Source organism: Rheinheimera gaetbuli, from assembly GCF_054781935.1.
Window position 1 is genome coordinate 115,343 of record NZ_BAAGTL010000001.1, and the last position, 114,913, is coordinate 230,255.

The window sequence follows — 114,913 nt, forward strand, 5'->3', positions numbered from 1 at the left end:
AAACAAAACGCCGCAAACTAGCGGCGCTTCTTGACGATAATCAGGCGGTGAGAACCTGTTTCAACCCTTCCGTTGGATCGACCTCTAACGCCTGGCAATAACGGACATATTCAATTACATCCAACCGGCGCTCCTGATTCTCTACCTTACCAATAAAGGAATGCGGCGTTCCTAAAATCTCCGACAAGCTACGCATAGTATGGCCTTTTTCCTGACGCTGACGCTTCAGCCATATACACAGGCGCTTGTTCTCTTCAGAAATAACGCTTTTTGTACCTTTCATACTTTTTCTTCTCCCAGCGTGTTACGCTTTTATTATGTAAAAATACTTCCTGCAAAAAATAAATCTAAACCTTATTGCCCGCGCAATAAGCAATGAAAAGCGATTAATTAAACCACAGGTTGCGACGAGCGTACAGCTACAAGCGTTAAAATCTGTAAAGTTGCTTTACACTGTTCCAAGATGGAATGAATTGTCAGATGCCTTTGGTATCAACAGGAGAAAAGAAAATGATAAAATTGCTGTATCTGCTGCCGGTGTTGATGTGTGTGTTTTGGTTCTGGTTCCTGCAACAACGCGGCTTGAGCGTTAAGCAAGGCTTGAAAGGCTTTGGTTATATTATTGGTTTTAATCTTATTATTGCACTAAGTCTTTGGATACTGTTGCTTCTGACACAACGCTGACATCAGACCAGCTACACAGCATTGGGCTGGTCTGAATGTATTTATTTTTTTACATAAATGCAAAGTTATACCGAAAATGATGACCCACAACCGCAAGTTGTTGTCGCATTTGGGTTTTGTATGATAAAACGGCTACCTTGCAGGCCATCGGTATAGTCGACTACGCCCCCCATCAGGTATTGCAGACTCATCGGGTCAACAACCATAGCTACCCCCTGCTTTTCAACGACAAAGTCACCATCATTTACTTTTTCGTCAAAGGTAAAGCCATATTGAAAACCTGAACAACCGCCACCGGTAATATATACCCTTAATTTCAAAAGCGGGTTGTCCTCTTCGCTTACCAACATAGCCACTTTAGCAGCCGCTGCTTCAGTAAATTCTATTGGTACTACAGGCTCTGACATAATAACTCCGATGCTAAATTGCAGCTGTAAATTATCTAATACCTGAGTGTTTTATTCAAGTATTCAGCCAGAACAAAACGTAGCAGCGTAATTTGTGCCATTTTAAGGTGCTTGTTCAGCAACTTATGTTAAACTGCTGAGTAAATTTACAGAGTTTTGGTAGTTATGCGGCGCTGGCAGAACTGGCTTCCATCCTTACAACGCCAACTGGCGTTCCCACAAACATCGCTACAGCTTTGCGTGCTGGGTATGCTGGGCGGGTTGGCCGCTGCCATACTTATTATTTTATTTCGCCTTGCTATTATTGGTCTGCAGAGTTTTTTTCTTAGTCACACCGACGACTTTTCTACTGTCAGTGCCGATATTCGTTGGGCATTACCTTTGGCAGGCGCTGTTCTAATAGGCCTGCTAGCCTGGATTACTGGCTATAAACATTATCGTTTAGGTATTCCGTTTGTCATTCATCGCATTAAGTTAAAGTATGGCTTAATGCCAACACGTAACACCATTAACCAATTTTTCGGCGGTATATTGGCGTTGTCCAGCGGTTTCTCTGTAGGGCGTGAAGGTCCTTCAGTACACTTGGGCGCTTACGGTGCCAGCTTTATCGGTAAATATCTGCAATTACCCTACAACAGCATTCGTATCTTGGCCGGCTGTGGCATTGCGGCTGGCATTTCTGCTTCATTCAACACGCCATTGGCAGCAGTAATTTTTGTGATGGAAGTGGTACTGCGTGAATATCGGGTTCATGTTTTTGTACCAATAATGTTGTCATCTGTTGTTGGGGCGCTAATTACCCAAACTGTGTTTGGTAGTGACCGCGAACTCGCGCTACTAAATATTGTTTCTATCAGCGGTTGGCACATGCCTTATCTGGTGCTTTGCGGCGTAGTATTTGGTGCTATTGCCTATGTATTCAATAAAAACCTGATGCGTCTGATCAAGCTTTTCCGCAACTGGCCGCTGATGCTACGCCTGATACTGGCAGGCGCTGTAACTGCGGCAGTTGGTTTTTTAATTCCACACGCTATGGGGGCGGAGAGTGGCGCCATTTTTTATGCGGCAAATGCCCCGGATGATGTCGCGCTGTTACTGACCATTTTTATTGGAAAGATGTTACTGACACTGTTTGCGCTGGGTTTGGGTGTGCCTGGCGGTGTGATTGGCCCGGTATTTGGTATCGGTATAGTGCTGGGAACTTTGCTGGCTATCATCCCCTCCGCTCTGATGGGTGACAACAGCATCGCCGGCACCTATGCCGTGTTGGGCATGGCTGGTTTAATGGCTGCAACCATGCATGCTCCTCTGGCAGCGCTAGTTGCCGTGATGGAGCTGGCGCATAACCCGGGTATTATTGTACCGGCTATGCTGGTAATTACTACGGCTTATATTACCGGCGTGCAGTTTTTCAACAACAAATCCATTTTTACGCTACAGCTCGATTTTCTGCAAATGCCCTATAAGTTGTCACCTGCCGACGATGTGCTGCAAAAAGTTGGTGTACTGGCGTTGGTAACTGATCAGTATCAGCTGCTGGACAACCCAAGCGAGCAGCAAGTACTGCAAGCACTCGATAAACTGGAGCCGCCGCAACAACTGTTGGTACAGCGTAACAACAACGACGGTACCGGCGAATACTTACTGGCAAATTACGACGTTCAACTATCGATGACCGGTGCCAGCGCAGTACAATATTTGCCGCTACAAGGGCTTACGCACCAAGCGACTATGGCAGAGGCGTTTGCCATTTTGGAAGATAAACGCGAAGGAGCAGTGTATATTTACCGCGAGGAAGAGCCAATGCAGCTGATTGGCATTATTCGCTGGGACCAGGTTCGGAGTTTATTAGTGAAACAGAACAACTTATTATGACAAGCATTCTTGTATATAAAGCCTTACATGTATTTTTTATGGTGGCCTGGTTTGCCGGTATTTTTTATCTGCCACGGCTATTTGTTTACCATGCTGCAACCCAAAGTGCAGATTGCGACGCCGAATTTAAAGTAATGGAACGTCGCTTGCTGTACTTTGTTACGCCCTTTGCGGTGTTTACGCTGCTATTTGGCGGCTTACTGATTTACAGCTACGGCGCAGCCTGGTTTAAACTCAGTAGTTGGTTACATTACAAGTTGCTGCTGGTACTGTTTTTGTATGCTTATCATGGTTACTGCTTTAAACTGCTGGCAGATTTTAAACATAACCGTAACAGGCGTAGCCCCCGCTTTTATCGCATATTTAATGAAGTTCCGGTGCTGGTTTTACTCGGCATTATCTTGCTGGCATATTTAAAACCAATATAGTCGCTTATTCGCTTTTGGCGGCGTATTTCGCGTATAATACCGCGGTCTAATTGCCGGCGCCGGGCCAGTTCAGGCCCGGGTTAATCATCAGCGAAAAGAGCACTGACTATGAGCTTTAAAGGCCAACACATCCTCTCGGTAAGCCAGTTTGATCGCGACACCATTCAACATGTTTTCGATATTGCCCGTAATATGCAACCCTACGCCAGCCGGCAAAAACGCACCAAGGTGCTCGAAGGCGCTATATTAGGTAACCTGTTTTTTGAACCCAGCACCCGCACCCGCGTCAGCTTTGGTTGTGCGTTTAATTTATTGGGCGGTGAAGTACGCGAAACCACCGGCATGGAATCCTCAGCGTTATCTAAGGGTGAATCACTGTTTGATACAGCCAGGGTGATCAGCAGCTACAGTGACGTTATCGCCATGCGCCACCCACAGGCTGGCTCAGTTGCGGAATTTGCCGAAGGTAGCCGCGTGCCGGTATTAAATGGTGGCGATGGCGCCAACGAGCACCCAACTCAAGCGCTATTAGACCTTTTTACAATACAACGTGAATTGGCCGCGTCCGGTCAAAGCATTGATGGCATGCACATTGCCATGGTAGGTGATTTAAAGTTCGGCCGCACCGTGCATTCGTTATCAAAGCTGTTAAAGCTATACAAAAACCTACGCTTTACCCTGATTGCGCCCAAAGAACTGGCGATGCCGGACGAGATTGTCAGTGCAATAGAAGATGCCGGCCATCAGGTCAGTATTACCGATGTATTGGAAGGCAATCTTAACGCTGATATTGTCTACCAAACCAGAATTCAGGAAGAGCGCTTCCCGTCCAAAGCTGAAGCCAATTTATACCGGGGTAAGTTCAGGTTAAATCAGGAGATCTATACCCGCTACTGTAAATCCAACACCGTGATTATGCACCCACTGCCGCGTGATTCGCGGGTTGAAGCTAACGAGCTGGATAACGACTTAAACCTAAACCCCAATTTAGCCATTTTCCGCCAGGCCGATAACGGCATCTTGGTACGCATGGCGCTGTTTGCCCTCACTCTTGGGGTCGAAAACATTATTACCAACTACGAGTGTGCTGTGCCCTGGTATAGCAATAAGCACAGTGGTTAATGCGGCTGGCAGCCGTTTCTTCTTACTTATCGGAAACTGATTTATGTCTTTATCTGCAGAACTGTTCCAACGTGCCCAGCACACTATCCCCGGCGGTGTAAACTCACCTGTGCGCGCATTTAAAAGCGTCGGTGGCACACCGGTGTTTATTGACCGCGCCGACGGCGCCTATTTGTTTGACGTTGATGGCAAGCGTTATATTGATTATATCGGCTCCTGGGGCCCAATGTTACTTGGCCATAATCACCCTGCTATTCGCAATGCAGTAATAGAGGCTGCAGCTAAAGGCTTAAGCTTCGGCGCACCTTGTCCGGCTGAAGTGACGATGGCCGAACTCGTCAGCACGTTGGTGCCCAGCATGGAGATGGTAAGAATGGTCAGCTCAGGCACCGAAGCTACCATGAGTGCTATTCGTCTGGCGCGCGGCTATACCGGCCGTAATACCATTGTTAAGTTTGAAGGCTGCTACCATGGCCATGCCGACTCTTTGCTGGTAAAAGCCGGCTCCGGTGCGTTGACGCTGGGTGTGCCGAACTCACCCGGCGTACCTGCCGACTTTGCCAAATACACCCTAACCAGCGAATTCAATAACCTGCCCCAACTAGCGCAGCTGTTTGCAGAGCACGGCGACGATATCGCCTGTATTATTGTTGAGCCAGTAGCTGGCAATATGAACTGTATTCCGCCTGCAGATGGCTTTTTACAAGGCTTACGCCAGCTGTGTGATCAATACGGCGCAGTACTGATCTTCGACGAGGTCATGACAGGTTTTAGAGTGGCGCTGGGCGGCGCACAGGCAGTTTATAGCGTTAAACCAGATTTAACCACTTTAGGTAAAATCATTGGTGGCGGTATGCCAGTAGGTGCCTTTGGTGGCAAACGCGAGATTATGCAGCATATTGCCCCACTGGGGCCGGTATATCAGGCTGGTACTTTATCAGGCAACCCTATTGCTATGGCGGCCGGTTTAGCGGCATTAACAGAAATCAGCAAGCCCGGTGTTTACCAGGCACTCACTGAAAAAACGGCGTTTCTAATCAGCAATTTAAAAGCGGTTGCCGATAAACATGGGGTGCCATTGGCTACCAATCAGGTGGGCGGCATGTTTGGCTTCTTCTTTACCAACGAAGCCTCAGTAACAAACTTTGCCCAAGCGACACAGTGTAATATCGACGCCTTTAAGCGTTTCTTCCACCTGATGCTGCAACAAGGTATTTATCTGGCGCCATCCGCGTATGAGGCGGGCTTTCTGTCGCTGGCTCATACTGACGATGATCTGGCGCAAACCATCGCCGCTGCAGAACACAGCTTTAAACAGCTTTAACGACGGTTTTTCAACCAGACAATATCTGTGTCGTGCGGCCTTTGCCGCACGATAAATCCAATACCATCACCACCGCTGTAAATCGCTAATGGCAAAGTTTCATCTGGCCAACTACGCTGTGTTACCTGTTGGGTGTTCCAAGCATAGCTTTTCAGTGCGCGTTGTTGCCCGTCTAGCCAGTATATACCGCTGTTATCAACAAACCACTGCTCAGATGATAACTGCCGCCAGTCCAGCTGCACCGGCAACCTGTTAACCTGCTCTGCCTGTAATAACGCTAAATCAGCTTGTTGGGAAAACTGTATAATCAGGCCTCGGCCAGGGACACAACGAACATCTACTACATCGGTATGTAATAGCTTTGGGCCTGAATCGGCTTCGCCATATAAATGCCAACCATCCTTTGTCAGCGCCGTCCAGTACAAACGGTTTTCACAACTGCTAAAACGGCCTGCTGTATTGATATTACCCGGATAATTCGTCAGTTCACCGCTTTGCGGGTTTAAACGAAACAAGTCGTTGTTTAGCACCAACAACAAGCTGTCGTTGTGCCACAATAATTGCTGTACCTGTTGGCGCTCATTTAACCGGGTTAGTTGTGTGCTGTCGCGGCCACGCGCCAGCCAGACTTGTGCCTGCCCGGTACGTTCAGAAATAAATGCCGTGCCATGCTCAGACGCTGTCAGCAAACGTTCACTGCGGTTGCTGACATGCCAGGGCGAAAAAGACCATGCAGCATCTGGTGCAACACCGCTAACCTGAAAAATGTCTGTTGTGTAATCCAGATACTGCGTTGCCAACACCTGGCCTGGTGCTTTGCTTGCCTGAGCCAGATCAATGGTTAAAGGCCCAAGATGTTGAATTGCCATATTTTTCAAGTCAACTATTTCCAGCTCACGGCCAGCAGCAGATAACAGCAGCTGCTGTTTACTCCACCAGGACAACTGCTGCACCAGGTATGGAAAAGTGATAATGGCTTGTGGCTGGCCGTCGGGCAATGCTAAACGATACAAAGCACTGCTGCTAAAGCTATGCTGTACCAACAAATACAAGGTGTTATCCGACAGCAACATGCCTTTAAACTGACGCCAATTATTGGCAATGCGGTTAACCATCGTCGCAGTAGCTTGCTCCTTGGCAGCAAACAACAGGATATCAGCCGATCCGGGGGCGATATCTGCCCATAGCCATTGCTCTTGCCAGCGCAGTAAAGCCTGCGTCAACACCTTGTTGCAAGGCCAGTGTTGCAACAATTCGGGGGCAGTAACATCAGGTAGAACTTGCTGGCTGTAAAATGCACACACATGCTGGTTGTCGCTGGCTCTGAAAAGCAACTGCTGTTCGTTCAGCCAAACCGGCTCCGACAGCGTTTGATACTGTTGTGGTACATGCTCAACTTTTAAATCTGTTAAATCCTGCACACTCCAATTTAGCAACTGCTGATCCGGTGCCAGGTGCTGATAAACCACATGGCTTAGCGAAGCATTTAATATCGGCCAGTATTCCTGGCCGCTAAGCGCACTGATAGGCGTAATAGTATCGGGCAACCGCACCAGTGGCTCTGCAGTATATTTAGCCAGCACATAGGCCAGGCTGGCGCAGCATAGCAGCACAATAAACGCCGTTGAGCTGATAAAACGCCAAGGCAGCGCTGTCTTTTTTGCTATAGCAGGTGGTTCAGTATCAAGATCAGCCAAGCTGCGGCTGTCTGCACCGCCATTAGTTAAAGTGGCTGATGCCAATAACTCAACCGGCTTGATGTCAGCCAGCCAGCAATAGCCTTTTTTTGATACCGTGGCAATATAGCAAGGCGCCCGTACATCATCACCGAGTATTTTGCGCAAAGCCCCAACTGCGCGCATTACCGCGGCATCAGTGCCCTCTTCTGCAGGCCAAACTTTATCAATTAGGGTATCTTTTGCCAGCAATGTATTGGGGTGGCGTAAGAAAAAATTCAGCAGGCTTTGCAAACGCGGCTCAAGCCGGTGCGGGTGCTCGGGTTTAGTAGTTGTAACAGGCCACAGCTCGCCATAAACGACCTGATAGTACCAGTCGCCAATCTGTACCACGGGGTCCAAATTTGACATTAAGGTCCGCCCAACATGCATATGTTGGGGCGGATTATACCTTAAGCATCAGAAATGTTTAGCGTTTCTAATTGTAAAACAATATGTCAGGCAACTTTGTCGTCTTTTGCCTTATCTTGCGTGTCAATTTTTTTATCAGTTGGCTGCGGTGCCGGGCTGTAGATATCAAAATCACACAATGGAAACAGAGTACAAGCATACAATCCGTTCAACTTGCTATTCTCTAGAGAACTAGCGGCCTCATCTGAGCCAGTGACGGCAGGAGAAACGGTTGAACCTACTAATAATGTCAGTGCAACTACAGATAATAATTTCATGTTTTTTCCTTAAGTGGTTGTGCATACAGAAACAACCCTAGAGAAAAAATACGAAATAAACCCTATGATTTTACAATAAATTTATTATAAAAAACCGACCGGCAGTTCCAGTATACCAATGTCCATATCCGCGAATTCATACTCGAGAATATAAATATATTGCTCATCGGCGCTGATACTAAATCGGCCGACGGTCAATTCATTGATGACCGGGACTATAGAGTCGGTAACCAGATCATAATAAAACAGTCCGTAATTAAGATCTGATACCAATTTGGCAAAGTATATGCCTCTCTGTTTTAAATTAAATTTCGTCATGACTTGTGAAGCCGGCAGAGCAAAATCAATTTCTGTCGGCTGAGAGTTGGCATATTGAATAAAGAACTTCTTACTGTTGCTATCGCGCCAAAAAACATAATCTCCAGCATAACTTTCCATGTAAAATTCACGTTCGGATGCAATAAACTCCCGACTATTCAGATCAGTTGAATTTGTCGCTACTATGCGCCATTTACCTTGCGACACTTCAGGAAAGAATATAGTTTTACCATCACTGCTCCATGACGGCGTACCGATAACAGCCCCATCCGAACCATTGATTTTCTGAACACTACCATCGAACTGATACAGCAATATGTGTTGTATCAGTTGAACCAACAGCATAGAGCCGTCTGGCGAAAATACCATACTGCGAATCCGTTCCTGCTCTGAGAAATTCGTTAGTTGAATTTGACGTTTATCAGGGTACATCAGCCAGACCTGCGGCAAACCAGAACGTCGGGATACCACGGCCAAAGGGCCCTTAGCGTACGGGTTGGCTTCAATTAAGGTTTCATTCCGGTTTGAGCTAAACACCGGCTCGTTAAATTTTTCTTTATTTACCAACTCGTTAGAAATTCTGCGTGGATTTATACGAGAAAAGTGCCCTACTGAAGCCACAATACTTCCAGACTGGGTAACCTGAACTTCACTGGCATTTATATCGGTATATACCAAGGTTTTAGACCTGCCCTGTAAATCTACTTTGCTTAGTGTATTGGTTGATGATGGGTAAATTATAAATTCGTCTTTCAGATCCCAGTCAATGTTACCCGGATAAGCATCTGTGATCTTTGTCAGCAGTTCACTTGCCCGTGAGCCTAAATCTATCACCCAAATATTAGAGACTCCTGCAGCCTCACGCAAAAAAGCCACTTTATCCCCCTTGCGGGAGAAACGTGCGCTATAATCGCCAAAACTACTGACTGGCGGTACAGTTAGCTTTTCAGTTGAACCCGAGCTCAATGACAGCAAGCTCAGTGTCATTTGCTTTTCGCCATCACGCATTTCCGGATACACCAGATAACGCCCATCTGCAGACCAACTTAAACGCGAAGAAACCGAGTTCAAACCGCAAGTGGTCAATAACTTATCTGATACAGGCTGCAAACTTTGCAAATCGAGTTCTATTTGCCTTATCTCACACTGCTCACCGATGTTCATTCGCTGATAAGCAATCGATAAACCATCTGGACTAAATGCAGCGCCTAAACTGCTATAAGATTCATCTGTAAGCTGAGTACGCTTATTTGCAACAAGATCCTCCAACATCAATACCGCTATACTTTCGCTCTCAGGACGCCCGTAGCTATACACCATATACCGCTCGTCCGGCGAGACATTGTGATAATACTCCAGGCCATCAAGTGCGGTCAGGGGTTTATAGCGCAACATTGGAATAGCATCAGCCTGCGGTTCTGCAGCGTCATCCGGCCATAGTAGCCACAATAATGCCGTCAGCATTAACGTAGCGATGCTGGCCAGCAATATATAGCGGCGCTGAGCGATATTTTGCTCAGCGGTATTATCGTCGGTGGAGTGTAAAGCAGGCTCTGCTTCCGTTTGCTGCGGCAACTTAATTTCCGTTACCGCTGCAACAAAACGGTAACCGCGCTTAGGAATGGTTTCGATATAGGATGGTTCGCGGGTATTGTCACCCAAGGCTACACGCAATACCCGGATAACCCGGGTTACACGGCCGTCAGACACATCTCTGATACCCCAGACATCTGCCAGCAATTCATCTTTGGTAACTAGGCGCCCGGCATTGACAATAAAATAATTCGCCACTTTTTGTGACAAATTATCAAGATCAGCAGTAACGGCAATTTTACCGTCGGCAGAAAACTGAACCAGCTTGTCCTGCTCAGGTAAATATTGCCAGTCTCCAACCTGTAAAGGCTTGTCGGGTTTTATCGTCATATTACCGGTTTTAGCTTCTTGGTTAATTAATGCACTCAACGCCTGCAGGCATTTCAACTGATATCGCAGGCAATAACAATATGTTAGGGCAACTTTGTGGCACAGCGTAACCTGTTTTTAACGAAAAAGCCTGTAAAGAAACCTGTTCAGGCATGCCGCGCACCAGCGAATGTGCGCCCTTGGTGGTATAAAATCGGCTAAACACGGCCAAGGCGCCGCTGGCGCCGGTCAGGCCGATGGCGTTATTGTCATCCCGGCCTAACCATACGGTAGTCAGGCTGTGTTGATCAAATCCGCTAAACCAACTGTCGCGGTAGTCACTTGAAGTGCCGGTTTTACCTGCCAGCGTAATACCCGGCAACGTCGTAGCCAGTGCTCTGGCGGTGCCTTTTTCGGCGGCTTGCATCAGAGCGTATTGCAGCAAATACACTTCAGCTTCCTGGTAACGCCGGGTTAGTTGGTGCTGACGCTGGTATAACGGGTGACCATTGTGATCAGTAACCGCATGTAAACTGCTTAATTGCTGATGTAAGCCATTGTTGGCAATGGTTTGATACAGCTGCGTTACCTCTAGCGGGCTAAGCTCAATAGCGCCTAACAGCGCCGCCGGATGTAATTTTATTTTGCGATTAAGCCCCAGCTGACGCAAGCCGTCGTTAATCGCTGGCAACCCCAGCTGCAAACCAAGCCGCACTGTGGGCACATTTAGAGAATTAGCCAGCGCATCTAACAAGGTTACCGGGCCGCGATACTGTTTATCAAAGTTTTGTGGCTGCCAATCCTGCTCATTGCTGCGCAGCCGGATCGGGCTGTCGTCCAACTGACTGGCCAGGGTATAGCGACCATGTTGTGCTAACGCTTGTAAGTAGATCACGGGTTTAATAATGCTACCTATTTGCCGCCTGGCGTCCAGTGCACGATTAAAACCGCCCTGTGCCGCTTCTTTGGCACCGATCATTGCTATCAGCTCAGCGCTGCGGTAATCCGCTACCACCATGGCCGCCTGCAGGGCTTTATCCTGGGTTGCCAACTGCTGTTGAACTGCCTGCTCGGCCTGTTGCTGGGTGGCGGTATCCAAATAGGTAAACACTTTAATGCCTTGATCTTTATAGGCAGAATCAATATTTAGCTGGCGTAGCTCTTTGCGCACAGTATCCAGATAAGCGGCATTACCCTGCAATAAATACTCACCACGCGGAATAACCTGCACGCTTTGCTGTATCGCCTGTTCATACTCTGTGCGGTTAAGAAGGTGCTGCTCAAACATTAGCCGCAACACCAAATCCCGTCGCTGCTGTGCCCGTTTAGGAAAGCGACGTGGATCGAAATAAGATGGCCCTTTTAGCATGCCAATCAGCAATGCCGACTCGGCCGGCTGCAATTCGCCCAGTGGCTTGCCAAAGTAAAAGCGGCTGCCAAGACCAACGCCATGCACGGCATTGGCAAAGTTTTGCCCGACAAACACTTCGTTTAAGTATGCCTCGAGGATCTGGTCTTTGTTAAAGCGGTAATCCAGCACCAGGGCAATAAAGGCTTCATTTACCTTACGCAATAAGGTGCGATCGCTGGTTAAAAACATATTTTTTGCCAACTGTTGGGTTAGCGTTGAGCCGCCCTGCACCGTGCGGCCGGCGCTGATATTTACCAGCAAAGCCCGCAGTACCGACAGTGGTGACACACCATGATGGTGGTAAAAATCACGATCTTCTACCAGCAGCAAGGCATCTTTAAACAGCTCTGGCACCTGTTGCAGCGCGACCAGTTCGCGGTCCTCTTGCTGCGCCGCCACCAGATGTTCTATCAGTTGTGGCTCCATGCGGGCGAAATTAACCGGCTCAGCCTGATTCCGCTGCATAATACGGTTTATCCCACTGCGATTAAATTCAACGCTAAACAGTTGCTCGCTTTGATAACCATCGATATGGACAAAGGGGCGCCGGTACACAGTAACGTGATTGCGCGACACACTGTACTGGCCTGCTGCTGTCAGAGCAGGGTTACGTTGATACTGTAATGTTTCAAGCGCACTGATGAGTTGCTGCGGCGTCATAAGCTTTCCCGGTAACAACTCGATGCTGCGGGCGTATATCTGCGCCGGTACTTGCCATTTTTGTCCGGCAAATTTTTTACTGATCTTGCTGTCAAGATACACCAGGTAAAACAGCAGCACTAACACGATAAGTAATAACAGTTTTAACAGAAACAACACCGTACGTTTTAACCATTGCGGCTTGCTGCGCTGCGCAGATGGTTTTTTCTTCCGCCCGTTGCTGATGCCAGCTTTACGACTCATTTGTGCATGGCCTTTTTTGTTTTTGTTGTTGGTATCGCCTGAGACGGATCATCCGGCCAATAATGTTTAGGATAACGCCCACGCATTTCTTTACGCACTTCAAGCCAGGCATTTTGCCAGAAACTAGCCAGATTTTGCGTAACCTGTAGCGGCTGACGCGAAGGCGATAACAACGCCACGGTAACAGCCAGCTGCCCCTGCAACAACGTTGGCGATTGCATCTGACCATACATTTCCTGAACCCGTACTGAAAGCCGCGGTCCGCCTTCCGCCAGATAATCAATGCTAAGCCGTGAGCCGGTGGGCGCTTGCCAATGCGTAGGCAAAAGCTGGTTTAGCTGCTGTTGCTGCTGATAACTTAAGCATTGCAGCAAAGCGTCATACAACGGTAACTGCGTCAGGGCCGCGCTTTTAGTCAGTGGCGCCAAATACGCACCCAGCCAGTCCGGCAAGGTATTTAACAAGGCATCGTCAGAAAAATCCGGCCAGCCGGCATCTGTTTGATGCTGCTGCAATAGCGCAACCCTGCCCCGTAACTGCAGCGCAGTGTCGCTCCAACTCAGGCAACTTAAGCCTTTGTTGCGGATATAAGCTTGCCATGCCTGTTGCTTTTGCTCTGCTGTCAGTTGCAACGGTGCCGGCTTGGCATCAAGCAGGCACTGGCCAAAATTCAGTTGCTGTTCGGTAAAAAAGCGACCGTTCTTGTCATCCCACAACGTTTGCGTGTGCCAGCCAAGCTCTGCCTGCCAGTCTGCCACTATGGCATCGCTACTGATATCAAGCGCATGGTAAATGCGGTTATCGCGGCCAAATTGCTGCATATGCAACACCACCAACCAGGCTTGCCCGGTTAAGCTGTGGCCCTCCTGCAATAGGGCGCCAATGCCGTTGGCTAACTGATAACCCTGGCCACGGCGTTTGGCTAAACGATCCGGAAACGCCCGCAGTGTCAGTAGCGGCGCTAATTCCAGCGGCAGCGATTCTGTTAACTGACAGCCAAGCAAACGGGCAAAACTTTGTGCCTGTTGCCACTGCTGTGGCAGAGTTTGTTTTACCCGGCCAAGCAGGCTGTATACATCGCCCTGCAGCAGCCGCGTATCCTCCAGCAAGGCGGCCAGTACACAGGCCAGTGCCGGTGCTTGGTGGTGCCCCTGCTGCGCCAGTTGTTGCGCATGTAACAACATTGCCGCCAGCCTGGGCTCGGTGCCCAACTTATGCGCCAGCCGCCCCGTGGCCGTAATCACGCCGCGGCTGTCAATAAACCCCAGTTGTTGCAGCAATTGCTCTGCCACTGCTAAGGACGCTGCCGGTGGCGCTGTAAGCCAGTGTAAATCATCCACCTGACAACCCCAGGCGGCTACCTCAAGTCGCAGTGCGGTTAAATCACTGATCTCAATCTCCGGCGCTTCAAACCGGGCCCTGCGCTGCCATTTTTCTGCCGTATCCAGCCGGTAGCAATGGCCCGGCAGCAACCGGCCCGCACGGCCGCTGCGCTGAATTGCCGATGCCTGGCTGATAGCGGCAGTCTCCAGCACACTTAAGCCCTGGCGCGGGTTAAACCGGCTTTGCCGGCACAGGCCGCTGTCAATCACAACGCTGATGCCGTCGATGGTTAAACTGGTTTCGGCCAAATTGGTCGACAACACCACTTTACGCATACCGGCTGGCGGCGGCGCAATAGCGGCTTGTTGCTGTGCCAGTGTCAGGCTGCCCAGCAACCGGTGCAGTTGCACATTGGCGGCTACACCCTTTTGCTGCAGCAGCTGAGCACTTTGGTTAATTTCAGCCTGACCGGGTAAAAACACCAGAATATTGCCATCATGCTTACTCAGCGCCTGCTGCACTAAAGCGGCAATTTGCTGCGCCAGCGGTTGGCTGCCCGGCAGCACATATTCTACGGTTACCGGATAACTGCGGCCTTCACTGGCCAGTACCGGCGCCTCCAGTTTGCTGGCCAACTGCGCCATATCCAGCGTGGCAGACATGATCAGCAATTGCAGCTGTGGCCGCAGTTGCTGCACTTCCAAACACAGCGCCAGGGCTAAATCAGCATGTAGTGAACGTTCATGGAATTCATCAAACAGCAGCAGATCCACTGTGCTCAGCTCAGGATCTTGCTGTAATTTGCGGGTTAAGATGCCTTCAGTAACGATAAGCAAACGCGTGTTGCTACTGTGTTTTTGTTCCTGCCGGATTTGATAACCAACGCTATCGCCTACGGCTTCACCCAGTTGTGCCGCCAGATAGGCAGCAATACTTTTTGCCGCCAAACGGCGCGGTTCGAGCATTAACAGCTTTTTGCCGGCAAAATCCGGGTGCTGTAATAAATACAGCGGCAAATAAGTCGATTTGCCAGCACCGGGCGGTGCAGACAACAGCACTCTATTATTGCTAGCGAGTAGCGTAATCAGATCAGCAAAGATATCAGCAACGGGTAACACTATCACATCCGTAAAAATCTGCCGCAGTGCAATTAATCAGGGCAAAGTACTTATACGACACCACTTTGCCCCAAATTATCAGCAAGCGTTTTATACTTCACCAAGTAGTGTCGCGCATATGGTGCGAATACCTTGCCCTGTTGCCCCTGCCGCCCAGTAAGCAGTGTTGCTGCTGTTATAGGCTGCGGCAAGATCAAAGTGCAGCCAGCCCGCACCATTTTTAGGCACAAAACGACTTAAAAAACCCGCCGCGTTACTGGCACCGCCGGCGCCACCACCTTTCACAGGTTTGCTGTTGGCTGTATCTGCAAAGGGTGACGGACATTGTTGTTGGTGCCATAACTCCAGCGGTAACTGCCAGGTAGGCTCCTCTACTTGCTCAGCATAGGCTAACGCCTTTTGCGCCAGCGGTTTATCTAATGCAAACAAGGCATTGTATTCTGCCCCGACAGCTATCATGGCGGCGCCGGTAAGTGTAGCGGCATCTATTATCAGGCCTGCACCGGTTTCTGCAGCACACATCAGGCCGTCGGCCAGTACCAGGCGTCCTTCAGCGTCAGTGTTAACAACCTCGACCGTGATTCCATTTTTATAGGTAATAATATCGCCCAGTTTATAAGCGTGACCACTGATAAGATTTTCGGCACAGCATAAAATCAGCTGCACTCTTTTATTCAGACCCTGCAAAATAGCCAGCGCCAAAGCAGCAGTAACGGTAGCAGCACCGCCCATATCGCATTTCATGCCAAGCATGCCTTCGGTGGCTTTAATTGAGTATCCACCGCTGTCAAACGTAATCCCCTTACCTACCAGTGCGGCAGCAACTGGCGCATCGTCGTTGCCTGAGGGGTTATAATCCAGCACTAACATCGCAGGTTTTCTATCGCTGCCACGCCCTACGGCATGTAAACCATGCCAGCCAGCAGACAATAACGCATCATCAAGCAAAATCTTACTCGTAACGCTGCCAGGCGCCGCAACACTGTTAATAAAGGCAACAGCGTGTTGTGCCAATGCCTGCGGATACAACTGATCCGGTGTCTGATTAACCAGATCTTTTGCCCAGCTAAAACAGCGCTCCAACTGTGTCAGCTCGGTTAGGGTTGCAGCATCACCACAAAAACTAACACCACCTGGTTTTTTCGCCGAACAATAGCCCTGATAAAACGCCCACTGCAACGGCAGTGTCCAGTGCTCACCACTCAGCTCTACCTGCGTAAGCCCCAAGCTATCCAGACTGCGGGCAGCCCTTTGCACACTGCGCTGTGTATCATTAGTGTTCAGATGGATTTGATAACCATTGCGGGTTGGCGTAAACAAAGCCTTGCCCCACTTTTCTTCTGCTGCTGCTGCCTGTAGTGTAATTTGTACAACGTCTGTCATACTGGCCCCTGTATAATTGGTCGTTAGGGTAAAGGGTGATATCGGGCAGTGTATCATAAGCTCCCCCCCACCAAATAACCCCCTTAACGAATGAATAACGCGCGTTTAGCGCATTTGCCGAAAACAGATGACGTAATTATAAGAGCTCTGTATACTGCCGCGTCTTTTTAAATCTGATTGCGATGCCGGCAATATTCTGCTATCTATAGCCGCCATATTTTTGCTGGGCATTTTACAGGAGATGATTATGCCAGAGGGCAATACTACCAAAACGCTGGGTTTACTGGCCCTTGCAGGCGTAGCGCCATATCAGGAAGCTGTCGGGGAAGAGTACATGAACCCGAAGCAACTGGAGCATTTCCGCCGCATTCTTGACGCCTGGCGTCAGCAGTTGCGCGAAGAAGTTGACCGCACCAAAAACCACATGGCAGATGAAGCTGCTAACTTCCCGGATCCGGTAGATCGTGCCGCTCAGGAAGAAGAATTCAGCCTGGAATTACGTGCCCGTGACCGTGAGCGCAAACTGCTGAAGAAAATTGAAAAAACACTGCAGAAAATTGAAGACGAAGACTTTGGTTTTTGCGATACCTGTGGCATTGAGATTGGCATAAAACGCTTAGAAGCCCGTCCGACTGCAGATATGTGTATCGACTGCAAAACCCTTGCAGAAATCAAGGAAAAGCAACTGGGCGGCTAAGATGCCCGTTGCACTGCCTTGCTACATCGGCCGGTTTGCGCCATCGCCTTCCGGCCCGCTTCATTTCGGTTCCCTTATTGCTGCTGTTGGCAGCTATCTGCAGGCTAAAAGCCAACACGGTAAGTGGCTGGTGCGTATGGAAGACATCGATAGCCCTCGCATGGTCGCCGGTGCAGACAGCAATATCCTGCATACACTAGAACAATTTGGTTTACATTGGGATGACACTGTACTTTACCAAAGCCAGCGATTAGAGCGTTACCAGCACATTTTACAGCAACTAAAACGGCAACAATTGATCTATGGTTGCACGTGCAGCCGTAAACAAATAAGCGACATGGGCGGTGTGTACAATAGCCATTGTGCCAAATTTCAGCTAAGCAGCGAACCCTTGGCATGGCGGTTGAAAAGCAGCAATGTTGCAACAGCATTTGATGACTTAGTGTTTGGCCATCAACGTGTTGATAGTGCGCTGGCGCAAGAAGACTATATAGTGCGCCGCCGCGACGGTTTGTTCGCTTATCAGCTGGTGGTTGTAGTTGACGACATCGATCAGGGTATCACGCAGGTGATCCGCGGTGCAGATTTACTGCAAATGACACCCCGGCAACAGGCACTATGTCAGCTTTTAGGTGCTAAACCGCCACAGTATGGCCATTTGCCACTGGCGGTGACCAAACCCGGTTTTAAGCTTAGCAAGCAAAACCATGCCTCAGCGGTAATGCAGTGGCCAGCGCGGGAAATGCTGACCAGAGTGTTGAGCTTTCTTAATCATACGCCACCCGCGGAGCTACAACTGGCGCCGGTGCAAGAGCAGTTAAGTTGGGCCATATCGCACTGGCAGCTTAATAAGCTACCCGCGCAGCTGGAAATAATCAGCACAGAATTTCGTTAAGAACCCAGCGGTGTTGCGTTCTTTTTTTATTGCAGCTGCGGTATTATTAGCCGTTTTTTTCAGTGCCACAATTTGGCACCGGCAACCGCAATATTTGTCAGGAGAATAACCATTATTTCGCGAGTGTTAGATTTTTGCCGCCGCACCTTTGGTGGTAAAACCAAACCCAACAAAGCCCTTAAGGCTAACACGGTGAAACCGCAGCATAAGCAGAGCACTGCGTCAGAGCGGCGCAACCACAGCGCGCCTGGTGCAAGCCGGCTGCCAGACGTGGTGCGCATAGGCCGCGACAAGCACGGTATTTCACGCAAAGATATCAGCCCGAATGCGTTAAAAGTGTTGTATCGTCTAAAAGATGCCGGCTTCGATGCGTATTTGGTTGGTGGTTGCATCCGCGATTTACTGATGGGCATTCAACCAAAAGATTTTGACGTGGTAACCAATGCCAAACCTGAGCAGGTAAAGCAGGTATTTCGTAATTGCCGCTTAATCGGCCGGCGCTTTCGTTTAGCGCACGTGGTATTTGGCCGGGAAATTATTGAAGTCGCCACTTTTCGTGGCCACCACAGTGGTAGCGAAGATGAAGACGATACCGCACCGAAGTTAAAAACTGCCAGTTTAAGCGATCATGGTCAGATCCTACGCGATAACGTCTATGGCACTATTGAGGAAGACGCGGAGCGACGTGATTTCACCTTAAATGCACTCTATTACTCAGTGAACGACTTCGCCGTGTATGATTTTGCCAATGGCATGCAAGCTATTAGCGAGCGCAAAATTGAACTGATTGGTGATCCGGAAACACGTTATCGTGAAGACCCGGTGCGTATTTTGCGCGCCATTCGTTTTGCTACCAAGTTAAACATGCAAATCTCCGCCGCCGCCGCAGAACCGATACCGCAACTGGCGGCCTTGCTGAAAAATGTGCCCGCCCCGCGTCTGTTTGACGAATTAGTTAAAATGCTGCTGGCCGGTAAAGCCTTTGACAATTTTATGCTGATGCGCGACACCAGAGTGCTAAAGCAACTGTTACCACAACTCGATAAATTGCTAAAACAAGAACCGGAAGGCAAAGCCTTTACACTAGCAACACAGGCACTGCAAAACACCGATGAGCGTGTGGCGGCGGATAAGCCTGTAACACCGGCGTTTATTTTCGCCGCCCTACTTTGGTATCCGGTTGAAGTACGTGCTCAGGCGCTGATGATCGACGGCTTAAGTGAAATTGACGCGCTGAATATCGCTATGACTGAAGTACTGGACGATATCCAGCGTACCATTGCTATCCCGAAACGTTTTACCCTGGCCATGCGTGATATCTGGGCGCTGCAAAGCCGTTTAACTAAACGTGCCGGCCGTCGCGCCTTTAAGTTACTCGAGCAACCTAAATTTCGTGGTGCCTTTGACTTTTTGCAACTGCGTGCCCGTGCAGAAGGCGGCAATCTTACAGAGTTGGCCCAATGGTGGGACAGTTTTCAGTTCGCCGATGAAGCTGAGCGGCTACGGTTGATCAATCAGCTGGGCAAAGAGGGTGTCGACAAAGGTCCGCGGCGCCGGCGTACTTATAAACGCAAGCCAACGGCCGGGCAATGACGCCGCAACGCTGTTATATCGGTTTAGGTGCCAATCTTGAGCAACCATTAGCGCAATTGCAGCATGCGGTGGCTGCGCTTAAGCAGTTGCCGCACAGCTCGCTGGTGGCGGTGTCTGGCTTTTACGGCTCAAAACCAATGGGGCCGCAAGACCAGCCGGATTACGTTAATGCCGTTGCCGCTATCGATACTACGCTGAGTGCAGAGCAGTTACTGGATGCATTGCAGCAGATAGAGCAACAACAGGGCCGCACACGCAAAGCAGAGCGTTGGGGTGCGCGTACGCTGGATTTGGATATTCTGCTTTACGGTAATCAGGTTATTGCCACTGAGCGTTTAACGGTGCCGCATTACGGCCTGCGCGTACGCGAATTTGTGCTGTATCCCCTGTTTGATATTGCGCCACAGCTTAGCCTGCCAGACGGTACTGTATTATCCTCTTTACTGGCGCAGGTACCGCTTAACGGCCTGCAAAAACTTCACAGCAGTTGCAGCTAATCGCACTTTGTGCGATCTTGCGCGTCCTGCGTTAATGGTCGGATGAGAAGATTATGGCTAAGATCACCACTGCCGTATTACAGAAAATGAAGCAGCAAAGTGACAAGATCACTATGCTGACGGCCTATGATGCCAGCTTTGCTAAGTTATTTGCCGAACAAGGCGTCGACGTGCTGTTGATTGGTGACTCCTTAGGGATGGTACTGCAAGGCCACGGCGATACTCTGCCGGTCACTATCAGTGATATTGCCTACCATACCCGCGCCGTGCGCGCCGGTGCGCCGGATGCCTTTGTTGTCGCCGATATGCCGTTTATGAGCTACGGTACGCTGGAACAAGCGCTGCAAAGTGTGGTGCCACTGATGCAAGCCGGTGCCAATATGGTAAAACTTGAAGGCGGCGACTTTTTACTGCCTACGGTAAAAGCGCTGACCGAACGCGGCGTACCGGTATGCGGCCACCTGGGGTTAACACCGCAGTCGGTGCATATTTTAGGTGGCTACAAAGTGCAGGGCAAAACCGATGCCGCCGCCGATGCGATGCTGGCGCAAGCTAAAGCCTTGCAAGATGCCGGTGCACAATTGCTGGTAGTGGAATGCATACCTACAGCTCTAGCCAAACGCATCACAGATGCGTTAACCATTCCGGTTATTGGTATTGGTGCCGGCAACGTTACCGACGGTCAGGTGCTGGTAATGCACGACTTACTCGGCATTAGCAGCGGCTATATTCCGAAATTTTCTAAAAACTATCTGGCGCAAACCGGTGAGATAAGAAGCGCTATTGCTGCTTATGTCAGCGAAGTGAAAAGCCAGACCTTTCCTGCCAGCGAACACAGTTTTTAAGCCCGATGAAGATCATTAGTTCTGTTCCGGCCCTACGGGCTCAAATAAGTGGCTGGCGCCAAAACGGCGAGCGCATTGCCTTTGTGCCCACCATGGGCAACCTGCACAATGGCCACTTAAAGCTGGTTGATATTGCCAAAAGCCGCGCGGATCGCGTTATTGTCAGCATCTTCGTTAACCCGATGCAGTTTGGCAAAAACGAAGATCTCGACAGCTATCCGCGTACGCTGGAGGCCGATTGCGCCGGTTTAACCGCCCACGGCGCCGATGCGGTATTTACGCCAACGCCGGAGCTGATATACCCGCGCGGCCTGGACGTACAAAGCTATGTTGACGTACCGCTGCTGGGCGATCTGCACTGCGGTGCCAGCCGTGCCGGCCATTTCCGTGGCGTATCCACCATTGTTTGTAAGCTGTTTAACCTGGTGCAACCGGATATTGCCTGTTTTGGCCAGAAGGATTATCAGCAACTGGCGATTATCCGCCAAATGGTTACCGATTTATCCCTGCCAATTGAGATTATCGGTGTACCAACCGAGCGCGCAGCAGATGGCCTGGCGCTGAGTTCACGCAATGGCTATCTAAGTGCAGAGCAGCGCGCCAAAGCGCCGGCGCTGTATAAGATATTGCAACAGCTTAAAGCCGGCATTGATGCTGGCAACCACGACTACCGGGCACTGGAGCAACAGGCTAAACAGCTGCTGAGCGCAGCGGGTTTTGTGCCTGATTACGTTAATATCAGCAATCAACACAGCCTGCTGCCGGCGCTTGATGCAAACGAGCCCAAAGTGATCCTGGCTGCCGCCAGATTAGGTACCACCCGCCTGATTGACAATCTGGAGCTATAAGTTTTAGTTGTTGAAAGATAATACTCACACTACCGGTCCTTGTGGGCTGGTAGTGTTTTTCCGGCCTGTCTTCAGCCGAAGATAAAAGCCATAACGAGTATTTTCTTATGACGCATCTGTATTTAGCACTATTACTATTACCGGCAATTGGCTTAAGTGCGCAAACCCCTCCGAGGGTTTCGGCGCAGCAGTTTGTCGACTTACAGCAAGGCAACACAGCTTTTGCAGGCTTTCGCCGCGCCCATGCTAAAGGCCTCTGCGTCAGTGGCGAGTTCAGATCAAACGGTAATCTGGAACGTTACAGTAAAGCCAGCTTGTTTCAGCCTGGCGCTACGCCCTTTGTTGGCCGTTTATCCATCGCCGGCAATAACCCTACCGCCCCCGATTTAAAAGCGCCGGTGCGCAGCCTGGCATTAAGTTTCAGCCTCAGCCGCACTGAGCAATGGCGGCTGGCAATGAATACGCCACCGGTAATGGCAGTTGCCGATCCGCATAGCTTTTATCGGCAAATACAGGCCATTCAGGCCGGCCCTGCAGCAATAAAACAATTTTTTGCGCAGCATCCTGAAAGTAAAGAATTTCTGGCCTGGGCAGCCCAGTACCAGGCTACCGGTAGCTTCGCTGCTGAAACCTATCACAGTATTAACGCTTTTTATTTGGTTAACGGCGACGGCGATCAACAAGCGGTCCGTTGGGCAATGCAGCCAACCGAATCAGTAACCGCGGGCAACCTGCAGGGTGATGATGCGCTGCAACAGGAAATAGCCACGCGGATTGCGGCTGATCAGGTGGTATTCGATTGGGTGTTTACCCTGGCAGATGCCGCAGATGATGAAACTAATTCAACCAAAGCATGGCCTGCAAGCCGCCCACAGATCTCTGCCGGACAAATAGTCCTTACCGGCACCAAAGCGCAACTTGATGGCGACTGTCACGCTATAAATTTTGATCCGCTGGTATTACCTACTGGTATTACCGCAACCGCCGACCCTATTCTGCGGGCGCGTTCTGCAGCCTATGCAGAATCCTACCGACGCCGGGCAAAAGAGCAGCTTCAAGGTGCGTTACAGGAGAGTGGCAATGAGTAAGCCGGCACAGTTTTCGTTGTCCATGCGGGTATTGCACTGGGGTATGGCGGCGCTGGTTTTGTCAATGCTGGCCGCAGGCCTGTTAATGATCCGCTCACTTGAGCCCTGGCAACTGACCATCATCACCTTCCATAAAGTATTTGGGGTGATGGCTGTAGTTCTGGTCGCCGTGCGGCTGCTTAACCGCATGCGACACCAGCTACCCGCCCTACCTGACGGCTTATCCGCGTTACAAAAAACAGCGGCCACGGCGTCACATTGGCTGTTGTATAGCTTGCTGTTCGTTATGCCCGTTTCCGGCTATTTAATGCAATATTTTGCCGCCAGACCGATAGAGGTGTTTGGCTGGTTTCGTCTACCGGCCGCATTGCAGGTTGATATTTACTATTATGCGCTGTTTCGTGAACTGCATGGCTGGCTGGCCATAGCACTAACAGCCGTAATAGCACTGCATGTTGGCGCGGCTCTGCACCACCATTTTATTCGCAAGGACAACGTATTAAAAACTATGTTGTAACCCCTGTGGCCGCTAAGGCGCCGTTAGCGGCCAAAATAGCGGCAATAAGGCCATGGTAATAATAAACAGCAGCAGGCTTAACGGCCCGCCGACTTTTAAATAATCGACAAAACGATAGCCGCCCGGCCCCATTACCAGTGTATTGGCGGCGTGTGACACCGGGCTGGCTAAACTGGTGGCCGCTACCGCCACCACCATCATGGCACTGTGACCACTGACGCCAAGTGCCGTACTTAACAGCAGACCAATTGGCGCCATAATCAACACCAGCGCCACGGTGGGTACCACCAGGGTGCCAAGCGCTGTAACCAGGTATAAGCCCGCCATTACCGCCAACGGGCCAAATTGGCCTAACCCTGCCTGCACTCCATCCGCTAGCCAGGCCGCGGTACCGGAGTGCTGCATTGCCAACCCCAGCGGCAGCATACCGGCGATGAGGAAAATTGAGCGCCAGTCGATGGCAGCATAAGCTTGCTCCATGGTTAAGCAACGGCTGGCTACCATTAATGTTGCCGCCAGAACAGCAGCCAAATAAACCGGCAACACGCCGGTTACGGTTAGCAATACCATCAATGCCATCAGCCCTGCTGCCAATGGGGCCTTACTGACATTAACCGGTTTTACCTGCACCGGGTTCATCACGATAAGATGTTCGCTGTCGGTCAGCATTGCCAGCCGCGGGCGCGGGCCGACAATTAACAGCGCATCACCGGCTTGCAGTATCATACTGCCCAGCGCAGAGCGATAAGCGCGCCCCTGACGCCAAATAGCAGACACCTCGACTTTGTATCGTTTGTCCAGCTGCAGTGCATTAACGCTCTGACCAATATATTTGCTACGTGGGTGCAGCGTGGCCTCTACCAGTTCCAGTTTACCTTTGGCGAGTAAATCCAGATAGGGCGACATATCGTCCAGCCGCTGCAACTCTTTAAAACCGCGTAGAATGTCGAGGTCCTCTTCGCGGCCCTGGATCAACAATAAATCGCCGGCTTGCAATTTATCGTCAGAGTGAAACTGCTGCATAACCTCACCCTGGCGGAATAAACCCAGCAGCCGAAAGTCAAAAGCGTCCCCCAGCCGGTTATCGGCAAAACTGCTGTCTACCAGCGGACTGTCGGCGGGCAGGCCCAGCACAAACAAACGCTCTTCCAGCTGATACTGCTGCTTTATCTCATCTGCGCCCAATAACTGTAAGTTACTAAACTCGCTGTGCTTGTTTATCTGATCCACGGCACTGTGGCTGCCCTGCACCAGAATTTTATCACCAGCGGCCAGCGATATATCAGTCAGCCGGGTACGCAATGTTTGGCCGGCGCGCTTTATCGCCAACACGTTCAGCTGATAATGCTCGCGAAAGCGATAATGCTGCAGTACTTCACCTACCAGACTGCTGTCAGCAGCAACATCCAGTTCAGCCACGGCACTGGCCGCCAATAGCTTTTCGTGTAATAACGGTGCTTCGCGCTCAATGGTTAACGAGTTCCAGCTACGTAGCCGTTCAAAGCGGCTGAACTTGCCCTGAGCCAGCACAATATCGCCGGCTTTAAGTACGGTATGCCGGGATGGCAAGGTAAAGGTTTCATTGCCCCTTGTCAGGGCAATAACCATCAGGCCGGCAGTGTTAATCAGGCCCGACTCTTCCAGCGTGTGTCCGGCCAGTAAAGACGGCGTTGGCAAACGCAAAGCAAAGATCCGCTCTTGCAGGCCATATTGCTCACTGAGGTTTTTACTGCCGGTCAAACTAGCACGATCAGGATCGGTATCAGGCAGCAGATGCCGGCCGATAAAGGCAACAAACAAGGTGCCGGCTAATAATACCGGCAAGCCAATCAGGGCAAAATCAAATAAGTTAAATCCTCGCTGGCCGGTTTTTTCCAGTGCAATGCTGACCAATAAATTAGGTGGCGTACCAATTAAGGTAACTAAGCCACCCAGCATGGCGCCAAATGCCATAGGCATTAATACTTTGGCCGGCGATATACCGCAGCGTCTGGCGGCCTCTACCGTTACCGGCAGCAATAATGCCACCACGCCGATATTACTCATAAACGCGGATAACACGCCGGCAACCAGCATAATAACCACGATCATCTGTGTTTCACTGTTACCGGACAAACGAATAATCCTACGGCCAATACCATCGGCAATGCCGGCGCGGGTTAAACCCTCACTCATAATAAACATGGCCCAAACCGTGATCACCGCAGGGTTGCTAAAGCCACTGACCGCTTCTGCCGGCGACACCAGCCCCAGCAAGGCCAGCACACATAACACCAGTAAGGCGACAACATCCATCCGCAACCAGCCGGTAACAAACAGCAGCAGTGCCGCGGCCAGTATTATTAATACCAGAGCAATTTCCAGTGTCATAACGGCCAGAACACCAGCAGTAAGGGCATGGCGACAACTATAACTAATAACTCCAGCGGTAACCCCAACCGCCAATAGTCACCAAATTTAAAGCCGCCGGGCCCCAGTATTAAGGTATTGTTCTGATGGCCTATCGGCGTCAAAAATGCGCACGACGCGCCTATGGCTACCGCCATCAGAAACGAATCAGCATTAACGTTCAGCGACATAGCAGCGCCAATAGCAATCGGGCACATCACGGCTGCCGTTGCTGCGTTGTTCATTAAATCTGATAAAAACATGGTAATAATCAGTACCATGGCCAGTGCAACAACCGCATTCCCTCTGGCGACATATTCCATCAATATGCTAGCAATCAGCGCTGCAGTGCCGGTAGCTTCCATGGCCCCGGCAACCGGAATTAACGCGGCCAGCAGTACTATTACCGGCCAATCTATCGCGGCGTACACTGAGCGCGGCGGCACCGTTTTAAACACCATTGACGCCAGCACACCCATGGCAAAAGAAATCGCCGCCGGTAACAAGCCAAAAGCAGCGCCAGCCACCGCGGCCAACATAATTATTGCAGCGAGTGTTGCCTGGCGCTTATCGGGAATTTTTAACTCTCTTTTTGCCAGTGGCACGCAGCCATAATCACTGGCAAATTCCAGCACGCTTTCACTGGTTCCTTGCAGTAATAATAAGTCGCCCGCTTGCATCCTGAAATTGCGTAAGCGTGACTTTGACCGGGCGCCATCGCGCGACACTGCCAGCAAATTCAGACTGTAGCGCGAACGCAGCATGATGTTGGTAGCAGAGCGCCCCTGTAAACTTGATTCCGGCCGCACTACCAACTCCATCAGCACGATATCCTCACCGCTTTGTGACTTAGCATCCAGTATCTTGTCCGGCGTTGCCTTTGCGCCGGAAGCGCCTGCCTGGCTATTTTCCTTCTGATCAGAGGGCAAGTTTTCAGCATCGTCTTGCTCACTTTTAGCCACTTTTTCCACTGTTACAGACTCTTCCAACTCCAAACCCAGAGCAGACAACACTGTGCCTAACGAATCAACCTCAGCTTCCAACACCAGAATGTCGCCGGCGCGGATCACACGGCCGCCACTGGGTGCATTAATTTTTACATTGTTGCGGATAAGACCGACAATTTGTGCGCCACTATCATCAAACTCATTTTCTATGTCATATAAACGCTTATCGGCAATTTTGCTTTTTTCTGTTACCCGTGCCTCCGTCAAATAAGCGCCGGTTTCAAAGCCCTCAGTATCGGCTTGCTTACGCGCCGGCACTAAGCGCCAGGCCAACACCACAAACACGCAGCCAGTCAATGCAACGGCAAAACCTACCGGCGTAAAATCGAACATACCAAATCCATAACCACCCTGCTGTGCCCGAAATCCGGAGACAATTAAATTGGGAGGTGTACCAATCATGGTTGTCATACCGCCCAAAATAGTACCGAACGCCAGCGGCATCAGTATCTGCCCGGGAGGCACCTCAAGGCGGTTGGCAACCTGCAGTGCCACAGGCATAAGCAGTGCCAACGCCCCAACGTTGTTCATAAAGCCCGATAGCAACGCGCCCATCCCCACCAGGGCCGCCATGCTCACAATTAAGCCGGCATTTTTCGGTATGGCATGGCGGGCAAGCACGTCCACCGCACCGGAGCTTTGTAAGCCCGCACTTAACACCAGCACACATGCCACAGTAATGACTGCCGGATGACCAAAGCCATTGAAAGCGATTGCAGGCTCGATAACACCACCAAGGACACACGCCAGCAAAGCAGCCAGCGCCACCATATCGTGGCGCCAACGGCCCCATAAAAACATGCCGATAGTGACCAGTAAAATCAGCATAATAATGCTTTGCGCCGTCGTCATAATGCCTTCCGCGGGTTGATTAAACTCTCTGCAGCTAAGTTGTAGCAGCCACATGTATTGATTAATCATTTACAACATCAAGACAGAAAAAATGTCACAGATCAAGTTATAACATTACTGATGGCTATACTCTGTAGCAAATATGTTTAGGGGATAACGGTTTTGCTAAAACAACTTTGTGGCGTGGCAAGAGTTAACTTTCTCAGCCTTACGCTGGTTTGTATTGCTCTGGCAGCCACAGCCAGTTGGCAAGCTGGCCATACTCCGGATGCCGGAACACTCTTCCTGGTAACAGTGATAGGTTTAAGCGCTCATATCAGCGTAAATGCTTTTAACGAATACTTCGACTTTAAATCGGGGCTGGATTTTCTCACTGAACGCACGCCGTTCAGCGGTGGCAGTGGCACCCTTGTAAGTTATCCGGCTGCCAGCACGGCCGCCTTAATTCTGGCAATCGTCAGCCTGGTGTTGACGATTGGCGGCGGCCTGTACCTTAGCTACCAATTGCACTGGCAACCTTTAGTACTGGGCATTCCCGGCGTACTGCTGATTTATGCCTACACCCGGTATGTTAACCGTTGGCCACTGCTATGCCTGCTGGCCCCAGGCCTAGGCTTTGGTGTGTTTATGACATTAGGCGCTTACTGGGTGCTGGCCGGCAGCATTAGCGCCAGCGCCTGGATGCTGGCTATTATTATGCTGTTGCTGGTTAGCAATCTGTTGCTGTTAAACCAGTTTCCGGATGCCGACGCAGACCGCCGCGTGGGCCGGCGCCACTTGCCTATCGTTATCGGACGACGTCGCAGTGCCAGCGTGTATACCCTGCTGCTGTTACTCAGCTACCTGTTGCTACTGACCGCAGTGGCAGTTGGCATTTTACCCTGGCAATCTTTGTTGGCACTGCTCAGCCTGCCGTTGGTAATAAAACTGCTGCCGGGCTTGTTTCGTTATGCTGATAAACCCCAACAACTAACGCCTTATCTGGGCCTGAATGTACTGCTGTGTCATCTCTATCCGCTGTTAATGCTGGCAGGATTGCTCTGGGCCGGCATAGAAAATAAGGCACTGTGATGCAAATACAGCAAACAGATATCATCATTGTTGGCGGGGGTGGCGCAGGGTTACGCGCAGCGATAGCGGCGGCTGAAGCTGATGCTGGCCTGGCTATCACGTTATTGTCAAAAGTGTATCCCATGCGCTCACATACTGTCGCCGCTGAAGGGGGCGCCGCCGCCGTTACTCTGGCAGCCGATAGCGAAATGGCGCATTTTCACGATACGGTATCCGGCAGCGATTGGCTGGCCGAACAGGACGTGGTCGAATTCTTTGTAAAGCATGCTTATCGCGAATTGGTGCAGTTGGAACACTGGGGCTGCCCGTGGAGCCGCAAACAAGACGGCTCAGTGCAAGTTCGCCGTTTTGGTGGTATGAAAACCGAGCGCACCTGGTTTGCCGCCGATAAAACCGGCTTTCATATTTTACACACCTTATTTCAAACCAGCCTGAAGTACCCGGCAATTAAGCGGCTGGATGAATATTTTGTGCTGGACTTAATACAGCAAGATAACCAAATCTGTGGCGTGCTGGCGCTGGCAATCAACAGTGGCGAATTGGTGCTGATCAAGGCAAAAAGCGTGATCCTGGCCACCGGCGGCGCCGGTCGGGTGTTTCATTACAATACCAACGGCGGCATTGTTACCGGTGATGGTATGGCGCTGGCCTATCGCCACGGTGTGGCGCTGCGCGATATGGAGTTTGTGCAGTATCACCCTACCGGCCTGCCGGGCTCAGGTATATTAATTACCGAGGCTTGTCGCGGTGAAGGCGCGGTGCTGCTAAATAACCAGGGCTACCGCTATTTACAGGACTATGGCTTAGGCCCCGAAACGCCGTTGGGGCAGCCTGAAAACAAACAAATGGAATTGGGCCCGCGCGACAAACTATCGCAGGCATTCTGGCACGAGCAGCAAGCCGGCCGTTGTGGTGACTATAACGGCCATGCCGTGGTGTATCTGGATTTACGCCACTTAAGCCGTACGCATTTACAGCAGCGGCTGCCGTTTATCTGTGAGCTGGCCAAAGCCTATGTCAATATTGACCCGGCGCAGGCGGCCATTCCAATTCGCCCGGCAGTACATTACACCATGGGCGGCATTGCTACCGACATAAACTGCCACAGCACACTGCAGGGCTTGTATGCTGTGGGCGAATGCGCCTCGGTCGGCTTGCACGGTGCCAACCGGCTGGGGTCAAATTCGTTATCAGAACTGCTGGTATTTGGCCGTGTTGCCGGCGAGCAGGCAGCACACCATGCGCGTAACGGCAAGATTAAGCACATTGCGGACAGCGCACTACTGGCACAGTATCAGCTAACGCAACAGCGGCTAAGCAACTGCTTTGGCACAAATAACGGTGACAGTGTCAGCCAGCTGCGACAAGCTATGACACTGACGATGGAGCAAGGTTGTGGCATCTATCGTGATGCCAACGGCCTTGAGCAATGTCAGCAACACCTTACTGAGCTAAAAACACGTTATCAAAAGCTGAAGGTAACCGATCGCAGTAAGGTGTTTAACAGTGAACTGGCGCAATACCTGGAGCTGGGTTTTAGCCTGGATGTGGCAGAGGCAATTTGTACTGCGGCACAGGCACGCACTGAATCCCGCGGCGCGCATCAGCGGCTGGATAACGGCATGACAACGCGCGACGACAAAGGCTTTTTACAACACAGTCTGCTGCATTATCAACACAATGCCCGGCCACTGCTAAGCTGGCAGAAGGTTACTGTTACCAGCCTGCCACCGGCTGAGCGGCGCTATGGCAGCGCAGGTGACAAGGCTGGCAGCACAGGAGACAAGCCATGACACAATACCAACTGTTGCTGCAGCGCTATGATCCGGAGCACGACAACGAGCCGCGGCAGCAATGTTTTACCGTACCTGGCGATCACACCACCTCAGTGCTGGATGCGCTGTTGTATGTGCAGCAGCAACTGGACCCGACACTGGGCTTACGCTGGTCGTGCCGGATGGCCATTTGCGGCTCCTGCGGCGTGATGGTTAACGGCATACCCAAACTGGGCTGCAAAACCTTTTTACGTGATTATCACGGTGAGATACGGATTGAACCGCTGGCACACTTCGCAGTAGAGAAAGACCTGATTGTCGATATGACACAGTTTCTGGCGCATTTGTCGGCGGTCAAACCCTATCTGATTAACGATTACAGCGGCACAGAGCCGCATAAACAAACGCCGGCGCAGTTGGCAAAGTATCAGCAATTTTCTAACTGTATTAATTGCGGCCTATGCTATTCGGCCTGCCCGCAGTTTGGCTTAAACCCGGAGTTTTTGGGCCCGGCCGCTATTACGCTGGCACAGCGCTATAACCTGGATAGCCGCGACAACGGCAAGGCCGCACGCATGCCGCAGTTAAACACAAAAAACGGCGCCTGGGGCTGCACCTTTGTCGGCTTTTGCTCGGATGTCTGCCCAAAACAGCTCGACCCCGCGGCGGCCGTGAATCAGGCTAAGGTGGAATCGGCGAAAGATTTTATTATCAGCATGTTTAAACCTTAAGGAGCACGGCGATGCACACACCCGTTTCTGCGCGTAAACCTTATCAGCCCAAACTTAGCCGCAGCTGGTGGCTGAAACATAACTATTACCGGCTGTATATGCTGCGCGAAGCCACTGTGCTGCCGCTGCTGTTTTTTCTTGGTTGCCTGCTGTATGGCCTGTATTGCTTAACGCAGGGAGCTGCGCATTGGCAGAGCTTTCAGCTCTTTATGCAACAAAGCTGGGTAGTAGCACTTAATTTTCTGGCTTTTGCAGCCAGCCTGTTTCATGCCAAAACGTTTTTTGCCTTATTCCCGCGGGTTATGCCGCTGGCACCGGCCTGGTTGATGATCAGTGGCCAATGGCTGGCAACCTTGCTGGTTACAGCGGGCTTGTTATTACTGTTTGGTGGCGGCTTATGAACAGCCCGAAACGTTCAGATGAGCCGGTTTGGTGGGGCCTGTTCAGTGCAGGAGGTGTGTGCTTTGCAGTATTTCTGCCGGGTGTAATACTAACACTGGGGCTGTTGTGGCCGCTGGGGCTGCTTAATTCGCCATGGTTGCAATACGATAAAATACTGGCATTGTTGCAAAGCGGCTTCGGCGTAGCTGGCTTAGCCTTTACCGGAGCAGTGATCTGTTTACCGCTGTTTCATGCCGCGCACCGCATTCATCATGGCTTACACGATTTGAAATTCGGCTTTAGCCAGGCAAGTAAACTGCTATGTTACGGCCTGGCATTACTAATTAGCCTGCTGGCGCTGGTTTTAGTGCTGGCAATTTAGGCGTAAGGCCTAAATTTTGCTGCATCAATAATCGCCCACAGGTGCGCTATAGCCGCGATAATAGCCGGGATTACCAGCCACCAGGTGGCATAGCCCACAGCGCAAACCACAAAAAACATGATAGCGGCTAAAATCCGCCCCTGCACCAACTGGCCTAAGCCAGGAATAAATATATTACATAATGCGGCGATGACATTACCGCCGGAACCCTGACCTGACATACATTGGCCCTCTGTGACTGATTTCGGTTATTGTTTTAACGTAGCGACAAATTGCTCAGACTGAGCAATGGCGCTGTTCATATCGGCGATAAGCCGGTTAATATCTTTTTGCACTGAGTTAAACTCGCCCTGCAAAGCGCCTATAGCCTTCGCATTTAAGTTATGCTTTAAATACAAGGTATTGTCTTTAAGTGATGCCAATACCGGCTGCATACTTTGCTCAGCGCGGCGCATGGTTTTTAGCAGACTGGTGTATTGCTTACGGGTATTTACAAGTTTGCGGGCACTGTCTTGCTTTAATTTGGCATTGCTGTACTGCTCCAGCTCGTCTTGCCATTCATCAAACAACGCATCCGCTACCGCTTCTATGCTGTTAATACGGCTGCTTACATCTTCCGCCGCTTTGCTACACGCTTGATACTCGCTATCAGTCGCTTCATAAACGCGCTGCAAGTCGCCGCCGTCAAATTTAATCAGGCTGCTAAACTGTTCCAGCGCCGATTTAAACTGTTGTTGCGCCTCTTCTTGTGATTGCTGCGCTTCTTCTACCCTGTCGACCAGAATATCGCGTTTATGCACGCCCACTTTTTCCATCGCCGAATAATAAGCACTCTGGCAGGCGGTTAAACTTAAAAATAATGGCAGTAAAACGAGCAGATAGCGCATACAATCAATCCATTGCTGTGACAATAACGCCTGATAATAGCCTGTTGCATCCAACAGAACAAACTTGATAAGCAGATAAAGGCGTTGCTGTTACACCGCTACGATGGCGCGTTGCCAAAACCGTTATTTTTCTCTGTTCGCTTTGATTATGCAGTTAAAATGGGCATTGTTATATTCGGCCCATTGTAACACTTCCTCAGGTACATCCAACTCAATCTGCGCAGGTAAGCCACGTTCAGTACGCTGTGTTTGCCAGCGCTGGTACAAAGCACTAAAGCTATATTCAAATTGCTGCTGTTGCTCTGGTGTGCGCTTAACATCATTTATAGACGTCTCTAAATGCGGTGCTAACTTTTTCAGCAGCGGCACCGCTTCCAGGCCCAGCGCAATATTGGCATGCATCAAAATATGTATATCTGCAATAGCTGCATCGATATCTGCAGCTTCGTTTTGCTCTAGCCTCAGCAGGTGCCTGATTTCTGCTGAATACGTCATCGACATTTCAACAAAACCGCCAAGATAGCCTGCCAGCGCAGCCTGCTGCAACCAATAACGGGCCTGGCCCAGCGCTTCGCGATCCAAAGTAGTTGATTCCGCTGTGCCTGGCCTGGTGTATTTTTGATGGCTGGCGTACCAGCTGTAGTTTCGACCCAGAGTGCGCATAGCCAGTACATCGCCTGATTGCGCTTGTTCTAATAACTGCTGTTGAGCCAGATGGTCATAGTGGCTGTTAAACAAATCTTGCGTGTAAAAATGGCTATCCACCCAGTTTTGAACAAAGGCAAACTCAGCCAGCTCAGTAGGCTCGGTCAGCTTGTCACACCTGAAAGCCTCTTCTACGTCGTTAGCCTGAGCCGGCTCGGCGCCGATTTCTGTCTCAGCGCTGAGCGGCTCTGGTTGAAGAGCATCGTTAGCCCGCGTATTGGTGTCACTGGAAAGCTCTTTCACAGCAGCTACGGCAGTAATGCCCTGATTGTCTTTGCCTGCAACGCCCTGCTGTGTCGCTATATTATCTGCTGGTAAATCATCTGCTGCCGCTAAATCATCGTTGCTCCACCACAACCAGGCACACATTAGCAGTGCCAGAGCAAACAGTAAGCTGCCAACCCAGCGAATCACACTACCCCTCTTTTGCCAGTTGCAGCAGCTTGGGGTAAAACTCTTTATCCAACTGCGCCAGCTGATCCTGCTCTACCAGTACATCGTGCAATATTTGCTCGGTGGTGAGCGGGTTAGCCAATACTACGCGAAATACGATAGTTTCCTGGCGCTGATATTTCGCCGGGGTTAACCGCGTACGCGACACGAAGGATTTCCCCTCTTCACGCTGACGTTTCTGAATAAACTTCGTTAAGCCGTTTAGCAACTCGTTAAAACGCTGCAGTTGTTCCGGTGTAGCGTTGGCCATGGCTTTTTGCACCTGCGCCGGCACGTAGCGGTAGGTTAGCAGGCACAGTTCCGGTTCGGTTATCAGCTCAAAATCAATATTGTGCGCAATTAAGGTGGCAAAATAACGCGCTTTTTCCAGGCTGCGGTTAATTAATATCTCATAGCCATCACGGCCTATCACCTGCAAGCAGGCATGCACCAGCATTGCCATGCCGGGGCGCGAGCCTTCCAGTGTCTGACTACCTAAGTCTTTTGAGCCTTTACGCAGAATATACTCGGCGTGGTGCTCAATGGCGTGCGCCGCAGAGGGGTGTTTAAACACCACCATGCCGGCGCCCATCGGCACATACATTTGCTTGTGCGCATCTATAGTGACGGAATCGGCACGCTCAATACCAGAGAGCAGATGACGATACTTGTTAGATAACAAGGTAGCACCGCCCCAAGCGGCATCAACATGGAAGTGGCACTGATACTGCTCAGCTAAATCGGCCAACTGATTTAACGGGTCAACATTACCGGTTTCAGTAGTGCCAGCCACGCCAACAATAGCTAATACGCGGATATTGGCAGCTTTAAGCTCTGCCATTTTTTCTGCCAGCGCGGCAGTGTCAATTTTATTGTCGGCGTCGGTTTTAATCGCGATCAGCGACTCACGGCCAATGCCCAGCACATCAGCGGCTTTACCCAAGGAGTAATGGCCACGTTCAGAAATCAAAATGGCTAAACCGTCATAGCCGTAGTGTTTCATCGCCTTAAACAGGCCTTCGCGGGCGATGCCTTTAAAGTCGCCATCGGCTTTTAACAGCCGGTTACGTGCTATCCACAGCGCGGTAATGTTGGCAATGGTGCCGCCGGAGCAAAACGCGCCCAACGAATGGTTGGCACTGTGCATCCACTTTTTATAAAAGCCGTCACCCTCGCCGTACACCAGATGGTGCATCATGCCCAGCACCTGACGCTCCATTGGCGTAAAAGCTTTGGAGGTTTCAATTTTTACCAGGTTTTGGTTTAGCCCCACCATCATTTTTGACAGTGACAACACAAAATACGGCAAGGCAGAGGTCATATGGCCGATAAAACTTGGCGCTGCGGTATGCACCGAATGCGCCACCAGCTTTTGCATCAGGCTTTCGGCGTAATCTGAGACAAAATTCGGCATTTGCGGAATATGATGCGCCTGAAAATCACGCTCGATTTGCCACAGCGGTTTTTCTACCGCCACGATGCTTTCACGCAAAAAACCGGCCAGATTCTGCGACAGATTCTGCTCAATAATACTCAGTGTTGAGTCGGGCGCTTCCGGCACCGTGAAAATGCGCCATAATGCTTCCTCTGAAGCGGTTGCCTGGCGTTTACTGGATTCTGTCATGCGCTTGCTACTCTGCATACGGTTTCAGCGGTTACTAAAACGGCCGGAAAATGGCGCTCACTTTACTGCAAGCGCCGAAAAATGTCTGCAAAAAAATCACTGCAAACACAGGCTGAGGATCGGTTTACCCTAAGCCAACCGTTGACGGCATGGATACCTGAATCGAGCCCCCGGGGACCAGGTTTACGGCGCGTTGGTGTGGGTAAACCGGTCCGGCTATACTAAGCAAATTACAAATATCAGCTTCGCAGGCCAATACCACGATTTATCAGGTACATCGCATAACTAAACAGCACCACGATAAAGCCCAGCACCACGGCCAGCGCCAACCACAGGCTAACGTCGGTTACGCCCAAAAAGCCATAACGAAACGCGTTAACCATATACACCACCGGGTTTAACGCTGCTACATGCTGCCAAAAACCCGGCAGTAAGGTTAATGAGTAAAACACCCCTCCCAAATAGGTTAGCGGCGTCAGCACAAAGGTAGGAATAATGCTGATATCGTCAAAGGTTTTCGCATACACAGCGTTAATTAAACCGCCCAGAGAAAACAGCATCGACGTTAGCGTTACGGTAACGATAATGACCGCCAGGTTATGAATTTGAATAGTGACGAAAAACAGCGACAAGATAGTCACAATCAGCCCAACCAGCATACCGCGTGCCATACCGCCACTGACAAAACCCAGCACAATAATATAGTTCGGCACCGGTGCCACCAGCAGCTCTTCCACGTTGCGCTGAAACTTGGCACTGAAAAACGACGAGGCCACATTGGCATAAGAGTTAGTGATCACCGACATCATAATCAGCCCGGGTACAATAAATTCCATGTACGTGAAACCGCCCATATCGCCGATACGTGAGCCGATTAAGCTACCGAAAATGACAAAATACAGCGTCATGGTAATCGCAGGCGGTACCAGGGTTTGCACCCAGATGCGCAAAAAACGGTTGGTTTCTTTATCCCAAATACTTTTTAACGCCACCAGATAATTGGCTTTACTCATTTTGCACCCCCACGGCCATGTTCTACTAAGGACACAAACAGCTCCTCCAGCCGGTTGGCTTTATTACGCATTGATAACACCTTAATATCCTGCGCGCTCAGCTGCGCAAAAATGCCATTTAAGCCCTGGGCTTTTTCTACGTCGACTTCAATACTGTGGCTATCAAGCGCCCGCCAGTTGATACCCTCTAAGCTGACAGCAGTTGGGTCGGAGGCTAAATCCAGCACAAAGGTTTCGCGGGTTAACTTTGACAACAATGCCTTCATGCTGGTGTTTTCAATAATCAGGCCTTTGTCGATAATGGCGATATTGCGACACAGGCTTTCTGCTTCTTCCAGATAATGCGTAGTAAGAATAATGGTCACGCCCTGCTGGTTAATTTTGCGCAGAAACTCCCACATCGAGCGGCGCAGCTCTATATCTACCCCTGCGGTCGGTTCATCCAATATCAGCAATTTGGGCTCATGCATTAAAGCGCGGGCGATCATTAAGCGCCGTTTCATACCGCCGGATAACTCGCGCGCCCGCGCAGTGCGCTTGTCCCACAACCCCAGCTGACTGAGGTATTTTTCTGCCCGCTCTAGCGCCAGTTTTTTCGGCACACCGTAGTAACCAGCCTGATTGACGACTATCTGCAACACGGTTTCAAACTGGTTAAAGTTAAATTCCTGCGGCACTAAACCCAGCTGACTTTTGGCGGCTTCCAGGTCGGTATCAATATCGTAGCCAAATACCTTAACGCTGCCGCCGGATTTATTTACCAGTGAACTGATAATGCCGATGGTGGTGCTTTTGCCGGCGCCATTTGGGCCCAGCAGAGCAAAAAAATCACCTTGGTTTACCTGCAGGTCGATACCGCTTAATGCTACGGTACCGCTTTTATACACCTTATGCAGGCCTTTAATATCTAACGCTAAACTCAATGTTATTCTCCTGCTTTTGCGGCGTCACCACTGTAGCCCCAACGATTAAGTAACTGATGCGGCAGCTTAAGATGGTCCAAAATACGCGCCACCATAAAATCGACTAAATCACTGATTTGTTTCGGCTGATGATAAAAACCGGGCGCTGCCGGCATAATGGTGACACCGAGCCTGGCCAACTTCAGCAGGTTTTCCAAATGAATGGCACTAAGCGGGCTTTCTCGCGGCACTAAAATCAGCTGGCCGCCTTCTTTTATTACCACATCGGCGGCTCGCTCAATTAAATTGTCACTGGCGCCGGTGGCAATGCTGGACACAGTACCGGTAGAGCAAGGACAAATCACCATTTGCCGTGGTGCCGCCGAGCCGGACGCCACCGGTGAGAACCAGTCGTCCTTGCCGTATACTTTAAGTAAAGCGGCGTCACAGCCAAAATGCGCCAGCAGCATTTCAGTGCATTTATCCGGCGAGGCCGGCAGTTTAACGTCATGCTCGGTGGCAAACACCACCCTTGCGGCGCTGGATACCAGCAAATGTACTTTAACACCCTGCGCCAGCAGCAGTTCCAGTAAGCGCCAACCATAAGGCGCGCCTGAAGCACCGCTAAAGGCCAGCGTTATCTCTTTTGCTGCACTCATTAATGCTCCCGTTTACGTTTTAGTGCGCTTATCAGCTTATCGTGAATGCCACCAAAGCCACCGTTACTCATAATAACAATACTGTCGCCCGGCTCTGCCTGCTCAGTTAGCAAACTGACCAACGCATCAATATCTTGCGACAAGGTGGCCTTGGGCGCTAAAGCACGACTTAGCGCCTCCAGTGACCAGTTGGCGTTGGCCGGCTCGTATAAAAACACCTTATCAGCCAGCGCCAGCGAAAGGGGTAATGTTGCCTGATGTACGCCCATACGCATGGTATTAGAGCGTGGCTCCAGTACGGCCAAAACCCGGTTATGGCCTACTTTATTGCGAATGCCCTGCAAGGTGGTGCTGATAGCGGTTGGGTGATGGGCAAAATCGTCATACACCTTAATACCGGCAATATCAGCCTTTAACTCCATCCGCCGCTTGGGTGCAATAAAGCGTGCCAGTGCTTCCAGCGCTACCGTTACCGGCACGCCGGCATGGCGGGCGGCAGCAATCGCCATCACGGCGTTATCCACATTATGCTGGCCGCTAAGTTGCCAGCGTAGCTCACCGAGTTTTTTATCCTGCAGATACAGTGCAAAGTGGCTACCATCGGCAGTAAGCAGTTCGGCGCGCCAATCGCTGCCGTAGCTCTGGCGCTCACTCCAGCAGCCCATCTGTAGCGTTTGATTCACCGCCGGCGTATCTTCAGGTGACAATACCAAACCATTGGCCGGCACCATACGCAGCAAATGATGAAACTGCCGTTGAATAGCCGCTAAATCGGGAAAGATATCCGCATGATCATACTCCAGGTTATTCAGCACCAGGGTACGCGGCCGGTAATGCACAAACTTAGAACGCTTATCAAAAAAAGCGGTGTCATACTCGTCGGCTTCAATCACGAAAAACGGCGACTCGCCAAGCCGTGCCGAGCAGTCAAAGTTCTGTGGAATACCACCGATTAAAAAACCGGGCTTTAAGCCGGCGTAATCTAAAATCCATGCCAACATGGTGCTGGTGGTGGTTTTGCCATGCGTGCCCGACACCGCCAGTACCCAGCGGTCAAACAGTACCTGCTCTGCCAGCCACTGCGGGCCGGACGTATAACGTAAATTGGTATTTAACACATACTCTACCGCCGGATTACCGCGTGATAAGGCATTGCCGATTATCACTAAATCCGGTGCCGGCTCCAACTGCGCCGGGTCCCAGCCTTGGGTCAGCTCAATACCCAGCTGCTCAAGCTGCGTACTCATCGGCGGATAGACGTTGGCATCAGCACCGGTAACCTTGTGGCCTAACGATTTTGCGATGGCAGCAATGCCGCCCATAAAGGTGCCGCAGATACCGAGAATATGAATATGCATAAGTTATCCTGAAAATTAATCGCCGCCATTGTAGCAAATACGCCAGCGCAAACAGAATTGCACGCAGTAACACCTGCAATTTGCGCAGAAATTCTTTAAAATACGCCAGCCTCTAACGCATTAGCAAAAATAATTACTGAGAAGGAACCACCAGCATGCGCCGCATCTCGCCAGTACTGCAACAGGACGGAGTCGACAGCGACCTTATTTCACTGCTTAAAACCATATTGGCTGCCTGCCGGGAAATTTCTTTTCGCGTTAGCCAGGGCGAATTAGCCGGAGTATTAGGTTCTACCCTGGCGGAGAATATTCAAGGGGAAACACAGAAAAAACTCGATATTATTGCCAATGAGTTGCTCAAAGAAGTCATTCTGGAAACCGGCGTGGTAAAAGCCATCAGCTCAGAAGAGGAAGACGACACCGTTGCCGGCAACCCCAGTGGTAAATATCTAGTTACCTTCGACCCGCTGGATGGCTCATCTAATACGGACATTAACAGCTTAATCGGCACCATTTTCTCTGTTTTGCCGGCACACCCCGATAAAGCCGCCGATGACGCCAGCCAGTTTTTACAACCCGGCAGCGCCCAAGTTGCAGCCGGCTATGTTTTGTACGGCCCTTCTACCATGTTGGCATTAACCACCGGCAAAGGTACACGCATTTACACCCTAGATAAAACCTATGGCGGCTTTTTACTTACCGAAGAACAAGCAGCTATTCCGAAATATACCGCCGAATTTGCCATTAATATGTCGAACCAACGCTACTGGCAACCTGCAATGCAAGCCTATATCGATGATTTACTGAAAGGCAAAGAGGGCCCGCGCGGTAAAAACTACAATATGCGCTGGATAGCCGCTATGGTGGGTGATGTGCACCGTGTATTGTGCCGCGGTGGTATTTTTGCCTATCCACGTGATAACAAAGACGCCAACAAGCCAGATAAACTGCGACTAATGTATGAAGCCAACCCAATGAGTTTTCTGGTAGAACAGGCAGGCGGTGTCAGCTCTACCGGCTATGAACGCATTATGGATATAGTACCAACCGATATTCACCAACGAGTTGCCGTTATACTGGGCTCGAAACATGAAGTAGAAAGCTGTGTAGCCTATCATCAACGATAGCCATTTTTTATTGTAGCGCTATAATAAGCGCCAGTTTTTTGAACCATTTTAATGAACTAAAGGAACAAGCCATGAGCTTAAGCGATGTTGCAGCAGGTAAAAACCTGCCGGAAGAAATTAACGTAATTATTGAAATTCCGGCCAATGCCGACCCAATCAAGTACGAAGTAGACAAAGATACCGGCACTGTCTGGGTAGACCGCTTTATGGCTACTCCCATGTTTTACCCTTGTAACTACGGCTTTGTAAATCATACCTTATCATTGGATGGTGACCCTGTAGACGTATTAGTGCCTACACCCTACCCACTGGTGCCGGGTGCGGTAATTAAATGCCGCCCGGTGGGCGTGTTGTTTATGTCGGATGAATCCGGTGAAGATGCGAAAGTAATTGCCGTACCGGTAAGCAAACTGACCAAGCTGTACGACCATATTCAGGACATCAACGACGTGGATGAGCTGCTGAAAAAGCAAATTCAGCATTTCTTCGAGCGCTACAAAGAATTAGAAGCCGGCAAGTGGGTAAAAGTAAATGGTTGGGGCGATGCCGCTGCTGCCAAAGCAGAAATAATGACCTCTTTTGAACGGGCAAAAAAATAGCCCCACACTGCTTAATTTAGCCCGACACTGTTCGGGCTTTTTATTAACTGTTGATGCGTCAAATCAAACAACAACAAGCATTTGCCTAAATAAAGCTCTATACTGCGTATAAATCTATTCTAATATTACTAAACATTTCAATGCACAGGGGCCTGCGATATGGATGTATTACGACGTCTTTCTATTGCCAAAAAGATCTACTTAATTCCGCTTATCGGCACTATTAGTTTTATCATCTACCTTGCTTTGGCCAGTAACACTGCACTAAATAACGTCAATACGCTGGAGCAAACCCGCGATGTGCAATTTCCGGTTCTGCAGTCAGCGCAAAGCTCTTTAGTGCTGCTAGAGCGAGTGAAAGACTCGCTGGCAAGCGCAGTGACTACCGGTGATGAAGAAGCGCTTAGCGGTGCTGCAGCGTTTAGCACACAACTCACACAAGATTTAGATAAGATTAGCCGGTTAAACCGTGACTACGCCTCTGATGTGCAAAGGATTTTACAAAGTTACAATACTTACTATCAGGTGGCATATACGGTGTCGCAGGAAATGATCAATAACACCGCCGATTTCAGCACCCTGGCGCAACGTTCAGAGAAAATGAACGCCGATTACGACAATACCGCCCGCCTCTTGGGTCAGTTCCGTGACACCCGGCTAAAAGCCTTTACCAGTGCCATAGATGATGCCAGCGAGCAAGCCGGCACACTGATCACTGTGGGTGTTATCATGGGTTTAATCACTACTTTTGTGCTATTTGGTACTGCGTATCCTGTAGCAAGAGGCATTCAAAATAGTCTTGGTAGCATGATCCGCTCATTGCAGGATTTGGCCAAAGAAGATGGCGACTTAACCGTGCGTATCAACACAGGCAGCAAAGACGAATTGGGCGACCTGGCGTACTGGTTTAATACCTTTATGCAAAAGCTGCAGCATGTGGTTAAAGATATCGTAAATACCGCTATTCCGCTGTCAGCACTGGCGAAAGACTTACACGAACTGACCGATGACACCAACAAAACCATCGCAGTGCAACGCCAGGCCGCTAACAAGGCGAAAAATGCCGTAGCCGATATGAACGTTAGTGTTGAAGCCGAGGTGCATAGCGCCAATGAAGCAGCAACGGCAGCTAACCAATCCAGCGATGCCGCAGGGCAAGGCCAGCAAACGGTAATATCAACCGTGCAAAACATTCAGCAGCTAGCCGGCAACGTACAGGAAGCGTCGGCGGTAATCACCCAATTGGAGAAAGATGCCAATCAGGTAGGTACAGTACTAACGGTTATTAAAGGTATAGCCGAACAAACTAACCTACTTGCACTTAATGCCGCAATTGAAGCAGCCCGAGCCGGTGAACAAGGCCGTGGTTTTGCTGTAGTAGCCGACGAAGTACGCACCTTGGCCTCGCGCACACAAAAATCGACTGAAGAGATTCAACGAACAATCGAACAACTACAAGGAGCAGCCCGCTCTGCGGTACAAAAGATGCAACAAAGTACTGCTCAGGCCGATAACAGTGTGCAATCGGCCAATCAGGCCGGCGATGCACTGCAGCTCATTACCAAGAGCATTACACAAATACGCCTGATGAATCAGCAAATTGCTGATGCCACTGACGAGCAGCAAAAAATGGCCGGCAATATCGTGCATCATGTCGATGAGATCTTTACCAACACCGAACATAGCTCTGAAAGTGCAGGCAATATTGCCAAAGCCAGCAGTGAATTGGCCTCGCTGGCACAGAATCTGGAAAATATTACCCGCTTGTTCCGCGTTTAATTAAATACTGTTTTAGCACTATCCGAGTAATAGCAGTCTGATACAAAAAAGCCGGTTGTGATAAACCGGCTTTTTTGTATTCAGATAAGCTGATTGCGCTTAACAGTAGTAATTTTCAGGCAGCGCCAGCCTTGCTACCCCTGATGCCACAGCTGCTTCGGCCACCGCTTTGGCAACCCGTGGCAATAAGCGTGGGTCCATCGGTTTAGGAATAATATATGTTTTGCCAAAACTCAGCTCAGTCACTTTTGCTGCGGTTAATACTTCCTGCGGTACCAGCTCTTTAGCAATACTACGAATTGCATTTACTGCAGCCAGCTTCATCTGATCGTTAATGACACTGGCACGTACATCCAGTGCACCGCGGAAAATAAACGGGAAACACAATACGTTATTTACCTGATTAGGGTAGTCAGAACGGCCAGTGGCCATAATGATATCATCGCGCATCGCATGCGCCAGCGCCGGTTTTATTTCGGGGTCGGGGTTTGAACAAGCAAAAATCACCGGCTTATCAGCCATAAGCTTTAATGCTTCCGGCGGCAAGACATCGGGGCCGGATACGCCAACAAACACATCGGCGCCGCTTAAAGCATCTTCTAAGGTACGTTTATCAGTGTTATTGGCAAACAACAGTTTGTATTGGTTTAAATCATTGCGCCGGGTATGGATAACGCCTTTAGTGTCCAACATGTAGATATGCTCGCGCTGGGCGCCGCACTTAATCAACAGCTCCATACAGGCAATAGCTGCCGCACCGGCGCCCATACAGACGATAATAGCACTCTTGATATCTTTGCCCTGAATTTCCAGTGCGTTGAGCATGCCTGCGGCAGTAACAATGGCTGTGCCGTGTTGGTCGTCATGAAATACCGGTATTTTACAGCGTTTAATCAGCTCTTTTTCTATCTCGAAACACTCCGGCGCTTTAATGTCTTCCAGATTGATACCGCCAAAAGTATCAGCAATATTCGCTACCGTATTAATAAACTCTTCTGTGGTACGGTGCGACACTTCAATATCAATCGAGTCCAGGTTAGCAAAGCGTTTAAATAACAGCGCTTTACCTTCCATTACCGGCTTCGATGCCATAGGACCCAAATTACCTAAACCCAAGATAGCGGTACCATTGCTGATCACCGCAACTAAGTTACCTTTAGCCGTGTATTTATAAACATTATCAACATCAGCAGCTATTTCGCGTACTGGCTCGGCGACGCCCGGGCTGTATGCTAATGCCAGGTCAGTGACGGTTTCGGCCGGCTTGCTTATTTCAATACTGATTTTGCCGGGCTTGGGTTCTGCGTGGTAACGCAACGCTTGTTCTCTGAAATCTGACATCTGTATTATCCTGCCGTTTTGTTGTAGGGACGGGCGCACTGTTATTGTTATGCGGTTAGGCCTGAAGGTGGCATATTCTACGGAGCTGTTAAGAAGAAGAGAACCGGAATCAGTCTGATCGTACCAGCGTAAAAGCGCTGTAGATGCCATACCACTTTAGTCGTAACTGCAGCTGTTATAACAATAAAAACCCCTCACGCCAAGAGACGTCCGGCCATCTAAATTCCAGATGTGACACAGTGCTGCATACAGATGTTACTGCGATCGCATAATCATGCCACTGCGCTACTACAACAGCGGAGTAGTGCGACAAAAAAACAACCGGCGAAAGCTAACTAATGCGATGAAAGGAAAAGAAAAATTAATGAAAAAAGGCAAATCAATGAGTACTGTTGCAGGCACAAGACACAACATAAAAATATTTTTTTGATTAATACTGATTATTTGCACAAAAAACAGCCAAACGTCCGGCAAAAAAAAAGCACCCTCAGGTGCTTTCTTCAGTTTCGCTGTCGCAATACCGATTAACGGTTGCCCAGTACAGAGAAACGTTTTTTGAAGCGATCTACACGGCCGCCTACATCTAACACTTTTTGCTTACCGGTATAAAATGGGTGGCAAGCTGAACAAACGTCCAGGTGGATGTCTTTACACAGTGCAGATTTTGTTTTGAATGAATTACCGCAAGTACAGGTAGCAGTAATTTCTTTGTATTCCGGGTGAATGCCTGGCTTCATGGGTTACCTCGTTAGGGCCGTATCGCTATCCGGTCAAATTGTTGCCGGACACCATACGTAATTACAGTTAATTAAGGGCGCGTAGCTTAATAGATAGCCGGCCAAGTTGCAACAGATTCGTAGCTACACAGCATAAATTTTGTTTTGCTTGGCATTTTAGCAACCGCTCCTTACACTTGAGCGCTGCGTTATAAAGGGAACTTGCTGTGATTGTAGTGCGTGTGGCCCTGCCGGTGCCGCTAAGACAACATTTTGACTACCTTATTACCACTGAGCCACAACCACAGGTGGGCTGTCGGGTGCTGGTGCCTTTTGGTAACCGCAAGCTAGTGGGTGTTATCTGGCAGGTTGCGCCGGATGATCAATTCGACAGCAGCAAATTAAAGGCCGTGTTGAAACTGCTGGACAGCAACCCGGTACTGCCACCTTTGCTGTGTCAGCTGTTAAACTTTGCCGCCGAATATTACCATTACCCGTTGGGCGAGGTGTTAATCAGCGCCCTGCCGGCATTACTGCGTGAAGACCGTGATCTAAAAGACTACCAGCCCAAAGCTTATCGCCTGACCGCTGCCGGCCAGCAACTGGAAGCGAAAACTTTAAAACGCTCGGCCAGACAACTGGCCCTGTGGCACACGTTGCAGGCGCATCAACTGACCGAGTCGGTGCTGCTGCAGCAACATAGCCGTGCCGCATTAAAGCCGTTGCTGGATAAAAAACTGGCCGAAGAAATTATCGTGCCGCCAACCCCCTATACTGCACCAACCAAAGCAGCTGCGGGCTTAAAACTTACTGCCGCGCAGGCGCTGGCTGTTACGGCAGTGGATCAGGCCTGTGGCCGCTTTGAGCGCTTATTGCTCGAAGGTGTTACCGGCTCGGGCAAAACAGAAGTATACCTGCAAAGTATTGCCAAACTGCTGCAGACCCAACAGCAGGTATTGTTAATCGTGCCGGAAATTGGCTTGACGCCGCAAACGCTTGAACGATTTCAGGCGCGTTTTGATGTACCGGTACTCTGTTGGCACTCAGCGCTTACCGATAGCGAGCGCTTACATTGCTGGTTACAGGCCAGTACCGGTGCAGCTGCTATTATTATTGGTACCCGCTCAGCCCTGTTTCTGCCGTTTTCGCGCCTTGGCCTGATTATTATTGACGAAGAACATGATCAGTCCCTCAAACAACAGGACGGCTTTCGTTACCACGCCCGCGACTTAGCCATTAAACGTGCCGCCTTGCAGCACTGCCCTATTTTACTCGGCTCCGCCACACCCAGCCTGGAAAGCCTGCACAACGCCCTGACTAAACGTTTTATTCATCTGCCGCTGCCAGATCGCGCCGCCGGCCAGGCGTTGCCCAAATTTGAATTAATTGATTTAAAACAGCAGGTACTGCAATTTGGCCTCGCCAGCCAGACATTAGCCAAAATAAAACAGCAACTGGCGCTGGGGCTGCAGGTAATGCTGTTTTTAAACCGGCGTGGCTTTGCCCCCGCTCTTAGCTGCCAGGAGTGTGGCTGGCTAACCGAGTGCCATCGCTGCAGTGCTTTTACTACCTACCATAAACAAAGCCGTCAGTTGGTGTGCCACCATTGCGGCGCCAGCAAAGCCATACCACACCAGTGCGGCGGCTGTGGCAGCACCCAGTTAAAACCGCTGGGCCAGGGCACCGAGCAGTTAGAAGAGAACCTGCAGCAGCTTTTTGCCGACACGGCCATTACCCGGCTGGACCGCGACAGCACCAGGCGCAAGGGCGCCCTGCATCAGGCGCTGGATGATATTCATCAACATGGCGCGCGCTTAATTGTCGGCACGCAAATGCTGGCTAAGGGCCATCACTTTCCCAATGTAAGCCTGGTAGTGATTGTCGATGTCGACGGTGCACTGTACAGCAGTGACTTTCGCGCGCCAGAGCAATTAGCGCAGTTGCTAACGCAGGTTGCCGGCCGCGCCGGCCGTGGTAGCAGTGGCGGCACGGTGCTGTTGCAAACCCATTACCCTGAGCATGCGCTACTGCAGGACATTATTCAAAACGGCTACGCGTCTTTTGCCCGTAGTGCGCTGCAGGAGCGCGAGCAAACGCGGCTGCCGCCATTTCAGCATCTGGCATTGTTCAGCGCCGAGGCGCATCAGTCTGAACTGTGCCAACAGTGGCTGGCGCAACTGGCAAACATTGCACGACAATATACCGCCATACAACTGCTAGGCCCTATACCGGCGCCGCTTGAACGCCGTGCTGGCAAATATCGCTGGCAGCTACAACTTTATAGCCCAAGCCGGCCTGTGTTACATCAGTTGCTCGATGCCCTATTGGTACAACTGACACTGTGGCCGCAAAGCCGCAAAATAAAATGGCAGCTGGATGTCGATCCAACCGACCTGACCTGACAATAGCCGGGCTGATGTTTCTTTTTCCGCTTAACCTTGTAGAATAACGCCAGTTGCCAGCAGTCAGAGCCTCAAGCACCTTATGCCGCAAAAAGATTATGTAAAAACCAGTCGTCCAAAAGCCAACAGTAGCAAGTCACGGACAGCGCGAAGAACTAACGGCAATACTAAAACAGCCGCCACAGGTAAACCCTGGCTACTGATTAGCATTACGTTGGTATTAATCAGCAGTTTTATGTATTTCTTGTGGTTTTTAAACCAACAACCGGCAGTTGAAATACCAGCGGGCAAACCAGCGCAGCAAACCGTTAAAAAAGATGAGCTACCGGTTAAACCTACGGAAGAGCCTTACCAGTACATTAAAGAGCTGGAGAATAAAGAAGTAAAAGTTGAAGTAACAGAGCAACAAAAATCGGCAGGTCCTTATCAGATGCAATGCGGCTCATTTCGCGCACAAACGCAGGCAGAAGCAATGAAAGCGCAAATCGCCTTTGTTGGTTTTAGCTCTGAAATCCGGCGTACCGAAGGTAGTAATGGCATCTGGTATAGGGTGGTATTGGGGCCTTATGAGTCTAAGCGCCAGGCTACAGCCGATCGTAACCGTTTACGCCAGCAAGGTATAAATACCTGCCAGATTTGGAACTGGTCTTGAAATCCAGCTGGCTCAACCACACTTAAGCCCTGAGTTAATCACGCCACAGGGCTTATTCATGACTACTATTGTTTCTGTTCGCCGCGATGGTCACGTCGCCATCGGCGGTGACGGCCAGGTTTCACTCGGCAACACCGTAATGAAGGGCAACGCCCGCAAAGTACGCCGCTTATACAACAACAAAGTGATAGCCGGTTTTGCCGGTGGCACTGCCGATGCCTTTACGTTATTTGAACGTTTTGAAGCTAAACTGGAATTGCACCAGGGCCATTTAATGCGTGCCGCGGTTGAATTAGCCAAAGACTGGCGCACCGATCGCATGTTGCGCAAACTTGAAGCGCTGCTGGCGGTAGCAGATGCCAATACCTCATTAATCATTACCGGTAACGGTGATGTGGTGCAGCCCGAACATGACCTGATAGCTATTGGCAGTGGCGGCCCATACGCTCAGGCAGCGGCTACTGCTTTGCTACAAAATACAGAGCTGAGCGCCCGCGATATTGTGGAAAAAAGTCTGACCATCGCTGGTGATATTTGCGTTTACACCAATCAGCATCAGACCATTGAAGAATTATAAGCAGGTAGATTATGTCTGACATGACCCCAAGAGAAATAGTACACGAGTTAGACCGCCATATTATCGGCCAGAATAAAGCCAAGCGTGCCGTTGCCATAGCACTACGTAACCGCTGGCGCCGTATGCAACTGGAACCGGCACTGCGCCAGGAAGTTACCCCGAAAAATATTCTTATGATAGGCCCAACCGGGGTGGGTAAAACTGAAATTGCCCGCCGTTTAGCCAAACTGGCGAATGCGCCTTTTATCAAGGTAGAAGCAACTAAATTCACTGAAGTGGGCTATGTCGGCAAAGAAGTCGAAAGCATTATCCGCGACCTTACTGACAGCGCAGTAAAAATGTTTCGCGAGCAGGCGATTGAAAAAAATCGTTTTCGCGCCGAAGAAGCCGCCGAAGAGCGTATTTTGGATGTGTTGCTACCCCCAGCGAAAGAAGCATGGGGCGAGACAGACAACAAACCGGTCACAGATAGCAGCACCCGCCAGGTGTTTCGAAAAAAGCTGCGTGAAGGCCAGTTAGATGACAAAGAAATTGAACTGGATTTAGCTCAGCCAAATATCGGCGTAGAAATTATGGCGCCGCCAGGCATGGAAGAGATGACGTCTCAGCTGCAAAGCATGTTTCAGAGTCTGGGTAGTGAGAAAAAGAAAAAGCGTAAGCTGAAGATTAAAGATGCACTGAAACAACTGATAGAGGAAGAAGCCGCCAAGCTGGTAAACCCGGAAGAGCTAAAAGCGCAGGCGCTGGACGCGGTAGAGCAAAACGGCATCGTATTTCTGGATGAAATAGACAAAATTTGTAAGCGCGGTGAAACCAGCGGCCCGGATGTATCACGCGAGGGCGTGCAACGTGACTTACTGCCGCTAATTGAAGGCTGCACCGTTAATACCAAGCATGGCATGGTAAAAACCGACCATATTCTGTTTATCGCATCAGGCGCCTTTCAGATGAGCAAACCATCTGATTTAGTGCCGGAACTACAGGGCCGTTTACCTATTCGGGTTGAACTGGAAGCACTAAGTGCAGCCGACTTCGAACGGATACTCACCGAGCCTAAAGCGTCATTAACCGAGCAGTCTATTGCCATGCTGGCCACCGAAGGCGTGCAACTTAGCTTCAGCGCTGATGGCATTACCAGCCTGGCCGCTGCCGCCTGGCAGGTAAATGAAACCACAGAGAATATCGGCGCGCGCCGCTTGTATACGGTAATGGAGCGCCTGTTGGAGGAAATCTCTTACAATGCTGCGGACCACGCCGGTGAGCATATTAAGGTAGACGCAGCCTACGTCGAGAAACATTTGGGTGCGCTGGTCAAAGATGACGATTTAAGCCGGTTTATCCTCTAATGCCTGGCGCCACGTTACCTGAAGTCAGTAAGCTGCATTATCACCAGCGGCGCCGTGAACTGGACGTGACGTTCAGTAGCGGTGAGATGGTGAGTTTTAGTGCTGAATTTTTGCGGGTATATTCGCCATCGGCTGAAGTGCGCGGTCATGGCAAACCGAAATTAGTCACCAACAAAAAACAGGTGTCAATCAAAAAACTGCAGTTAGCCGGGCACTACGCGGTAAAACTGGTATTTGACGATGGCCACGACAGTGGCCTGTACAGCTGGCAGTACCTGCACCAATTGGCACAGCAGCGTGACAACTTATGGCAACAGTATCTGCAACAGCTAACCGACGCAAACGCTAACCGCGATGACATCATCGCGGTGCGGGTGCAATATTAATGCGGCATCAGGCCTGAAAACGCTCTACTGTTTGCCGCAGCCTGGCAGCTTGCTGTGCAACTTCTTCACTTATTGTTGCGTTGTGCTTAGCATAACCAAAGGTTTCGTCAGATAAATCACGAATTTTCACCACGTTTTTATTTACCTCGGCCGCTACATGGCTTTGTTGTTCAATCGCAGCAGCAATAGTAGTGGTCATATCCATAATGTTGGTTACATCAGCGGTAATTTCGCTAAGTAGTGTCATGGCAATACCAGCTTGCTCAGCGCTCTCACTACCTTGCTGCCGGCAGCCTTGCATCACCTGTACAATATCATTGGTTCGGCCTTGTAAACCATTAACGATGGCTTCAATTTGCCGCGTTGACTCTTGCGTACGCATTGCAAGGCTGCGAACTTCATCGGCTACCACCGCAAAGCCGCGGCCCTGATCACCTGCACGCGCAGCCTCAATAGCGGCGTTTAATGCCAATAAGTTGGTTTGCTCGGCAATGGCGCGGATAACATCCAGCACTGACCCAATAGTTTTGCTGTCTTTTTCCAGCTCTCCTACCACCGCTGTGGCATCCTGTAACCGAGCAGACAAGCTGCTGATCCGATCTACCGTTTGCTGCACTTCACTACGACCAGTTTGCGCATTACGGTTCATTGCTTCGGCTTTGGCTGCTGTCGCTTCAGTATTGCCGGCAATTTCATTGATGGTAGCGCCCATTTCCGTTACAGCGGCTGCCACCATATCGGTCTCGCTTTGCTGCAGTTGCATGCCGCTGCTGGTGTCGGAAGTTGATTTCGCCAGCTCATTGGTGGCAATATCGAGCATTTCCAGTGCCTGGTTTACTGTTTTTATCAGATCCTGAAAGTCACCCAACATGCTGTTAAAGTCGGTCGCCAAAGCGGTCATTTCATCTTTGCCCGATACATCAACCCGCATGCGAAAGTCATTTTTTGACCGAATAAGACCTATGGTTTGACACACTTCCAGCACCGGACGCAAAATGCTTCGGCTGGTCAACGCCACCAGCACCAACACCGCTGCTAACACTACAGCAAATACCAACAGCGCCAATTGCTGAGTGCTGTCAACTGCCGCCTTAACCGCTGCTCCGGTTTTTTCCTGCAACGCTTTCAGACTTTCTTCAGTACTTTGGATAGCGCGGCGCATCTCACCTGTAACGCCCTGAGTTTCATCCAGCCCCATCTGCGAAGCCGCATTAACCAGAGCTTCAAAGCTACGCTGATATAGTGCCGTTAAGCGGCTGCTTTCACTGTCTGTCGTAATTTGCGGGCTTAACTGCTGTATAACGGCAGCAAACTGTTGCTGGTATGCCAGATCTTTGCGCAGTAAAAAGTCTTTTTCGGCCCGGCGCAAATGCAACACTAATACCATAAGATCATCACGGCCCAGACCATTAAAACGCTGCTCCAATTGCTGCACAGCTGCACGCAGCTCACCCATTACACCGTCCTGCGGCGTCAAACCCAGCCGTTGCTGCTGGCTTACCAGTTCAGTAAAACTCTGCTGATAGGTTTGCGTTAACTGCGAGAAACGCTGCAGTGGTGCATCATCTATTGCGTGCTGCTGTAGCAACAATTGCAGCTGCGCTACCCGCGACGCCATTTTATCCAGGTGCTCTTTATGGCGCTGCTGATACTTAAGCTCGGTGCGCATCACAAAGTCTTTTTCATGCCGACGCAACATCAACACATCAGCAGCTATTTGCTCAACCAGTTGTTGGGTCGACGCCAGACTGGTTAGTTTGCTGCTTTGGTAAAATAGTATCAGCAACATCACTATCATTGCGACTACCAGCGCTATGCCGTTGATAAAAAGCCGTTGTTTAATCGACAGACGTCGTAATCCACTCATAGACTGCTACCTATTTTTGTTAACATTCAGCATTGATGATAGATCAAGCACAGCAAAATGCTGCGTCATTTATGCAATGTTTACTGCTCTTAAAGCCTAACTGAGCAAAAAAAGACCCAAGATAGCACTAACTGTTCCCAGCACTGCACCAGCTAACACATCCAGCGGAAAATGAACACCAAGAAAGATACGTGATAAACCTATACCGCAGGCCCAGATTAGAGCCAAAGGCAACCATAGCGGATAACAACACGCCACCGCGCCTACCATAACAAAAGCACCTGCAGTATGGCCTGACGGTAAACTAAATTTATCAGATGGCGTAATATACGGTTGGGCAAATGCAGCCAGCACTTGTGCCGGTCTGGCACGGCGAATACTGTTTTTTAGCAACAAATATAGCGGCAATTCAATGGCAAATGCCGCCAATATCATCTGGCTAAATGGTGTCGCCTCAGCTACATCAAATGCCAGTAAACTCAACACCAGCAGCAAATATAAGGGCCCGTCAGCAGTCTTCGACAGCCAATAGCTGCCGCTACTGTAGTACTTAAACGAGCTGCGGCTAAACAAACGACAAAACGAAATATGGTCCCAGTGTTCCAGTCTTTTCAGTAACATCACTGCGCCTCGCCATGACATACGCTTGGCTCAGCCTAGCGCGCGGTTATGACGTTACTGTGACAAGCCCAGCTGTTGCTGTTGATAAAAAGCCAATGCGTCCGTCTCTGATAAAGGTTTCGCGATATAGTAGCCTTGCACTGCATCGCACGACATATTTCTTAACAGTTCCAGCTGTATCGCCGTTTCAACCCCTTCGGCCAGAATACGTTTACCCAGACCATGCGCCAGCTTAATCATGGTTTTTACGATCATCATGTCGGAGTCATTGCCAGCCATATCCATCACAAAACTGCGGTCAATTTTAATTTTATCAATCGGCATCCGCCGCAGGTAAGCCAGTGATGAATAGCCAGTCCCAAAATCGTCAATGGACACCCGAATGCCCATTTGCTGTAATTCAATTACATGATTGGAGCCTTTCTCCATATCATGCATCGCGGCATTTTCGGTGATCTCCAACTCGAGCAATTCCGGTGAAATCTGATATTGCAGTAGTAGCTGTTGAATTTTCTGTTTCAACCCTTCCTGCTGAAAATGAAACGGTGACATATTCACTGCAAGTGGTAACTGAACATTTAACTTGCGCCAACGGCTTATGGTATCAACGGCATGATGCAGAACCCAAAAATCCAGTTTGCGGCTCAATCCCAATTGTTCAACAAAAGGCAAAAACTGTGCGGGCATCAGTAAACCTTTTGTCGGGTGTTGCCAGCGAACCAGTACTTCAAAGGCATCCAGTGTGTTGTAACGCAGATTTAATTGCGGTTGAAAATACAACACCAACTCATTTTGCTGCATAGCGCGTAGTAATTCAGTTTCCCAACTGATTAAGCGGGCCGTCTCGTCTTCCATACCCGCTTGATAGGCCAGGCTTTTCTGCTGAATGCGTTTCGCCTGATGAAACGCAATATTGGCTTTCTGCAGCAAGCCTTCGGCAAGGTTACTGTCGGTAGCAGAACTAGCAATCCCTATGGTACAGGTTAATTGCAATTGACCGACGGCCAATTCAAAGTTCTTCTCGACCAGTTGCTGCAAGTGACGCACAGCAAATTGCAATTGAGTATCGCTGTTGATATCACTCAGCACTAAAGCAAAAATATCGCCACCTGTTCTGGCAACTAAAGTTGGCTTTAATACACTGCTCTCAAAACGTTTAGTCAGTTGAAACAGTACCTGATCACCCTGCTTTAACCCAACTGATTCGTTAACGGTTTTAAATTTATCCAGTCCAAGCATGAGTAAGTAGAGCGGCGAGCTACCCGATACTGATATACGCTCTTGTAACTGAATAAGTAATGCATCACGGTTTAATGCGCCGGTAAGTTGATCATACCGGTTCAGATAGCGGGTTTTTTCTGCTAGCTGCAAATTGGTCGTGCGCTCCTGCTCTTGCTGCCAGATTAATAATGCCAACCCCAGGCCAAACAGCGAAAACAGCTCTGCATTTTTAAATACAAGTATTTCAGTGAGACTGGTTTGTTGTTGCGTTCTTAGCAGGTAGACGATAACAAAAATAATGTAGACACCAGCCCAAATAGCCATCATCGTTGCCGCCAAACGCTGACCTAACGAGTTGCCAATGCGATACAACACTATTGCTGTAGCCGTAAGCAGCAGTAGCGCAATCAGCAGCAAACGCAGGTAGGTCTGAAAATACTTCTGCCACTCAGTCATAGTGCTGTCAAACATAAAGGGCAACACGCTAACTACCGCCAACGCGATACCCGCAAGCGTCAAACGCCGACCGGACAAATGTCGTAAGACGGCGCCAGTCACTACCCGGGTTTCCAGCATGCCTCGCAGTAAGTACAGTACAAATAAGTAGCTGGTTAAAATAATGCTGAACTGCAACAGAGTATCTGCTAGCTTGGGGGCTGCCAGCACCCCTTGCGCTATGGCCAGCAACTGATAAAACGAAAACATCAGCAGCGACAAAAACCAAAAACGTAAATAAGGTTGCCGATAAACACGGCTGAAATAAAACAACAAGTAGCTAAGCAATAACGCCACGCCAGCTTCCGTTATATAAATCATCAGACGGCTAAACAATTCAGATGTCACAGCCTGCACCTTAAGTTGCACTTGGCAACACCATAGCAAATATGCGCGCAGACAGACAACACACTGCAGAGGAAATCTCAATAATAATAAGTGTTTGAGCTTAGTACGGAGCCAGCTATACTGTCAGCTCAGATGCAGTAACCGCCGGAGAACACTATGGAATACAATACCTCTGAATTATGCGACCTTTATGCCGATCAAGTAGATGTAGTTGAACCGCTGTTCGCTAGCTATGGCGGCAGGCGCTCTTTTGGCGGCCAGATCCATACCGTTAAGTGTTTTGAAGACAATGGATTGGTGCGGCAAATGTTAAATGATCCGGGCATAGGCAAAGTACTGCTGATTGATGCAGGCGGCTCCGCCCGACGCGCAATCATTGACGCTGAACTGGCGTCTGTTGCAGCAGCAAACGGCTGGGAAGGCATAGTCTGTTATGGCAGTGTAAGGGATTTGGACCTGCTGGAAGATTTTGATATCGGTATTCACGCGGTAAATGCCATTCCGGTTGGCGCCGATGATAAAGGCTTTGGCGAAACTGAAGTACCCGTTAACTTTGCTGGTGTAACCTTTCTACCGGGCGATCATCTTTATGCCGACAGCACAGGTATTATTATTTCGCCGGATGCGCTGGACATAGAATAAAGCAGCCAGGCGTTATGCTTAACCTGATTAGCCAACAGCAACTTGAGCAATATTGTGCCACACGTAGCGGTGAGTTACGCATTGGTGCAACGATTCGCCTGCCTAACTTGCAGCTGGATTTAGCAGAGCAACTGGCGCAGGCTAAAGCAGACGGCTGCCGCTTTGTGCTATTAGGGGTGCCTGAGGATATCGGCCCCCGAGCAAATTTTGGCCAAGCCGGTGCAGAAGCTGGCTGGCAGGCCTTTTTAAGCAAATTTCTTAACCTGCAAAGTAATGACTTTATCGCCGCCAGCGAGCTGCTACTGCTGGGCGCTATCGCTTGCGACGATTTACAGCACAAAGCACGAGGCGCCGACATTAACATACTCAGGCAACTGGTTAGCGAACTCGATGCACGGCTGGATCTGGTAGCACAGGCTATTTTTAGCGCAGGGTTGTTGCCGCTGATAATAGGCGGAGGCCATAATAACAGTTATCCGCTACTTAAAGCCCTGGCGACGGTAAGCCAAAAGCGCGCGAACAGCGCTAATCTGGACCCACATTCAGACTTTCGCCCGCTGGAAGGCCGTCACAGCGGTAACGGTTTTAGTTATGCCCATCACGCCGGTTATCTGCAGCACTATTTTGTGCTGGGCTTGCATGAGTTGAAAAACTCAGCTGCCAGCCTGACGCAGCTGCAGCAAGCCGGGGCTGAGTTTAGTAGCTATCAGCGGATCTTTGTTAAACAAGAATTAAGTTATCAGCAGGCGTTGGATCAGTGCATCGATGTAGTGATCCAAGGCGACGGTGACATTGGTGTTGAGGTCGATACGGACAGTATCAGTCTAATGCCTGTGAGTGCTTTTACCAATTGTGGTATCAGCGTGCAAGCAGCAGAGCAATTTGTGTATCAATTGGCGCGTTTACCTCGCAGCCGTTATTTGCATTTGGCAGAGGCGGCGCCGGCGCAACATCCGGCAGGCCTGACAGCTGGCTTCAATGAAGCAGGGCAAGTACTATCAGCCTTGGTGTATGCCTTTATCCTGGGTAAACAAGATCAGGCGCAGGCTATTTAGCATTAGCCTGTTGCCATTGTTTTAACCACACTGCAAAACCACTGAGTTCAAATGGCCGTGAGTACAAAAAACCCTGGCCGCGCTGACACCCCATGCGCAGAAGTTTCTGCTCCACTTCAACCACTTCCACGCCCTCTGCAATAACTCCGAGCTCGAGATTACGCGCCATATCAATAATGGCGCCGGTAATAGCAGAATGCATGTCAGATCGGTGTAGGTCTCCAATAAATGAACAATCAACTTTAACATGCTGGATGGGTAACTTTCTTAGATAGGCTAACGAAGAAAAACCGGTGCCAAAATCATCCAGTGCCAGTTCAACACCTAAACGGTGCAAGCGCTGCATCATACTCATAGCCCGGGCAGGCTCCGCTACCAATGCCTGCTCTTTTAGTTCTAACATCAACTGCTGCGGTTTTACCTTGTATTTGTCGAACAAAAACTCCAGCGTATCAATTAGTTCGTCATGCAACAGATCCTTACTGGAAATATTGACCGCTATTTTGCTGACCTGTTGCGCCTGATCTAACTGCGCAATCATCGCCACAGCTTCTTTTAACACCCATTGCGTTAGTGGATAAATAACCCCGGTTTCTTCGGCCAGCGCCAGAAAGCTATCTGGTGTCATTAAACCGCGACTGGGGTGGCGCCAACGCACATAAACCTCACCAGCCAATACTGTTCTGTTTTGCATGTCAATTTGCGGCTGTACATACAACGTCAACTGGCCATCACTGATCGCCTGACGCAACTCTGACATTAACGTTAACTTATCGCTGGTAAAATGCAGCATATCCGGACTAAAAACCTGGCTTTTGCCTTGCAACCAACTGTGGTGCTGCAACGCCAGATAAGCACGCTCCAATAACTCACTAAGCTGAGTGCCATGTTGTGGATAGTTGGCTATACCTGAATGCAATTGATATTCTACTGCACAACCATGAACCAGCATCGGCTCTGGCACGCTACGCTCCAGTTCGTCAGCAACAAATTCGGCCAGATGTTGTTTGTCAGTGCTATCCAGCCAGATGGCAAAATCAACACCGCCCAGGTGACATAGACGGATCGGAAGCTGTTGGCGATATTCAAAGGTTAACGCCGTGTCTACCTGTTTTAGCTGCTCATTAATGCGCTGAGCAATTTGCGCCAGGATCAAATTGCTGTTGCTATGTCCAAGCAATTGGTTTACCTGCTCAAACTGGCTAATCTTAAGCAACAACAGAGAATAAGAATGTTCAGGTGCGCGCTTTAGCAATTCATCAAGCTGCTGTTGTAAAAAAAACTTGTTGGGGAAACCGCTGATATCATCGTGTAAAGAATAAAAGCCTAACTGACTACTTTTCTTCGCAGCCCACTTTTTCTGCAACTTAGCCAGATCAAACTTAATTTTAATCAGGTAGACAAACGCCAGCACTAAGAGTCCTGATAACAAGCTAATCACTTGCAAAGACGAAACAGCTTGCTCGGCATGCGCCGCAGCGCTTAAAAACAACAAGCCTAAACATGCATAGCGCACGGCAGTACTCCAATATTGACGCTCTGCTAATAGCTTAATGCAAAAGCGCGCCTTGTAAAGCTTACACGCTTGCTACTCTTACCTCTTTACCATTGATTATCAGTTGTTTAAGCGAATTAACACCAAACTGATAACACAACTCCGCCGGTTGGCTGATAGCATAACAGCCAAAGTCAGCCCGATAACCTACTGTTAATTGGCCGCAATCGTTAAGCCCCAGCGCCCGCGCCGCGTGCCGGGTTACGCCCAGCAAGGCTTCTTCCGGCGTTAAGCGAAACAGCGTACAGGCCATATTTAACATTAGCGGCAAGGAGCACAGCGGCGAGGTACCGGGGTTAAGATCGGTTGCTATAGCCATGGGCACCTGGTATTGCCGCAGCAGGCCTATGGGCGGCAATTGCGTTTCACGCAAAAAGTAAAATGCGCCGGGTAGTAACACCGCCACGGTGCCGGCCTTTGCCATGGTGGCCACGCCGGCTTCATCAAGAAACTCGATATGATCGGCAGATAAGCCGCCAAATTCAGCCACCAAAGCGCTACCGCCAAGGTTAGATAATTGTTCGGCATGGGCTTTTACCGGCAATCCCAGCGCCGTCGCGGCGGTAAATACCTTACGCGTTTGCGCGATACTAAAGCCGATGCCTTCGCAAAATACATCCACTGCATCCACTAACCCGAGCTGTTGCAACTGCCCCAGCATCTGGCAAACCACATCGATATAGCCATCGGCGTCATCAGCATAGTCAACCGGCAAGGCATGAGCACCTAAAAAGGTTTTTTTAATGGTGACAGGATGATGCTTACCGAGCTCAGCGGCTACTTCAAGAATTTTTTGCTCAGAGGCTAGATCCAGGCCGTAGCCGGATTTAATCTCCACTGTGGTTACGCCCTGCGCTAACAAGGTATTAAGCCGGTTTTTTGCCAGCACAAATAACTCTTCGTGGCTGGCCGCACGGGTAGCCGCCACAGTAGCTTTAATGCCACCACCGGCGGCGGCAATTTCCTGATAGCTGGCACCGTTTAAGCGCATTTCAAACTCGTTAGCACGATTACCGCCGTATACCAAATGGGTATGGCAATCGATAAAACCCGGCAGCAACCATTGCCCGGCAGCGTCATACAGCGGTGTGGCCAGCGCATCAAACGCCGGCAACCCGCTGCGCTGGCCAATGTAGGCAATCAGGCCATCTTTTATCGCCAAAACGCCATTCTCTATGGCGCCATAGGCCCGGCCATTGTCGGTCATAGTGGCGATATTGGCATTAATCCAGATGGCATCAAACTGCTGCATAGTGGCTCTCCTGTGTGCGCGTTGAAATAATTTTACACCAACAACTTGTATATACAACCAAACTACAGTATTTTTTATTTAGCCGCGGTATTTTTTGTCCGGCAACAGGAGAAATGTTATGGCGGTGGCCAAATTTGCCGAAATAAAAGAGTACATGCTCAGCCAGATAGAGATTGGCGCCTGGCCCGAGCATAGCAGGGTAGCGTCGGAAAACGAGCTGGCCGAACAGTTCAGCGTTAGCCGCATGACAGCGCGCCGTGCATTGCAGGAGCTGACCGAACAAGGCATTTTGTACCGCACACAGGGCGTTGGTAGTTTTGTCGCCGCACTGAAGTCGCAATCGTCGTTGCTGGAAATTCGTAATATTGCAGATGAAATTCATGCCAGGGGGCATGCTTACAGCGCCCGCTTGTTACAACTGACTGAGCTGCCCTGCCCAACCGTTATTGCCGGCGGGCTGGGTTTGCAGCGCAACCAACCGGTGTATTTTTCCCTGATAGTGCATTTAGAGAACAACCAACCCCTGCAACTGGAGGCACGTTACGTTAGCCCGAAACTGGTACCGGATTATGTTAAGCAAGATTTTAACCAACAAACACCGCATCAGTATCTGAGTTTTATTGCACCGCTTACTGAAGCCGAACATACCGTAGAGGCCATCTGGCCGGATGATTTTACCTGTAAGCATTTAATGCTGAAAAAAGCCGAACCCTGCCTGCGCTTGACCCGTCGCACCTTTAGCCGTGAAGGCGCGGTCAGCCTGGCGTATTTAACCTCACCGGGTAGCCGCTACCGTTTAGGCGGCCATCTTAATTTTTCTTTAACCAGCAGAGGCTCAACTGACTGAACACACACTGCCAGCTGAATAGCTGCCCGTTATAAAGCTCTCATGGCAAAGGTGACAGCCCAGCAGTTTAAACGGTCGAACGTTAATGGCAGCACCAAAATGGTGCTGCCGCCCTCTTTTAAATCAAGTTCCCCTTTTCTGGCTAGACCAGTACCGCTTTCTTTGTTAACTTCAGCTTGTTTATCAAACAGCTACTGTCTATGGTTAAAGCAGAGCCACAGCGCGGAGTAAGCCAAAGTGATCACCTTAAAAGTCGCCCATAAAATCATTATTGGCTTTGGTTTCATAGCGCTATTGTTGTTGCTATCCAGCAGCTCAGCGTTACTGAGTTTTTCTGCCATTACCCAATCAAGCGAGCAAGTTAATCAACTGGCGGTGCCAGTACAGCAACAAAGTAACGCCGCGCAAATACAACTATTGAAATTGGCAAAGCTATCTGCTTTGGGTTACACCGCTGAAAGCGATACCGATATCAGCAGTTACCGGCAACGTTTTAATAGTGGCAGTACAACATTGCGTGACCAACTTGCAAGTCTGGCGCAACTAACTGCAAACGAAACGGCGTTTACCCAAACCCTGAGCGATATAGATAAGCGCTATCAGCAATATGCAGACGCTGTTGCCGCTATGTTCGAGGCCAGACTGCAAGGGCTGCTACTACAGCAACAAGCTGTGAGCGAGTTTGCCACGTTAGAACAGCTGATTGACAATATTGGTGCCAATTTGCTCGATATCTCTTATCTGGAGCTTCCCGGCGGCGCGCAACAGATGGAGCTTATCGCAGGCAGTGCCAGCCGTATTGACGGCCAATTGCTGGGCCTGTTGAACACTTTGAAAGAAGTAACCGCCTATACTGAGCTTGCATCTGCTGAAGCGGCACAAGAAAACATCGGCTTTGCGCTAAGTGATATGCAGGTAAACATCGACTATATGGCAAACCAAGTCGCTAACCAAGACACTGATGGACTTTGGCAGGGAGTGACTGAACAACTAGCTCAGCTAACAACGCAATTACAGACACAAGGCAGTTTGGCCAATATCAAATTACAGCAGGTCAGTACTCAGTTAACGGCACGAAACCAGCTGAATTTATCAGAACAGCGGGTTGAGCAGGTCATAGTAGCGCTGGATGCATTACTGTCGGCCGCCGACAGGCAGTTTAGTACCTTGCAACAACGGGTGTCAGACTCCGTCAACTCAGGCAACACCCGAACTTTAGTGCTAATGCTGGTGCTGGTAGTACTTGCCGTTACTACGGCTTACCTGACCATCAATACTATGCTAAGACCTTTGGCAGGAATAAATAAGGTACTAACTGATATTGCCAAAGGCGACTTATCACGCAAATTACATGTTAAAACAGAGGACGAGTTTGGTGCACTGGCAGTCAAAGTAAATAGTCTGACAGCGGCATTAAGCCGTTTGATTATCAATATCCAGCAAAATGCCTTGCAGCTCAACGAAAACGCCCGCCAGTCCACGTTTGAAGTGGGTGAAATAAGTGATTCACTGCAACACCAGCAGCAACAAATTGCCGACGTTAACCAGGTTACTCATCAATTAGCTGACAGTACCCGTGACATAGCGGCACAATCCAGTGAAACCACTAATGCGATGAAACAAGCGCTGGAACAGAGTAAACAAATTGACAATATTGCCGAGCAAAATAGCAAACTAATTAATAGATTAGCTGAGCAACTTACCGCTACCAGTAACGTAATGAGCCGCGTCAATGATGAAGCCAACAATATCGGTAGTATTCTAACGACCATCCGATCTATTGCCGAACAGACTAACTTACTGGCGTTGAATGCGGCTATTGAAGCGGCTCGTGCCGGTGACCAAGGCCGGGGTTTTGCTGTTGTTGCAGATGAAGTACGTTCATTAGCCGGGCGCACACAACACGCAACAGATGAGATCCGCCAAATGATAGAAACCTTGCAACAACAAAGCCAGCAAGCAGTTCAAGCTGTAATGGGAGGTAAAAATGACGCCGACAGCTGCGTAGCACAAATGCTGGAGTTGGTGTCGTCACTTAGTCTGGTAAATCAGGCAATCGCTCATACCCAAAAAATTAGTAGCCAGGTTACCGCCGCAACCGAGCAACAATTGCGTCTGGGTACCAGCATTGGTGACAACATGCAGCAAATGATCGAAGTAGCGCATGTCAGCAGTGAAAAAGCAGAGCGGACACTGCAACACAGTGATGGCGTATCCAAATTGGCCCTGGAGTTAAAGCAGGCAGCCAGCGCATTTAAAGTGGTGTAACCGTTGCAGTTAATCCAACTTCTTGTAACCAGTAAAATAAAAAGGCTGGACAAGTGTCCAGCCAGGCAGGAAGTATTTTATCCAATTGTTTTTATTGATTCCATTCACAAACTAGTGTGCCAAAACAATGATAAAAAACCCGATGAAAAAGTGATATCAACGCTAAACTAACGCAAACTGTTGCTCGCGCATGCGCTTTTGCTGCTTTTTTAAACTCTTTACATCCAATAAATCAATATTTGCTTCCCGGGCAAAAATCCACGCTTGATTACTAAAACCGTGGTAACTCACCACTAACCCGTTTGGTAAATCTGCAGCAAGCATTTGCTGAAACAATGCCCTTACCTGATTAATGTCCACCTGACGCTTATTTTGTTGGATCAAAACCAGTTTATCCATATCGCCCTGAAAGTACTGATATTCTGAGCTAACGCGATTTGAATGGCTTAATTTACCCTGCGTTTGCAGCAAACGTTCGGCATCTTGTAAAAACTGTTGCTGCTTGTCGGCTGCAGACAACAGGCTTTTAAACGGTGACACCAGACCAAACAGCTGATGTTGCTCGTCCAATTCAAAAAATGCCAACACGTTAAAAATCAAGGCTACAATAAACATCAACACAAAGGTCCACAGCATAAATGCTGACCAAAAGGCAGAAAGGACCCAGCTGTTATCACTTAGTAGTAGTGAATGTTCAGCAAACAGCAAGTACACAGCGCCGGCAACTATACCTAACGCCGTACTGACAGAAGAAATTACTAACCATTTATTATTCATAATAGCCTCAGTGCCATTTATTTAGCGCTGAGTATTAAACAGCTGCGGCGGAATTTCCTGATAAGAAGCTGATAAATGCGTTATAAAAGCTTAGCATGACCAATTCTCCATCAATCACAATAACTTAATGCATCAATCGCATTTTCAAACCGATACTTGAAGGCAAAATGTTGTATAAAAAGCAGCGGCACCGAACGATGCGATATCACAAGGTCATCAGAAAAACTCACTGCAGTTTGTAATGCTTTACTGGCCGCTTGATAAAACTGCCGGCGTGCAACAGGCAACGGGCAGCTGAGATTATAGGTTGCAGAGTGCAGCTCATTGCAACTGAGCAACCGCAGTAACGCGCGGCAGGCATCATCCGCATGCAGCATGTTAATTAAGCCATCTGGACTGGGTAGTGTTTTTCCGGCAACAAAGCGCCCTGGATGTCGCCCCGGGCCCATCAGCCCAGCCAATCTTAAGGTTATACACAGGGGTAGCGCTTGTTGCAGTATTGCCTCGCCCTGAGCCAGCGTTGTCACTCTGTCAATATCGTGACGCAATGCAACCGTTTCATCAACATCAGCTGTCAGCCCTTGATAAATACCCGATGAACTAAAATGCACCACGCCGAGACTGCCAGCATTTTGCATCAATTGCGCCAGTTGCGTTAACGCTGCGCCGTAGTGCGCGCCTCCACTTCGCAGGGCGGGAGGGATAGCACAGATCACCATAGCATTATGCATAGCGCTGATGATTTCTGTGGTTGCAGTTACAGCAGGCAGATCCAATAACAGCGGATTAACTCCCTGTGGAAGTTGGGCAAGCCCTTGCATGCTGCGACGGCTGGCAAACACTTGATGGCCAGCATAGTGCAATGCTGTCGCTAACTGTAAACCCAACCAACCACAACCAACAATAACAACTTTCATGCTTTACCTTTAACCGCTAACACAGCATAACGGCCAGAAAACTCTGCCGCCAAAAAGTCGCCCGAGTATATATTTACCCGGATCTGCTGCATTGCTTTTCTGCCTTGTGCCACAGCGGAGAGATCACCAATACAGTACTGCAATGCGCAGGTTGCCGAAGGTAGCTCTGCAATCGGGCGCAGGTATTTAATACTGGCATCAGCCAATACCTGATCGCCCTGCAGTCCTAGTGCCTGAAGCTGCAGATATAGCATACCCCAGCCGGTTAGGGTGGCAAGTGCATAGATACTGCCAGCAAACATAGTTTGATGCAGATTAATATTCGGTGCCAGCGGAGCCTCGCAGCGCAGTGCATTGCCATCAAAGCTGGTAACAGCCAGTTGCATATACTGGCTCAGCGGTATAGTTTGCTGCCAGGTGTCAGCCAGCTGTTTACACCATTGTTGCTGCTGCTCTTGTGTGCCACTAAGCCGGATAGCTTTTTGCATCACCAGGTGCGCGATGCCATATAGCGCCGGGGCAGCACCAATCTGCTGATAACCATTACGTTGATAAAACGATAAAGCGGTATCACGCGCATTTAATTTGATGTAGCAGCAGCCCCATTTTACCGCTTGTAACTCCAGTTCGGCTAGTATTCTGGCACCGGCCCCTTTGCCCTGATACTCAGTAGCTACCGCCATATAACGTACTTGTGCACCGCCATGCTCTAGCCGGTGCAAACGACCAACCGCGGCAATCTCACCCTCAGTAGTTAATAACATAAGATGATAAGCCTGAGCTTCCAGTTCGTCACGCTCGGTACCTGGAGGTTGCTGCCAGGGTGCACGCAGAATTTGCCAGCGCAGCCCATAGTATTGTTGCCACTCATCAGGCGTGACTGGTGAACGTAACTGCCAATGTCGCATAGATCCTACTCCGAAAAATCAGCTCTGCAGTTCCGAAAAATCAGCTTTGCAATAAAAACGTCACCGGACCGTTGTTCACCAGGCTCACCTGCATATCCGCAGCAAACTGTCCGGTAACGGTATTTAGGCCCAGAGCGCGGCAATATGCCACAAAAGCGTTGTAATACTGAATGGCTTTGTCTGGCGCTGCCGCAGGTGTAAAGCTTGGCCTTAAGCCAGAGTGAGTATCGGCTGCCAGGGTAAACTGCGAAACCACCAGCAAACTACCACCGGCCTGCTGTACGTTTAAGTTCATCTTGCCGTCGTCATCAGCAAACACTCGATAGTGGCAAACTTTATGTGCCAGCTTCTCCACCGCCGCTTCTGTATCGCTGCCTTCCACCCCTAACAATACCAGTAAGCCTTGATCAATCTGCGCAATAATATTGCCCTCGACGGTAACAGCCGCCTGGCTGACACGTTGAATAAGTGCTTTCATCTTTTGATCGCCCCGCTTTCATCATCCGGGCTGTTTTGGTCAGGATCGTGGCTATCCGTTTTTTTCGTACCCGTTGCAACCTGCTGTAGCAACGCAGTCAGCTCCGCCCCCAGCAATACCACCAGCCAACACAAATATACCCAGACAAACATAATAGGCACCAGCGCCAGCGCGCCGTAAATCGTGTCGTATGCCGGGAAGTGCGTCACGTACGCTGCAAAACCACGTTTAGATAATTCAAACAATATCATCGCCAGCAAGGCACCGAAAAATGCATGCCGACTGCGTACTTTGATATTGGGTACCACGAGATATAACAGAAAAAAAGCCAGTAAAGACATTAGATACGGCACGGTACTGAGCAACAAGGTAGATAAACCGGGAGTATAATCTTCAGCAAAACGGCTTAGTCTGATCAGATAAGATGTTACGGCAATCGACGAGCCAAACAGAATAGGCCCTAAAGTCAGAATCATCCAGTAAATAGAAAATGAAATAACCGGTCTTGGCCTTTTGGTTACCCGCCAAATTTTATTCAGCGTTTTATCAATATTGTGGATCAGCAACAGTGCAACGCCGGCCAGCACCATAATACCCACCGCAGTCATGCCGCCGGTATTGCCGATAAACTGATTGATATAGGTCTGAATTTCCTCGCCACGCGATGGCACAACATTGGCAAACACAAAAGCTTCAATGTTGCCGCGAAAATCAGCAAACATCGGAAAGGCCTGAAGCATAGAAAACATTACCGTGATTAACGGTACCAGCGACAACAACGAAATATACGCCAGGTAGCCACCTACTACCGTGATCTGATCCTGCTGACAGCGCTGAGCATAAAGTTTAATAAAGCGTAGGCCGGTCTGAGCATAGCCCTGCCAGTCAATTTTCATGCCGCCTCCATTTATCCGGGTAATAACCTGAGGATACAAGAAAAGCCAGCGTTCAACCAGCATCACAGATAACTGTAAGTTGTTGATCACTAAATATCAGGCAACAAAAAGCCGGCATTAATGCCGGCTCAGATTAGCTCGCTAAACGGTATTAACCGCGGCTGGCGCGCTTACGATCGTTTTCTGTCAGATGACGCTTACGGATACGGATCGATTTTGGTGTTACCTCTACCAATTCATCGTCATCAATAAACTCAAGTGCCTGCTCCAATGTATAACGGATTGGCGGAACCAGGTTGATGGCTTCGTCAGTACCCGACGCACGTACGTTAGTTAACTGCTTACCTTTCAAACAGTTAACTGTTAAGTCGTTGCTGCGGCTGTGGATACCGATAACCTGACCTTCATACACTTCTTCAGCATGGCTGATAAACATACGGCCACGTTCCTGCAATGAGAAAATAGCATAGCCGGCTGCTTTGCCCATGGCGTTAGAGATCATCACACCGTTAGTACGCTGGCCGATAGTACCGCCTTTATGCTCACCATAGTGATCAAAACTGTGATACATCAAACCGGTACCTGAGGTAATGGTCATAAACTCGGTACGGAAACCAATCAAACCGCGGCTTGGCATCAGGAAATCCATGCGAATGCGGCCTTTACCATCTGGTTGCATATTGGTCATTTCAGCTTTACGCTCACCCATGCGTTCCATGATAGAGCCCTGGTTCTGCTCTTCACAGTCGATAGTAACGTTTTCCATTGGTTCCATTTTCACGCCGTCAACCACTTTCATGATAACTTCAGGGCGTGATACCGCTAATTCGAACCCTTCGCGGCGCATATTTTCAATTAATACGCCAAGGTGCAATTCACCGCGGCCAGACACTTTGAATTTATCACCGTCAGCCGTTTCTTCAACCCGCAGCGCCACGTTGTGCTTCAGCTCGTGTGTTAAACGCTCTAAAATTTGACGTGACGTAACAAACTTACCTTCTTTACCGGCGAAAGGTGAAGTGTTTACCTGAAATGTCATAGTAACTGTTGGCTCATCTACCTGCAGTGCAGGCAGTGCCTCTACTTTAGTGGTGGCACAAATAGTGTCAGAAATTTTCAGTTCGCCAAGGCCGGTAAAGGCCACGATATCGCCGGCGTTGGCTTCTGTTGTTTCAACACGCTCTAAACCCAGGTAACCAAACACCTGGCCCACTTTACCGTTACGCTTAGTGCCATCGGCATTGACAATAGTTACCTGCTGGTTTGGCTTTAACGTACCGCGCTTGATACGGCCGATACCAATAATACCAAGGTAACTTGAGTAATCCAGCTGTGATACCTGCAACTGAGTTTCACCATCCAACTCAACCGCTGGCGGCGCTACGTGCTTAACGATAGCTTCAAACAGATCGGTAATATCGGTTTTCGGCTCGTTGTAATCTAATGTGGCCCAGCCGTTTAACGCAGATGCATAGACAATAGGGAAATCCAGCTGCTCGTCGGTAGCACCTAAGTTGTCAAACAGGTCAAACACCTGGTCGATCACCCAATCCGGACGCGCGCCTGGACGGTCAATTTTATTCACAACAACGATAGGCTTTAAACCATGAGCAAAGGCTTTTTGTGTAACGAAACGCGTTTGTGGCATAGGGCCGTCAACCGCATCTACCAGCAACAGTACTGAGTCTGCCATCGATAATACCCGCTCTACTTCCCCGCCGAAATCGGCGTGACCGGGCGTATCCAGAATATTAATGTGGTAGCCGTTCCAGCGCACCGAAGTGTTTTTTGCCAGGATTGTTATACCGCGCTCAGATTCCTGCGCATTCGAGTCCATAACGCGCTCCTGTAATTTGGCGCGGGCGTCGAAGGTGCCAGACTGCTGTAGCAGTTTGTCAACCAAAGTGGTTTTACCATGGTCAACGTGCGCAATAATGGCAACATTGCGCAGCTTGTCTAAGTAGGTCGCGGTAACGCTCATGTAAATATATCCTCTGTGGCACTAGATGACCGTAATGACCACCAGGCAAAACTAACTAAAACTAAAGGGCGCATATTCTACTCTGTTTTTAACAGGAAAGAAAAACAGCAACTGCAGTTTTGGTGATTTTTTTTACTAACGGCTAATTCAGCATCTACACTTAGCCCTGCCAGAGCGCACCACAACTGAACAACACCGCACCATGTTGGTGCAAGGTGCTATTTTAAAAATCCGTTAAAATAAAATATATTAATATAAATCATTATCTTAAATGATTGGCACATATCTGGCATTTAATGGCGCAACACCGCTAAATCAGTCCAAAACAGATTAATTGGAGGAATGCATGTCTGCATCATCTGTACTGAGTTTAATAAAAGAAAATGAAGTGAAGTTTGTAGATTTACGTTTTACCGACACTAAAGGTAAAGAGCAGCATGTGACTGTTCCTGTTAACCAAATCACCGATGATTTTTTCGAAGACGGTAAAATGTTTGACGGCTCATCTATTCTGGGTTGGAAAGGTATCAATGATTCAGACATGATCCTGATGCCAGATGCATCTACAGCGGTATTAGACCCGTTTTTTGAAGAAACTACGTTAAACATTACCTGTGACGTTATCGAACCCAGCACTATGCAAGGCTACGATCGCGACCCGCGTTCTATTGCTAAACGCGCTGAAGAATACCTGAAATCTACCGGCATTGCTGACACAGTACTGTTTGGCCCTGAACCAGAATTCTTTATGTTTGACGACATCCGCTTTGAAACCACGATGTCAGGTTCGTTCTTTAAAATTAACTCCACTGAAGCCGCATGGAACTCAGGCACCAGCTATGAAGATGGTAATAAAGGCCACCGTCCTGGTGTTAAAGGCGGTTACTTCCCTTTACCACCGGTAGATTCAGGCCACGATATTCGCAGTGCCATGTGTATGGTATTAGAAGAAATGGGGCAGACTGTTGAAGCGCATCACCATGAAGTAGCAACAGCAGGCCAGAACGAAATAGCTACCAAGTTCAACAGCTTAACTAAGAAAGCTGACGAAGTTCAGCAGCTGAAGTACGTAATTCATAACGTCGCACACCTGTATGGCAAAACGGTTACTTTTATGCCAAAACCGCTGGTTGGCGATAACGGCTCTGGCATGCACTGTCACCAGTCTCTGGCCAAAGACGGCGTAAACCTGTTTGCCGGAGACAAGTATGCAGGCTTGTCTGAACTGGCGCTGTATTACATCGGCGGTATTATCAAGCACGCGAAAGCTGTTAATGCGTTTACAAACCCATCAACTAACTCGTACAAGCGTCTGGTACCACACTACGAAGCACCGGTAATGCTGGCTTACTCTGCCCGTAACCGCTCTGCCTCTATCCGTATCCCATTGGTACCAAGCGCGAAGGCACGTCGTATTGAATGTCGCTTCCCGGATCCTGCGGCTAACCCGTACCTGGCGTTTGTAGCACAGTTGATGGCCGGCTTAGATGGTATCCAGAATAAGATCCACCCTGGCGATGCCATGGACAAAGACTTATACGACTTACCAGCTGAAGAAGCGGCGAATATTCCGCAAGTATCAGCGTCTCTGGAAGAGTCACTGAACGAGCTGGATAAGCACCGCGCTATCTTTACTAAAGGCGGCGTGATGTCCGATGCGATGATTGATGCCTATATCGACATTAAACGCGCTGAAGCCCGCAAAGTTGCAGTGGCTGTTCATCCGTTGGAGTTTGAGCTGTACTACAGCGTATAACGGTTTTAATGGTGTTAAAAAGCTCACTAAAGTGGGCTTTTTTTTTGTAGAATTATCAACTAAAGCACGTTAGAGTAAACCGATGGAACTACAATAACAAAAATGATCGGAAGCAGTACACGACATGAGAAACATATTATTCTTTATTATTATATTATTGTTTGCCACCCCCCACTTACAAGCACAGCAGACGAAAAAAGTGTTTGTCACCCGTGATGCTAACGGTGTACTGGTGTTTTCTGACAGCCCGCAACCCGGCGCAGAAGAAGTCAACCTAAGCCAACGGGCTAATATCATGTCAGCCACAGATTCCACCCTACCCGTCACCCGTAAAGCGGAAAAAGAAGCTTTTAGCGTCGAAATAGTGCAACCGGAAGAACAGGGTACTGTGCGCGATAATACAGGTTCTGTTTATGTATCAGGCAAAGTTAATCCGATGTTTGAACGCGGTTTGCGTTTACGCCTGTTATTAGACGGTAAACCACAGAGCGAGCCACAAAGCACAGCAGTATTTATTCTGCGCGATGTTGAGCGTGGTGAACACAAATTACAACTGGAACTGTTTGACCAAAACGGCAAGCTTATTGCAACAAGTCCTGTAACAACCTTCTATCTACATAGAGCTTCGGTAATTTCACCAAATTAGTGCAGGCGCTGTGCATTTCAGACAAATCTGAATTACACTGCCATCAGACTGCACCAATTAGGTGCAAAGGATGGGACAGTGACACAACGAGAAAGCAGCACAGCGCAGTTGACTGCGCAAATAACAGCTCAGTTGACCACAGCAATTATACTGTTGGACAGTAATTTACATATTCGTTACTTCAATACGGCCTGCTGTGCCGTATTAGGACTGGGTGAAAAACGTTTACACGAGCAGTACTTTCCTGATTTATTCCAACACGTTGATATTAGCGCAGAGCATTTTGCCAGCGCTTTGGCCGCCAAGCAGGGTTTCAGCGTCAGCGATGTGCAAGCTGTGTTAGCAGATGGCCGGCATTTATTGCTTGATATCAGTGTCACCATAAGCGAAAGTCCTGCCGGTCATTTATTGCTTGAACTGCGCCAGGTAGATCAGCAACGCAAAATTAGTCTGGAAAGCCTGCAGCAACATCAACATTTGGCAGCGCGGGAGTTAATCCGTGGCCTTGCTCACGAAATTAAAAACCCGCTGGGTGGATTACGCGGTGCAGCACAGTTACTTGAAGAATCACTATCTGAAGAGCTGAAGGAATACACCCAACTTATTATTGCCCAGGCTGATCGGCTACGTAATCTGGTTGACAGGTTATTAGGCCCTTACAGAGCAGCCCAGCGGGTGAACAGTAATCTGCACCAGATGATTGAACAAGTGCGTCAGTTAGCATTAATGGACAATCCTTCAGGTGTCAACTTCAGCCGCGACTACGACCCAAGCATTCCTGATTTCACTTTTGACCCGGAATTATTAGAACAGGCATTACTCAACATAGTACGCAATGCCCAACAAGCACTAGAGCATACGATACAACCGGCAATTTGCCTGCAAAGCCGGATCTTGTATCAACATACTCTGCATGGCAAACGCTACAAACTGGTGGCGATGATTAAAGTTACCGACAATGGCCCTGGTATACCAGCCGGGATACGCGACACTCTATTTTATCCCATGGTTAGCGGCAAAGCCGGTGGCACCGGCCTCGGGCTCTCTATTGCACAAACCCTGATCCATCAACATGGCGGCTGGATTGATTGTGACAGCTGGCCCGGCCAAACCGAATTTACCCTTTACCTGCCTATAGCTGACACTGAGGATTGAATATATGAGTCATACTGTTTGGATTATTGATGACGATAATTCTATCCGCTGGGTACTGGAAAAAGCCCTGGCCCGAGCGGACATATTATGCGAGAGCTACGCCTCTGCTGATTTAATGCTACAGCGGCTGGAATATGACCAACCCGCAGTTGTGGTATCCGATATTCGCATGCCGGGCACAGACGGCATGGCGCTGTTAAGCCGCTTGCAAGAACTGGCACCGGAACTGCCGGTGATTATTATGACGGCGCACTCCGATTTAGACAGTGCCGTTAACGCCTTTAAACGCGGCGCTTTTGAGTACCTGCCTAAACCCTTTGATATTAATGATGCGGTAGCGCTGATAAGCCGCGCGTTAGAGCATGCTAAATCACGCCGGCAAGCCAGCAAAGCACAGCCACAAGCGCTGTCACCTGAGATCATTGGTGAAGCACCGGCAATGCAGGAAGTGTTCCGCGCTATTGGCCGGTTAGCCCGTTCCAGCATCAGCGTATTGATCAATGGCCAGTCTGGTACCGGCAAAGAGTTGGTCGCAGGCGCACTTCATAAACACAGCCCGCGCGCTGGCCAACCCTTTATTGCGTTAAATATGGCAGCAATTCCAAAAGACTTAATCGAGTCTGAATTATTTGGTCATGAAAAAGGCGCCTTTACCGGAGCCAATAATCTGCGTAAAGGCCGTTTTGAACAAGCCGATGGCGGCACGCTGTTTCTTGACGAGATCGGGGATATGCCGCTAGACGTTCAAACAAGGCTACTGCGGGTGTTAGCAGATGGTCAGTTTTATCGCGTTGGCGGCCACCAGGCCATAGGTGTTGATGTACGCATTATTGCCGCAACCCACCAGAACTTAGAACAGCTGGTGCGCGAAGGTAAATTTCGCGAAGATTTGTTTCACCGCTTAAACGTCATTCGTGTTCATTTGCCGATGTTAAAAGAGCGCAAGCAGGATATTGCCAAGCTGGCGCAACATTTTTTACTACAAGCAGCGCAAGAACTAAACGTCGAAGCCAAAACCCTAACCAAAGATGCCGAGCAGTTGCTTACGCAATTGGATTGGCCTGGCAATGTGCGTCAGCTGGAAAATACCTGCCGCTGGCTAACAGTCATGGCCAGCGGTAAACAAATAGTGCCCGCTGATCTGCCACCGGAACTGATGACACCGACAAGAACACCTGCGCTGTCTGGCAATGGCATTGCCAATAGCTGGCAGGAGCTGTTGGCCAGTTGGATAAGCCAGCAACTCAATGCCGGCGCAGAAAACATTCTGGCACAGGCCGGGCCAGAGTTTGAACGCACTGTGTTACAGCAGGCGCTACAGTACACACATGGCCACAAGCAAGAAGCCGCTAAGCGGCTGGGCTGGGGTCGCAATACGCTGACGCGCAAACTAAAAGAGCTGAATATAGAATAAACAACAAGGCCGGGTGTTAAAACGCCCCGGCCCTATAGTTTGCTGAAACAGACACCTGCTGCGTTATCCCTGATGAATGTTTCAGGAATCGCTGCGCAGCTTTTTTTGTTGCCATTTCTGCCGTTTTTCATTGAGTTGTTGGCGTTGTTCATCTGTAAGCAGCTGCAATACCTGGTGCTGTAATTTCATCGCAGCCAAACGTTTTTCTACTGCTTGTTGCTGCTGCTTTTCTATCAGCAAACCTGCCGTGACCTCATCAAAGGTATCGGCGGCCATTAAATCACGCATTTGCTGACGCTCAGCTTTATCAAGCCGGGCCATTTTTTGCTCACTACGGTGTTGCTGCATCAACTGTTTGATCTGCTGTCGCTGGCTATCAGTCAATGCCAGCCCGGCCAGAATGCGCTTTATCGGAGCATGCTGCATATGCTGGCCGTGTTCATAACCCGCCACTTTTTGTTCCCGGGCTACTGCAGCACCAGACAAGCTGCTGGCAGTAATTAAACCTAAGGTAAAAATCAGTTTTGCTACTTTCATCGGATACACTCCTTTATTAAGACAGGCTAAGCATAAAACAGCCAATGCAAAGCAGCGCAAAGAGCAGGTAAAGATTCTGTAAAGCAGTATTGCCTGGGCGCAGACATTGGGTAGACTTGGCACAAAGAGGAAGAAACTATGCCCGCAATTCTGATGATTGATGACGATACTGGTTTGTGCGAACTGGTAGAGCAATATCTGGCGCTGGATGGCTATGAGTTCAGTGCAGCGCATGACGGCCGGCATGGTTTGGAAATGGCAACTCTAGGCGGATATCAGCTTATTTTGCTCGACATTATGCTACCTGGCATGGATGGCTTAACTGTTCTGAAACATTTGCGCGCCAACGCACAATATTGTCCGGTGCTAATGCTCACAGCCCGTGGTGATGATGTTGACCGCATTGTCGGGCTGGAACTGGGCGCCGACGATTATCTGGCGAAGCCATTTAATCCGCGTGAGCTGGTGGCCCGCATTAAGGCCATTTTACGCCGGGTAGAATTGACAAAATCGCCGGCGGGCGGGCAAACGGTATTTAATTTAAATAACCTGCAATTAAACACCGCTAACCGCCAACTGAGTTGCAATGGTCAGCTGGTCTCACTTACCGCAACAGAGTTTCAGTTACTGGAGCAGTTAATGCGTCGTGCAGGAGAGGTTGTCAGCAAAGATGAACTAAGCCAGGATGTATTGGGCAAACGTCTGCAAATGTATGACCGCAGCCTAGATATGCATATTAGCAACATTCGTAAAAAGCTGGCACAGTTTAGCCCTGATGAAAAAATCCAAACGCTGCGTGGTAGCGGCTACTTATTTATAGCAGGCGACTAATGCATTGGCTGGTACACTTTAATCCATTTCGCTATCTTGCTGGGCGCATATTTATCTGGTTTTGGCTGGTGTTGCTCAGTGCCGTTTTTGTTACTCTGGCGATGTCACGTGCGCTTACAGAACGCAGTGAGATACGTCGCATGCCTTCATCTATGGTGGCTCAGGTACAACAACAATTACAAGGCTTGCGCCGCAGTGCCAATGTAAGTGAGCTGATAACACGCCTGCAGCAAGCCAAGCCAGACCGCTGGTTGGTAGTTGATGCTCAAACTAATACCGTTCTTACCCCCGGCTTGCTGCCGACAGATTTTGATCAGCATTGGCTAACCGAATTATCTCGACTGGACAAACCGCGTTGGTTACGTCATGACAATATCTCACTGGCCGGCCCCTTTTTACTTAATCTTGACGGACAAATCCTGGCCCTATATCAAAAACGTGAGCGACAACCCCGGCCCTGGTGGCATCTGACACAATTACCCCAACATGTGCTGCTGTTATTTACCTTAGTCATTTCGGCTGTAGCCAGTTTTGTACTGGCGGTATCTATCTCCAGACCGCTGCGGGAACTGTTGCAGCGCAACTTGCAATTTGCAGATGGTCAACTCAATAGCAGAGTAACCGGTTTAATAAAACGTCAGGACGAGCTGGGCTTATTGGGGCATAGTTTCAATACTATGGCAGAACGTATCAGCGGATTACTGACCAATCAGCAACGTCTGATACGTGATATTTCGCATGAACTGCGCTCGCCACTGGCAAGGGCACAGTTGGCGCTGGGTTTGACAGAGCGTACCCAGACACTGCAGCAGGTGCCAAGGATCAGCCAGGAACTTGAGCGGCTAGATAGCATGCTGGACGAACTGCTAACATACAGCAAACTGGATGCAGGCCAGTATCAGCTCAATAAAACCTCGTTTGACTTAATAGAGCTGCTCAGTGAACTGACAGAGGTAAACCAGGTTGAAGCTGATGCCAGGCAACAACAGGTAAAAATCGTCGCAGCTGACACGCTGTCAATTATGGCAGACCAGCGTTTGCTGGCCAGAGCGATAGAGAATGTAATGCGCAATGCCATAAAATATAGCCCAACAGGCGGTGAAATTTTATGTCAGTTGCAACAACAACCAGGCTGGGTATTGCTACAGATTTGTGATCAGGGGCCCGGCATTGCCAGCTCGCAATTGCAGGCTATTTTTGAGCCTTTTTACCGCGTATCAGACAGCCGAGACAATCAAACTGGCGGCACTGGTCTGGGGTTGGCTATAGTGGCGCAAATTATACGGCAGCATGGCGGCAGTGTAATTGCCAGCAACCGCGAGAGTGGCGGGCTTTGTATCAGTCTACAGTTACCGCTAAACTAGCGGACGTATTCGCAATTCAAGGTGCAGTATTTTTATGACAGCCGCATTTCTGCCTGTGCAGCCATTAGGTATGGCCAACACTATTGCTGCCGACTGGCGCGGCAGGTACCTGCCGCTTTGGCAGACTATGAAAAGCGGTGAACTGACAACCACAGACAACCTGCAATTACGTTACTACAGCCATCGCTCAGCTCGCTCGGATCTGGCTATTGTAATAAGCCCCGGGCGGATGGAGCTTGCACTAAAATACGCCGAGTTAAGCTTTGAGCTCATACAAGCCGGTTACAGCGTTTATATCCTTGACCATCGCGGTCAGGGTTTATCTCAACGCGAACTGGTAAACCCGCACAAAGGCTATGTCAGCCATTTTGGCCACTATCAGCAGGATTTTGCCCAATTTATTGACCATATCGTTGTGCCGGCAGGACATCAACGCACCATCGCACTAGGCCATTCTATGGGCTGCGCTATACTGGCTGGCTACCTGCAGCAATACAAACATCCGTTCGATGCAGCAATTCTGGCCTCTCCAATGCTGGGCATTTACACTGGTCTGGTACCCTACCGGCTAGCCCAATCACTTGCCATAGCATATGGCGCACTAAACCGTGCCCTTGGTCAACAGCCCTGGTATTTCCCTGGGCAAGGTAATTATACGGAGAAAGCCTTCAGTCACAACCCGCTAACCAGTTGCCGTGAGCGCTATAATTGGCTATTACAGCTGTACCGAGACTACCCGCAGGCACAACTGGGAGGGGTGACAAGCAGCTGGATTAACGCTGCCATCCGCGCTATGGCGCTTTTGCAAGCTAATGCTGCCAACTGGCACACACCGCTATTACTGCTGCAAGCAAGTGCCGATAAAGTCGTTAGTAATCATGCGCAAAATATGTGGTACTGCCAATTACCGGAGCATGTTGTAACACAAAAAGTCATTTTAGATCGGGCCAGACACGAAATTTTCATGGAAACAGACAGCATACGCCAACAGGCATTTAATGCTATTAATCAGTTTCTGCAACAGCTGCCAACGGAGTGCTGAATTTGCTACACTAGCACTCTGCCATTTCGGAGTTTGCCATGTTACATGTTGTGCTGTTTGAGCCTGAGATCCCACCTAACACCGGTAATATTATTCGCCTCTGTGCTAACACCGGTTTTAAATTACATTTAATTGAACCTCTGGGTTTTGCCTGGGATGACAAGCGCATCCGGCGCGCCGGACTGGATTATCACGAGTTTGCTGAAGTGCAACGCCATGCCAGCTTTGGCGAGTTTGTTACGAGTGTGGCTCCAAAGCGCCTGTTTGCCTGCACAACCAAAGGCAACACTCAACATAGTGAAGTTAGCTACCAGGCTGAAGATGCATTGATTTTTGGCCCTGAAAGCCGCGGCCTGCCAGCCGACGTGTTACAACAACTGCCATTTGAACACTGGTTACGTATTCCGATGACAGCAAACAGCAGATCAATGAATTTATCCAACGCCGTTGCGGTATTCGTCTACGAATCGTGGCGTCAGTTGGGTTATCAGGGTGCGCGGATCTCGTAAATGCAATTTGCATTACCTGATACAGTACAGCTATAGTTACTGCTGTTAAGCTCGATAACAAGGATGTCGAAACTATGCCACCTCTGCGCTGGTTATGTTGTATTGCGTTTTTGCCAGTATCACAAACGCTGGCAAACCAGACAATACCAGAAACCACCTTTTTGCCCGGGGAGCCATTCGCCACTATGTTCTTCGGCGTGGTTACTGCATTATTGTTATTTGGTTTTACCTCATTGGCGATATTCAATCGGAAATTGCAGCGGCAAAACCGCAATCTGTTAAATAAAAACCAACTTCACAATGCTTTTTTACAACAATCTAATGATTTTATTGCGATACTTGCAACTGATCTTACGGCAACCTTCATCAACCCGGCGTTAGCAGCACGATTAAATATACCTCAGGGCACACAGCTGTCTAACTTGCCGCTGTATACAAAAAGTGATAGCGCAATGTTACTGCTGACAGAGCTTGACCTCAGCAATGGCTGGCAAGGTGAGGCCTGGCTGCAAACCCCGGATGGTAGACTGGCCTTGTCAGTAGCAGTCACAGCACCTTTACAACCTGACTTCCGGCATTTATTGTTGGGCAGAGATATCGCCGGGTTAGTACAGCAGCAACAGCAAAACAGTAACGACTTTTTGTATGATGCCGCAACCGGTTTGTATAGCCCAATGTTAATGACAGAATATTTACACACCTTAATTCATATCAGTAACACGTCACACCTGCCTTTTGCGGTTATGTTGGTCAGACTCAATAAATTGCTGCAACCCACTGCGGTTGCCCCGGCGTTCGACTTGCAAAAAATCACGGTGCAGCTAGCCAACAGGATGTCAGAGTTAGTGATTAAAGGCTGTGTAGTTGCCCGTTACAGCAATGACACACTGGCAATATTAGTGCCGCAGCATCTGTGTCAAGGCAATACTGAACTGCAGCTAAACCGGCTGGGCCACCGGATTTTAACGCTGGCAGAGCAAACAGCCGCTGCGTCCGGCGGCTCACTGCAAACCACGATAGGCATCAGCGTTTTTTCCGCAGACTCTGATTCAGCAACCGAATTAATTCTCGCGGCATCAGCTGCGTTAGTTGAAGCAGCAAAAGCCGGCCACAGCCGGATGGTATTTGCTGATGAACCCTTTTGGCATCGCGGCAGCGAATATCAGGCATTAGAAGCTGAGCTGCAAAAAGCTATGACTCTGGATGAGTTTGAACTGTATTATCAACCCCGAATCAGCATTGGCAGCAACCGTGTAGTCGGCTATGAAGCCTTGCTACGCTGGCATAACCCACGACGGGGTATCTTACTTCCGCAACATTTTCTTGCGATCACAGACGAAAGTGGCTTAACCATACAGCTCGAACGGTTAGTATTTAACAAATGCTGCAGCCAATTAAATCTGTGGCATAAAACAGGTGTTAGCCGCGGCCGTATGGCACTAAACATATCCTCTTTAAGCCTGCAACAAACCGACTTCGTTGCTTATCTTGTCAAAGAGATGACCACTTTTGGCCTAAGCGCTGAGATGTTTGAGCTTGAGCTAAATGAAGATACGCTGCTAAAAACGGATGAACAAGTACAGTCGTCCTTGCAGCAGTTGGCTAAACTGGGGTTTTATCTGACACTTGATAACTTTGGCGAGGGTATTTCGTCGCTATCAGTTTTGCGTCAACAACCGCTACACGGCGTAAAAATTGCCGCAAGTTACATCAAAGACATGGAATACAACGAGCAACAACGCAACATCACCGCCAGCTTGATCAGGCTGGCGTCGTATTTACAACTGGATGTTGTCGCTGGCGGGATTGAAAGTGAAATGCAAGCTTACCTGCTACACGTCATGGGTTGTGACATTTTGCAAGGGCACTTGTTTAGCAAAGCTATACCTGCATCAGAAATACCGGCAGTACTGGCAAAAGAAAACCACCTGGTTCGCAAAGCGCTCAACTAAGCTCGCTGACCTGGTTAGCTGACTTCGTCACGCTTTTCGCGACCTAGCAAATCTAGCGCCGCCAATTTGACATCTTTATGCTGGTACAGTACCTGATATATTTGCTCAGTAATTGGCATTTCTACACCAACACGTTGTGCCAGATTATATACTTCACGAGCATTGCGATACCCTTCTACTACCTGGCCAATTTGCGCCATAGCATCATCTACCGCTATGCCCTGCCCCAGTAACAAACCAAAACGGCGGTTACGTGACTGGTTATCCGTGCAGGTTAGTACCAGATCGCCAAGCCCGGCCATACCCATAAAAGTATCTTTTTTTGCCCCCAGCGCACAACCGAGCCGGCACATTTCTGTTAAGCCCCGGGTAATAAGCGCGGTGCGCGCATTGGCGCCAAATCCGATACCGTCAGCCATACCGGCCCCGATAGCAATGACGTTTTTTACCGCACCACCTAACTGCACGCCAATAAAATCCGGGTTAGTGTAAACCCGAAAACTTTTGGCACAGTGCAGTAAGTCAGACAACTCCTGAATAAAAGCAGGGTCGGCAGAGCTTAATGAAATGGCGGTTGGCATACCCAGCGCCATTTCTTTGGCAAAAGTAGGGCCTGAAAACACCGCTAAAGACACCTTATCGCCTAAAATATCGTGCGCCACATCCTGTAGCAAACGTCCTGTTTCATGCTCAAGCCCTTTCGTGGCCCAGGCAACACGGGCATCTGGCCGTAAAAAAGGTTTAATTTGTTGCAGTGTGTCAGCAAAGGCGTGGCTGGGTACCACCAGTAGAATATCCCTGCTGCTAGCTACAGCACTTGCCAGATCAGCGGTAAGCTGTAGCGTATCGGGCAAAGGGATATCCGGCAGGTATTTTTGATTCAGCCGCAGCTGAGCCATTTCTGACATATCCTGCGCATTGCGCCCCCACAACGTAATGCTATTGCCATTACGTGCCAGACAAATAGCCAGAGCAGTGCCATAAGACCCTGCCCCCAGCACCGCTATTGCTGCAGATTGCATGCCTTAAGCGTCTGTTTTTACAGCTTGTGCTTCAGCCTGGCGGCGTTGCACATATTGCGCAAATAGAGCATCAAAGTTTACCGGTGCCAGGTTAAGCTGTGGGAAAGTGCCACGGTTAACCAGGTTAGACACGGCTTCACGCGCATATGGGAATAACACGTTGGGGCAAAATGATGCCAACATATGCGCCATCTGAGCATCTTCCATCTGACCAATAGAGAAGATACCAGCTTGCTGTACTTCACACAAAAATGCGACTTCGTTTTCAACAGTAGTGGTAACTGTCAACGACAGCACCACCTGAAAGGTGTTGTCTTCTAGTTTTTCGCTGCGGGTGTCTAAATCCAGCTTTACTTCCGGTTTCCACTCTTTACGAAAAATTGCCGGCGCGTTTGGCGCTTCAAAAGAAATATCTTTTACAAAAATACGCTGAATTGCGAATTGGATACCTTGCTGCTCAGTTGCAACGCCGTTTGCTTGTTGTTCGGCCATGATAATACCTGTATTAAAATTATGAATTTAGTAACGGATCGAGTTGCCCGCTGGCATCTAACGCCAGCATGTCATCGCATCCACCTATGTGGCGCTCACTAATAAAAATTTGTGGCACTGTGGTTCTGCCACCGGCACGCTCAATCATCTCGGGGCGCAGCTCTGGCTGCTCATCAATGCGAATTTCCTGATAACTCACGCCTTTGTTATCCAGCACGGATTTGGCGCGAACACAATAAGGACAATATGCTTTGGTGTAAATAGTCACTTGCGACATCATTACCTCTTAGATTTGACTACCGGCAAACTCGCGCCTGTCCAACTGCTCATGCCGCCTTGCAACACTGATACAGTGGTAAAGCCTTGCTTTAGCAAACTGGCAGCCGCTTTTTGTGCGCTCATACCAGCTTGACATACCAGAATAATGGGCTCGGCTTTATGCTTTTCAAGCCCTGACAGCTGTTGTTTTTCAATTTCTGCCAGACTGATATTACGTGCCGCTGTAATGTGCCCCTTGGTGAAGTCGGCCTCAGCACGTATATCTACTACCTGTGCATTGTGTCGATTAACCTGCAATGACAGCTCTGTCGGTGTAATTTGCTTTACCGCAGAAAAGGTTGATTTTATCCAGCTGACAATCAGCATGATAAACAACACCACCCAAACGGCGCTTAAAATAGGATGATTACTGAAAAAGTCAATGTACTGCTGCATGGCGTCTCTGCTTATTATCGGACTAAAAACCAGCGCAGAGTATACTCAGTTTAATGGCTAAAAGCAGCATTCTAATGACAGACACCTGATGTTCGGGGCTGGAGAATTGCACAAATTGCGGTAAGATAGTGGCCATTTTCGCCTTCTTTTATTCAGATACGGAGTTCTCATGAGCAGCGGCAAAAAACCTTTGGTGTTATTAATTCTTGATGGCTGGGGTTATCGTGAGGACACTAATAACAACGCCATTGCACAGGCCAATACCCCGGTAATGGACAGACTATGGCGCGACTATCCGCATAGCTTAATTTCCGGCTCTGGTCTGGATGTTGGTTTGCCTGATGGCCAAATGGGCAACTCAGAAGTAGGACACGTAAATCTTGGCTCTGGCCGGGTCGTGTATCAAGACTTTACCCGTATTACCAAGGCAATCAGCGATGGTGACTTTTTTACTAACCCAGCGCTACAAAGCGCAGTGCGCCAGGCAAAAAAACAGGACAAAGCAGTACACATTATGGGGCTATTGTCACCAGGCGGCGTCCATAGCCATGAAGAACATATACTGGCGATGATAGAATTGGCAGAGCGCGAAGGTGCCAGCCCAATTTATCTGCATGCCTTTTTGGATGGTCGCGACACACCACCGCGCAGTGCAGAAGCGTCGCTGAAAAAAATACAGGATCATTTTGATCGTACTGGCAGTGGCCAAATTGCGTCGGTTATTGGCCGCTATTACGCCATGGATCGCGATAAACGCTGGGACAGGGTGCAGCAAGCTTATGATCTGTTAACCCAGGGTAAAGCGGAGTTTCATGCCGACAATGCTCTGCAGGCTTTAGACATGGCCTATCAGCGTGGTGAAAACGACGAATTTGTTAAAGCAAGCGCCATCGTGCCTGCTGGCGCCAAGCCGGTGCAGATGCAAGAGGGTGATGCCTTGATATTTATGAACTTTCGTGCCGACCGGGCCCGCCAGTTCAGCCGCGCTTTTACTGACGATAATTTTAGCGGCTTTGCCCGTGAGCACCGACCGGCACTGGGCAGCTTTGTCATGCTGACCGAGTATGCTGCCGATATCAAAGCCCCTTGCGCTTATCCGCCAGAACCGCTGCACAATGTGTTAGGCGAATGGTTGGCTAAACAAAGCAAAACCCAGCTACGCATTTCAGAAACTGAAAAATATGCCCATGTCACGTTTTTCTTCAGCGGTGGACGAGAAGACTTATTCGACGGTGAGCAGCGCATACTGGTCGACTCGCCCAAGGTCGCGACCTATGATCTGCAGCCAGAGATGAGTTCGGCCGAGCTTACCGATAAGCTGGTTAGCGCCATTCGAAGTGGTGACTTTGATGTTATTATTTGCAACTATCCCAACGGCGACATGGTCGGCCATACCGGTGTTATGTCTGCGGCAATCAAAGCCGTTGAAGCCGTCGATAGTTGTATTGGCCGGGTTGTCGCTGCACTGCGTGACGTCGGTGGCGAGTGCTTGATCACAGCTGATCATGGAAATGCCGAAATGATGTTAGATATCGATTCTGGTCAGGCCCATACCGCGCATACCAGTGGGCCAGTTCCGCTAATTTACGTAGGCCGCGATGCTACCGTAACAGAAGGGGGAATTTTAAGTGATATAGCCCCTACCATGCTGCACCTGATGGGCTTAGAAATCCCCTCAGAGATGACTGGCAAAATTTTGCTGCAGCCAAATTAATGCTCAATATCAGGTGTTCGCTGGTGTGCAGTGCGCTGGTGCTAGTGTCGGCTCTTGGTCCGGCACAGGCTCAGCAGCAACAAGAACAGGAACTTGCCGCGCTGCAACAACAAATACAGTTAACTGAACGTCAGTTAAAACAGCAGCAACAACAGCTTGAACAGGCTGAACAACAACTGCAAGACTCGGACCGTGCACTGGCACAAGCCTCAGCCGCGGTGCGTGCAACTGAGCAACAACGTCAGCAACTAACACAGCAAGAGCAGCAACTAACCAGCCAAAAAACACAACTGGAACATAATCTCGCACAGCAACAACAGTTATTGGCTGCACAGTTAAAAAGTGCCTACAGCCTGGGGCGCCATGATTACAGCCGTATGCTGTTAAACCAGCAAGACGCCAGCAAACTTGAACGGGTATTAAGTTATTACCAGTATTTTAACCGCGCACGGCTGACCCAACTACAGCAACTGAACCAGACTATTAGCGAGCTGCAGCACGTGCTGGCAGACCTGGCGGATAAACAGCAGCAGTTAGCTGACACGCTACGTACCTTGCAACAACAACAACAACAATTACTCAGTGCGAAAGCCAGCCAGCAGCAAGCACTAGTTGCGTTACAAGACACTTTAAAGCAACAGGGCCGGCAACTGGATTATCTGCGACAAAACGAGTCCAGCTTACAGGCAACACTGGATGAGCTGCGCAGACGCGCACAACAAACTCTTGAGCTTGCAGGCCTGAGCGGCCAAAAAGGTAGTTTAAACTGGCCACTTAAAGGCACTTTGCTGCAAAAATTCGGCGAAAGCAGGCAAGGCGGTATGTCGTCCCGTGGCATTTTAATCCAAAGCAATGAGGGCGCCACAGTTCAAGCTATTGCAGATGGCCAGGTCATATACGCGGATTGGTTAAAAGGTTATGGTTGGGTGATAGTATTGGATCATGGTAATGGTTATATGAGTTTATACGGCCACAACCAGAATTTGCTAAAACAGCCTGGCGCCCGTATCAGCGCAGGCGAAGGTATTGCACTGGCGGGTATGAGTGGCGGCCAGGCAAGTGCTGGCCTGTATTTCGAAATTCGTAACAAAGGCGAAGCCGTTAACCCCTTGCATTGGCTAAATAAATCCAGATAAAAAACATAATGTCATCACTAAGGCTTGCACTTATACTAATGACAACGGAATCTAACACAAGCGCTGGGCGCAACTGAGAATAATAATATCGTGCGACTACTTACTGCCTTAGCTATTTGCCTATTAAGCTATACCAACCACAGCTTTGCTGAAATGCCCAGAATAGCTATTATTATTGATGATATCGGCTATCAGAAAGCCGACTTAAAATTGATAGACCTGCCCCACCCACTCACGTTTGCAGTGCTTCCGCACACGCCCTACGGCAGTAAAGCAGCTAAACATGCGTTCTTGCAACAAAAAGACATTATGCTACACATGCCAATGCAGGCAAGTAACGGCAAGGCACCCGGCCCAGGCGCACTAACCAGTGACATGAGCAAATTGCAGGTGCAACAAACCTTGCAGGCAGCGCTGGCCGATATTCCTTACGCCATCGGCATTAATAACCATATGGGCAGTTACTACACTGAGCTGGGCGAGCCAATGGCCTGGACGATGGAATATTTGCGCAAACGGCATTTGTTTTTTGTAGACAGCCTCACCACCGCCAAAAGTCAGGCTGGGAAATACGCCCGCCAATACGGTGTAACTAATTTAAGCCGGCAGGTGTTTCTGGATAACGAACAGAACGAAGCGGCAATTGCCAGGCAATTTGACATCCTGCTGCGTATTGCCCGCAAACGCAACAGCGCTATTGCTATTGCTCACCCCTATCCGCAAACCTATAGTTTTTTACGCAAACAGCTACCTAAGTTGCAGCAGCAAGGGATCCAACTGGTGAGTATTTCCGAGTTACTGCCGCAGCATCATAACGTGATAGCCGCTGGTTTTACTGCACCGGCTGTATCAGCTCCGCAATAATGGTTTAATATACAAAAAAAGCACCCGGCTCTCGTCGGGTGCTTTTTTAATATTAAATTGGCTGTTAATCCGGTGCTTTAGACACACCCACCATAGCAGGCCGCAACAGGCGACCGTTTAACTCGTAGCCTTTTTGCATTACAAAAGTAACGGTATTTGGCGCTACATCGGCAGACGGCTGGATACTCATTGCCTGATGCAACTCGGGATTAAATGGCTGGCCTTGCGGGTCTATCTGGTTAACACCATATTTGGCCACAGTATCAAGGAAACTCTTCATTGTCAGCTCGACGCCTTCAACCACGCCTTTTAACGTTTCATCCTCACGGTTTATAAACGCCAGTGCCCGCTCCAGGTTGTCTACCACAGGTAACAGATCAGCAGAGAACTTCTCCAGGGCAAACTTATGTGCCTTTTCTACATCCATACTGGCCCGGCGGCGAATATTGTCAGACTCTGCCTTAATACGCAGCATTAAGTCATGCTGTTCTGCCAGTTGCGCTTTAGCTTGTGTCAGCTCAGTTTCCAATTTACTGATAATAGTATCTTCACCAGACAGTTCCACGGTGTCAGCATTATCTTGCGCTGGCTGCTGAGTATGTTCAGTCGTGTTATCCGTTTGCTGTTGTTGCTCAGTCATGTGTCACTACTCCGAAATTAAACAGGTGTATTATGGGGATACTTAGCGCCGATTCAAGTTTAAATTTAATTGTCGGGCACAGGCTTCAACCAGCGGGATCAGCCGCGCGTAGTTCATCCGCCTAGGCCCAAGCAACGCAATAAAGCGTGATGGCTGCGTCTGATAACGTTGCGCTATCAGACTAACATTCGCCAGCTCAATATAACCAGATTCCTTTCCTAACAACAACTTAGGGCTATCATCTTGGGTAATATTGTGTAGCAGGCGCAGCAAGCCTTCAGGCTGCTCCAACATCTGCATCACTTGTTGCAAAGCGGCATTTTGCTGGTATTCCGGCGTCAACATCAACTGATGCTGACCAAAAATTAACGGCTGGTGTTGCTGTAATTCATCTAAACTAAGTTGTCCCAGCACCTTTTGCAAAAGCTGCTGACATACACCGCTTTCTCCGCGCACTATGGCGCCCAGCCGCGCTATACCGTCCTGCCACTGGCCGCCACCGCCAAGCGCAGCGTTTAACAAACACAGCACCTTACTAAGAATACTATTGTCAATCGCCACCTCACAATGCAGCACCCGGTGCAGTATGTCGCCATCTTCGTCAATCACTACCAGCAACAATCTGTCGCTGGCTAACCTTACTAAATCTATCTGCCTTACCATCCGGCCACCGGCTTTAGGTGCACTGACAATTGCAACAAAACCGGTAAGGTTAGTTAATAACTGCCCGGCTTGCTGGCATAACAGCGACACCGGCAACTGCGGTGTTAACTTACGCTGCAATTCATTGGTCCAAATTGGTGTTAGTGGTTGTAGCTGCAGCATTTTATCAATGAACAAGCGCATACCGGTGGTGGTAGGTATACGCCCGGCAGAAGTATGCGGCGAGCGTATAAGCCCTTGTTGCTCCAGCTGCATCATAGTATTACGCACCGTAGCCGAACTTACCGCCAACTGCGCATTATCAGCCAGCACTTTAGACGAAACCGGCTGCCCATCCAGCAAATATTGCTCTACTATCAGCTTTAAAATCAGCTCAGGCCTGCTCAGGGATATTGTCATGCGCCACACTCAATTCAGTCTTGGGCTTTGATATGGGGTATGCTGCGGCATAATTCAAGCAACACGCCCTAGTGTCAGCTGCGCCCTGACGCTATACTGCAGGCACCATGTTATAGGAAACTGCTTATGCAACATGCTTTTACTACCGTAGGCTTAATTGGTAAACCTCATCATCAAGGGGCCAATGCAACCTTGCTCAGTCTGTACCAATTTTTACAGCAGCAAGGGCTCAAAGTCTATATAGAGGAGCAGGTTGCACAATCATTGAGCTTACCTGGTGCCGATGTACTTGATCTGGTCGAGATGGGTAAAAACTGTGATCTGGCTATCGTCGTAGGGGGCGATGGCAACATGCTGGGCGCAGCCAGAGTATTGTCTCGTTTTGACGTTGCGGTACTGGGGGTAAACCGCGGCAACCTTGGTTTCTTAACCGATTTAGCACCAGAAACGTTCGCCCAGCCACTGCGCGAAGTATTGGCAGGCAATTTTGTTACTGAAAAACGTAACTTGCTAGAGGTTGCCGTGCATCGAAATGGCACGATAAAAAGCAGTAACAGTGCGGTAAACGAAGCCGTATTACATGCTGACAAAGTGGCGCACATGATTGAGTTTGAAGCCTATATCAATGACGAATTTGTTTACAGCCAGCGCTCCGATGGCTTAATCATCAGCACACCAACCGGCTCTACCGCCTATTCATTGTCCGGTGGTGGCCCTATCCTGACCCCCGACCTGGATGCTGTTACCCTGGTGCCAATGTTTCCACATACGTTAAGTAGCAGGCCGTTAGTCGTATCAGGCAGCAGCGAAATCCGTTTAAAAGTGGCCAGCACTAATGATGCACACCTGCAAATCAGCTGCGACAGCCATGTTATTCTGGCAGTAATGCCGGGCGACGATATTTATATCCGCAAACATCCAACCCCACTGCGGCTGGTGCATCCGCCGGGTTACAGTTACTTTCATGTACTGCGTAATAAGTTAGGCTGGGGCAGCAAACTTTATTAAGCAGCTGCTTGCTAAGTCGGCTATACCGGTATAAAGTTACTGTATAAATAAACACTGTTATTTTTAACAGCGCCTATATACGTAACTTTAACCTGTTCAGGTCTGGAGCATCGCATGCTGTGTCATCTGCATATCAGTAACTTTGCCATTGTTCGCGCGCTGGAAATCGATTGGGCTGGCGGTATGTCTACCATTACCGGTGAAACCGGCGCCGGTAAGTCTATTGCCATAGATGCACTGTCGTTGTGTCTGGGCGAGCGGGCAGATGCCAGCGTCGTGCGGCCGGGTGCCGATAAGGCTGATATCGTTGCCAGTTTCGACGTTAGCAAATTAACCGCAGCGCAGAAATGGCTGGCAGAGCAAGACCTGGCCATGGGTAGCGAATGTATAGTCAGGCGCGTAGTAAGCAATGAAGGCCGCTCACGAGGCTATATCAATGGCGTACAAGTACCGGCACAACAATTAAAGGCACTGGGCCAACATTTACTTAGTATTCATGGCCAGCATGCGCACCAGCAGTTACTGAAAAACGATTACCAACGCCAGCTGATCGATGCTTTCGCCGGCCACGCCGACACGCAAGAAGCTACCCGTACAGCCTGGCGCGGCTGGCAACAGCTACAACGGGAATACAGCGAGCTGGAGCAATCGCAACAGCAACGCGACGCCCAGCGTCAACTGCTGGAATACCAGGTGGCTGAACTGGACAATTTTGCCCCGCTGGAGCATGAGTTTCCACAACTGGAAGCCGAGCATAGCCGCCTGAGCCATGGCAACACTTTGCTTAGCCAAAGCCAGCAGTGCCTGCAACTTTTGTATGATGATGAGCAGCAAAATATCTATCAGGCGCTTTCTGTCGCTGCCGCTCAGTTGGATCAGCTCAGCAGTCTCGACCCTGCACTAAGCAGTATTCAGCAAATGTTAAATGATGCACTGGTGCAAACTGAAGAAGCCAGTCGCGAGCTGCGCCGCTATGCAGATAAAGTTGAATTAGACCCAGAGCGTCTGCAGCAGGTAGATGAACGTCTTGGCTTGTGGTTGAATTTATCACGCAAACACCAGGTAGCACACGAAGAGCTGCCGACGCTGCATCAGCAACTATCGGCGCAACTGGCCAGTCTGACCGGTGACGACAAACGCCTGCTACAACTGGCTGCAGATATCAACGCCGCGCAGCAACATTATATGGCACAAGCTCAGCAGCTAAGCGAGCAGCGGCGTGACGCGGCGGCAATATTAAGCAGCCAGGTAAGCAACAGCATGCACGAGCTCAGCATGGCCAATGCCAGGTTTGAAATAGTGCTTAGCCCGCTAACTGTCGAGCAAGCGAATGCCAATGGCTGTGATGCCATTGAGTTTCAGGTATCCACTAACCCCGGCCAACCACTGCAGGCGATGCATAAAGTCGCCTCGGGCGGCGAATTATCGCGTATCAGCCTGGCCATTCAGGTTATTTTGGCAGACAAAGTTACTACACCTACGCTTATTTTTGATGAAGTGGACGTTGGTATCAGTGGCCCGGTAGCTGCCGGTGTCGGCAGGTTATTGCGCCAGTTAGGTGATAGCACACAAATTATTTGTGTCACGCATTTGCCGCAAGTAGCCAGCCAGGGCCATCAGCAATTGTTCGTAGAAAAATATACCGACGGTATAGCCACCGAAACCCGCATGCGTACTTTGAACGATGAAGAACGTATCAGTGAAATTGCCCGCTTGCTGGCTGGCGAGAATATCAGTGCCAGTGCACTGGCAAACGCGCGCGAACTTTTATGCGCACCGGTAGTCTGAAAGAAGGTTTTTCAGTAAGCCTGTCATAGGGTATGATGGGCTAATTCAGATAAAGCAGATAGTATAGATGAAAGCAGTAATTCAAATTTTAGTCGTGGTAATGGCACTGGCGAGTGTCAGTGCTTGTAGTAGCTGGATTTATCGTATTGATATTCCACAGGGTAACTTTCTGGAACAGAAAGACATCGACAAGCTACGTATTGCTATGACCAAAGAGCAGGTAAAATATGTACTTGGCAGCCCGGTAGCAAGCAATGCCTTTGATGATGATACCTGGCATTATTTTTACGCCCTAAAAAGCGGCAGCGGCAATGATTTTGAGAAACAACTTATCGTCGAATTTAAGGATGACAAGCTGGCAGACATTAAAGGCGACTTCGCAAAATCAGACAGCTTTAATACCCCGCTGGATATCTAAGCATTAAAAGCTTAAGTACATTGCTTGCCAATAAAACCAGCTTCAGGCTGGTTTTATTTATTCGGCCGTTTTAGTCTCATGTGGTCGTCCGCCGGTAACTTTGTCGGCCCGCCCCTCTTCCTTAGCTTTTTCTGCTCGGCGCCGGCGTAAATCTTTTGGATCGGCAATTAACGGCCGGTAAATCTCTAATCTGTCACCATGCTTAACCTGGTCCTGTAACTTAACCGGCCGGCTCCAAATACCTACTTTCTGTGTAGTTAAATCAATTTCAGCATATTGTTGCAAAATACCTGACAAACTAATTACTTGCTCTACCGTACTATGCGCCGCAACCGTCAACGTTAACAGACTTTGGCGCTCAGGCTTAGCATAAGCTACTTCAACCGTAATCTGCTCAGCCATGATTAACTCCGTATACCTGTTTTGCCCGCTGCGTAAACGCATTGACCATTGACGCCGTTAACTCTGCGAATATTTTGCCAAAGGCAAACTGAATCAGCTTGCTGGAAAATTCAAATTCAAGTTTTAACACTACTTTACAGGCGGTATCGCTTAGTGGCTGAAATTCCCAGCCACCCTGTAACTGCTTAAATGGGCCATCTACCAACTGCATCGCAATACGTTGATTGGCATACAAAGTATTGCGGGTGGTAAAAGTATGGCCGATACCCGCCTTGGAAACCGTAAGCGATGCCACCATCTCTGTTTCAGACCGGCTGACAATACGGGCAGAGGTGCAGCCAGGCAGAAATTGCGGGTAGTCAGGTACGGCGTTGACTAAGTCAAACATCTGCTGCGCGCTGTAAAAAACCAACGCACTGCGCTCAATTTGTGGCATACTCTCTCCCCTTTAAATACGCCGCCGATTGTAACAGAATAACGCGCTGCAACAAGGCTTGAGCCATCGCTGACCAATAAAACAGAGCTGCGAAACGTAACGAATTATGAGTAAAAAACAAGTTAGTAAAAACAAAAACGGCACCATAGCGCAAAACAGAAAAGCTCGACACGAGTATTTTCTGGAAGACCGTTATGAAGCTGGCATGGCACTGCAGGGTTGGGAGTTAAAGAGCATCCGCGAGGGTAAGGTTAACTTGTCCGATTCATATGTCATCCTGCACAATGGCGAAGCATTCTTACTTGGTGCACAAATTCAGCCGCTGAACAGTGCATCCAGCCATGTGGTGTGTGACCCTGAGCGCAGCCGCAAATTGCTGCTACACAAACGCGAGCTGGATAAGTTAATTGGTTTAAAAGAGCGAGAAGGTTTCACGCTGATAGCCACTGCAATGTATTGGAAAGCCTGCTGGGTAAAACTGGAGTTTCACCTGGCCAAAGGTAAAAAGACCTTTGATAAGCGCGACGATATTAAAGACAGAGACTGGTCACGCGAAAAAGAACGCATGATGAAACACGCTAAGCGCTAAATGACGACTTGAACTTTTTGCCGTACAGCCCCATCTAAGCTGTGCGACATAAAAAACGGTGAAGGTGCAATGCTTGCTTGTGTAACAAGCCCCAGCTGCGTACAATAGCCAAACACTATGGTGTGTAAGTGTTCCATACAGAATTCGGGGCTGATTCTGGATTCGACGGGATTCACGAACTCCTAGGTGCATGCCGAGGTGCGGTAGGCCTCGTAAAAAAACCGCAAAAAACTAGTCGCAAACGACGAAACATACGCAATCGCTGCTTAATAGGCAGTAGATAGCTCTTCCCCTCACGCATGTCTGTAAGCTGAGACTCTGGAAGATCACCCCTAACAGAATCGCGTCGCGTCTTCGCCTGGAGACAAAACGTTAAAACCAATCAGGCTCGCCCGACGATAGCCTGCCATTCGGCGCTCATAGGGTTAACTAAATGAATGTGCTAAGCATGTAGGACCGAAGATGTAGGTTTTTCGGACGCGGGTTCAACTCCCGCCAGCTCCACCAAATAGCACAAGGCCAGCAGCGATGCTGGCCTTTTGTTTTTCTGCTTTGTTGCCCACCATCATAAACTTAACTGTTCATGCTTTGCTCAAACAATATCGCAGGTATATACTTCTACTATCTAGCTGTCGGAGGTGAATATGGATACTGGCACCGTGTTTAAAAACAACAATACTCAGGCAGTACGTCTGCCAGTTGAAGCGCGTTTTCCTGACGATGTGAAAAAGGTCGTGGTTCGTGTTGTGGGTAAAGATCGCATACTCACACCTGTCGCTAACAGCTGGGATTCGTTCTTCCTGCAAGGTAAAGCCGTAACGAACGATTTTATGCCTGAGCGTGCAGCACAAGAGCAGCAAGAGCGGGAAGCCTTTTAATGCTGAAATACATGCTTGATACCAATATCTGTATCTATGTAATAAAACGCCGTCCTGTTGAAGTGCTGGAAACCTTTAACAAATATGCTGGCTTAATGTGCATCAGCTCAATTACTTATGCAGAGCTTTGTCATGGTGTTGAGAAAAGTGCACGGCCAGAACAAAACCGGCAAGCAGTAGAAGATTTTGTTTCCAGGTTGGTAATTTTGCAGTACGGTGAAAAAGCAGCTCAGCATTACGGCGAAATTCGATCAGAATTAGAAAATGCTGGAACACCAATTGGTGTTAATGACCTACACATCAGCGCCCACGCAAGAAGTGAGGGATTTACACTAGTGACCAATAATATTCGTGAATTTGACAGAGTGACAGGCCTTAGGCTTGGAAACTGGCTCTGACATATAAGCTAAATCAGAATGAATGACTTGAGTAACACTATAAAACTATTTTTTTATGAGCGAACTACCAACCCTCTAATCGCAGCCTTTTGTTTTTCTGCTGTATAGCGGTATAACGCAGATCTGCTACAGCAATATCAGCAATGTCTCACAGTCACTGGTTTAAAAATACCTACTTTGTACTTTTACCTGAGCAATTATCAACCTCTACTGAATAACATTTGGTTACAGTAGTTAAAAACTAAAAAATATTATTTAAACAAGATCAAAGCGTTAACCTAACTAGCACTTAAAAGCCGTATTTTTGGCCGTTCAGACGTTTGACGTGTACATGAATCATGCGCATAGTAAACCCTTCTTAAAATTGCAATGGATGCGTGCTTTAATTAACGCCGATGGAATGGCACACCTAACAGTAATAAATAGATAATAAAACCGTTAGCAAGTACATAATCAGCATTTTGGGGCGCATATGAACATCCAATTAGCAACAGGTAGTAGCTCGTCACTGTACGTACCTAAAAAAAGCCCAGATCTTCTTTTTGGGCTTGATGAGTTAGTAGCCTATTTTTTTAATTCATTTCACTGCTTTGTGGCAGAGTCTACCATTGAGAAAAATGCCATATTCAGACTAAGACACAAAGTTTATTGCGAAGAGCTAAACTTTGAACCTACCCGTGAAAACGGCATGGAGCAGGACAGTTTTGACAATAATTCTAAACATCTGGGCATTGAGCATGCTTTATCTTCGCAAATGGTTGGCACCGTCAGGGTCATTACTTCAGATACCTCACAGGAATTACTGCCTGTAGAAAAGTATTTTGGTACAACAATAACCAATACTCACTTTAATCCAATTGCTTTCCCAAGAGAGCAAATTTGTGAAATTTCACGCTTAGCAGTACCTGACTTTGTTAGATGTAAAATTCGCACGGCTAATCTATTTACTCATGAACAACAAGCCCAGGCAGGCAGTCTAGTGGCTATATCACTTTATCTGCTCGCATCTGTTTTGTGTGAGCAGCAAGGACGATTTCACTGTTTTGTCATGTTCGAACACAAAATGGCCAGGGCGTTGAGAAAAATCGGCATTCACTTTACACAGATAGGTGAATTTACCGAACATAACGGCTTACGCGCGGTACATTATCTGGACGTGCGCACTTTAACCGATACGCTACAACCAAAATATGTTGCGCTCAGAACCATGCTGGCGACTCAACTAGATACAAATACCTTGTCAGAACTTGGCTGCAGAAAAATTGCTTGATTGCTTTGATGGTGTTAAAACGCATTGGACTCATTAACCCAACTTACACTGGGTGCAGCGGTAGCAGTGGCTACGTTAGGTCGCCAAACCCCGCAAAAATTTAAAATTGCAGCAGCAGGCGCAATATTAGGCACTTTGCCAGATTTAGATGTATTACTGGATTATGGTGATGTTGTAAGTAATATGGTGCTGCACCGGGCGCAGAGCCACGCTTTTTTTTACCAAACCTTACTTGCTCCGCTACTCGCTTTCCTTGCTGCAATAATGTGCCGGCAGCGCCAGCATTATCTGCGCTGGTTACTGGCTACCTGGTTAATACTGATTAGCCACAGTGCTATTGACGCTATGACAGTATATGGCACCCAACTGGCATTGCCATTTAATAACTCGCCCTATGCCGTCGGTAGTATTTTTATTATTGACCCATTGTATACTCTGCCGCTGCTGCTGGGTGTGGGCTTTTTTTTAGGCAGCAAGAACTATGCAGTGGCTGTGCGTGCTAACTTTCTGGGTATTGCGCTATCCAGCACGTATATGCTTTGGACTGTTGTAGCGCAGTGGCAGGTTAGCCATATTGTCAGGCAGGACCTGGCCGCCCAGAAGCTTAGTTATACCAAATTGCTGGTAACACCAGCACCACTGAATACCCTGTTGTGGCGTATTGTCGTAATGACAGAGCAAGGCTACGCAGAAGGGTTCTACTCGCTACTCGATGGCAATACAGCAATATCGTGGCATAGTGTTGCAACAGACAAAGCGCTGGCATTACGTTACCAACACTTAAAAAGTGTGCAGCAGCTGGCTGCGTTTAGTCGAGGCTTTTACAGCCTGCGTCAACAAAATGACCGCTTGCTGCTAACAGATCTGCGAATGGGGCAAGAAGGTAGCTACGCCTTCGAATTTATTATTGACGGGCAAAGCGGTATGCCGCTGGCACAACTGCCGATGCGTCACAACAGCGATATCGCATTACCCTGGCTTTGGCGACGCGCGCTGGGGCAACCGCTGCCATCACCTTATTGGCCTAATGGCCAATAATATTATAACCTGACCAGTCAGGTACCAGGCGTTGACTTTGGCCAGACTCAGTCAGATGTACATATAAACCTTGTAACTGCTCGACGGCAAAGCAGTCATCTAACTCGAGCAAATCGTCTTTGTGCCGGCTGTCTGCTTCTGGCAACAACAGCTGTTTAGCCTTCGCTTTTGCCTCAGAGTGTGAACTGGCAACACACAGCATAAAATCATGCTGCTCAGCAATTTTGTCTGCGTAATAACCACCAAAATTAACAAAATAGAGTTTAAGCTCACTTTGTGCCGGAGTTTCACGCAGACTTACCGCATAGCCATCGATATGCTTCACCTGCATATAACTATCGATATGCAGGCCTTTTACTGTACCAAACCATTGCTGACACAATTGCGCATACGCATCTTGTATTTGTTGCGCAGCGACAAAGCGCACATCGTGCAGCTCAATATTCGCCCCTGGCGCAGTTCCACCGAGATAAACTAAAAACAGTTGCATTGTTCCTCCCAAACACTCGCCGGTGTTACGGCTAGTTTTACTATGGCGCCGCGACAATAGCGCAGTTTTGCCATAACAACCAGTAAGTCAATGAAAGTTCTCTGTAAAAAAATCGCTTCTGCAGTACAAAACTGCTATACCTTGATAACTGATTTAATTTAACACTAGCCCTAACCACGCTATTATTTCGGAGCTATGTAGTAGTCTGATGCGAAGTGAACTACAACACATTCTGAATACCATAAGCCGCAATCCGGCAATTGATCAAGGCGAACTACAATCTGCAACAGAGCTGATTTTACAGGGTATTACTACCGGCCTGGCAATTGACCGTGCCAGTGTTTGGTTGTTATCAGACGACAAGCAGTACATGCATTGCAGCTACCTGTTTGATGTTGGTAGCAGCAAGGCCACAACAGGCTTAACACTAAGCCGTATCGACTTTCCGCACTACTTTGCAGCCTTAGATCAGGAACGCAACATCGTAGCAGCAGATGCTCACCACCACCCACAAACCAGTGAATTTAGTCAATCTTATCTGACACCACTTGGCATCTGTGCCATGTTGGATACTCCCATACGGCACCATGGTTTAATGGTAGGTATTATCTGTATTGAACACCGCGAAGCAAAACAGTGGCAAACAGATGACATAGTATTTGCCGGCTTTCTTGCCGACATTTATGGCCGGGCACTAAGCGCATCTGAACGCCAACGCTACCAACATCAGCTAGAACAATTAAATAGCTCGCTGGAGCAGGTCATTACGCAGCGTACCCATGAATTAAGCCAGTCACTGAGTCAATTGCAGCAAACCCAACACCGACTTATTGAAGTAGAAAAAATGGCGAGCCTTGGCCGATTGGTAGCAGGTATCGCCCACGAAATTAACACCCCACTTGGCGTTGCCGTAACAGCAAATAGCCATGCCGAAGCAACAGTATTACAGCTTGAACATGCTTTTCAAACCAACCAACTAACACGACAGCAATTTCTGCAATGCGGCAGTACAATTAAATCCAGTATTACTATGGTTAATGCCAATTTGCAACGCGCGGTAGATCTGGTAAACAGCCTCAAACAAACTGCAACGGACAGTACAGAGCAGCATGCAGAAGTACTGCAACTGCAACAGTTTTTACCAAGGGTAGTCAGTAGCGTTAAATCATTGTTGGCAGAGCATCAGGTGAATGTCAGCATTACGGTACCCGATAACATGCAGGTACAAAGTTATGTCAGCCCTTTATCGACTATTATAGGCCGGCTTATTGAGAATGCCTGCCTGCACGCCTTTCCTGACCAAAGCGACAGACAAATTAGTCTTACCGCCAGCCAACACAGCCACTACTGGCAATTAGAAGTGGCAGACAATGGCCGCGGTATGACGGCAGATGAACTGCAACATGCCTTTGAACCATTTTTTACCTCACGGCGAAGCGTCGGAGCTAAAGGACTGGGGCTTACTCTGGTATTTAATCTGGTGACACATTTACTTCGCGGTGAAATCAGCCTGCATAATTTACATGCAGGCTGCATGGTACGGCTGATGTTACCGTTGCAGCCTGACGCTACACTTTAACCGTCAAGCCATCTGCCAAAGCACGCCGGTAAGCCAAAGCAGCAGGGATCACCGCTAGCAGTGCCGCGAGCACCACCACTGCAAAGGCAGCATATAAGGTTTCACTGCGGACAATATTTAAACTAATAAACAAGCCATAATCTGCAGCGAGTGTATCTTGCAACAGATACAAACTGACCAACAACAACAATGCGGCTGACAACAACGAGAAAAGTGTAATCAGCAACACTTCCATCTGGATCAGCACAAATAAATACCAGGGATGAGCACCGGCTGCACGTAAAATGGCCATCTCGCGCTGACGCTCTTTCATTGACGCCAAAAGGGTAGTAACCATGCCAATCAGTGCCGCTAACAACACCAGTAAGCTAATTAGCAGCAACATATTCTCTACCATACCCAGCATTTGCCATAGCTCAGCCAATGCAACACCGGGCAAAATGGCAGACAGTGGCTCACGTTTAAATTCATTTATTTGCCGCTGCACAGTAAAAGTGGCCATCTTACTATTGAGGCCCAACATGAAGGCGGTAATAGACTCTGGCGTTAAATCTTCTGCCAGTGTTTGCTCTGCCGTAAGCTGACGCCCGGGAATTGGCGCGCCTTGTTGCCAATCCAGATGGATAGCTTCTATCGCTTCAAGGCTAACATGTACCGTTTGGTCTACCGGCGTGCCGGTAGCAGCCAAAATGCCAACAACGGTAAAAGGTTTGTCTTTGTGCTGACTAAAGCTTACCGCGCCAATACCATGCGACAACTCAATTTGTTGGCCCAGCTTGTAGCCAAGTTTTTCAGCGACCTGGGCACCCAACACGGTTTCATAAACCGCTTCAAACGGCTTACCACCGGCAAAGCGCAATGTCTGCGAATTGGCGTAACGAAAGTGCTCAAAATATTGTAACGTGGTTCCCATAACGCGGTAGCCACGATGCGAGTCGCCCAGCGAGATAGGAATAGCCCACTGCACCTGGGGATGTTTAATAATTCGCTGATAGGTCGGCCAACTGATATTGGCCGTTGCATTACCGATACGAAATACCGAATATAGCAACAAATTAAGCTGGCCAGAGCGCGCTCCAACAATGAGATCTGTACCTGAAACAGTGCTGGTAAAGCTGTTTTTTGCTTCTGTACGTAAATGATCAATACCCAATAGCAATGCAATGCTAATGGTCAGCGACAACCAGGTCATTAGTACCGTGCCGCGCCGGTTCCACAAACTTAACCGCGCCAGTTTTATCAGCATGGCTGTACTCCTTGTGCTAGTTTATCCATGTGCAACTGATACTGAAAATACTGCTGCAAACTGGCGTCGTGGCTAACAAAAATAACAGTGCAGCCATTAGCGTCGGCCTCAGCTAACATTACCCGCATAAAAGCATCGCGGTTATCACTGTCCAGAGCTGAGGTAGGCTCATCTGCAATTAGCAGCGCCGGCTTTGGCAACAGTGCCCGAGCTATTGCTACGCGTTGTTGCTGCCCTACGCTAAGCGCACTGGCTTTTTGCCGATGTAAATCTGCCGGCAGGCCTAACCGGCTTAACAGGATAGTAGCCCGCGCCAACATATCGGCGTTGTTTTGCCCTGCAAAGTGACTGCTTAGCAATGTATTGTCGAGCACAGATAAATATGGGATCAGATTCAACTGCTGAAATACCACACCAATTTGCTGCGCTCTTAGCGTATCACGGGCTGCACTGCTAAGTTGATGCATTGGCTGACCATGAACATACAGCTCGCCACTTTGTGGCCGGGCAATACCACTTAACAAGTTAAGCAACGTGGTTTTACCACTGCCAGAGGCGCCACGGATAAACAAATGCTGGCCTTTGGTCAATGTCAGTTGTGGGATCTGCAATTGCCATTGGCTGGCTTTATAGCTAAACGTCAATTGTTTGAGTTCAATAGCAGAAATTTCAGGCTTGTCAGTCACAGGCTTCCTCAGCGTCATGCTATGATGTATTCGCTTTGCATTATGCCAACTTAGAGGAGCAAGCTCCAATGCTACGTCTGTTATCTGTTGCGTTATATCTGACACTGGTCGCAAGTTTTAACCTTGTTGCCAGCGAAGTCAAAACCATTGAGTGGACCGACTTAATGCCGGAAGAAGAGTTAAAAATGCTGCTACAAATGCCTGAAGTGCAACATGATTACAGCCAGCCTTCGCCATTTGATGATAATTATCAAGGTGATGATCCGGCAGCGCAGCAGTGGCAGCAAATTCTAACATCAGCGAAAGTACGGGAAGAATTCAACAACACCAAGGTGCGGGTGCCAGGTTTTATCGTACCGCTGGAGTTTGACGCCGAACAGAATGTTACCAGCTTTTTCTTAGTACCTTACTTTGGCGCTTGCATCCATGTGCCGCCACCGCCGCCAAACCAAATCATTTACATGCATGGCGCCAAAAATCTGAAAGCCGACATGATTTACTCACCGTTCTGGATTTCCGGTACCTTAAAAACTGAAACAATGACACATGACTTAGGCCAGGCGGCCTACAGCATGGCGGTCGACTCAGTAGAAGAATACACTTACTAATACAAACGGCAGCCTGAGCTGCCGTTTTATTGCGATTAAAGTGTTATTAAAACTGCAGCGAACTATTGCTAAGGGTGGCAGTACTGCCGCCCTGGCGATCATTAACAATCCATTGCACCTCGACCTCTTCCAGTGTTGGCAGTAAATTAAAAATGTGCAGATTAATAGCACTTAAACGGGCTGGGCTCTGACAAAGTAGCTGATAATTTGCATAAAAGTCGGAGTGGCCGCCTGTAATATTTGCCTGCATCAAATCGGTGCTGGCGTCTGCAGTCACAAGTTCACAGCTGGCCTGCGCATTAATACTAAACCACTCGCCCTGATTAAATATCGCGATAGCCGCAGCCACTTCTTGCTGCTGCTCTGCGTTACGTGGTTTATGTTCAAAGCCCAACACACTTTGCGCCGCCGACTGAAAAGCCAGCTGCATTTCATTGCCCTCCAAAACCAGCGTTAGCAGGGCCTTGCCATGCACATGGGCACCGAGGGCGGTATGCTCATGCTCATGCTCATGCTCATGCTCATGCTCATGCTCATGCTCATGCGGTTCAGTTTGCGCTGCATTTACTGCCGTTGCCAATGGCAATATAGCTAACATCATGCTCAGTACCGCTGCATTCAACTTCATATTTATCTCCCGTGACTAATCTGATAATTGTTACAACATAACACATTGCACTATAACCTTGCCATACACTGATCGCAGCAACCACCGATAGCGTAATGTCGGGCATTGACTGACAAAAGTGTACACCATGCCAAAGCTTATAGTCGTGCTGGGAGACCAGCTGAGTCCGGCGCTTGCCAGCCTGCAACAGTTGCAGGAAGACGACATAATTCTGCTGGCCGAGGTAGCCAGTGAAGCCAGCTATGTTAGGCATCACAAACATAAAATTATTTTGCTGTTTAGTGCTATGCGCCATTTTGCAGCCACTTTGCGGCAGCTGGGCCACAAGCTGTGTTATGTCCGTTATGGCAGCGTACCGCAGCTAAACACTATGACGGATGCCGTGCGGTTCACCCTGGCACAACACCCTGATATTAATAGTATTGTCATTACAGAATGCGGTGAATTCCGCTTGCAACAGGAGATTATAAGCTGGCAACAACAACTTTCGTTGCCAGTGCAAATCCTTAGTGATGACCGCTTTATCTGTGATCTGCCGCGTTTTTTACGCTGGGCCCATGGTAAAAAGCAGCTGCGCATGGAGTATTTTTATCGCGACATACGCCGTTACACCGGCCTGTTGATGCAGGGTGATAAACCTGAGGGCGGCAAATGGAATTATGATGCCGACAACCGCAAAGCCTGGCCTGACAAACTCCAGCCCACAGCACCGCTGAGCTTTACCCCTGACGACATCACGGCTGAGGTTATTGCGCTGGTTAAACAGCATTTTTCCGGCAATATGGGTAGCGCTGATACTTTTCACTATGCCGTATGTGGCAAAGATGCCCGCCAGGCCTTTTTGCATTTTGTCCAGCATCAATTACCACAGTTTGGTGACTATCAGGATGCCATGCTGCTGGACCAGCCCTTTTTGCAACACAGCATTTGTTCAGTGTATTTAAACTGCGGCTTGCTGGATGTACGTTGGATGTGCAACAAAGTCGAGCAGGCATATCAGCAAGGCCTGGTGCCATTAAATGCTGCGGAAGGTTTTATCCGGCAATTAATCGGCTGGCGTGAATATGTGCGCGGCTTGTACTGGCTACTAATGCCTGAATACAAGCAACGTAATGTGCTGCACGCCAAGCGGGCGTTACCAGGTTACTACTGGCATGGCAAAACAAAGATGCGCTGTGTGCAACAGGCTGTACAAAGCACTATTGATCATGCGTATTCGCACCATATTCAGCGTTTAATGATTACCGGCAATTTCGCGCTGTTAGCCGGGCTTTCGGTAGATGAGGTGACCGATTGGTATCTGGCAGTGTACGCAGACGCTTACGAGTGGGTGGAGCTACCCAATACCCTTGGTATGGCATTGTTTGCCGACGGCGGCGTGCTGGCGTCTAAGCCCTATGCCGCCAGTGGCGCTTACATTAACCGCATGAGCAACTACTGTAAGAACTGTGCTTACAATGTAAAAAATACCACCGAGGCTGATGCATGCCCATTTAATGCGCTGTACTGGGATTTTCTGAACCGTAATCAGCAGCAACTGGCTGGCAATCCGCGGTTAGCGCTGCCTTTTGCTAACTGGCGTAAACGCAGCGACAACGATAAAGAAGCTGTGCTGGCAAAAGCGGCCGCAACCCTGCAACAATTGGAACAGCTATGAGCGTCAGTTTAATCCTGTTAAACGAGACTTTAAGGTTACATGACAACCCGCTACTACACGCCGGCAACGGCCGCAAAGCAGCCGTCGTTTTGCTAGACAACGCTGCTTTTTTTGGCCGGCAATATGGCTTAGCCCGGGCAAACTTACAACGTTTACAACAACAGTTGGCACTAATTAACGAACTTAAAACCGCGTTAGCCACCAGAAAAATCGGTTTAATTACTCTGTTTGGAGACACTGTTGGCGCGATAACGCAATTGGCAGCACAGTTACAGGCCACAGAGCTGTATTGTGCAGAACCGGTAGCCGCCGATGAATGCAACGCCATCCGCCAATTGGCTTTGAAACTTAACGTAACGCAGCTTGATTGTAATTCGTTGCTGGGCGACAGACTTAGGCCTGATCTGGATAGCCTGCCTCGCAGCTTTACCCCCTTTCGTAAACAGCTTGAACCGCTGCTTCAGGTGAGCAACCCGGCAACTGCCATAGTTAACGAGGCAGACTGGCTGCCACCTGCGGCCACCGAGCCGTTTAATCATCAGTTTATTGCGTTGCAGCGCCAGTTTCAGGCACAGCCGGCGAATGCGCAAACCGGTGAACAAGCCGCTCTGGCACGCCTTACGCATTTTATCTGGCAAGGCCGGCATATTTTGCATTATAAACAAACCCGTAATCAGCTGCTTGGCGCCGACTATGCCAGCTTTTGTTCTGCATATCTTGCGCAAGGCAGCTTGTCGGTGCGCTGGCTGTGGCAGCAAATTGTTGAGTTTGAAACACAAGTAACAGCCAATGAATCTACTTACTGGCTTAAATTCGAACTGTTATGGCGTGAGTTTTTTCGCTGGCAGTTTCGCAAATATGCTACACGCTGGTTTAGTAAAGGCGCAGTTAAGGGCCATATAGATTTTACCGCACCACAATTAAGCGCCAGCCAGTACGCAGCGTTCAACCGTTGGTGCAGTGCCGCTACCGGCACAGCCTTTGTTGACGCCAATATGCGCCTGCTAAACCAAAGCGGTTTAATGAGCAATCGTGGCAGGCAAAATGTCGCCAGTTATTTGATCCACGATCTGGGCTTAGACTGGCGTTTAGGTGCAGCCTACTTTGAACAACGCCTGCTCGACTATGACTGTGCCAGTAACTGGGGGAACTGGGCCTATATTGCCGGTACCGGCAACAGTACTGAGCGCCAGTTTAATCTGGAGAAACAAGCAAAACTTTACGACGCCGACGGCAGCTTTGTAAAAACCATGCTGCCGTCAGCTCAAGCATAAGCAGCATCAGATGACTGCCCTGGTATGGTTTAAACGCGATCTGCGTATTACTGATCACCGGCCACTATATGAAGCGGTAAAAACAGGAGCTGTGCTGCCGGTATACATTATTGAACCCGATTACTGGCAACAGAGTGACGTGTCATTAAGACACTGGCAATTTATCGCGCCGGCTCTGCAACACCTAAATGAACAGCTTAGCGCACTTGGCCAGCCGTTACTGGTAGTTAAAGGGCCGGCAACAGCCGTGTTGCGACAGCTTTGCCAGCAATTTAACGTCAGCACGGTATACAGCCATGAAGAAACCGGTAATCTCTGGACCTATCAACGTGATTTGGCGGTTGCAAGGCTTTTACGTGAGCTAAACATACCCTGGCAGCAATACCGCCAGTTTGCTGTATTCAGGCGTTTAGCTAACCGAGACAACTGGTTTAACCTGGCTGATCACTGGCTGAAATCTGCACCTGCACCCGATATTCACGCACTGCCGTTGATAACGGCGGCAAAGTGGGATTTAGCGGCCCTGTCGCCAACCCGAAAAACTGATTTACCACTGTGTAACACCGTGCAAAGCGCAGATACAGCAATACAAACCTTTGACAGTTTTTTAAAAATACGCAGTAAAAACTATCGGCAACATATTTCACTGGCAGCTAAAGCCGGCCAAAGCTGCTCGAGGCTTAGCCCCTTTATTAGCTACGGCCAGCTTAGCCTGCGCCAGCTGCAACAACACAGTTATCTGGCAATGAAAACCTCTGGGCAAGACTGTCAGCGTCAGGGGTTACAGGCATTTTTCAGCCGCCTACGCTGGCACTGTCACTTTATTCAAAAGCTGGAAGATGAGCCGGCAATCGAGTTTTTTAACATGCATCGCGGCTTTGACGGTTTGCGTGAAGCAGATTTTAACCAGCACTTTTTTGACGCCTGGCGCCAAGGCGCTACCGGCTACCCGTTAGTTGATGCTGCCATGCACTGCCTTTTAGCCACCGGTTGGTTACATTTTCGAGCCAGGGCGATGCTGGTCGCATTTGCCAGTTATCATTTATGGCTGCATTGGCGGCCGGTTGCGCTGCATCTGGCGCAGTGTTTTATCGATTACGAACCAGGCATTCATTACCCGCAAATTCAGATGCAGGCCGGTACAACCGGCATTAACCCCAACCGGATGTATAACCCGGTAAAACAAAGCCAACAAAAAGACAGCCATGGCATGTTTATTCGTCACTGGTTACCGCAACTGCGCCGGGTGCCCGACAGCTGGATACATACTCCCTGGCTTATGCCTGCTGCGTTGCAACAAAAGTACGGCTGTGTGATAGACCGTGATTATCCGCACCCTGTAGTGCCGTTACAACAAGCCCAGCATCAGGCACGTGCCAGACTAACCCTGTGGTTAAAACAAATAGACAAAACAGACTGGCAACAACAAAAACAAGCAGTATTTGTCCGTCATGCCAGCCGTAAACGGCCGCAAAGCCGCAAAACACAGGTAGACAGACATCAGCTTAGCTTCGACTGGTAATTAGTCTGGCGTAGTTTGCAACGTAGTGGGTGTTTGTTGTTCCAGCCACTGCACTGCGTGCCAGATAGCACTGATTGCCATATCGAGAAATTCGGGATCTATGCGCTGCCAGGTGTCCTGCGGAGTATGGTATTGCGGGTGGTCCTGGCCACCAAAAAACAAATAAGCAATGCCCGCGCGGTGAAAAGGGCCATGATCGCTGGCGTTAGGCCAATCGTAACGGGCATGGTGCCGCGGTAACCGGGTTGGGCCACGATGGTGCAAAAACTGTAGCTTGGTATACTCGCGTGCCAACCCGGCAATCAGCGCCGGATAACGTCTGGCACCGGTCAAATACAATTTACCGCGCTTATCAGCGCGACTCACCATATCCAGGTTAAGGTTTAACACTATATTAGTTAACGGTACCGGCGGTGCAGCGACAAACGCTTTGGCGCCATAGAGCCCGTCTTCTTCAGCATCGGTGGCAATAAACACATAAGAGTAAGCCGGACAGCTTTGCTTTAACCGGGCCGCCAGTTCAAGCATCGCCGCGACACCCGAGGCGTTATCATCGGCACCGTGATAAATTTTTCTGCCGCTGCGTCCTAAATGATCGTAGTGTGCAGTAACTGCAATATAATGTTGCGGATAGCGGCAGCCGGGTATCATCGCCACCATATTAATACCGGTTTGCGGGTTCAGGCGGGAATAGACAAAGCTGTGCTGAAAGCCATCAGCAAAATGCTGTAACTGAAGCTCGCGGTAACGCTTGGCAATATACTGCCTGGCAAGTGCACTGCCTGGCGTAGCGGTTTTTCTGCCTTGCATACTGGCGTCACTAAGTTGGCTGATATCCGACAACAATTGCGCTTGTGCGCTACACAGTACACAGAGCAATAATCCGGGCAACCAGCGTCTCATTGCTGTTTAATACGTTTTTGTAGTTCTAATGCCTGCAGTTTCCCATGGTAACGGCGTCGCTCTGTCGGCTCAGCGGCGAGCTCAGCCGCTTTTTGCAGTGCATAATAGGCATGCGCAGTGTTGTTGTTCTGGTAATGCGCCTGTGCCAGAGCCAGCTGAAGCTGATGCACTAGGGGCGCTTGCTGCGCAGCCTTAGTTAAGTGCTGTAGCGCGTCGGCATATCTGTGTTCACGCAGAGCAACTTTACCGTACCAGTACCAGATGTATGGGTCTTGCTCATTCAATTCAATTAGCTGTTGTAGCATGTTGTCAGCTTCAGCCGCTTCGCCTTGTTCCAGCTTTAGCATGGCATAATTACTTAGCAGGCTGGTTTTACTCTGTGCCACATTTAAGCCGTAGTCATACCATGCTGCTGCCAGCAATGGCTGCTCTAAACGGCGATGCACAACAGCCAGTAAATTTACCACAGCACCATAAGCAGGGTCGTACGCCAACGCGGCTTTTAGCAAGGCTAAAGCTTGATCATACTGCTGGGTAAGCACAGCGTCCGCAGCCAGATTGCGGTAAAACATAGCAATAAAAGTGTGTTGTGAAATACGCGGCCCATTTACATCCGTGATAGAGGGTAAATAATCGATAACCAGATAAGGCTTACCAATCTGCAGCATATTTTTACCGGGCGCAGACACAGACGCATCATATAAAAATGTCCTGACATGATCAGAAGACAACAGAAAATCACTTTCTATGCTAAATACCGGCGCAGATTTAATGCTCTGGAACTCAATATCAACGTCAACCAGATCAGCGAGGGCTTTGGTTAACACAGCCAAAGACATGCAGTTACCGCTGTTAAGCGCATAAGCCTGGCTTGCCGTATGGTTTTTCCCCAGATAGTCAAAACCGCTTACCTTACGGGCAAGAAAGCGATATAGCCGTCGGTTAGGTGGCATATCACTATGTTGTGGCGCATAAAAATAGCTTAAAAATTCAGCTTGTTGCTCCGCAGTTAGAGCAAAAATATCTGCTTCAGTTGGCACCGGCAAGCTGGCGTTTAGCAGTAATGGAGAGTATGGCAATTCCGGTACCGCTGACGCAGAAAAGGTCGCAGGCTGCGGCACACTGCTGCAGCTGCTTAATAACAACACAGCCGACAGTGCCGTAGCAAGACAGATATACATGCCAGCTTGCATATAACATCCTACTGAAGATTAATTAACTTTGTTATATCGCATCTTCGTCTTCTTCACCAGTACGAATACGCACTACCCGCTCAACATCGAAAACAAAAATCTTACCATCACCAATGCGGCCGGTTTGTGCTGTTTTCATTATGGCTTCAACGCAGCGCTCTACCTGCTCGTCGGTAACCACAATGTCCAGCTTTACCTTAGGCAGAAAATCTACCATGTACTCGGCACCACGGTAGAGCTCGGTATGGCCTTTTTGCCGGCCAAAGCCTTTAACTTCCGTTACGGTCATACCGGTAACATTAATGTCGGCCAGCGCTTCACGCACATCATCCAATTTGAAAGGTTTAATAATTGCTTCAATTTTTTTCATTATCGTTCCTATCGACTAAGCGGCGGTGTTGCAGGCAGTATAATACAAGCCTGTTGCTGGTTCAGCAGTTAAAGCTGAAGAATCACTTGATCCATCAAGGGTAAAGCACGGTAAGATAGCTAAATATTCTCAGCAGAGGCTTAATACATATGAATGCAGCGCAGATTATTGCCGAAATGCGGGTGTTACCGCAGATCGAGCCCAACTTTGAAATTCGCCGTCGGATAGACTTTATAAAACAGCGGCTAACTAATTCAGGTATGAAGACCCTGGTATTGGGGATCAGTGGCGGCATAGATTCAACCACTTGCGGCCGGTTAGCACAACTTGCCGTTGATGAACTAAACCAGAGTAGCAGCGGTTATCAGTTTATTGCCGTGCGCCTGCCCTACGCCACACAACAAGATGAAGCTGAAGCTCAGCTGGCAGTCGATTTTATTCAGCCCAGTAAAGCGCTATCGGTAAATATTCAATCAGGTGCCGATGCTATTCATCAGGCAAGCTGGAGCGCTATGGCGGCAATGGGGCTGGCAACAGCAACCGCAGCTCAGGCTGACTTTGCCAAGGGTAATGTTAAAGCCCGCACCAGGATGGTGGTGCAGTACCATATTGCAGCCTTGCTGGGAGCATTGGTATTGGGAACAGACCATTCTGCCGAAAACATTACCGGCTTTTACACCAAATGGGGAGATGGCGCTTGCGATTTAGCACCTCTGTTTGGCCTAAGTAAACGCCAGGTGCGTTTGCTGGGTAAAACACTGGGCGCACCGGATGTACTGGTAGGCAAAGTGCCTACTGCAGATCTGGAGTGCATGGCGCCGCAAAAAGCCGATGAAGTAGCGCTGGGTTTAAGCTACGAGCAAATAGACGATTTTCTTGAAGGTAAAACTGTTGAGCCCAGTGTAAGTGAAAAACTTATTGCTATATATCTGAAAACTCAGCACAAGCGCCAGCCAATACCGACCATTTACGATTAGTCAGTCCGCGCTTTACTGCCTGCCCAGCTGCATTAAAAACCTTAATGCAGCTTTTGTTTTACAAAAAATACACCATACTTGTTGCTATATACACAGCAAGGAATGGCTATGGCTACAGGCAAACAACGGGCATTTAGCCTGCCGGAGCTTATGGTAACACTGGCAGTGCTACTTATTCTGGCAACCATAGCGGTGCCCGCTATGGTAGCGTTTATCGATTTTCAGCGTGCTCAAGCTTATATGCGTGAATTTAGCCAGCATTTGGCTTACGCCCGTGCTGCCGCTGCCAGTAGTAATTTGCCGGTAAGGTTATGTCCACAACAAGCAAGCCAATGCCAGAATAACTGGCAGCAACTGCCGTTGCACCTATCGCTGTTTTACCCCAACGATAACAGCCTTAAGTTATTGCGGGAGATAGCACCGCCGGCACAACAGCACAAATTAATTTACAACCGTGACCGGGTAACGTTTCGCCGTGATGGCAGTTTAAACGGTTTTGAAAACGGCACTTTTTATTACTGTGGTAAAGCCGGTAGCAACTGGCATTTTCGTTTAGTGCTTAACCAGGCCGGACGCAACCGGCTAAGCCATGAGACAACTGCTTGCCCGGCAAATTAGTGCCAACACGCCAAATACTGAGGACTTAGCACATTGCGCTGCCCCAAATGGTTAAGCGTAAATTCAGGGCAGTCTGAATCTGCTTGTTGTAAACCGGTAGCCGAGGCAGTTAACTGATAACCCTGATTATCATGCAACAACGTGATGCGATAATAATACCGGCTGCCTTGTGGTGGGCTTTGCCAGCCCAATTTCGAAAAATCAGCAGTGTACAGGCCATAATCAGCGATATACTGCTCTTGCGCATTCGCTAACAGATACAGCTGACTTGTCGCCTCTGATCGATAGGTGCGCAACACGTATTGCTGATACGACGGGTAACAAATACTTACCAGAATAGCAATAATGGCTATTGCCACCATCATCTCAAGCAAACTAAATGCTGCCTGTGCTCTGCCACTTCGCATGCTAGTGTGCACCATACTCAGTCTGAAAAGTTGCTAAGCGAATAAACTGCGGAAACTGCGTGGCAGTTAGCGGTTCGGTGCAATCTGCACACTCTGCGGATATCGCCTGTAGTGCGGTCTTTAACACCTGCTTTGATTGTCCCTGCTTTAATACCAGCTGCAAATCGCCGTTTTCTTCTTGCTCAAGTGCCAGCACACCATTGCTTTGCAGCTGCACCTGTTGTTCACGACGGGCATATACCAGCCCGGCATGATGTAAATGCACAGCGTGCAGCTGCGGCGCTGCATCTGCGGCCAAAGCACAATCAGCCGCTAGCGAGCCCGGCTTTGCCGACAACAAATACACAACGCCGGCATACACTTGCGGCTTACTAATAATTTGCCGCGCCAAACCAATATACCAGCCTGCGGCGTGTTGAAGTTCAGACCATTGCTGCTCATCAATGCCATATCGCGCTTCATCAGCGCTAATGCTGCTGCGGTCAACTAAATTTGCCAGCTCAACCACACCGGACCTCTGCGCACTGTGCTTCAGCGCAATAACAATACTGTGTTGCAGACCATCAGACGCCGTCAGAAACAGCGTTGACTGATACTGAAACTGGCCATCAGCGCCGACAGCCTGGGTTTGCACCAGCTGTAATGGCCGGTCAAACTGATACCCCTGAGTGGAAAAATCAGCGATCAGCTCTGGTGCCATAAATCCTGAACCTTTCAAGCCAACAAACCATACCAGGCCCGCTACATCCACCGCATAAATTGCATCGGCTATACCATCATAATTGCTATCCAGTACCACCGGCTGCGCCAAAATAGCGCCGATATGCCCACTCGCAACAGGCCACTGCTGCAAACGGTCAAGCAACTGCAGATTATTCGCGCTGTATAGCGCCAGAGTGCCGGTCGCGGTTAGCTCGCTCAGGCTGAGGTTATTGTAGATATTTACTTGCCTTGGCTGGGCGCCAAGTAAGCTTGATGCCAGTTGGGTAGGTACCGGCTCCGGTGCTGCTAACGGGCAGGCTTGCAGTGGGTATATAGCGGCAATACCGCCAAGCAACATGCACAGTCGGTATAACATCATGTTACTCCTGTAGCAGCTCTTGTCGCAGTACTAAGCTGGAATACGCGACGTAAGACTGGTGGTTATCACTGTATTGCTGTGAATCAACCCGAACTACAGCACACTGTATGGCGTTTTCGCTCCAGGCGGCATAAGACGCGGGGCACTGCGACAAGAGCTGGCCCGGCAGTGCTTGCGCGGCAGCAGGTACGGCACCCAGGTGCTGCTGCAGCGCCTGTTGCGACAATTGCAGTTGCTGCTGCGCAGCCAAAGCGCTTTTATGACTAAGCTGACTAACAGTTAACATCGCGCTTAGCAGCACTGACATTACCATCAGTAAAATTAATGAGATCAGCAACACAGCGCCACGTTGTAATATCATTACATACCTCACTTTATTGTCGCGTTAGAAAAAAACAGGCTGTTACTTACCAGCAGGCGCCGGTAGTGATCATTTGGGGCAGTAAAGCGTTGCTCACCCATCTGGTAAGTCTGGTTATTTCGGTAATGGCTGTCCGGTTGCGTCGAGCGCAATAAAATATGATAACGCAGGCTGACTATGCGGTTTTGTTGCCAAAGCTCTGCGGTCATTTGCTCGGTCGGTAACATATAATTCAGCGTGCCATCACCATCGGCATCAATACCAAACTGAAAATGCATACGCTCAACCCCATCAAGCACCGAATCAGTGCTGATCACCGCTTGCCCGGCATTACTTCTGGCTAAACGCTTGCGCATCAGCACTGGTATTGTGTTATTGGCGTAGTGTTGCATTTGTAAGTAAAACACCAGATGCTGGTACGGAAAATAGTCCAGCGCCGGGTTTAACTGCGCGCTGTTACTGTCAACAAAACGGGCATGTTGCCAGTCGGTTTCAACATAAAACCGGTTTTGTCGCATAGCGGCAGGCTGGGCATATTGGCCAAGTAAACGTTTAACCTGCAACAGCTCCGAGCCAGCTAACGGCTGGCTAACACAATCCAGAGGCCGGCCAGGGCTTATCTTCTCTGCATACAGTGTTATAAACGCCTGCCCGGGCCGCGGAAAGCTGCCGCTGTCAATACCTGCTTTTGCGCAATCACCCGGGGGCGGTGCTAACGCTGCCGCTTGCGTAATATCGTCAAGGCCCGAGCGCCCGCCCCAAAAGCCCACATTTGCCAGCTCATTGTGCAGTAAATTCATCAGCAACTGCGCATTTTGTTGCAACTGCGCCAATTGCTGGGTTTGCCTAACCGAGCGGCTAAGGCTGCCAAAAGCAGTAAAGGCGATGCCCAGCAAAAATGTTGCCAGTAGCAGTGCTATCATCAGCTCTGTTAAGGTAAGCCCTTTGCAATTGCGCATAACTTAGCCTGCGCTGATATCGAAGTAACTACGACCAGCGCCTGGCTGACAAGCCGCAGTACTAGCTTGCTGGGCTTGGCTAGCGGAGCGCCAGCTGACACTAAGTGAAACTGAACTACCTGACTGCTGCAGACAAAACTCGGCATCCGGCAGCGCAGCACCGGCTTCGGGATTTAGTAACTCAAACCATTGTTGTAGTTGCACTGCCGCAACCTGGCTTGCTGTACAAGGTTGGGCAGGCGAGCATGAAGGGGCCAGCGGAATTTCGGACTGCAGATGCAAACGCGAACCTACAGCATTGGCCAGTGCGCTGTTGCTTTGCATGTCCTGCAACAACGCATTACCAAGTGCCAGCGCCCGGGTTCGGTGTATGGCGTCACGCACCTGCTTTAACGCCAGGGTTTGTGTCGCCAGTACGCCAAGTAAACCAATATTAAGTACCAGTAGGGTTACCAGTACCTCAGTCAGAGTAAAGCCATGTTGTAACCGCATATCCGTATGCCCAAGGTTTTATTTAACCTTAAAGTTACAACATTATTTCAAAAGATCAAATTTAATTACCAGCAATTTCTCACAGTATTTGCGTTAAACCCACCTGCAGCGCCTTTTTGCCCAGCTTGATTAAGCGTTAGCGTGCCGCATTCTGTATCGTTTTGTATTGATGTTGGCTGAGCAGACAGGGTATAGGTTCTGATATTGTGATTACTAAGTGCAAAACCATAACGTTGTGCTAAATCAGTCCGACACTGCAGCTGTGGTAACACAAAGCCATTTGGGTTGTAGCGCATATTTTGCGTATAGGTCCGCTCCATAAACTGCGCCAACTCAGTCAAACAGGCAGTAGCAGTGGTTCGGTTAGAAGTAATAACATACCGCTGATAAGACGGCACAGCAATAGACGCCAATATGCCAACTATCACTACCACTATCATCACCTCTATCAGAGAGAAGCCAGCGCCTTTAATGTTTAGAGCCTTATTAAAAGTTATCAATTTGACATCTCCCGCCAGGATACCCGGCCAGCTACAGCGCCAGTATTAAGACCCATATTTTCTAACGTCGTAACAGTTCCAGTTTCATCAACAATAAGTATATCGCCTTGCATGCCGTCAAACTTGACGCCTGACGCTACTGTATCTCTAGCCGTTACAGGGTCTTTTACTGCATCTTTATCATCAAATTTCTTATCGCCAGAGCGGTCAAAATAATGCACTTTTAGTTTGCCGCCGGTGAAAGGATTTATGGCCATGACCCAACCATCAGACGACGGACTACAGAAATCACTGGTGGGAACAGTGGATGCAACGACCAACGTACTAACGCGACTAGACCCTAAATTAGCTGAGCGCATTTGCGGCTTTTCTACAATTCGTTCACGCGTATCGAGTAAATCAATAACCCAACCACGTTTGGCGGCTAGATCGTTACTTGTAGCTTCCTCTATTACCCGCGCATTAGTACCAACATTAGCTAGTTCTCGCTTAACTAACTGTGATTTTCGGTCAATAACCATGCTGCCATCTTTAATACCATACCAGGACTGTTGATCAGTATTAATAGGATCAGCGTTTGATAGCATTCTGCCAGTACCAAAATACACCCATAATTGCCCGGTCCCGGGCTCTTTGCCCAGTGTAATGCCACCAGTTATCGACTGTTTAGCGCCAGCCTCAGACTTAGCAATAAAAAGTGGATTACCGCCATAGGCAATACCATTGGTTTGAGGATCAGCAACCGACAAGTCAAATTTCCAGATATTGCCATGCAAGTCGCCGGCAAATACCCAGTCCAGATTACCATCACCATCAGCATCCCAACCTTCTACCTGACCCAGGCCATTGTCAGCCCCTACGCTGGCTGGCAAGTCAATTTGCCACAGCGTATTGCCGTTATTTACATCAATAACTAGCAAACCGCCTTGCGATGCTTTGTTGTTATTGTAGCCATACCCTATTATTGCTACCCACTTACCAGTGTTTAACCTAGCGACCAATGGGCGACTTGTCGTTTTACCCAACGCTGGATAGGACCGATCCCATAGCATACTGTTCTCATCAAAACTCTTCGGGTCAGTGATATCTAACGCAAATAGGGTTTCTCCACCACGCCCCATAGAACCTACAAGGATGCTTTTCCAGTTTCCTGAACCATCTTTAATATCAGCAACAACCGGAGAACCGTCCACATAATATTGATGTATATAATTCGGATCAGTTAAAGCAGCCAACCTACTCAGTGCCGCATTCGGAATATAAGCAAAACGCTCATCACCGGTTTTAGCATCAAACGCATGCAACATGCCATCATTGGCTCCGACGTAGACGGTGCTCTCTCTGTCAAACATAGCTTCACGGAAATCTTCGTATCCGCTACCCCAACCATACAATTGATAGTTCCGGTTGACTATGCCCTCAACCAACAGCGGTGTTGAGTGGGCAATATCACCCAGCACGGAACCACGATTTCTGAATGTCCCA

At 49.1% G+C, this 114,913-nt stretch carries 112 protein-coding genes and 1 other RNA gene (2 of these 113 cut by a window edge); 59 read left to right on the plus strand and 54 right to left on the minus strand.

The features are described 5' to 3' along the window. Positions 1–21 carry the 3' portion of an AmpG family muropeptide MFS transporter gene (locus tag ACYVIC_RS00505; protein ID WP_460856281.1) on the plus strand. 1,356 nt of this gene lie to the left of the window's left edge, so the window shows 21 of its 1,377 coding nt (coding positions 1,357–1,377); its start codon lies beyond the left edge, outside the window; it ends in the stop codon at positions 19–21. 19 nt (positions 22–40) lie between these two features. On the opposite strand, the gene ACYVIC_RS00510 is transcribed toward ACYVIC_RS00505, so the two are convergent. Beyond that, a complete protein-coding gene (locus ACYVIC_RS00510; RefSeq protein WP_460856283.1) occupies positions 41–283 on the minus strand; it encodes a helix-turn-helix domain-containing protein in 243 nt (80 codons plus the stop codon). 227 nt (positions 284–510) lie between these two features. On the opposite strand from ACYVIC_RS00510, the gene ACYVIC_RS00515 reads away from it, so the two are divergent. Further along, a complete protein-coding gene (locus ACYVIC_RS00515; RefSeq protein WP_460856285.1) occupies positions 511–684 on the plus strand; it encodes a hypothetical protein in 174 nt (57 codons plus the stop codon). A gap of 65 nt (positions 685–749) precedes the next feature. Here ACYVIC_RS00515 and erpA read toward each other — a convergent pair whose 3' ends face one another. Beyond that, a complete protein-coding gene (gene erpA / locus ACYVIC_RS00520; RefSeq protein ID WP_460856286.1) occupies positions 750–1,091 on the minus strand; it encodes an iron-sulfur cluster insertion protein ErpA in 342 nt (113 codons plus the stop codon). A gap of 165 nt (positions 1,092–1,256) precedes the next feature. On the opposite strand from erpA, the gene ACYVIC_RS00525 reads away from it, so the two are divergent. The 4 genes from ACYVIC_RS00525 to hemL all read left to right on the plus strand — a co-directional run bounded on the left by ACYVIC_RS00525 (position 1,257) and on the right by hemL (position 5,840). Beyond that, the gene (locus ACYVIC_RS00525) at positions 1,257–2,966 is read left to right on the plus strand and encodes a chloride channel protein (protein ID WP_460856288.1); all 1,710 of its coding nucleotides are present in this window, start codon (positions 1,257–1,259) and stop codon (positions 2,964–2,966) included. After that, a complete protein-coding gene (locus tag ACYVIC_RS00530; RefSeq protein ID WP_460856290.1) occupies positions 2,963–3,394 on the plus strand; it encodes a CopD family protein in 432 nt (143 codons plus the stop codon). The genes ACYVIC_RS00525 and ACYVIC_RS00530 overlap by 4 nt, the downstream gene beginning before the upstream one ends. A gap of 108 nt (positions 3,395–3,502) precedes the next feature. After that, positions 3,503–4,516 carry an aspartate carbamoyltransferase gene (locus ACYVIC_RS00535; RefSeq protein WP_460856293.1) on the plus strand — a complete coding sequence of 338 codons (1,014 nt, stop codon included), beginning with the start codon at positions 3,503–3,505 and terminating at the stop codon, positions 4,514–4,516. 43 nt (positions 4,517–4,559) lie between these two features. Further along, positions 4,560–5,840, plus strand: a complete 1,281-nt coding sequence (gene hemL / locus ACYVIC_RS00540; protein ID WP_460856295.1) for a glutamate-1-semialdehyde 2,1-aminomutase — start codon at positions 4,560–4,562, stop codon at positions 5,838–5,840. On the opposite strand, the gene ACYVIC_RS00545 is transcribed toward hemL, so the two are convergent. The 6 genes from ACYVIC_RS00545 to pepB all read right to left on the minus strand — a co-directional run bounded on the left by ACYVIC_RS00545 (position 5,837) and on the right by pepB (position 16,602). After that, positions 5,837–7,927 carry a winged helix-turn-helix domain-containing protein gene (locus ACYVIC_RS00545; RefSeq protein WP_460856297.1) on the minus strand — a complete coding sequence of 697 codons (2,091 nt, stop codon included), beginning with the start codon at positions 7,925–7,927 and terminating at the stop codon, positions 5,837–5,839. The two genes, hemL and ACYVIC_RS00545, sit on opposite strands and share 4 nt — an antisense overlap. Before the next feature lie 86 nt (positions 7,928–8,013). Continuing rightward, on the minus strand, positions 8,014–8,244 hold the full coding sequence (locus ACYVIC_RS00550) for a hypothetical protein (protein WP_460856299.1): 231 nt from the start codon (positions 8,242–8,244) through the stop codon (positions 8,014–8,016). Positions 8,245–8,328: 84 nt separating this feature from the next. After that, on the minus strand, positions 8,329–10,485 hold the full coding sequence (locus ACYVIC_RS00555) for a winged helix-turn-helix domain-containing protein (protein ID WP_460856302.1): 2,157 nt from the start codon (positions 10,483–10,485) through the stop codon (positions 8,329–8,331). 22 nt (positions 10,486–10,507) lie between these two features. Further along, positions 10,508–12,778 (minus strand): penicillin-binding protein 1B, encoded by a 2,271-nt coding sequence (gene mrcB, locus ACYVIC_RS00560; RefSeq protein ID WP_460856305.1) that lies wholly within the window; start codon positions 12,776–12,778, stop codon positions 10,508–10,510. Further along, positions 12,775–15,219 (minus strand): ATP-dependent helicase HrpB, encoded by a 2,445-nt coding sequence (hrpB, locus tag ACYVIC_RS00565; RefSeq protein WP_460856307.1) that lies wholly within the window; start codon positions 15,217–15,219, stop codon positions 12,775–12,777. Before hrpB ends, mrcB begins: the two co-directional genes overlap by 4 nt. A gap of 90 nt (positions 15,220–15,309) precedes the next feature. Then, positions 15,310–16,602 (minus strand): aminopeptidase PepB, encoded by a 1,293-nt coding sequence (gene pepB / locus ACYVIC_RS00570; RefSeq protein WP_460856310.1) that lies wholly within the window; start codon positions 16,600–16,602, stop codon positions 15,310–15,312. A 247-nt stretch (positions 16,603–16,849) separates the two neighbouring features. Between pepB and dksA the strand changes: the two genes are divergently transcribed. The 8 genes from dksA (at position 16,850) to ACYVIC_RS00610 (ending at position 23,582) form a co-directional block, all read left to right on the plus strand. Beyond that, positions 16,850–17,299: an RNA polymerase-binding protein DksA gene (gene dksA, locus ACYVIC_RS00575; protein ID WP_068232704.1), complete on the plus strand. Its 450-nt coding sequence runs from the start codon at positions 16,850–16,852 to the stop codon at positions 17,297–17,299. Between the two features lies 1 nt (position 17,300). Next, positions 17,301–18,194 carry a tRNA glutamyl-Q(34) synthetase GluQRS gene (gluQRS, locus tag ACYVIC_RS00580; protein WP_460856312.1) on the plus strand — a complete coding sequence of 298 codons (894 nt, stop codon included), beginning with the start codon at positions 17,301–17,303 and terminating at the stop codon, positions 18,192–18,194. A gap of 192 nt (positions 18,195–18,386) precedes the next feature. Further along, positions 18,387–19,787: a polynucleotide adenylyltransferase PcnB gene (gene pcnB / locus ACYVIC_RS00585; protein ID WP_460856315.1), complete on the plus strand. Its 1,401-nt coding sequence runs from the start codon at positions 18,387–18,389 to the stop codon at positions 19,785–19,787. Next, complete coding sequence (gene folK, locus ACYVIC_RS00590; RefSeq protein ID WP_460856317.1) at positions 19,784–20,284, plus strand: 2-amino-4-hydroxy-6-hydroxymethyldihydropteridine diphosphokinase; 501 nt, start codon at positions 19,784–19,786, stop codon at positions 20,282–20,284. The genes pcnB and folK overlap by 4 nt, the downstream gene beginning before the upstream one ends. Positions 20,285–20,337: 53 nt before the next feature. Further along, positions 20,338–21,129 (plus strand): 3-methyl-2-oxobutanoate hydroxymethyltransferase, encoded by a 792-nt coding sequence (gene panB / locus ACYVIC_RS00595; protein ID WP_460856318.1) that lies wholly within the window; start codon positions 20,338–20,340, stop codon positions 21,127–21,129. Between the two features lie 5 nt (positions 21,130–21,134). After that, positions 21,135–21,977 carry a pantoate--beta-alanine ligase gene (panC, locus tag ACYVIC_RS00600; protein WP_460856320.1) on the plus strand — a complete coding sequence of 281 codons (843 nt, stop codon included), beginning with the start codon at positions 21,135–21,137 and terminating at the stop codon, positions 21,975–21,977. 107 nt (positions 21,978–22,084) lie between these two features. After that, on the plus strand, positions 22,085–23,065 hold the full coding sequence (locus tag ACYVIC_RS00605) for a catalase family peroxidase (protein ID WP_460856322.1): 981 nt from the start codon (positions 22,085–22,087) through the stop codon (positions 23,063–23,065). After that, positions 23,058–23,582 carry a cytochrome b gene (locus ACYVIC_RS00610; RefSeq protein ID WP_460856324.1) on the plus strand — a complete coding sequence of 175 codons (525 nt, stop codon included), beginning with the start codon at positions 23,058–23,060 and terminating at the stop codon, positions 23,580–23,582. Before ACYVIC_RS00605 ends, ACYVIC_RS00610 begins: the two co-directional genes overlap by 8 nt. Before the next feature lie 12 nt (positions 23,583–23,594). Here the strand turns inward: ACYVIC_RS00610 and ACYVIC_RS00615 are convergent, their stop codons facing one another. Both ACYVIC_RS00615 and ACYVIC_RS00620 read right to left on the minus strand, forming a co-directional pair. Further along, the gene (locus ACYVIC_RS00615) at positions 23,595–25,952 is read right to left on the minus strand and encodes an SLC13 family permease (RefSeq protein ID WP_460856326.1); all 2,358 of its coding nucleotides are present in this window, start codon (positions 25,950–25,952) and stop codon (positions 23,595–23,597) included. Next, a complete protein-coding gene (locus tag ACYVIC_RS00620) occupies positions 25,949–27,898 on the minus strand; it encodes an SLC13 family permease (RefSeq protein ID WP_460856328.1) in 1,950 nt (649 codons plus the stop codon). Before ACYVIC_RS00620 ends, ACYVIC_RS00615 begins: the two co-directional genes overlap by 4 nt. A 93-nt stretch (positions 27,899–27,991) precedes the next feature. On the opposite strand from ACYVIC_RS00620, the gene ACYVIC_RS00625 reads away from it, so the two are divergent. The 5 genes from ACYVIC_RS00625 to frdD are packed head-to-tail and all read left to right on the plus strand — an operon-like array spanning position 27,992 to position 32,169. Further along, a complete protein-coding gene (locus ACYVIC_RS00625; protein ID WP_460856330.1) occupies positions 27,992–28,900 on the plus strand; it encodes a prenyltransferase in 909 nt (302 codons plus the stop codon). Then, positions 28,900–30,693, plus strand: a complete 1,794-nt coding sequence (gene frdA, locus ACYVIC_RS00630; RefSeq protein WP_460856332.1) for a fumarate reductase (quinol) flavoprotein subunit — start codon at positions 28,900–28,902, stop codon at positions 30,691–30,693. Before ACYVIC_RS00625 ends, frdA begins: the two co-directional genes overlap by 1 nt. After that, a complete protein-coding gene (locus ACYVIC_RS00635; protein ID WP_460856334.1) occupies positions 30,690–31,406 on the plus strand; it encodes a succinate dehydrogenase/fumarate reductase iron-sulfur subunit in 717 nt (238 codons plus the stop codon). Before frdA ends, ACYVIC_RS00635 begins: the two co-directional genes overlap by 4 nt. Before the next feature lie 11 nt (positions 31,407–31,417). Next, positions 31,418–31,807: a fumarate reductase subunit C gene (locus tag ACYVIC_RS00640; RefSeq protein WP_460856336.1), complete on the plus strand. Its 390-nt coding sequence runs from the start codon at positions 31,418–31,420 to the stop codon at positions 31,805–31,807. Further along, positions 31,804–32,169, plus strand: coding sequence for a fumarate reductase subunit FrdD (frdD, locus tag ACYVIC_RS00645; protein WP_460856337.1), 366 nt, complete (start codon positions 31,804–31,806; stop codon positions 32,167–32,169). The genes ACYVIC_RS00640 and frdD overlap by 4 nt, the downstream gene beginning before the upstream one ends. Here the strand turns inward: frdD and ACYVIC_RS00650 are convergent. From ACYVIC_RS00650 to mpl, 8 genes are all read right to left on the minus strand, one after another. After that, positions 32,166–32,390 (minus strand): hypothetical protein, encoded by a 225-nt coding sequence (locus tag ACYVIC_RS00650; protein WP_460856339.1) that lies wholly within the window; start codon positions 32,388–32,390, stop codon positions 32,166–32,168. The two genes, frdD and ACYVIC_RS00650, sit on opposite strands and share 4 nt — an antisense overlap. Before the next feature lie 27 nt (positions 32,391–32,417). Beyond that, complete coding sequence (locus ACYVIC_RS00655) at positions 32,418–33,056, minus strand: DUF2959 domain-containing protein (protein WP_460856341.1); 639 nt, start codon at positions 33,054–33,056, stop codon at positions 32,418–32,420. Between the two features lie 123 nt (positions 33,057–33,179). Further along, the gene (locus ACYVIC_RS00660; protein WP_460856343.1) at positions 33,180–34,175 is read right to left on the minus strand and encodes a hypothetical protein; all 996 of its coding nucleotides are present in this window, start codon (positions 34,173–34,175) and stop codon (positions 33,180–33,182) included. 1 nt (position 34,176) lies between these two features. Further along, on the minus strand, positions 34,177–35,817 hold the full coding sequence (panP, locus tag ACYVIC_RS00665; protein ID WP_460856345.1) for a pyridoxal-dependent aspartate 1-decarboxylase PanP: 1,641 nt from the start codon (positions 35,815–35,817) through the stop codon (positions 34,177–34,179). 239 nt (positions 35,818–36,056) lie between these two features. Then, positions 36,057–36,830 (minus strand): ABC transporter permease, encoded by a 774-nt coding sequence (locus ACYVIC_RS00670; RefSeq protein ID WP_460856347.1) that lies wholly within the window; start codon positions 36,828–36,830, stop codon positions 36,057–36,059. After that, positions 36,827–37,753 (minus strand): ABC transporter ATP-binding protein, encoded by a 927-nt coding sequence (locus tag ACYVIC_RS00675; protein WP_460856348.1) that lies wholly within the window; start codon positions 37,751–37,753, stop codon positions 36,827–36,829. The genes ACYVIC_RS00670 and ACYVIC_RS00675 overlap by 4 nt, the downstream gene beginning before the upstream one ends. 2 nt (positions 37,754–37,755) lie before the next feature. Beyond that, on the minus strand, positions 37,756–38,391 hold the full coding sequence (locus ACYVIC_RS00680) for a flavin prenyltransferase UbiX (RefSeq protein WP_460856350.1): 636 nt from the start codon (positions 38,389–38,391) through the stop codon (positions 37,756–37,758). After that, entirely contained in the window at positions 38,391–39,749 is a 1,359-nt protein-coding gene (mpl, locus tag ACYVIC_RS00685; RefSeq protein ID WP_460856352.1) for a UDP-N-acetylmuramate:L-alanyl-gamma-D-glutamyl-meso-diaminopimelate ligase, read from the minus strand. Before mpl ends, ACYVIC_RS00680 begins: the two co-directional genes overlap by 1 nt. Positions 39,750–39,904: 155 nt before the next feature. Here mpl and ACYVIC_RS00690 point away from each other — a divergent pair, with 155 nt between their 5' ends. From ACYVIC_RS00690 to ACYVIC_RS00700, 3 genes are all read left to right on the plus strand, one after another. Continuing rightward, entirely contained in the window at positions 39,905–40,876 is a 972-nt protein-coding gene (locus ACYVIC_RS00690; RefSeq protein WP_460856353.1) for a class 1 fructose-bisphosphatase, read from the plus strand. 71 nt (positions 40,877–40,947) lie between these two features. Further along, a complete protein-coding gene (gene ppa, locus ACYVIC_RS00695; RefSeq protein WP_205309347.1) occupies positions 40,948–41,475 on the plus strand; it encodes an inorganic diphosphatase in 528 nt (175 codons plus the stop codon). 159 nt (positions 41,476–41,634) lie between these two features. After that, on the plus strand, positions 41,635–43,254 hold the full coding sequence (locus ACYVIC_RS00700; protein WP_460856355.1) for a methyl-accepting chemotaxis protein: 1,620 nt from the start codon (positions 41,635–41,637) through the stop codon (positions 43,252–43,254). Between the two features lie 99 nt (positions 43,255–43,353). Here ACYVIC_RS00700 and ACYVIC_RS00705 read toward each other — a convergent pair whose 3' ends face one another. Then, positions 43,354–44,595 (minus strand): malic enzyme-like NAD(P)-binding protein, encoded by a 1,242-nt coding sequence (locus ACYVIC_RS00705; protein WP_460856356.1) that lies wholly within the window; start codon positions 44,593–44,595, stop codon positions 43,354–43,356. 524 nt (positions 44,596–45,119) lie between these two features. Beyond that, positions 45,120–45,332, minus strand: coding sequence for a 50S ribosomal protein L31 (gene rpmE, locus ACYVIC_RS00710; protein WP_092792296.1), 213 nt, complete (start codon positions 45,330–45,332; stop codon positions 45,120–45,122). A gap of 206 nt (positions 45,333–45,538) precedes the next feature. Here rpmE and priA point away from each other — a divergent pair, with 206 nt between their 5' ends. The 5 genes from priA (at position 45,539) to ACYVIC_RS00735 (ending at position 50,674) form a co-directional block, all read left to right on the plus strand. Continuing rightward, a complete protein-coding gene (priA, locus tag ACYVIC_RS00715; protein WP_460856358.1) occupies positions 45,539–47,713 on the plus strand; it encodes a primosomal protein N' in 2,175 nt (724 codons plus the stop codon). Between the two features lie 82 nt (positions 47,714–47,795). After that, positions 47,796–48,365, plus strand: a complete 570-nt coding sequence (locus ACYVIC_RS00720) for an SPOR domain-containing protein (RefSeq protein ID WP_460856359.1) — start codon at positions 47,796–47,798, stop codon at positions 48,363–48,365. Positions 48,366–48,423: 58 nt separating this feature from the next. Next, entirely contained in the window at positions 48,424–48,942 is a 519-nt protein-coding gene (gene hslV, locus ACYVIC_RS00725; protein ID WP_460856361.1) for an ATP-dependent protease subunit HslV, read from the plus strand. Positions 48,943–48,953: 11 nt separating this feature from the next. Continuing rightward, positions 48,954–50,288, plus strand: coding sequence for an HslU--HslV peptidase ATPase subunit (hslU, locus tag ACYVIC_RS00730; RefSeq protein WP_460856362.1), 1,335 nt, complete (start codon positions 48,954–48,956; stop codon positions 50,286–50,288). Next, positions 50,288–50,674: a gamma-butyrobetaine hydroxylase family protein gene (locus ACYVIC_RS00735; protein WP_460856364.1), complete on the plus strand. Its 387-nt coding sequence runs from the start codon at positions 50,288–50,290 to the stop codon at positions 50,672–50,674. The genes hslU and ACYVIC_RS00735 overlap by 1 nt, the downstream gene beginning before the upstream one ends. A gap of 7 nt (positions 50,675–50,681) precedes the next feature. Here ACYVIC_RS00735 and ACYVIC_RS00740 read toward each other — a convergent pair whose 3' ends face one another. From ACYVIC_RS00740 to ACYVIC_RS00750, 3 genes are all read right to left on the minus strand, one after another. After that, positions 50,682–52,541 carry a methyl-accepting chemotaxis protein gene (locus tag ACYVIC_RS00740; RefSeq protein WP_460856366.1) on the minus strand — a complete coding sequence of 620 codons (1,860 nt, stop codon included), beginning with the start codon at positions 52,539–52,541 and terminating at the stop codon, positions 50,682–50,684. A 96-nt stretch (positions 52,542–52,637) separates the two neighbouring features. Continuing rightward, the gene (locus tag ACYVIC_RS00745) at positions 52,638–53,162 is read right to left on the minus strand and encodes a phosphatase PAP2 family protein (RefSeq protein WP_460856367.1); all 525 of its coding nucleotides are present in this window, start codon (positions 53,160–53,162) and stop codon (positions 52,638–52,640) included. Positions 53,163–53,216: 54 nt separating this feature from the next. Then, positions 53,217–55,226, minus strand: a complete 2,010-nt coding sequence (locus ACYVIC_RS00750) for a putative bifunctional diguanylate cyclase/phosphodiesterase (protein ID WP_460856369.1) — start codon at positions 55,224–55,226, stop codon at positions 53,217–53,219. Positions 55,227–55,382: 156 nt separating this feature from the next. Between ACYVIC_RS00750 and rraA the strand changes: the two genes are divergently transcribed. Further along, positions 55,383–55,868, plus strand: a complete 486-nt coding sequence (gene rraA, locus ACYVIC_RS00755) for a ribonuclease E activity regulator RraA (RefSeq protein WP_460856370.1) — start codon at positions 55,383–55,385, stop codon at positions 55,866–55,868. A gap of 14 nt (positions 55,869–55,882) precedes the next feature. Then, positions 55,883–56,923, plus strand: a complete 1,041-nt coding sequence (locus ACYVIC_RS00760; protein ID WP_460856372.1) for a formimidoylglutamase — start codon at positions 55,883–55,885, stop codon at positions 56,921–56,923. On the opposite strand, the gene ACYVIC_RS00765 is transcribed toward ACYVIC_RS00760, so the two are convergent. Next, positions 56,916–58,439 (minus strand): putative bifunctional diguanylate cyclase/phosphodiesterase, encoded by a 1,524-nt coding sequence (locus ACYVIC_RS00765; protein WP_460856373.1) that lies wholly within the window; start codon positions 58,437–58,439, stop codon positions 56,916–56,918. The genes ACYVIC_RS00760 and ACYVIC_RS00765 overlap by 8 nt on opposite strands. Positions 58,440–58,500: 61 nt before the next feature. Then, a complete protein-coding gene (gene hutI, locus ACYVIC_RS00770; RefSeq protein ID WP_460856375.1) occupies positions 58,501–59,730 on the minus strand; it encodes an imidazolonepropionase in 1,230 nt (409 codons plus the stop codon). A gap of 118 nt (positions 59,731–59,848) precedes the next feature. On the opposite strand from hutI, the gene hutC reads away from it, so the two are divergent. After that, on the plus strand, positions 59,849–60,577 hold the full coding sequence (hutC, locus tag ACYVIC_RS00775; protein ID WP_460856377.1) for a histidine utilization repressor: 729 nt from the start codon (positions 59,849–59,851) through the stop codon (positions 60,575–60,577). Positions 60,578–60,814: 237 nt separating this feature from the next. Beyond that, positions 60,815–62,845, plus strand: coding sequence for a methyl-accepting chemotaxis protein (locus ACYVIC_RS00780; protein WP_460856379.1), 2,031 nt, complete (start codon positions 60,815–60,817; stop codon positions 62,843–62,845). 162 nt (positions 62,846–63,007) lie between these two features. Here ACYVIC_RS00780 and ACYVIC_RS00785 read toward each other — a convergent pair whose 3' ends face one another. The 6 genes from ACYVIC_RS00785 to typA all read right to left on the minus strand — a co-directional run bounded on the left by ACYVIC_RS00785 (position 63,008) and on the right by typA (position 68,802). Further along, on the minus strand, positions 63,008–63,622 hold the full coding sequence (locus ACYVIC_RS00785) for a restriction endonuclease (protein ID WP_460856381.1): 615 nt from the start codon (positions 63,620–63,622) through the stop codon (positions 63,008–63,010). A 110-nt stretch (positions 63,623–63,732) separates the two neighbouring features. Next, complete coding sequence (locus ACYVIC_RS00790; RefSeq protein ID WP_460856383.1) at positions 63,733–64,539, minus strand: Rossmann-fold NAD(P)-binding domain-containing protein; 807 nt, start codon at positions 64,537–64,539, stop codon at positions 63,733–63,735. Next, the gene (locus ACYVIC_RS00795; protein ID WP_460856384.1) at positions 64,536–65,447 is read right to left on the minus strand and encodes a bifunctional GNAT family N-acetyltransferase/hotdog fold thioesterase; all 912 of its coding nucleotides are present in this window, start codon (positions 65,445–65,447) and stop codon (positions 64,536–64,538) included. The genes ACYVIC_RS00790 and ACYVIC_RS00795 overlap by 4 nt, the downstream gene beginning before the upstream one ends. 40 nt (positions 65,448–65,487) lie before the next feature. Further along, the gene (gene dtd, locus ACYVIC_RS00800) at positions 65,488–65,925 is read right to left on the minus strand and encodes a D-aminoacyl-tRNA deacylase (RefSeq protein WP_460856386.1); all 438 of its coding nucleotides are present in this window, start codon (positions 65,923–65,925) and stop codon (positions 65,488–65,490) included. Further along, positions 65,922–66,821 (minus strand): virulence factor BrkB family protein, encoded by a 900-nt coding sequence (locus ACYVIC_RS00805; protein ID WP_460856387.1) that lies wholly within the window; start codon positions 66,819–66,821, stop codon positions 65,922–65,924. The genes dtd and ACYVIC_RS00805 overlap by 4 nt, the downstream gene beginning before the upstream one ends. A gap of 151 nt (positions 66,822–66,972) precedes the next feature. Continuing rightward, the gene (gene typA, locus ACYVIC_RS00810; RefSeq protein WP_460856389.1) at positions 66,973–68,802 is read right to left on the minus strand and encodes a translational GTPase TypA; all 1,830 of its coding nucleotides are present in this window, start codon (positions 68,800–68,802) and stop codon (positions 66,973–66,975) included. Positions 68,803–69,148: 346 nt separating this feature from the next. Between typA and glnA the strand changes: the two genes are divergently transcribed. The 4 genes from glnA to glnG all read left to right on the plus strand — a co-directional run bounded on the left by glnA (position 69,149) and on the right by glnG (position 73,773). Further along, positions 69,149–70,558: a glutamate--ammonia ligase gene (glnA, locus tag ACYVIC_RS00815; protein ID WP_460856390.1), complete on the plus strand. Its 1,410-nt coding sequence runs from the start codon at positions 69,149–69,151 to the stop codon at positions 70,556–70,558. 124 nt (positions 70,559–70,682) lie between these two features. Further along, positions 70,683–71,204, plus strand: a complete 522-nt coding sequence (locus ACYVIC_RS00820) for a DUF4124 domain-containing protein (RefSeq protein ID WP_460856392.1) — start codon at positions 70,683–70,685, stop codon at positions 71,202–71,204. A gap of 78 nt (positions 71,205–71,282) precedes the next feature. Further along, positions 71,283–72,359 carry a nitrogen regulation protein NR(II) gene (gene glnL / locus ACYVIC_RS00825; protein WP_460856394.1) on the plus strand — a complete coding sequence of 359 codons (1,077 nt, stop codon included), beginning with the start codon at positions 71,283–71,285 and terminating at the stop codon, positions 72,357–72,359. 4 nt (positions 72,360–72,363) lie between these two features. Further along, complete coding sequence (gene glnG, locus ACYVIC_RS00830) at positions 72,364–73,773, plus strand: nitrogen regulation protein NR(I) (RefSeq protein ID WP_460856396.1); 1,410 nt, start codon at positions 72,364–72,366, stop codon at positions 73,771–73,773. 81 nt (positions 73,774–73,854) lie between these two features. Here the strand turns inward: glnG and ACYVIC_RS00835 are convergent, their stop codons facing one another. Further along, positions 73,855–74,310, minus strand: coding sequence for a Spy/CpxP family protein refolding chaperone (locus ACYVIC_RS00835; RefSeq protein WP_460856398.1), 456 nt, complete (start codon positions 74,308–74,310; stop codon positions 73,855–73,857). Positions 74,311–74,448: 138 nt separating this feature from the next. Here ACYVIC_RS00835 and ACYVIC_RS00840 point away from each other — a divergent pair, with 138 nt between their 5' ends. The 5 genes from ACYVIC_RS00840 to ACYVIC_RS00860 all read left to right on the plus strand — a co-directional run bounded on the left by ACYVIC_RS00840 (position 74,449) and on the right by ACYVIC_RS00860 (position 80,008). Continuing rightward, entirely contained in the window at positions 74,449–75,141 is a 693-nt protein-coding gene (locus tag ACYVIC_RS00840; RefSeq protein ID WP_460856400.1) for a response regulator transcription factor, read from the plus strand. After that, positions 75,141–76,505 (plus strand): ATP-binding protein, encoded by a 1,365-nt coding sequence (locus ACYVIC_RS00845; RefSeq protein WP_460856401.1) that lies wholly within the window; start codon positions 75,141–75,143, stop codon positions 76,503–76,505. Before ACYVIC_RS00840 ends, ACYVIC_RS00845 begins: the two co-directional genes overlap by 1 nt. A gap of 34 nt (positions 76,506–76,539) precedes the next feature. Continuing rightward, a complete protein-coding gene (locus ACYVIC_RS00850; protein WP_460856403.1) occupies positions 76,540–77,547 on the plus strand; it encodes an alpha/beta fold hydrolase in 1,008 nt (335 codons plus the stop codon). A 38-nt stretch (positions 77,548–77,585) separates the two neighbouring features. Further along, a complete protein-coding gene (trmL, locus tag ACYVIC_RS00855) occupies positions 77,586–78,056 on the plus strand; it encodes a tRNA (uridine(34)/cytosine(34)/5-carboxymethylaminomethyluridine(34)-2'-O)-methyltransferase TrmL (protein ID WP_460856404.1) in 471 nt (156 codons plus the stop codon). A 74-nt stretch (positions 78,057–78,130) separates the two neighbouring features. Continuing rightward, positions 78,131–80,008 (plus strand): EAL domain-containing protein, encoded by a 1,878-nt coding sequence (locus tag ACYVIC_RS00860; RefSeq protein WP_460856406.1) that lies wholly within the window; start codon positions 78,131–78,133, stop codon positions 80,006–80,008. A gap of 14 nt (positions 80,009–80,022) precedes the next feature. Here the strand turns inward: ACYVIC_RS00860 and gpsA are convergent, their stop codons facing one another. From gpsA to ACYVIC_RS00880, 4 genes are read right to left on the minus strand one after another with little or no spacing between them, the layout of a single operon-like run. After that, on the minus strand, positions 80,023–81,030 hold the full coding sequence (gene gpsA / locus ACYVIC_RS00865; RefSeq protein WP_460856408.1) for an NAD(P)H-dependent glycerol-3-phosphate dehydrogenase: 1,008 nt from the start codon (positions 81,028–81,030) through the stop codon (positions 80,023–80,025). A 3-nt stretch (positions 81,031–81,033) separates the two neighbouring features. Next, entirely contained in the window at positions 81,034–81,522 is a 489-nt protein-coding gene (gene secB / locus ACYVIC_RS00870) for a protein-export chaperone SecB (protein ID WP_460856410.1), read from the minus strand. 19 nt (positions 81,523–81,541) lie between these two features. Continuing rightward, entirely contained in the window at positions 81,542–81,799 is a 258-nt protein-coding gene (gene grxC, locus ACYVIC_RS00875) for a glutaredoxin 3 (RefSeq protein WP_460856412.1), read from the minus strand. A 2-nt stretch (positions 81,800–81,801) separates the two neighbouring features. Continuing rightward, positions 81,802–82,236 (minus strand): rhodanese-like domain-containing protein, encoded by a 435-nt coding sequence (locus tag ACYVIC_RS00880; protein WP_460856414.1) that lies wholly within the window; start codon positions 82,234–82,236, stop codon positions 81,802–81,804. Positions 82,237–82,405: 169 nt separating this feature from the next. On the opposite strand from ACYVIC_RS00880, the gene gpmM reads away from it, so the two are divergent. From gpmM to ACYVIC_RS00895, 3 genes are all read left to right on the plus strand, one after another. Next, a complete protein-coding gene (gpmM, locus tag ACYVIC_RS00885) occupies positions 82,406–83,950 on the plus strand; it encodes a 2,3-bisphosphoglycerate-independent phosphoglycerate mutase (protein ID WP_460856415.1) in 1,545 nt (514 codons plus the stop codon). Then, positions 83,950–85,086: a murein hydrolase activator EnvC family protein gene (locus ACYVIC_RS00890; protein ID WP_460856417.1), complete on the plus strand. Its 1,137-nt coding sequence runs from the start codon at positions 83,950–83,952 to the stop codon at positions 85,084–85,086. The genes gpmM and ACYVIC_RS00890 overlap by 1 nt, the downstream gene beginning before the upstream one ends. 153 nt (positions 85,087–85,239) lie before the next feature. After that, positions 85,240–85,950 (plus strand): divergent polysaccharide deacetylase family protein, encoded by a 711-nt coding sequence (locus ACYVIC_RS00895; RefSeq protein WP_460856419.1) that lies wholly within the window; start codon positions 85,240–85,242, stop codon positions 85,948–85,950. Positions 85,951–86,014: 64 nt separating this feature from the next. On the opposite strand, the gene grpE is transcribed toward ACYVIC_RS00895, so the two are convergent. Both grpE and hrcA read right to left on the minus strand, forming a co-directional pair. Beyond that, entirely contained in the window at positions 86,015–86,590 is a 576-nt protein-coding gene (gene grpE, locus ACYVIC_RS00900; protein ID WP_460856421.1) for a nucleotide exchange factor GrpE, read from the minus strand. A 42-nt stretch (positions 86,591–86,632) separates the two neighbouring features. After that, positions 86,633–87,652: a heat-inducible transcriptional repressor HrcA gene (hrcA, locus tag ACYVIC_RS00905; RefSeq protein ID WP_460856423.1), complete on the minus strand. Its 1,020-nt coding sequence runs from the start codon at positions 87,650–87,652 to the stop codon at positions 86,633–86,635. A 126-nt stretch (positions 87,653–87,778) separates the two neighbouring features. On the opposite strand from hrcA, the gene nadK reads away from it, so the two are divergent. The 3 genes from nadK (at position 87,779) to ACYVIC_RS00920 (ending at position 90,866) form a co-directional block, all read left to right on the plus strand. Further along, positions 87,779–88,660 carry an NAD(+) kinase gene (gene nadK / locus ACYVIC_RS00910; protein WP_460856424.1) on the plus strand — a complete coding sequence of 294 codons (882 nt, stop codon included), beginning with the start codon at positions 87,779–87,781 and terminating at the stop codon, positions 88,658–88,660. Between the two features lie 114 nt (positions 88,661–88,774). Beyond that, the gene (gene recN / locus ACYVIC_RS00915; protein WP_460856426.1) at positions 88,775–90,448 is read left to right on the plus strand and encodes a DNA repair protein RecN; all 1,674 of its coding nucleotides are present in this window, start codon (positions 88,775–88,777) and stop codon (positions 90,446–90,448) included. 67 nt (positions 90,449–90,515) lie between these two features. Continuing rightward, on the plus strand, positions 90,516–90,866 hold the full coding sequence (locus ACYVIC_RS00920) for an outer membrane protein assembly factor BamE (protein ID WP_460856427.1): 351 nt from the start codon (positions 90,516–90,518) through the stop codon (positions 90,864–90,866). 57 nt (positions 90,867–90,923) lie between these two features. On the opposite strand, the gene ACYVIC_RS00925 is transcribed toward ACYVIC_RS00920, so the two are convergent. Together ACYVIC_RS00925 and ACYVIC_RS00930 are read right to left on the minus strand one after the other, a co-directional pair. Next, a complete protein-coding gene (locus ACYVIC_RS00925) occupies positions 90,924–91,268 on the minus strand; it encodes an RnfH family protein (protein ID WP_460856429.1) in 345 nt (114 codons plus the stop codon). Next, a complete protein-coding gene (locus ACYVIC_RS00930; RefSeq protein WP_460856431.1) occupies positions 91,261–91,704 on the minus strand; it encodes an SRPBCC family protein in 444 nt (147 codons plus the stop codon). The genes ACYVIC_RS00925 and ACYVIC_RS00930 overlap by 8 nt, the downstream gene beginning before the upstream one ends. A gap of 106 nt (positions 91,705–91,810) precedes the next feature. Between ACYVIC_RS00930 and smpB the strand changes: the two genes are divergently transcribed. The 6 genes from smpB (at position 91,811) to ACYVIC_RS00960 (ending at position 95,877) form a co-directional block, all read left to right on the plus strand. Beyond that, complete coding sequence (gene smpB, locus ACYVIC_RS00935) at positions 91,811–92,293, plus strand: SsrA-binding protein SmpB (protein ID WP_460856433.1); 483 nt, start codon at positions 91,811–91,813, stop codon at positions 92,291–92,293. 146 nt (positions 92,294–92,439) lie between these two features. After that, positions 92,440–92,800: a transfer-messenger RNA gene (ssrA, locus tag ACYVIC_RS00940) on the plus strand. Between the two features lie 137 nt (positions 92,801–92,937). Then, positions 92,938–93,171 (plus strand): type II toxin-antitoxin system VapB family antitoxin, encoded by a 234-nt coding sequence (vapB, locus tag ACYVIC_RS00945; protein ID WP_460856435.1) that lies wholly within the window; start codon positions 92,938–92,940, stop codon positions 93,169–93,171. Between the two features lie 2 nt (positions 93,172–93,173). After that, positions 93,174–93,569 (plus strand): type II toxin-antitoxin system tRNA(fMet)-specific endonuclease VapC, encoded by a 396-nt coding sequence (gene vapC / locus ACYVIC_RS00950; protein WP_460857218.1) that lies wholly within the window; start codon positions 93,174–93,176, stop codon positions 93,567–93,569. A 472-nt stretch (positions 93,570–94,041) separates the two neighbouring features. Then, the gene (locus tag ACYVIC_RS00955) at positions 94,042–94,839 is read left to right on the plus strand and encodes a PEP-CTERM/exosortase system-associated acyltransferase (protein WP_460856437.1); all 798 of its coding nucleotides are present in this window, start codon (positions 94,042–94,044) and stop codon (positions 94,837–94,839) included. 24 nt (positions 94,840–94,863) lie between these two features. After that, positions 94,864–95,877, plus strand: coding sequence for a metal-dependent hydrolase (locus ACYVIC_RS00960; protein ID WP_460856439.1), 1,014 nt, complete (start codon positions 94,864–94,866; stop codon positions 95,875–95,877). Here the strand turns inward: ACYVIC_RS00960 and ACYVIC_RS00965 are convergent. Beyond that, positions 95,864–96,367, minus strand: coding sequence for a DUF1543 domain-containing protein (locus ACYVIC_RS00965; RefSeq protein WP_460856441.1), 504 nt, complete (start codon positions 96,365–96,367; stop codon positions 95,864–95,866). The two genes, ACYVIC_RS00960 and ACYVIC_RS00965, sit on opposite strands and share 14 nt — an antisense overlap. Positions 96,368–96,575: 208 nt before the next feature. Here ACYVIC_RS00965 and ACYVIC_RS00970 point away from each other — a divergent pair, with 208 nt between their 5' ends. Next, positions 96,576–97,946, plus strand: a complete 1,371-nt coding sequence (locus ACYVIC_RS00970) for an ATP-binding protein (RefSeq protein ID WP_460856443.1) — start codon at positions 96,576–96,578, stop codon at positions 97,944–97,946. Here ACYVIC_RS00970 and ACYVIC_RS00975 read toward each other — a convergent pair. Both ACYVIC_RS00975 and ACYVIC_RS00980 read right to left on the minus strand, forming a co-directional pair. Then, complete coding sequence (locus ACYVIC_RS00975) at positions 97,936–99,192, minus strand: ABC transporter permease (protein ID WP_460856445.1); 1,257 nt, start codon at positions 99,190–99,192, stop codon at positions 97,936–97,938. The two genes, ACYVIC_RS00970 and ACYVIC_RS00975, sit on opposite strands and share 11 nt — an antisense overlap. Then, the gene (locus ACYVIC_RS00980) at positions 99,186–99,878 is read right to left on the minus strand and encodes an ABC transporter ATP-binding protein (RefSeq protein WP_460856446.1); all 693 of its coding nucleotides are present in this window, start codon (positions 99,876–99,878) and stop codon (positions 99,186–99,188) included. The genes ACYVIC_RS00975 and ACYVIC_RS00980 overlap by 7 nt, the downstream gene beginning before the upstream one ends. 68 nt (positions 99,879–99,946) lie before the next feature. Between ACYVIC_RS00980 and ACYVIC_RS00985 the strand changes: the two genes are divergently transcribed. Continuing rightward, complete coding sequence (locus tag ACYVIC_RS00985) at positions 99,947–100,486, plus strand: DUF3299 domain-containing protein (RefSeq protein ID WP_460856448.1); 540 nt, start codon at positions 99,947–99,949, stop codon at positions 100,484–100,486. 46 nt (positions 100,487–100,532) lie between these two features. Here ACYVIC_RS00985 and ACYVIC_RS00990 read toward each other — a convergent pair whose 3' ends face one another. Further along, entirely contained in the window at positions 100,533–101,114 is a 582-nt protein-coding gene (locus tag ACYVIC_RS00990; RefSeq protein WP_460856449.1) for a ZrgA family zinc uptake protein, read from the minus strand. A gap of 127 nt (positions 101,115–101,241) precedes the next feature. Between ACYVIC_RS00990 and ACYVIC_RS00995 the strand changes: the two genes are divergently transcribed. Genes ACYVIC_RS00995 through ACYVIC_RS01005 form a run of 3 tightly spaced genes read left to right on the plus strand, consistent with a single transcriptional unit; the run spans position 101,242 to position 105,567 of the window. Further along, the gene (locus tag ACYVIC_RS00995; protein WP_460856451.1) at positions 101,242–102,771 is read left to right on the plus strand and encodes a cryptochrome/photolyase family protein; all 1,530 of its coding nucleotides are present in this window, start codon (positions 101,242–101,244) and stop codon (positions 102,769–102,771) included. Further along, positions 102,768–104,045: a DASH family cryptochrome gene (locus ACYVIC_RS01000; protein WP_460856453.1), complete on the plus strand. Its 1,278-nt coding sequence runs from the start codon at positions 102,768–102,770 to the stop codon at positions 104,043–104,045. Before ACYVIC_RS00995 ends, ACYVIC_RS01000 begins: the two co-directional genes overlap by 4 nt. A gap of 10 nt (positions 104,046–104,055) precedes the next feature. Next, positions 104,056–105,567, plus strand: a complete 1,512-nt coding sequence (locus tag ACYVIC_RS01005) for an FAD-binding domain-containing protein (RefSeq protein WP_460856455.1) — start codon at positions 104,056–104,058, stop codon at positions 105,565–105,567. Here the strand turns inward: ACYVIC_RS01005 and ACYVIC_RS01010 are convergent, their stop codons facing one another. The 3 genes from ACYVIC_RS01010 to glnB are packed head-to-tail and all read right to left on the minus strand — an operon-like array spanning position 105,568 to position 108,033. Beyond that, positions 105,568–106,470, minus strand: coding sequence for a M28 family peptidase (locus ACYVIC_RS01010; RefSeq protein WP_460856457.1), 903 nt, complete (start codon positions 106,468–106,470; stop codon positions 105,568–105,570). Further along, positions 106,467–107,663 carry a tetratricopeptide repeat protein gene (locus tag ACYVIC_RS01015; protein ID WP_460856459.1) on the minus strand — a complete coding sequence of 399 codons (1,197 nt, stop codon included), beginning with the start codon at positions 107,661–107,663 and terminating at the stop codon, positions 106,467–106,469. The genes ACYVIC_RS01010 and ACYVIC_RS01015 overlap by 4 nt, the downstream gene beginning before the upstream one ends. A 31-nt stretch (positions 107,664–107,694) precedes the next feature. Then, on the minus strand, positions 107,695–108,033 hold the full coding sequence (glnB, locus tag ACYVIC_RS01020) for a nitrogen regulatory protein P-II (protein ID WP_460856461.1): 339 nt from the start codon (positions 108,031–108,033) through the stop codon (positions 107,695–107,697). 149 nt (positions 108,034–108,182) lie between these two features. Here glnB and nadE point away from each other — a divergent pair, with 149 nt between their 5' ends. Beyond that, positions 108,183–109,010: an ammonia-dependent NAD(+) synthetase gene (gene nadE, locus ACYVIC_RS01025; protein WP_460856463.1), complete on the plus strand. Its 828-nt coding sequence runs from the start codon at positions 108,183–108,185 to the stop codon at positions 109,008–109,010. 108 nt (positions 109,011–109,118) lie between these two features. Then, entirely contained in the window at positions 109,119–109,628 is a 510-nt protein-coding gene (locus ACYVIC_RS01030) for a GspH/FimT family pseudopilin (RefSeq protein WP_460856466.1), read from the plus strand. Here the strand turns inward: ACYVIC_RS01030 and ACYVIC_RS01035 are convergent. The 7 genes from ACYVIC_RS01035 to ACYVIC_RS01065 form a co-directional block, all read right to left on the minus strand. Then, positions 109,625–110,035, minus strand: coding sequence for a type IV pilin protein (locus ACYVIC_RS01035; protein ID WP_460856468.1), 411 nt, complete (start codon positions 110,033–110,035; stop codon positions 109,625–109,627). The two genes, ACYVIC_RS01030 and ACYVIC_RS01035, sit on opposite strands and share 4 nt — an antisense overlap. Before the next feature lies 1 nt (position 110,036). Next, entirely contained in the window at positions 110,037–111,116 is a 1,080-nt protein-coding gene (locus ACYVIC_RS01040) for a hypothetical protein (RefSeq protein ID WP_460856470.1), read from the minus strand. Between the two features lies 1 nt (position 111,117). Then, positions 111,118–111,477 (minus strand): hypothetical protein, encoded by a 360-nt coding sequence (locus ACYVIC_RS01045; RefSeq protein ID WP_460856472.1) that lies wholly within the window; start codon positions 111,475–111,477, stop codon positions 111,118–111,120. Positions 111,478–111,485: 8 nt separating this feature from the next. Beyond that, the gene (locus tag ACYVIC_RS01050) at positions 111,486–112,436 is read right to left on the minus strand and encodes a PilW family protein (RefSeq protein WP_460856473.1); all 951 of its coding nucleotides are present in this window, start codon (positions 112,434–112,436) and stop codon (positions 111,486–111,488) included. A 3-nt stretch (positions 112,437–112,439) separates the two neighbouring features. Next, a complete protein-coding gene (gene pilV, locus ACYVIC_RS01055; protein WP_460856475.1) occupies positions 112,440–112,928 on the minus strand; it encodes a type IV pilus modification protein PilV in 489 nt (162 codons plus the stop codon). 65 nt (positions 112,929–112,993) lie between these two features. Beyond that, positions 112,994–113,428 (minus strand): type IV pilin protein, encoded by a 435-nt coding sequence (locus tag ACYVIC_RS01060; RefSeq protein ID WP_460856477.1) that lies wholly within the window; start codon positions 113,426–113,428, stop codon positions 112,994–112,996. After that, on the minus strand, positions 113,425–114,913 hold the 3' end of the coding sequence (locus ACYVIC_RS01065) for a pilus assembly protein (protein WP_460856479.1). 1,913 nt of this gene lie beyond the right edge of the window; the window shows 1,489 of its 3,402 coding nt (coding positions 1,914–3,402); its start codon lies beyond the right edge, outside the window — the gene reads right to left on this strand; the stop codon is at positions 113,425–113,427. The genes ACYVIC_RS01060 and ACYVIC_RS01065 overlap by 4 nt, the downstream gene beginning before the upstream one ends.

What these genes read in the sequence shown, in the direction of transcription:
- ACYVIC_RS00605 (WP_460856322.1), top strand. Translation starts at nt 22,085, where the DNA reads ATGACGCATCTGTATTTAGCACTATTACTATTACCGGCAATTGGCTTA.
- ACYVIC_RS00860 (WP_460856406.1), top strand. Translation starts at nt 78,131, where the DNA reads ATGCCACCTCTGCGCTGGTTATGTTGTATTGCGTTTTTGCCAGTATCA.
- ACYVIC_RS00930 (WP_460856431.1), bottom strand. Translation starts at nt 91,704, where the DNA reads ATGCCACAAATTGAGCGCAGTGCGTTGGTTTTTTACAGCGCGCAGCAG.
- typA (WP_460856389.1), bottom strand. Translation starts at nt 68,802, where the DNA reads ATGAGCGTTACCGCGACCTACTTAGACAAGCTGCGCAATGTTGCCATT.
- ACYVIC_RS00890 (WP_460856417.1), top strand. Translation starts at nt 83,950, where the DNA reads ATGCTCAATATCAGGTGTTCGCTGGTGTGCAGTGCGCTGGTGCTAGTG.
- ACYVIC_RS00795 (WP_460856384.1), bottom strand. Translation starts at nt 65,447, where the DNA reads ATGCGACATTGGCAGTTACGTTCACCAGTCACGCCTGATGAGTGGCAA.
- ACYVIC_RS00925 (WP_460856429.1), bottom strand. Translation starts at nt 91,268, where the DNA reads ATGGCTGAGCAGATTACGGTTGAAGTAGCTTATGCTAAGCCTGAGCGC.
- ACYVIC_RS00680 (WP_460856350.1), bottom strand. Translation starts at nt 38,391, where the DNA reads ATGAGTGCAGCAAAAGAGATAACGCTGGCCTTTAGCGGTGCTTCAGGC.
- ACYVIC_RS00785 (WP_460856381.1), bottom strand. Translation starts at nt 63,622, where the DNA reads ATGAATAATAAATGGTTAGTAATTTCTTCTGTCAGTACGGCGTTAGGT.
- ACYVIC_RS00955 (WP_460856437.1), top strand. Translation starts at nt 94,042, where the DNA reads ATGAACATCCAATTAGCAACAGGTAGTAGCTCGTCACTGTACGTACCT.
- trmL (WP_460856404.1), top strand. Translation starts at nt 77,586, where the DNA reads ATGTTACATGTTGTGCTGTTTGAGCCTGAGATCCCACCTAACACCGGT.
- ACYVIC_RS00610 (WP_460856324.1), top strand. Translation starts at nt 23,058, where the DNA reads ATGAGTAAGCCGGCACAGTTTTCGTTGTCCATGCGGGTATTGCACTGG.
- pilV (WP_460856475.1), bottom strand. Translation starts at nt 112,928, where the DNA reads ATGCGGTTACAACATGGCTTTACTCTGACTGAGGTACTGGTAACCCTA.
- ACYVIC_RS00635 (WP_460856334.1), top strand. Translation starts at nt 30,690, where the DNA reads ATGACACAATACCAACTGTTGCTGCAGCGCTATGATCCGGAGCACGAC.
- ACYVIC_RS00530 (WP_460856290.1), top strand. Translation starts at nt 2,963, where the DNA reads ATGACAAGCATTCTTGTATATAAAGCCTTACATGTATTTTTTATGGTG.
- ACYVIC_RS00835 (WP_460856398.1), bottom strand. Translation starts at nt 74,310, where the DNA reads ATGAAAGTAGCAAAACTGATTTTTACCTTAGGTTTAATTACTGCCAGC.
- grpE (WP_460856421.1), bottom strand. Translation starts at nt 86,590, where the DNA reads ATGACTGAGCAACAACAGCAAACGGATAACACGACTGAACATACTCAG.
- gluQRS (WP_460856312.1), top strand. Translation starts at nt 17,301, where the DNA reads ATGCCCGTTGCACTGCCTTGCTACATCGGCCGGTTTGCGCCATCGCCT.
- ACYVIC_RS01010 (WP_460856457.1), bottom strand. Translation starts at nt 106,470, where the DNA reads ATGAGACGCTGGTTGCCCGGATTATTGCTCTGTGTACTGTGTAGCGCA.
- recN (WP_460856426.1), top strand. Translation starts at nt 88,775, where the DNA reads ATGCTGTGTCATCTGCATATCAGTAACTTTGCCATTGTTCGCGCGCTG.
- ACYVIC_RS00620 (WP_460856328.1), bottom strand. Translation starts at nt 27,898, where the DNA reads ATGATTAATCAATACATGTGGCTGCTACAACTTAGCTGCAGAGAGTTT.
- ACYVIC_RS00805 (WP_460856387.1), bottom strand. Translation starts at nt 66,821, where the DNA reads ATGAAAATTGACTGGCAGGGCTATGCTCAGACCGGCCTACGCTTTATT.
- ACYVIC_RS00850 (WP_460856403.1), top strand. Translation starts at nt 76,540, where the DNA reads ATGACAGCCGCATTTCTGCCTGTGCAGCCATTAGGTATGGCCAACACT.
- ACYVIC_RS00985 (WP_460856448.1), top strand. Translation starts at nt 99,947, where the DNA reads ATGCTACGTCTGTTATCTGTTGCGTTATATCTGACACTGGTCGCAAGT.
- ACYVIC_RS01035 (WP_460856468.1), bottom strand. Translation starts at nt 110,035, where the DNA reads ATGCGAAGTGGCAGAGCACAGGCAGCATTTAGTTTGCTTGAGATGATG.
- ACYVIC_RS00845 (WP_460856401.1), top strand. Translation starts at nt 75,141, where the DNA reads ATGCATTGGCTGGTACACTTTAATCCATTTCGCTATCTTGCTGGGCGC.
- mpl (WP_460856352.1), bottom strand. Translation starts at nt 39,749, where the DNA reads ATGCATATTCATATTCTCGGTATCTGCGGCACCTTTATGGGCGGCATT.
- ACYVIC_RS00525 (WP_460856288.1), top strand. Translation starts at nt 1,257, where the DNA reads ATGCGGCGCTGGCAGAACTGGCTTCCATCCTTACAACGCCAACTGGCG.
- gpmM (WP_460856415.1), top strand. Translation starts at nt 82,406, where the DNA reads ATGAGCAGCGGCAAAAAACCTTTGGTGTTATTAATTCTTGATGGCTGG.
- ACYVIC_RS01015 (WP_460856459.1), bottom strand. Translation starts at nt 107,663, where the DNA reads ATGCAAGCTGGCATGTATATCTGTCTTGCTACGGCACTGTCGGCTGTG.
- ACYVIC_RS01000 (WP_460856453.1), top strand. Translation starts at nt 102,768, where the DNA reads ATGAGCGTCAGTTTAATCCTGTTAAACGAGACTTTAAGGTTACATGAC.
- rpmE (WP_092792296.1), bottom strand. Translation starts at nt 45,332, where the DNA reads ATGAAGCCAGGCATTCACCCGGAATACAAAGAAATTACTGCTACCTGT.
- ACYVIC_RS00975 (WP_460856445.1), bottom strand. Translation starts at nt 99,192, where the DNA reads ATGCTGATAAAACTGGCGCGGTTAAGTTTGTGGAACCGGCGCGGCACG.
- ACYVIC_RS00670 (WP_460856347.1), bottom strand. Translation starts at nt 36,830, where the DNA reads ATGAGTAAAGCCAATTATCTGGTGGCGTTAAAAAGTATTTGGGATAAA.
- ACYVIC_RS01040 (WP_460856470.1), bottom strand. Translation starts at nt 111,116, where the DNA reads ATGATGTTATACCGACTGTGCATGTTGCTTGGCGGTATTGCCGCTATA.
- ppa (WP_205309347.1), top strand. Translation starts at nt 40,948, where the DNA reads ATGAGCTTAAGCGATGTTGCAGCAGGTAAAAACCTGCCGGAAGAAATT.
- ACYVIC_RS00735 (WP_460856364.1), top strand. Translation starts at nt 50,288, where the DNA reads ATGCCTGGCGCCACGTTACCTGAAGTCAGTAAGCTGCATTATCACCAG.
- hemL (WP_460856295.1), top strand. Translation starts at nt 4,560, where the DNA reads ATGTCTTTATCTGCAGAACTGTTCCAACGTGCCCAGCACACTATCCCC.
- ACYVIC_RS01030 (WP_460856466.1), top strand. Translation starts at nt 109,119, where the DNA reads ATGGCTACAGGCAAACAACGGGCATTTAGCCTGCCGGAGCTTATGGTA.
- ACYVIC_RS00550 (WP_460856299.1), bottom strand. Translation starts at nt 8,244, where the DNA reads ATGAAATTATTATCTGTAGTTGCACTGACATTATTAGTAGGTTCAACC.
- ACYVIC_RS00555 (WP_460856302.1), bottom strand. Translation starts at nt 10,485, where the DNA reads ATGACGATAAAACCCGACAAGCCTTTACAGGTTGGAGACTGGCAATAT.
- ACYVIC_RS00720 (WP_460856359.1), top strand. Translation starts at nt 47,796, where the DNA reads ATGCCGCAAAAAGATTATGTAAAAACCAGTCGTCCAAAAGCCAACAGT.
- nadE (WP_460856463.1), top strand. Translation starts at nt 108,183, where the DNA reads ATGAATGCAGCGCAGATTATTGCCGAAATGCGGGTGTTACCGCAGATC.
- hslV (WP_460856361.1), top strand. Translation starts at nt 48,424, where the DNA reads ATGACTACTATTGTTTCTGTTCGCCGCGATGGTCACGTCGCCATCGGC.
- hutC (WP_460856377.1), top strand. Translation starts at nt 59,849, where the DNA reads ATGGCGGTGGCCAAATTTGCCGAAATAAAAGAGTACATGCTCAGCCAG.
- hrcA (WP_460856423.1), bottom strand. Translation starts at nt 87,652, where the DNA reads ATGACAATATCCCTGAGCAGGCCTGAGCTGATTTTAAAGCTGATAGTA.
- glnB (WP_460856461.1), bottom strand. Translation starts at nt 108,033, where the DNA reads ATGAAAAAAATTGAAGCAATTATTAAACCTTTCAAATTGGATGATGTG.
- ACYVIC_RS00895 (WP_460856419.1), top strand. Translation starts at nt 85,240, where the DNA reads ATGCCCAGAATAGCTATTATTATTGATGATATCGGCTATCAGAAAGCC.
- dksA (WP_068232704.1), top strand. Translation starts at nt 16,850, where the DNA reads ATGCCAGAGGGCAATACTACCAAAACGCTGGGTTTACTGGCCCTTGCA.
- rraA (WP_460856370.1), top strand. Translation starts at nt 55,383, where the DNA reads ATGGAATACAATACCTCTGAATTATGCGACCTTTATGCCGATCAAGTA.
- ACYVIC_RS00745 (WP_460856367.1), bottom strand. Translation starts at nt 53,162, where the DNA reads ATGTTACTGAAAAGACTGGAACACTGGGACCATATTTCGTTTTGTCGT.
- ACYVIC_RS01005 (WP_460856455.1), top strand. Translation starts at nt 104,056, where the DNA reads ATGACTGCCCTGGTATGGTTTAAACGCGATCTGCGTATTACTGATCAC.
- ACYVIC_RS00690 (WP_460856353.1), top strand. Translation starts at nt 39,905, where the DNA reads ATGCGCCGCATCTCGCCAGTACTGCAACAGGACGGAGTCGACAGCGAC.
- erpA (WP_460856286.1), bottom strand. Translation starts at nt 1,091, where the DNA reads ATGTCAGAGCCTGTAGTACCAATAGAATTTACTGAAGCAGCGGCTGCT.
- gpsA (WP_460856408.1), bottom strand. Translation starts at nt 81,030, where the DNA reads ATGCAATCTGCAGCAATAGCGGTGCTGGGGGCAGGGTCTTATGGCACT.
- ACYVIC_RS00820 (WP_460856392.1), top strand. Translation starts at nt 70,683, where the DNA reads ATGAGAAACATATTATTCTTTATTATTATATTATTGTTTGCCACCCCC.
- mrcB (WP_460856305.1), bottom strand. Translation starts at nt 12,778, where the DNA reads ATGAGTCGTAAAGCTGGCATCAGCAACGGGCGGAAGAAAAAACCATCT.
- glnA (WP_460856390.1), top strand. Translation starts at nt 69,149, where the DNA reads ATGTCTGCATCATCTGTACTGAGTTTAATAAAAGAAAATGAAGTGAAG.
- ACYVIC_RS00920 (WP_460856427.1), top strand. Translation starts at nt 90,516, where the DNA reads ATGAAAGCAGTAATTCAAATTTTAGTCGTGGTAATGGCACTGGCGAGT.
- ACYVIC_RS01045 (WP_460856472.1), bottom strand. Translation starts at nt 111,477, where the DNA reads ATGATATTACAACGTGGCGCTGTGTTGCTGATCTCATTAATTTTACTG.
- ACYVIC_RS01050 (WP_460856473.1), bottom strand. Translation starts at nt 112,436, where the DNA reads ATGCGCAATTGCAAAGGGCTTACCTTAACAGAGCTGATGATAGCACTG.
- ACYVIC_RS00970 (WP_460856443.1), top strand. Translation starts at nt 96,576, where the DNA reads ATGCGAAGTGAACTACAACACATTCTGAATACCATAAGCCGCAATCCG.
- ACYVIC_RS00545 (WP_460856297.1), bottom strand. Translation starts at nt 7,927, where the DNA reads ATGTCAAATTTGGACCCCGTGGTACAGATTGGCGACTGGTACTATCAG.
- hutI (WP_460856375.1), bottom strand. Translation starts at nt 59,730, where the DNA reads ATGCAGCAGTTTGATGCCATCTGGATTAATGCCAATATCGCCACTATG.
- ACYVIC_RS00790 (WP_460856383.1), bottom strand. Translation starts at nt 64,539, where the DNA reads ATGAAAGTTGTTATTGTTGGTTGTGGTTGGTTGGGTTTACAGTTAGCG.
- ACYVIC_RS00700 (WP_460856355.1), top strand. Translation starts at nt 41,635, where the DNA reads ATGGATGTATTACGACGTCTTTCTATTGCCAAAAAGATCTACTTAATT.
- dtd (WP_460856386.1), bottom strand. Translation starts at nt 65,925, where the DNA reads ATGAAAGCACTTATTCAACGTGTCAGCCAGGCGGCTGTTACCGTCGAG.
- ACYVIC_RS00880 (WP_460856414.1), bottom strand. Translation starts at nt 82,236, where the DNA reads ATGCAGCAGTACATTGACTTTTTCAGTAATCATCCTATTTTAAGCGCC.
- ACYVIC_RS00760 (WP_460856372.1), top strand. Translation starts at nt 55,883, where the DNA reads ATGCTTAACCTGATTAGCCAACAGCAACTTGAGCAATATTGTGCCACA.
- smpB (WP_460856433.1), top strand. Translation starts at nt 91,811, where the DNA reads ATGAGTAAAAAACAAGTTAGTAAAAACAAAAACGGCACCATAGCGCAA.
- ACYVIC_RS00990 (WP_460856449.1), bottom strand. Translation starts at nt 101,114, where the DNA reads ATGAAGTTGAATGCAGCGGTACTGAGCATGATGTTAGCTATATTGCCA.
- ACYVIC_RS00650 (WP_460856339.1), bottom strand. Translation starts at nt 32,390, where the DNA reads ATGTCAGGTCAGGGTTCCGGCGGTAATGTCATCGCCGCATTATGTAAT.
- ACYVIC_RS00640 (WP_460856336.1), top strand. Translation starts at nt 31,418, where the DNA reads ATGCACACACCCGTTTCTGCGCGTAAACCTTATCAGCCCAAACTTAGC.
- nadK (WP_460856424.1), top strand. Translation starts at nt 87,779, where the DNA reads ATGCAACATGCTTTTACTACCGTAGGCTTAATTGGTAAACCTCATCAT.
- panC (WP_460856320.1), top strand. Translation starts at nt 21,135, where the DNA reads ATGAAGATCATTAGTTCTGTTCCGGCCCTACGGGCTCAAATAAGTGGC.
- ACYVIC_RS00840 (WP_460856400.1), top strand. Translation starts at nt 74,449, where the DNA reads ATGCCCGCAATTCTGATGATTGATGACGATACTGGTTTGTGCGAACTG.
- ACYVIC_RS00740 (WP_460856366.1), bottom strand. Translation starts at nt 52,541, where the DNA reads ATGAGTGGATTACGACGTCTGTCGATTAAACAACGGCTTTTTATCAAC.
- ACYVIC_RS00705 (WP_460856356.1), bottom strand. Translation starts at nt 44,595, where the DNA reads ATGTCAGATTTCAGAGAACAAGCGTTGCGTTACCACGCAGAACCCAAG.
- folK (WP_460856317.1), top strand. Translation starts at nt 19,784, where the DNA reads ATGACGCCGCAACGCTGTTATATCGGTTTAGGTGCCAATCTTGAGCAA.
- ACYVIC_RS00965 (WP_460856441.1), bottom strand. Translation starts at nt 96,367, where the DNA reads ATGCAACTGTTTTTAGTTTATCTCGGTGGAACTGCGCCAGGGGCGAAT.
- ACYVIC_RS00615 (WP_460856326.1), bottom strand. Translation starts at nt 25,952, where the DNA reads ATGACACTGGAAATTGCTCTGGTATTAATAATACTGGCCGCGGCACTG.
- ACYVIC_RS00515 (WP_460856285.1), top strand. Translation starts at nt 511, where the DNA reads ATGATAAAATTGCTGTATCTGCTGCCGGTGTTGATGTGTGTGTTTTGG.
- panP (WP_460856345.1), bottom strand. Translation starts at nt 35,817, where the DNA reads ATGACAGAATCCAGTAAACGCCAGGCAACCGCTTCAGAGGAAGCATTA.
- grxC (WP_460856412.1), bottom strand. Translation starts at nt 81,799, where the DNA reads ATGTCGCAAGTGACTATTTACACCAAAGCATATTGTCCTTATTGTGTT.
- ACYVIC_RS00995 (WP_460856451.1), top strand. Translation starts at nt 101,242, where the DNA reads ATGCCAAAGCTTATAGTCGTGCTGGGAGACCAGCTGAGTCCGGCGCTT.
- ACYVIC_RS00655 (WP_460856341.1), bottom strand. Translation starts at nt 33,056, where the DNA reads ATGCGCTATCTGCTCGTTTTACTGCCATTATTTTTAAGTTTAACCGCC.
- panB (WP_460856318.1), top strand. Translation starts at nt 20,338, where the DNA reads ATGGCTAAGATCACCACTGCCGTATTACAGAAAATGAAGCAGCAAAGT.
- frdA (WP_460856332.1), top strand. Translation starts at nt 28,900, where the DNA reads ATGCAAATACAGCAAACAGATATCATCATTGTTGGCGGGGGTGGCGCA.
- vapB (WP_460856435.1), top strand. Translation starts at nt 92,938, where the DNA reads ATGGATACTGGCACCGTGTTTAAAAACAACAATACTCAGGCAGTACGT.
- frdD (WP_460856337.1), top strand. Translation starts at nt 31,804, where the DNA reads ATGAACAGCCCGAAACGTTCAGATGAGCCGGTTTGGTGGGGCCTGTTC.
- secB (WP_460856410.1), bottom strand. Translation starts at nt 81,522, where the DNA reads ATGGCCGAACAACAAGCAAACGGCGTTGCAACTGAGCAGCAAGGTATC.
- pepB (WP_460856310.1), bottom strand. Translation starts at nt 16,602, where the DNA reads ATGACAGACGTTGTACAAATTACACTACAGGCAGCAGCAGCAGAAGAA.
- ACYVIC_RS00535 (WP_460856293.1), top strand. Translation starts at nt 3,503, where the DNA reads ATGAGCTTTAAAGGCCAACACATCCTCTCGGTAAGCCAGTTTGATCGC.
- hslU (WP_460856362.1), top strand. Translation starts at nt 48,954, where the DNA reads ATGTCTGACATGACCCCAAGAGAAATAGTACACGAGTTAGACCGCCAT.
- glnG (WP_460856396.1), top strand. Translation starts at nt 72,364, where the DNA reads ATGAGTCATACTGTTTGGATTATTGATGACGATAATTCTATCCGCTGG.
- ACYVIC_RS00510 (WP_460856283.1), bottom strand. Translation starts at nt 283, where the DNA reads ATGAAAGGTACAAAAAGCGTTATTTCTGAAGAGAACAAGCGCCTGTGT.